General features: G+C 70.5%; 84 protein-coding genes and 5 pseudogenes. 50 read left to right on the top strand and 39 right to left on the bottom strand.

Going from position 1 to position 102,040, the window contains the following annotated elements:
- Positions 1–211: 211 nt before the first annotated feature.
- The 4 genes from ACRX5W_RS28525 to ACRX5W_RS28540 all read left to right on the top strand — a co-directional run bounded on the left by ACRX5W_RS28525 (position 212) and on the right by ACRX5W_RS28540 (position 3,983).
- Positions 212–961, top strand: a complete 750-nt coding sequence (locus tag ACRX5W_RS28525; RefSeq protein ID WP_436791231.1) for an SDR family NAD(P)-dependent oxidoreductase — start codon at positions 212–214, stop codon at positions 959–961.
- The gene (locus tag ACRX5W_RS28530; RefSeq protein WP_436791232.1) at positions 954–1,961 is read left to right on the top strand and encodes a TIGR03621 family F420-dependent LLM class oxidoreductase; all 1,008 of its coding nucleotides are present in this window, start codon (positions 954–956) and stop codon (positions 1,959–1,961) included. The genes ACRX5W_RS28525 and ACRX5W_RS28530 overlap by 8 nt, the downstream gene beginning before the upstream one ends.
- A gap of 238 nt (positions 1,962–2,199) precedes the next feature.
- The gene (locus ACRX5W_RS28535) at positions 2,200–3,114 is read left to right on the top strand and encodes a TIGR03564 family F420-dependent LLM class oxidoreductase (protein WP_436791233.1); all 915 of its coding nucleotides are present in this window, start codon (positions 2,200–2,202) and stop codon (positions 3,112–3,114) included.
- Positions 3,115–3,365: 251 nt separating this feature from the next.
- Positions 3,366–3,983 carry a TetR/AcrR family transcriptional regulator gene (locus tag ACRX5W_RS28540; RefSeq protein WP_436791234.1) on the top strand — a complete coding sequence of 206 codons (618 nt, stop codon included), beginning with the start codon at positions 3,366–3,368 and terminating at the stop codon, positions 3,981–3,983.
- A 239-nt stretch (positions 3,984–4,222) separates the two neighbouring features.
- On the opposite strand, the gene ACRX5W_RS28545 is transcribed toward ACRX5W_RS28540, so the two are convergent.
- The 3 genes from ACRX5W_RS28545 to ACRX5W_RS28555 form a co-directional block, all read right to left on the bottom strand.
- Entirely contained in the window at positions 4,223–5,170 is a 948-nt protein-coding gene (locus tag ACRX5W_RS28545) for an ABC transporter ATP-binding protein (RefSeq protein WP_436791310.1), read from the bottom strand.
- A complete protein-coding gene (locus ACRX5W_RS28550) occupies positions 5,083–5,373 on the bottom strand; it encodes a hypothetical protein (RefSeq protein WP_436791235.1) in 291 nt (96 codons plus the stop codon). The genes ACRX5W_RS28545 and ACRX5W_RS28550 overlap by 88 nt, the downstream gene beginning before the upstream one ends.
- A 118-nt stretch (positions 5,374–5,491) precedes the next feature.
- Positions 5,492–6,730, bottom strand: coding sequence for a phytanoyl-CoA dioxygenase family protein (locus ACRX5W_RS28555; RefSeq protein ID WP_436791236.1), 1,239 nt, complete (start codon positions 6,728–6,730; stop codon positions 5,492–5,494).
- A gap of 208 nt (positions 6,731–6,938) precedes the next feature.
- Between ACRX5W_RS28555 and ACRX5W_RS28560 the strand changes: the two genes are divergently transcribed.
- Positions 6,939–7,589 (top strand): TetR/AcrR family transcriptional regulator, encoded by a 651-nt coding sequence (locus ACRX5W_RS28560; RefSeq protein WP_436791237.1) that lies wholly within the window; start codon positions 6,939–6,941, stop codon positions 7,587–7,589.
- Positions 7,590–7,723: 134 nt separating this feature from the next.
- Here the strand turns inward: ACRX5W_RS28560 and ACRX5W_RS28565 are convergent, their stop codons facing one another.
- Positions 7,724–8,413, bottom strand: coding sequence for a GNAT family N-acetyltransferase (locus tag ACRX5W_RS28565; protein WP_436791238.1), 690 nt, complete (start codon positions 8,411–8,413; stop codon positions 7,724–7,726).
- A gap of 171 nt (positions 8,414–8,584) precedes the next feature.
- Positions 8,585–9,559 (bottom strand): L-threonylcarbamoyladenylate synthase, encoded by a 975-nt coding sequence (locus ACRX5W_RS28570; RefSeq protein ID WP_436791311.1) that lies wholly within the window; start codon positions 9,557–9,559, stop codon positions 8,585–8,587.
- 272 nt (positions 9,560–9,831) lie between these two features.
- Here ACRX5W_RS28570 and ACRX5W_RS28575 point away from each other — a divergent pair, with 272 nt between their 5' ends.
- The 5 genes and pseudogenes from ACRX5W_RS28575 (at position 9,832) to ACRX5W_RS28595 (ending at position 13,882) form a co-directional block, all read left to right on the top strand.
- On the top strand, positions 9,832–10,146 hold the full coding sequence (locus ACRX5W_RS28575; protein WP_436791239.1) for a hypothetical protein: 315 nt from the start codon (positions 9,832–9,834) through the stop codon (positions 10,144–10,146).
- A gap of 244 nt (positions 10,147–10,390) precedes the next feature.
- A pseudogene (locus tag ACRX5W_RS28580) lies at positions 10,391–10,591 on the top strand (hypothetical protein); the annotation flags it as partial.
- Positions 10,592–11,058: 467 nt separating this feature from the next.
- Positions 11,059–11,868, top strand: coding sequence for an alpha/beta fold hydrolase (locus ACRX5W_RS28585; protein WP_436791240.1), 810 nt, complete (start codon positions 11,059–11,061; stop codon positions 11,866–11,868).
- The gene (locus ACRX5W_RS28590) at positions 11,868–13,130 is read left to right on the top strand and encodes a PP2C family protein-serine/threonine phosphatase (RefSeq protein ID WP_436791241.1); all 1,263 of its coding nucleotides are present in this window, start codon (positions 11,868–11,870) and stop codon (positions 13,128–13,130) included. The genes ACRX5W_RS28585 and ACRX5W_RS28590 overlap by 1 nt, the downstream gene beginning before the upstream one ends.
- Before the next feature lie 140 nt (positions 13,131–13,270).
- Complete coding sequence (locus tag ACRX5W_RS28595) at positions 13,271–13,882, top strand: MFS transporter (RefSeq protein ID WP_436791242.1); 612 nt, start codon at positions 13,271–13,273, stop codon at positions 13,880–13,882.
- A gap of 50 nt (positions 13,883–13,932) precedes the next feature.
- On the opposite strand, the gene ACRX5W_RS28600 is transcribed toward ACRX5W_RS28595, so the two are convergent.
- Positions 13,933–14,547, bottom strand: coding sequence for a TetR/AcrR family transcriptional regulator (locus ACRX5W_RS28600; RefSeq protein ID WP_436791243.1), 615 nt, complete (start codon positions 14,545–14,547; stop codon positions 13,933–13,935).
- Between the two features lie 271 nt (positions 14,548–14,818).
- Between ACRX5W_RS28600 and ACRX5W_RS28605 the strand changes: the two genes are divergently transcribed.
- Positions 14,819–16,303, top strand: coding sequence for an MDR family MFS transporter (locus ACRX5W_RS28605; protein ID WP_436791244.1), 1,485 nt, complete (start codon positions 14,819–14,821; stop codon positions 16,301–16,303).
- Positions 16,304–16,513: 210 nt separating this feature from the next.
- On the opposite strand, the gene ACRX5W_RS28610 is transcribed toward ACRX5W_RS28605, so the two are convergent.
- Together ACRX5W_RS28610 and ACRX5W_RS28615 are read right to left on the bottom strand one after the other, a co-directional pair.
- Positions 16,514–17,704 carry an amidohydrolase family protein gene (locus tag ACRX5W_RS28610; protein ID WP_436791245.1) on the bottom strand — a complete coding sequence of 397 codons (1,191 nt, stop codon included), beginning with the start codon at positions 17,702–17,704 and terminating at the stop codon, positions 16,514–16,516.
- A 143-nt stretch (positions 17,705–17,847) separates the two neighbouring features.
- The gene (locus tag ACRX5W_RS28615) at positions 17,848–18,741 is read right to left on the bottom strand and encodes an enoyl-CoA hydratase/isomerase family protein (RefSeq protein ID WP_436791246.1); all 894 of its coding nucleotides are present in this window, start codon (positions 18,739–18,741) and stop codon (positions 17,848–17,850) included.
- A 289-nt stretch (positions 18,742–19,030) separates the two neighbouring features.
- On the opposite strand from ACRX5W_RS28615, the gene ACRX5W_RS28620 reads away from it, so the two are divergent.
- Positions 19,031–19,822 (top strand): enoyl-CoA hydratase, encoded by a 792-nt coding sequence (locus tag ACRX5W_RS28620; RefSeq protein ID WP_436791247.1) that lies wholly within the window; start codon positions 19,031–19,033, stop codon positions 19,820–19,822.
- A 248-nt stretch (positions 19,823–20,070) separates the two neighbouring features.
- On the opposite strand, the gene ACRX5W_RS28625 is transcribed toward ACRX5W_RS28620, so the two are convergent.
- A complete protein-coding gene (locus ACRX5W_RS28625) occupies positions 20,071–20,853 on the bottom strand; it encodes a FadR/GntR family transcriptional regulator (RefSeq protein ID WP_436791248.1) in 783 nt (260 codons plus the stop codon).
- Positions 20,854–21,133: 280 nt separating this feature from the next.
- On the opposite strand from ACRX5W_RS28625, the gene ACRX5W_RS28630 reads away from it, so the two are divergent.
- The 8 genes from ACRX5W_RS28630 (at position 21,134) to ACRX5W_RS28665 (ending at position 30,421) form a co-directional block, all read left to right on the top strand.
- Positions 21,134–21,940, top strand: a complete 807-nt coding sequence (locus ACRX5W_RS28630) for an enoyl-CoA hydratase/isomerase family protein (RefSeq protein WP_436791249.1) — start codon at positions 21,134–21,136, stop codon at positions 21,938–21,940.
- Positions 21,941–21,949: 9 nt separating this feature from the next.
- Entirely contained in the window at positions 21,950–22,753 is an 804-nt protein-coding gene (locus ACRX5W_RS28635; RefSeq protein ID WP_436791250.1) for an enoyl-CoA hydratase/isomerase family protein, read from the top strand.
- On the top strand, positions 22,738–23,526 hold the full coding sequence (locus ACRX5W_RS28640; protein WP_436791251.1) for an enoyl-CoA hydratase/isomerase family protein: 789 nt from the start codon (positions 22,738–22,740) through the stop codon (positions 23,524–23,526). The genes ACRX5W_RS28635 and ACRX5W_RS28640 overlap by 16 nt, the downstream gene beginning before the upstream one ends.
- Positions 23,526–25,028, top strand: coding sequence for a class I adenylate-forming enzyme family protein (locus ACRX5W_RS28645; protein WP_436791252.1), 1,503 nt, complete (start codon positions 23,526–23,528; stop codon positions 25,026–25,028). The genes ACRX5W_RS28640 and ACRX5W_RS28645 overlap by 1 nt, the downstream gene beginning before the upstream one ends.
- A complete protein-coding gene (locus tag ACRX5W_RS28650) occupies positions 25,025–25,690 on the top strand; it encodes a hypothetical protein (RefSeq protein ID WP_436791253.1) in 666 nt (221 codons plus the stop codon). Before ACRX5W_RS28645 ends, ACRX5W_RS28650 begins: the two co-directional genes overlap by 4 nt.
- Positions 25,687–27,321: a class I adenylate-forming enzyme family protein gene (locus ACRX5W_RS28655; protein ID WP_436791254.1), complete on the top strand. Its 1,635-nt coding sequence runs from the start codon at positions 25,687–25,689 to the stop codon at positions 27,319–27,321. The genes ACRX5W_RS28650 and ACRX5W_RS28655 overlap by 4 nt, the downstream gene beginning before the upstream one ends.
- Entirely contained in the window at positions 27,308–28,987 is a 1,680-nt protein-coding gene (locus tag ACRX5W_RS28660) for a class I adenylate-forming enzyme family protein (protein ID WP_436791255.1), read from the top strand. The genes ACRX5W_RS28655 and ACRX5W_RS28660 overlap by 14 nt, the downstream gene beginning before the upstream one ends.
- A gap of 123 nt (positions 28,988–29,110) precedes the next feature.
- Positions 29,111–30,421: an acyl-CoA dehydrogenase family protein gene (locus ACRX5W_RS28665; protein ID WP_436791256.1), complete on the top strand. Its 1,311-nt coding sequence runs from the start codon at positions 29,111–29,113 to the stop codon at positions 30,419–30,421.
- Between the two features lie 287 nt (positions 30,422–30,708).
- Here the strand turns inward: ACRX5W_RS28665 and ACRX5W_RS28670 are convergent, their stop codons facing one another.
- A complete protein-coding gene (locus ACRX5W_RS28670) occupies positions 30,709–31,833 on the bottom strand; it encodes a PASTA domain-containing protein (RefSeq protein ID WP_436791257.1) in 1,125 nt (374 codons plus the stop codon).
- A gap of 328 nt (positions 31,834–32,161) precedes the next feature.
- Between ACRX5W_RS28670 and ACRX5W_RS28675 the strand changes: the two genes are divergently transcribed.
- Entirely contained in the window at positions 32,162–32,989 is an 828-nt protein-coding gene (locus ACRX5W_RS28675; RefSeq protein WP_436791258.1) for an IclR family transcriptional regulator, read from the top strand.
- Between the two features lie 62 nt (positions 32,990–33,051).
- Here ACRX5W_RS28675 and ACRX5W_RS28680 read toward each other — a convergent pair whose 3' ends face one another.
- On the bottom strand, positions 33,052–33,930 hold the full coding sequence (locus ACRX5W_RS28680) for a metallophosphoesterase family protein (RefSeq protein WP_436791259.1): 879 nt from the start codon (positions 33,928–33,930) through the stop codon (positions 33,052–33,054).
- 578 nt (positions 33,931–34,508) lie between these two features.
- Between ACRX5W_RS28680 and ACRX5W_RS28685 the strand changes: the two genes are divergently transcribed.
- Positions 34,509–34,985 (top strand): hypothetical protein, encoded by a 477-nt coding sequence (locus ACRX5W_RS28685; protein ID WP_436791260.1) that lies wholly within the window; start codon positions 34,509–34,511, stop codon positions 34,983–34,985.
- 32 nt (positions 34,986–35,017) lie between these two features.
- Complete coding sequence (locus ACRX5W_RS28690) at positions 35,018–35,692, top strand: hypothetical protein (protein WP_436791261.1); 675 nt, start codon at positions 35,018–35,020, stop codon at positions 35,690–35,692.
- Positions 35,693–35,942: 250 nt separating this feature from the next.
- Here ACRX5W_RS28690 and ACRX5W_RS28695 read toward each other — a convergent pair whose 3' ends face one another.
- Positions 35,943–37,637 carry a SpoIIE family protein phosphatase gene (locus ACRX5W_RS28695; protein ID WP_436791262.1) on the bottom strand — a complete coding sequence of 565 codons (1,695 nt, stop codon included), beginning with the start codon at positions 37,635–37,637 and terminating at the stop codon, positions 35,943–35,945.
- A 289-nt stretch (positions 37,638–37,926) separates the two neighbouring features.
- Between ACRX5W_RS28695 and ACRX5W_RS28700 the strand changes: the two genes are divergently transcribed.
- The gene (locus ACRX5W_RS28700) at positions 37,927–38,595 is read left to right on the top strand and encodes a TetR/AcrR family transcriptional regulator (RefSeq protein ID WP_436791263.1); all 669 of its coding nucleotides are present in this window, start codon (positions 37,927–37,929) and stop codon (positions 38,593–38,595) included.
- A 210-nt stretch (positions 38,596–38,805) separates the two neighbouring features.
- Here ACRX5W_RS28700 and nagA read toward each other — a convergent pair whose 3' ends face one another.
- From nagA to ACRX5W_RS28720, 4 genes and pseudogenes are all read right to left on the bottom strand, one after another.
- Complete coding sequence (nagA, locus tag ACRX5W_RS28705) at positions 38,806–40,029, bottom strand: N-acetylglucosamine-6-phosphate deacetylase (protein WP_436791264.1); 1,224 nt, start codon at positions 40,027–40,029, stop codon at positions 38,806–38,808.
- On the bottom strand, positions 39,996–41,036 hold the full coding sequence (locus ACRX5W_RS28710; protein ID WP_436791265.1) for an ROK family protein: 1,041 nt from the start codon (positions 41,034–41,036) through the stop codon (positions 39,996–39,998). The genes nagA and ACRX5W_RS28710 overlap by 34 nt, the downstream gene beginning before the upstream one ends.
- A gap of 128 nt (positions 41,037–41,164) precedes the next feature.
- Complete coding sequence (locus ACRX5W_RS28715; RefSeq protein WP_436791266.1) at positions 41,165–42,319, bottom strand: family 43 glycosylhydrolase; 1,155 nt, start codon at positions 42,317–42,319, stop codon at positions 41,165–41,167.
- Positions 42,320–42,410: 91 nt separating this feature from the next.
- Positions 42,411–43,970: pseudogene (locus tag ACRX5W_RS28720) on the bottom strand (MFS transporter); the annotation flags it as partial.
- Positions 43,971–44,057: 87 nt separating this feature from the next.
- On the opposite strand from ACRX5W_RS28720, the gene ACRX5W_RS28725 reads away from it, so the two are divergent.
- The 3 genes from ACRX5W_RS28725 to ACRX5W_RS28735 all read left to right on the top strand — a co-directional run bounded on the left by ACRX5W_RS28725 (position 44,058) and on the right by ACRX5W_RS28735 (position 47,518).
- On the top strand, positions 44,058–45,638 hold the full coding sequence (locus tag ACRX5W_RS28725) for a family 20 glycosylhydrolase (RefSeq protein WP_436791267.1): 1,581 nt from the start codon (positions 44,058–44,060) through the stop codon (positions 45,636–45,638).
- Between the two features lie 73 nt (positions 45,639–45,711).
- On the top strand, positions 45,712–46,782 hold the full coding sequence (locus ACRX5W_RS28730) for an SIS domain-containing protein (RefSeq protein WP_436791268.1): 1,071 nt from the start codon (positions 45,712–45,714) through the stop codon (positions 46,780–46,782).
- An 88-nt stretch (positions 46,783–46,870) separates the two neighbouring features.
- Positions 46,871–47,518 carry a TetR/AcrR family transcriptional regulator gene (locus tag ACRX5W_RS28735; RefSeq protein ID WP_436791269.1) on the top strand — a complete coding sequence of 216 codons (648 nt, stop codon included), beginning with the start codon at positions 46,871–46,873 and terminating at the stop codon, positions 47,516–47,518.
- Between the two features lie 177 nt (positions 47,519–47,695).
- Here ACRX5W_RS28735 and ACRX5W_RS28740 read toward each other — a convergent pair whose 3' ends face one another.
- Complete coding sequence (locus ACRX5W_RS28740; RefSeq protein ID WP_436791270.1) at positions 47,696–48,070, bottom strand: hypothetical protein; 375 nt, start codon at positions 48,068–48,070, stop codon at positions 47,696–47,698.
- A 512-nt stretch (positions 48,071–48,582) separates the two neighbouring features.
- Positions 48,583–49,254, bottom strand: coding sequence for a zinc ribbon domain-containing protein (locus ACRX5W_RS28745; protein WP_436791271.1), 672 nt, complete (start codon positions 49,252–49,254; stop codon positions 48,583–48,585).
- Positions 49,255–49,802: 548 nt separating this feature from the next.
- On the opposite strand from ACRX5W_RS28745, the gene ACRX5W_RS28750 reads away from it, so the two are divergent.
- On the top strand, positions 49,803–50,207 hold the full coding sequence (locus ACRX5W_RS28750; protein ID WP_436791312.1) for a DUF5753 domain-containing protein: 405 nt from the start codon (positions 49,803–49,805) through the stop codon (positions 50,205–50,207).
- A gap of 129 nt (positions 50,208–50,336) precedes the next feature.
- Here the strand turns inward: ACRX5W_RS28750 and ACRX5W_RS28755 are convergent, their stop codons facing one another.
- Positions 50,337–50,705 carry a MerR family transcriptional regulator gene (locus ACRX5W_RS28755; RefSeq protein ID WP_436791272.1) on the bottom strand — a complete coding sequence of 123 codons (369 nt, stop codon included), beginning with the start codon at positions 50,703–50,705 and terminating at the stop codon, positions 50,337–50,339.
- A 51-nt stretch (positions 50,706–50,756) separates the two neighbouring features.
- Between ACRX5W_RS28755 and ACRX5W_RS28760 the strand changes: the two genes are divergently transcribed.
- From ACRX5W_RS28760 to ACRX5W_RS28770, 3 genes and pseudogenes are all read left to right on the top strand, one after another.
- A complete protein-coding gene (locus ACRX5W_RS28760) occupies positions 50,757–51,089 on the top strand; it encodes an SDR family oxidoreductase (protein WP_436791273.1) in 333 nt (110 codons plus the stop codon).
- A gap of 50 nt (positions 51,090–51,139) precedes the next feature.
- Complete coding sequence (locus ACRX5W_RS28765) at positions 51,140–51,637, top strand: hypothetical protein (RefSeq protein ID WP_436791274.1); 498 nt, start codon at positions 51,140–51,142, stop codon at positions 51,635–51,637.
- A gap of 102 nt (positions 51,638–51,739) precedes the next feature.
- Positions 51,740–52,388, top strand: a pseudogene (locus tag ACRX5W_RS28770) (helix-turn-helix domain-containing protein); the annotation flags it as partial.
- A gap of 247 nt (positions 52,389–52,635) precedes the next feature.
- Here ACRX5W_RS28770 and ACRX5W_RS28775 read toward each other — a convergent pair.
- Positions 52,636–52,707: pseudogene (locus tag ACRX5W_RS28775) on the bottom strand (Swarming motility protein ybiA); the annotation flags it as partial.
- Between the two features lie 568 nt (positions 52,708–53,275).
- Here ACRX5W_RS28775 and ACRX5W_RS28780 point away from each other — a divergent pair.
- From ACRX5W_RS28780 to ACRX5W_RS28790, 3 genes are all read left to right on the top strand, one after another.
- Entirely contained in the window at positions 53,276–53,596 is a 321-nt protein-coding gene (locus ACRX5W_RS28780; RefSeq protein ID WP_436791275.1) for a carboxymuconolactone decarboxylase family protein, read from the top strand.
- 70 nt (positions 53,597–53,666) lie between these two features.
- Positions 53,667–54,077: a DUF7144 family membrane protein gene (locus ACRX5W_RS28785; protein WP_436791276.1), complete on the top strand. Its 411-nt coding sequence runs from the start codon at positions 53,667–53,669 to the stop codon at positions 54,075–54,077.
- A 90-nt stretch (positions 54,078–54,167) separates the two neighbouring features.
- Positions 54,168–54,566, top strand: coding sequence for a PLDc N-terminal domain-containing protein (locus ACRX5W_RS28790; RefSeq protein ID WP_436791277.1), 399 nt, complete (start codon positions 54,168–54,170; stop codon positions 54,564–54,566).
- Positions 54,567–54,748: 182 nt separating this feature from the next.
- Here the strand turns inward: ACRX5W_RS28790 and ACRX5W_RS28795 are convergent, their stop codons facing one another.
- The gene (locus ACRX5W_RS28795; RefSeq protein ID WP_436791278.1) at positions 54,749–56,383 is read right to left on the bottom strand and encodes an MFS transporter; all 1,635 of its coding nucleotides are present in this window, start codon (positions 56,381–56,383) and stop codon (positions 54,749–54,751) included.
- Between the two features lie 580 nt (positions 56,384–56,963).
- On the opposite strand from ACRX5W_RS28795, the gene ACRX5W_RS28800 reads away from it, so the two are divergent.
- The 3 genes from ACRX5W_RS28800 (at position 56,964) to ACRX5W_RS28810 (ending at position 59,884) form a co-directional block, all read left to right on the top strand.
- Entirely contained in the window at positions 56,964–57,833 is an 870-nt protein-coding gene (locus ACRX5W_RS28800; protein WP_436791279.1) for a universal stress protein, read from the top strand.
- Between the two features lie 115 nt (positions 57,834–57,948).
- Positions 57,949–58,920 carry an Acg family FMN-binding oxidoreductase gene (locus tag ACRX5W_RS28805; protein ID WP_436791280.1) on the top strand — a complete coding sequence of 324 codons (972 nt, stop codon included), beginning with the start codon at positions 57,949–57,951 and terminating at the stop codon, positions 58,918–58,920.
- 85 nt (positions 58,921–59,005) lie between these two features.
- On the top strand, positions 59,006–59,884 hold the full coding sequence (locus tag ACRX5W_RS28810; RefSeq protein ID WP_436791281.1) for a universal stress protein: 879 nt from the start codon (positions 59,006–59,008) through the stop codon (positions 59,882–59,884).
- Between the two features lie 98 nt (positions 59,885–59,982).
- On the opposite strand, the gene ACRX5W_RS28815 is transcribed toward ACRX5W_RS28810, so the two are convergent.
- Positions 59,983–61,497 carry an AAA family ATPase gene (locus ACRX5W_RS28815; RefSeq protein ID WP_436791282.1) on the bottom strand — a complete coding sequence of 505 codons (1,515 nt, stop codon included), beginning with the start codon at positions 61,495–61,497 and terminating at the stop codon, positions 59,983–59,985.
- A gap of 235 nt (positions 61,498–61,732) precedes the next feature.
- On the bottom strand, positions 61,733–62,122 hold the full coding sequence (locus tag ACRX5W_RS28820) for a DUF302 domain-containing protein (RefSeq protein WP_436791283.1): 390 nt from the start codon (positions 62,120–62,122) through the stop codon (positions 61,733–61,735).
- A gap of 132 nt (positions 62,123–62,254) precedes the next feature.
- Here ACRX5W_RS28820 and ACRX5W_RS28825 point away from each other — a divergent pair, with 132 nt between their 5' ends.
- The 4 genes from ACRX5W_RS28825 to ACRX5W_RS28840 all read left to right on the top strand — a co-directional run bounded on the left by ACRX5W_RS28825 (position 62,255) and on the right by ACRX5W_RS28840 (position 68,584).
- Positions 62,255–64,447, top strand: coding sequence for an MMPL family transporter (locus ACRX5W_RS28825; RefSeq protein ID WP_436791284.1), 2,193 nt, complete (start codon positions 62,255–62,257; stop codon positions 64,445–64,447).
- A gap of 83 nt (positions 64,448–64,530) precedes the next feature.
- The gene (locus ACRX5W_RS28830) at positions 64,531–64,806 is read left to right on the top strand and encodes a metal-sensitive transcriptional regulator (RefSeq protein WP_436791285.1); all 276 of its coding nucleotides are present in this window, start codon (positions 64,531–64,533) and stop codon (positions 64,804–64,806) included.
- A gap of 235 nt (positions 64,807–65,041) precedes the next feature.
- The gene (locus ACRX5W_RS28835; protein WP_436791313.1) at positions 65,042–66,085 is read left to right on the top strand and encodes a zinc-dependent alcohol dehydrogenase family protein; all 1,044 of its coding nucleotides are present in this window, start codon (positions 65,042–65,044) and stop codon (positions 66,083–66,085) included.
- Between the two features lie 57 nt (positions 66,086–66,142).
- Positions 66,143–68,584 (top strand): glycoside hydrolase family 65 protein, encoded by a 2,442-nt coding sequence (locus ACRX5W_RS28840; protein WP_436791286.1) that lies wholly within the window; start codon positions 66,143–66,145, stop codon positions 68,582–68,584.
- Positions 68,585–68,781: 197 nt separating this feature from the next.
- On the opposite strand, the gene ACRX5W_RS28845 is transcribed toward ACRX5W_RS28840, so the two are convergent.
- Positions 68,782–69,486 carry a helix-turn-helix domain-containing protein gene (locus ACRX5W_RS28845; RefSeq protein ID WP_436791287.1) on the bottom strand — a complete coding sequence of 235 codons (705 nt, stop codon included), beginning with the start codon at positions 69,484–69,486 and terminating at the stop codon, positions 68,782–68,784.
- Between the two features lie 417 nt (positions 69,487–69,903).
- On the opposite strand from ACRX5W_RS28845, the gene ACRX5W_RS28850 reads away from it, so the two are divergent.
- On the top strand, positions 69,904–70,428 hold the full coding sequence (locus ACRX5W_RS28850; RefSeq protein ID WP_436791288.1) for a CBS domain-containing protein: 525 nt from the start codon (positions 69,904–69,906) through the stop codon (positions 70,426–70,428).
- A gap of 87 nt (positions 70,429–70,515) precedes the next feature.
- Here the strand turns inward: ACRX5W_RS28850 and ACRX5W_RS28855 are convergent, their stop codons facing one another.
- Entirely contained in the window at positions 70,516–71,658 is a 1,143-nt protein-coding gene (locus tag ACRX5W_RS28855; protein ID WP_436791289.1) for a site-2 protease family protein, read from the bottom strand.
- A gap of 247 nt (positions 71,659–71,905) precedes the next feature.
- On the opposite strand from ACRX5W_RS28855, the gene ACRX5W_RS28860 reads away from it, so the two are divergent.
- Positions 71,906–73,603 (top strand): NAD(P)H-dependent oxidoreductase subunit E, encoded by a 1,698-nt coding sequence (locus ACRX5W_RS28860; protein ID WP_436791290.1) that lies wholly within the window; start codon positions 71,906–71,908, stop codon positions 73,601–73,603.
- Entirely contained in the window at positions 73,600–76,284 is a 2,685-nt protein-coding gene (gene fdhF, locus ACRX5W_RS28865) for a formate dehydrogenase subunit alpha (RefSeq protein WP_436791291.1), read from the top strand. Before ACRX5W_RS28860 ends, fdhF begins: the two co-directional genes overlap by 4 nt.
- A 17-nt stretch (positions 76,285–76,301) precedes the next feature.
- Here the strand turns inward: fdhF and ACRX5W_RS28870 are convergent, their stop codons facing one another.
- From ACRX5W_RS28870 to ACRX5W_RS28885, 4 genes are all read right to left on the bottom strand, one after another.
- Positions 76,302–76,736, bottom strand: a complete 435-nt coding sequence (locus ACRX5W_RS28870; protein WP_436791314.1) for a CBS domain-containing protein — start codon at positions 76,734–76,736, stop codon at positions 76,302–76,304.
- 276 nt (positions 76,737–77,012) lie between these two features.
- Positions 77,013–77,222: a DUF1918 domain-containing protein gene (locus ACRX5W_RS28875; RefSeq protein ID WP_436791292.1), complete on the bottom strand. Its 210-nt coding sequence runs from the start codon at positions 77,220–77,222 to the stop codon at positions 77,013–77,015.
- Positions 77,223–77,316: 94 nt separating this feature from the next.
- A complete protein-coding gene (locus tag ACRX5W_RS28880) occupies positions 77,317–77,670 on the bottom strand; it encodes a carboxymuconolactone decarboxylase family protein (RefSeq protein ID WP_436791293.1) in 354 nt (117 codons plus the stop codon).
- A 292-nt stretch (positions 77,671–77,962) separates the two neighbouring features.
- Positions 77,963–78,655, bottom strand: coding sequence for a CBS domain-containing protein (locus ACRX5W_RS28885; protein WP_436791294.1), 693 nt, complete (start codon positions 78,653–78,655; stop codon positions 77,963–77,965).
- A 335-nt stretch (positions 78,656–78,990) separates the two neighbouring features.
- On the opposite strand from ACRX5W_RS28885, the gene ACRX5W_RS28890 reads away from it, so the two are divergent.
- A complete protein-coding gene (locus ACRX5W_RS28890; protein WP_436791295.1) occupies positions 78,991–81,093 on the top strand; it encodes an MMPL family transporter in 2,103 nt (700 codons plus the stop codon).
- Between the two features lie 95 nt (positions 81,094–81,188).
- Here the strand turns inward: ACRX5W_RS28890 and ACRX5W_RS28895 are convergent, their stop codons facing one another.
- Positions 81,189–82,625 (bottom strand): DUF1254 domain-containing protein, encoded by a 1,437-nt coding sequence (locus tag ACRX5W_RS28895; protein ID WP_436791296.1) that lies wholly within the window; start codon positions 82,623–82,625, stop codon positions 81,189–81,191.
- A 448-nt stretch (positions 82,626–83,073) separates the two neighbouring features.
- Here ACRX5W_RS28895 and ACRX5W_RS28900 point away from each other — a divergent pair.
- The 3 genes and pseudogenes from ACRX5W_RS28900 (at position 83,074) to ACRX5W_RS28910 (ending at position 85,445) form a co-directional block, all read left to right on the top strand.
- Positions 83,074–83,977: pseudogene (locus ACRX5W_RS28900) on the top strand (universal stress protein).
- A 10-nt stretch (positions 83,978–83,987) separates the two neighbouring features.
- The gene (locus ACRX5W_RS28905) at positions 83,988–85,013 is read left to right on the top strand and encodes a zinc-dependent alcohol dehydrogenase family protein (RefSeq protein WP_436791297.1); all 1,026 of its coding nucleotides are present in this window, start codon (positions 83,988–83,990) and stop codon (positions 85,011–85,013) included.
- Between the two features lie 102 nt (positions 85,014–85,115).
- Positions 85,116–85,445 carry an SHOCT domain-containing protein gene (locus ACRX5W_RS28910; protein ID WP_436791298.1) on the top strand — a complete coding sequence of 110 codons (330 nt, stop codon included), beginning with the start codon at positions 85,116–85,118 and terminating at the stop codon, positions 85,443–85,445.
- A 368-nt stretch (positions 85,446–85,813) separates the two neighbouring features.
- Here the strand turns inward: ACRX5W_RS28910 and ACRX5W_RS28915 are convergent, their stop codons facing one another.
- From ACRX5W_RS28915 to ACRX5W_RS28945, 7 genes are all read right to left on the bottom strand, one after another.
- Positions 85,814–87,220, bottom strand: a complete 1,407-nt coding sequence (locus ACRX5W_RS28915; RefSeq protein WP_436791299.1) for an MFS transporter — start codon at positions 87,218–87,220, stop codon at positions 85,814–85,816.
- A 108-nt stretch (positions 87,221–87,328) separates the two neighbouring features.
- On the bottom strand, positions 87,329–88,312 hold the full coding sequence (locus ACRX5W_RS28920) for a hypothetical protein (protein WP_436791300.1): 984 nt from the start codon (positions 88,310–88,312) through the stop codon (positions 87,329–87,331).
- Positions 88,309–89,589, bottom strand: coding sequence for a YcaO-like family protein (locus ACRX5W_RS28925; protein WP_436791301.1), 1,281 nt, complete (start codon positions 89,587–89,589; stop codon positions 88,309–88,311). The genes ACRX5W_RS28920 and ACRX5W_RS28925 overlap by 4 nt, the downstream gene beginning before the upstream one ends.
- A 117-nt stretch (positions 89,590–89,706) precedes the next feature.
- A complete protein-coding gene (locus ACRX5W_RS28930; RefSeq protein ID WP_436791302.1) occupies positions 89,707–89,847 on the bottom strand; it encodes a hypothetical protein in 141 nt (46 codons plus the stop codon).
- Between the two features lie 492 nt (positions 89,848–90,339).
- The gene (locus ACRX5W_RS28935; protein WP_436791303.1) at positions 90,340–91,713 is read right to left on the bottom strand and encodes an ABC transporter substrate-binding protein; all 1,374 of its coding nucleotides are present in this window, start codon (positions 91,711–91,713) and stop codon (positions 90,340–90,342) included.
- 138 nt (positions 91,714–91,851) lie between these two features.
- A complete protein-coding gene (locus ACRX5W_RS28940) occupies positions 91,852–92,874 on the bottom strand; it encodes an NAD(P)H-dependent amine dehydrogenase family protein (RefSeq protein ID WP_436791304.1) in 1,023 nt (340 codons plus the stop codon).
- Between the two features lie 1,131 nt (positions 92,875–94,005).
- The gene (locus ACRX5W_RS28945) at positions 94,006–96,717 is read right to left on the bottom strand and encodes a bifunctional acetate--CoA ligase family protein/GNAT family N-acetyltransferase (RefSeq protein ID WP_436791305.1); all 2,712 of its coding nucleotides are present in this window, start codon (positions 96,715–96,717) and stop codon (positions 94,006–94,008) included.
- 521 nt (positions 96,718–97,238) lie between these two features.
- On the opposite strand from ACRX5W_RS28945, the gene ACRX5W_RS28950 reads away from it, so the two are divergent.
- Entirely contained in the window at positions 97,239–97,865 is a 627-nt protein-coding gene (locus ACRX5W_RS28950) for a hypothetical protein (RefSeq protein ID WP_436791306.1), read from the top strand.
- A 783-nt stretch (positions 97,866–98,648) separates the two neighbouring features.
- Here the strand turns inward: ACRX5W_RS28950 and ACRX5W_RS28955 are convergent.
- Positions 98,649–99,509 (bottom strand): universal stress protein, encoded by an 861-nt coding sequence (locus ACRX5W_RS28955; protein WP_436791307.1) that lies wholly within the window; start codon positions 99,507–99,509, stop codon positions 98,649–98,651.
- 139 nt (positions 99,510–99,648) lie between these two features.
- Positions 99,649–100,614: a universal stress protein gene (locus tag ACRX5W_RS28960; RefSeq protein WP_436791308.1), complete on the bottom strand. Its 966-nt coding sequence runs from the start codon at positions 100,612–100,614 to the stop codon at positions 99,649–99,651.
- Positions 100,615–101,236: 622 nt separating this feature from the next.
- Between ACRX5W_RS28960 and ACRX5W_RS28965 the strand changes: the two genes are divergently transcribed.
- The gene (locus tag ACRX5W_RS28965) at positions 101,237–101,719 is read left to right on the top strand and encodes a universal stress protein (RefSeq protein ID WP_436791309.1); all 483 of its coding nucleotides are present in this window, start codon (positions 101,237–101,239) and stop codon (positions 101,717–101,719) included.
- Positions 101,720–102,040: the final 321 nt, after the last annotated feature.

Genomic DNA, 102,040 nt, shown 5'->3' on the forward strand with positions numbered 1-102,040 from the left:
TGATTCCGGTGATCCGGGCGCCGATGTTCGGCGTCACCGCGGTGACCGTGATCGACATGACTTCCTCCCTCTCTCGGAGCCGTGGTCGCCGATGTTATACGGTCGTCAAACGAAAATGTCAGGGGCAGCGCACCCGACGTTCGTCACACGGCCGGAAGCCGTCGGGATCGACGGGCGGACCGGGGGTCGAGCGCGGAGGAAGGAAGACAACATGGCAGGTCGACTCGAAGGCAAGGTCGCGATCGTCACCGGTGCCGGGTCGGGTATAGGCCGCGCAAGCGCTGAGCTCTTCGCGGTGGAGGGGGCGAAGGTCGTCTGTGCCGATGTCAGCGGCGCGGAGAAGGAGACCGCAGCCGCGATCGGCGAGGCCGCAGTCGCGGTCAACGTCAACGTCGCGGTCGCGGCCGACGTCGAGCGGATGGTCTCGGTCGCCGAAGAGCGTTTCGGCCGACTGGACGTCCTGTTCAACAACGCGGGCATCGGTGGTCCGAAGCTGCTGATCACGGAGCAGACCGAGGAGAACTTCGACCTCGTCGTCGGGGTGAACCTGAAGGGCGTGTTCTTCGGGATGAAGTACGGCATTCCCGCGATGCTCCGCAGCGGCGGCGGCTCGGTCATCAGCACCGCGTCGGCGGCCGGCCTGGTCGGGTGGCCCAAGAACTCCGTCTACGGAGCGTCCAAGGGCGGCGTGATCCAGATGACCAAGGCGGTCGCCCTCGACTACGCCACCCAGAACATCCGGGTCAACGCCATCTGCCCGGGCATGGTCTGGACCGGCCTGGTCCCCGGCTCCGAGCAGCACCCCGAACCGCCCGCCGACGCATTCCAGCCCCCGCAGCCGATGAAGCGCTGGGGTCTGTCGCGCGAACTCGCCGCCGCCGCGCTGTTCCTCGCGAGCGACGAGTCGTCGTTCGTCACCGGCGTGGCCCTGCCCGTCGACGGAGGCTACGTCTGTGGCTGAGTCCGTGGCCGAGTCCGCATCGCACGTGCGCCCGTTCCGATTTGCCGTCCAGACGACCACGGCCAAGTCCGCGACCGAGTGGCGTGACCTGGCCCGCCGTGTCGAATCCGCCGGCTACTCCACGCTGTTCCTCGCCGACCACTACATCGGCCCAGGTCCCGTCAGCGCCCGAACGCTCCTGCGCCCGCAGCACCTCGCGCCCATCGCCGCGATGGCCGCCGCAGCCGCCTGGACCACCACACTGCGGGTCGGCTGCCGCGTCTTCTGCATCGACTACCACGTCCCCGCGGCGCTGGCGAAGGAAGCCGCGACGATCGACCTCCTGTCCGACGGGCGCCTGGAGTTCGGCATCGGTGCCGGCACCAACCAGGGCGAGTACGAGGCCATGGGCCTCACCTTCCACGACGCACCCAAGCGGGTGTCGAAACTCGAAGAAGTCGTCGCCCTCGTCAAGGCGCACTGGTCGGGCGAGCCGATCGACGTCCACGGCGAGCACGTGAACGTCAGCGGCTACGCCGGCCTCCCGGTCCCCGCACAGCAGCCCCGCCCCCGCATCCTGATCGGCGGCGCCAAGAAGCGCGTGCTGTCCCTGGCAGCCCGCGAGGCCGACATCGTCAGCATGTCCAACGTCGGCTGGACACCCCGCAACGACGCCGGACTCACTCCCGCAGAAGAGGCCCGGCGACGCTACGCCGTCGTCCGGGAAGCAGCGGGTTCGCGCTTCGACGCACTGGAACTGGAGAGCTCGCCGTACCTCGTCGCCGTCACCGACGACCCGGACGCAACACTCGAACGCTGGTCGGCGAACCTGCGCAAGGCACTCCCCGAGGCGGGCCCCGACCTGCTGAGGCACCACCCCAACGTGCTGGCCGGATCAGCGGAGGAGATCATCGACCGCCTCCAAGAACGCCGCGAGACCACAGGCATGAACTACATCACCATCCCCCGCAAACACATGGAGGAGTTCGCCCCCATCGTTGCGAAACTGACCGGCCGGTAGTCGGGCGGGGAAAGCGGGAGCCGGGCCCATCACCCGACCGACATGGTCGGGTGATGGGCGCGGCGAGCACGTCTCCACCCAACACGCGACCAGCTCGACGCCCAGTCGTACGACCTCTGTGCCTGAGGCCCACCTCTCATGGAGAAGGTGGTGAGGCGACAGGTCGCCGTCGTGGGATCGCGAGCAAGCCTCCCGAGCAAGCCTCCCGAGCAGGCCTTCCGAGAAAGATGAATGCCGAATGCGTATTGGTCTGACAGGCGGCGGATCAACGCCGGACAAACTGGTCGAACAGGCGAAGCGTGCGGAGGCCGAGGGTTTCCACTCTCTCTGGTACGCGAGTCTCGTGCAGGGCGACCCGCTGGTCTCGCTCGCCTTGGCGGGCCGGGAGACGTCGACGATCGAGCTGGGCACCGCGGTGTTGCAGACGTATCCGTGCCACCCGCTGTTGCAGGCGCAGCGGGCGGCGTCGGTTGTGGCGGGCATGGGCCGGGCGGGCTTCACCTTGGGCCTGGGTGCGTCGCACGCGGGGAACATCGCGGGGGTGTACGGGCTTTCGTACGACCGTCCCGGCCGCAACACCGAGGAGTATTTGCGGATCGTCACCGCGCTGCTGCGCGGTGAGGCGGTCGACTTCGACGGCGAGGAGTGGATCACACACGCCAGGGCCGGGGCGGTCACGGCCGTGCACCCGGTGCCGGTGCTGCTGGCCGCGTTGTCGCCGCGCATGCTGCGGGTGGCCGGCACGTACGCGGACGGGGCGGTGCTGTGGATGGCCCCCGCGGCGGCCATCGAACGCCACATCCACCCGCGGCTGTCCGCTGCGGCCCAGGCCGCCGGCAAGCCGGCGCCGCGTATTGTCGCGGGCCTGCCGGTGTGTGTGCACGACGACAAGGCGGAGGCCCGCGCCGCGGTCGCCGCGCAAGCGGTGGTGTACGCGAACTCCCCCGCCTACCAGCGGATCATGGAGATCGGCGGAGCCGAAACCCCCGCAGACGCCGCGATCATCGGCGACGAGAAGGCCGTCGAGGCCCAGTTGCGCGCTCTCGTGGACGCCGGCGCCACCGACGTCCACGCCCACATCGTCCCCGCCGGCGACGACACCCGTGGCTCGCTCAGGCGAACCCGGGACCTGCTCCGGGGACTGGTCTGCTGACCGTCGACGTTGCCACCCCGCCTGCGATCGCCTGCGGGGTGGCGTGGCAGACCCCGGTGCAGGCCTGTGGCCCGATGAGGGCCCGGGCGTCAGGGGGCCGGGCCCTCAGCGAAGCGAGCAGGCAAACAACCGGTAGGAAGGAAGAGCCGCGATGCGGGCCGGCGGGGCCATACCCCGTACGATGTCGCGGCGGTGCGGTCGCCTCGGGTGCAGTATGGCCCCAGCCGTACCCAGGTCGCGAAAGGTATCCGATGGCTGCACGCCGCCGAGTGGGCAGAGAGAGCTCCGAGACCCGCGCACGGATCCTGGAGTGCGCCGAGCAACTGATGCTGGAGGAGGGGTACGCCGCCATCTCCTATCGCACCCTGGGCGCCAAGGCGGGGGTCACGGGTGCCCTGGTCCAGTACTACTTCCCGACGTTCGACGACCTGTTCGCGACCATGGTCCGAGAACGCTCCGAACGCAGTCTCAACGAACTCGTCAAGGGCCTTGCAACCGACCGCCCGCTGCGTGCGTTGTGGAAGTATGCGAACCACAAGGAAGCGACGGCCCTGACCGCGGAGCTCGTGGCCGTCGCCAACCACCGCAAGGCGATCCGCGCCGAGATGGCCCAGGCGGGGGAGAAGGCACGCGCACTCGCTCTGGAAGCCGTTTCCCGCACCCTGAGCGATGACAGGTTCCTCGATGAACCGATCTCACCGGACGTCCTGGTCTTTCTGATCACGAGCACGCCCCGCATGGTCGCCATGGAGCAGTCCACGGGCATGACGACGTCGCATGCCGAAACGATGGCCTACCTTGAGCGCTTCCTCGACCGAGTCGAGCCCCTGGACGACAAGCCGGACGTCGATCCCACGAACGATGGTTGATCGGTGACCACTTGGCACGTCGCCTCGGGGGCGGCACGTCGGTGCGGCGGATCGTGCAGTGCCTGTTCGAGGATCCCGTCGTAGGAGACGATGCCCGCAGCCCGCAGTCCGCGGCCCGGTGACCGGCCGTCGACGTGGTCGGCGTTGTCGACCGCGCCTCGACGGCAGAACGGCACAACCTGCTTGGAGTCGGGGCATGTTGCGGCGCCGGACCGTTGTCTCCCTTGGCACCCGCGCTGTCAGGCGACGGACTGCTCGCGGCAGTAGGAGCGGTAGGTGGCCGAGGATTTCAGGAGCGCCGTGTGTGTGCCCATGTCGGCGATGCGTCCGTGTTCGACGACGGCGATCCGGTCGGCGTTGCGGATCGTGGCGAGGCGGTGGGCGATGACGAGCGACGTCCTGTCGCTGAGGAGCCGGTTGAGGGCGTTTTGGACCGCACGTTCGCTTGTGGCGTCCAGGGCGCTGGTGGCTTCGTCGAGGACGACGATGGCGGGGTCCTTCAGCATGACGCGGGCGATGGCGATGCGTTGGCGCTGTCCGCCGGAGAGGGTGACGCCGCGTTCGCCGAGTTCGGTGTGGATCCCGTGCTCCCAAGTCCGCACGAAATCCCAGGCGTTGGCGGCTTCCAGGGCGTATTCGATTTCCTCGTCGGTCGCGTCCGGTTTGGCCAGGCGCAGATTGCGGGCCAGGGTTCCGCTCATGAGCGGGGAGTCCTGGAAGACGATCCCGACCGCCGCGCGGACCGATGCCTGGGTGATGTCGCGGAGATCCTGGCCGTCGATGGTGACGCGGCCGCTGGTGGGGTCGAAAAATCGCAGCAGGAGTTGGGCGGCGGTGGATTTGCCGGCGCCGGACGGCCCGACGAGTGCGACGGTGTGCCCGGGGCGGATGGTCAGGTTGAAGTCGTCGAGGACGAGGCGGGAGAGACGTCCGGGGTAGGCGAAGGAGACGTTCTCGAAAGCGACGCGGCCGCTGGTGACGGTCAGGCCGGCTGCCTTGGGCCGGTCTTGTACGGAGGGCTGCTCGTCGAGGAGCTCAGCGGCGCGTTCTCCGGCGGTCAGGCCGGCGATGACCTCCGGCAGCGTGGTGATGACCTGGGTCAGGGAGCTTGCCCCGCGCAGCCAAAGTACGCCGCGGTGATGAACGTCGCCGCGGCCGCGAACGCGGCGAGCAGCGGCCCCTGCCAGCCGGAGCGGAGGAACCGGTCGGGGTCCTCGTCGATGCGGTTGAGCACCACTCGGAAGATGGCCGGGGCCAAGATCTGCGAGAGGGCGTCGACGAGGATCAGGACGTACCCGGCGATCAGCATCCGTCGGCCGTCGCCGGCGTGTGCGAACAGGACGCGGAACGCGTGAAGCGTGTTCCTGCCGCGGTTACTTGTCGTCGGCATGCCCGTGCCCTGACAACGAGCGGCAGGATGCACACGAGTGCGTGGCCAAGCCTGTGCCCCCCATCACCTCGGTTCCCTCCTGTTTCGGAACTCGGCGATGCCGCCGGTCTCGTCGTCGTTACGCGGGCTGCGTGTGCGTCGGGTCGGCATCGTCACGCAGGATGTCGGTGACGCGCTCGCGGAGTTCGGTCAGCGCACGGCCGCCTTCGGCGTTGTCCCCGTCGCGCGCCGCGAGGGTGAAGCCGGCGTACATGACGCGTCGCTCTTCGAGGCGCGGCGGGGTCGCCTCGTGGAGGGTGCAGGACAGGTGCACGGTGAGGTCTCCCGGCAGGGTGGGGACCGCGACGACCGGCAGGTATGGTTCGGTCTTCGCGACCTCGACGGGCATCAGGACGCGGTGTGAGCCGGCGATGACCCGCAGTTGGCCGTTCGCCTCGCTGCTGCCCGTGACCGAGATCCCCACGGTCGTGCCGGAGCAGCGGTACGCGTGGCGGCCGAGGTGGCAGTCGCGGTGGAACGACACGTCGGAGGGGCCGACGACGACACCGACCGGTTTGACCAGCGCCTCGACGCAGCGCCCCTCCACCGGGGCCTGTACGAGGTCGTCGCCGTCGGCGATGACGCGGCGCAGTCTGTCCCACCGGTCGCTGCGCAGGATGGCGGCGGTGGTCGGCGAATGCTCGACGAACTCCTGGAGCCGGACGCACCGCCGGGTGCCGTCCGCGAGCGTGGCCCACCACGAACGCCCGTCCCCCTCCTGGCGGTTCGGGAGCACCCGGTCGATGTCGTCGGAGATCCGCCGCATGTCCGCGGGGTCCACCCAGCCGCGCAGGTGCAGGTAGCCGGCCTCGCGCAGGAAGTGCGCGATGTCGGCCGGGTCGTCGTCGGGCGTGAAGATGCGGTCCAGGGCGAGTGGGTCGCCGTGGCGGTCGTGGAACGCGATGGCGTCGTCCACGACGGGCCAGCCCTCCAACAGCGCCAGCCACAGCGAGTCCCACACCGAGATGTCGCGCTCGGTGCCGCCGCGGTAACGCAGGTTCCGAGCGGTGAGCATGCTGTTGAAGGAGCGCTGGTTTTGCACCCAGTCGGAGAATTCCTCCTCGCTGAGGTTCACCACGACCGCGCCGCCCGCGATGCCTGGCACCACGGCCAGTGTGTCGCCGCTTCTCGCGAAGGACCATGCCGTGTCGCCGACTTCGACGGCGAGTGGGGGAGCCTTCAGGGCTTCGATTCCCCGCGCCACGACAGAACCGTTGCGTGCGGCGAGGCCGGGGAAGTCCGATGCGACGAACGCTTCGAGGTCCACATGGCGCAGGTCGGCGTCACGACGCGTACGACGATCCAGGGCAACAGACATGCCGGTTCCTTTCATGCTGTGCGCGGACGCGTCGGGGACCCCACGCATCAATGCGCTGCCCGGACGATCGGGCCGGTCGCGGACGCGCCACCGCATGCGGCTCCCCCTCGGGGAGACGTGGTGGAACATGAACAGTCGTTTACACTGTTTGAAATGTAAACGGACGTTAAGCTGATGTGTCAAGAGCCATCCGACGAAAGGAACTCCCGTGGCCGCAGCCCAGTCCAAGACGACGCAGGGCCGCGGCGTGCCGCGCGGGCCGTACCGCAACGGGAACGAGACCAGGGCCCAGATCGTGCAGGCCGCGGCCAGAGTCTTCGCCGAGCGGGGCTATGCCGGCGGCTCGCTGCGTCAGATCGCCGTGGAGGTGGGTGTCACCGCGGCGAGCCTCGTGCAGCACTTCGGCAGCAAGGAGGGCCTGCTCAACGCCGTCCTGCGGCACTGGGACGCCACAGCCGTGCATGCCTCGCACGCCGACCGTGTCGGCATCGCCTTCTTCGAGGCACTGCCCGACCTGTTGCGCCACCACATGGAGCACCGCGGCCTCATCACGCTGATCCTCACCCTCCGCGCCGAGGCAACCACCGACACTCATCCCGCCCACACCTACGTTCGCGACCGGCAGCGGCAAGCCGTCGACGAATACTCCGCCAAACTTGCCGAAGCCATCGCACGCGGCGACGTCCCGCCCATGACCGACCGCCAGATCAACGTGGAGGTCCGTGCCCTCCTGGCGGCGATGAACGGAATGCAGGCGGACTGGCTCATCGACCCCCGCCTCGACCTCCTCGGCTTGTTCAGCGCCCATCTGGACGTCACCCTCGCGCGATGGCGGGACCGTCGTGTCATGCACGGCTGACGAACGTCGAGGCCGCCGGGCTTGCGATTGCCTGCGTCCACACGCGTGACGACCGGAACTCTCAACACCGCTAGGGGAGTTCACCGCAGCCGGTGTGCGGTCGGCGCAAAACGCCGGGCGTGCATTCCCGGTCGTTACAGCGCATCGAGCGCTTGAGTCGTACGTCCGAGACAGGTCATCGGCCCCGAATCCGGCACGGCAATCTCCTCGAACCCCAGGCGTTCGTAGAAGGCACGGGCCTGGACGTTGGCCGTCGCCATCATCAGATGGACGGCAGGCACCCCGCGATCCTGAAGGGCCTGAAGGAAGGTCCGCATCAGCTCCCGACCATGACCGCGCCCCTGTGTCCCGGGAAGCAGATCGATATGCAAGTGCGCGGGATAATCGGCGAGTTCGGGGACGACCATACGTTCGGGGCTGTGCAGGACCGCCACCATCGCCTCGTCCGCGGTGCCGGGCGGACCGCTGGGCGCGGGGTAGCGGTCGGCGATCAACGGAAGCCACTTGGCGCGGAAGTCCTCGGCGAATCGGGGCGTGTCCGCGGTGCCGAGAATGTAGCCGACAGGCTGTCCTCGGCCGTCGTCCAGCACGAACACGAGGTCCGGCTCCAGTTCGACATAGGGCTGAGTGAAGATCGCCGGAAGGATTCCGGCGTCTCTCCGGCCGGGGATGCCGTCCTCGCCGATGTGCGCGGTGCGGATACAGATTTCGTCGAGGGAGGCTCGGTCGTCGGGCCGGAACGGGCGCACCGCCGGCGAGGTCGCCGCCGTTGACGGATCGCCTCGATCCCCGTTCCCCTGTCGTGCCTCGATGTCAGGTGCCATGTCGGTCACAGCCTTTCGGGCAAGCCGGCGTGCGCGAGTCGGGATGAGGCTAACGTATAAAATTGTTGAAGCATAGATTTTATCGCCCTCGTGAGGCCCGGCGCCGCCTGTGAAGCAGAACCTTTGCAGCGCGCGGCCCGAGCCTCGCCGATGGTGCGGTCGTACCTCGGGTCACGCGGAGGGACGTGGTCCGGCGGCTCGGTGGAGCCGGTTGGCGATCGCGAGGCCCAGTCCCTCCTGCGCCGGCAAAGACGCGACGATGAGGTCGCACCCTTGCCGGTCGAGCTCGCGCAGGAACCCGTAGAGCCCGCGTGCGTATTCGGCCATCGAACCCGGGACCTCCACTGCGGCGTGCGCCTTCACCTCGGCGTCAGCGAACGAGGGAGGCAGGAACACCCCCACCCGGTGCCCCAGTTCCTGGGCGAGCTCCGCCTCGGCGACGACCTTTTCGGGTTCGACGAGGACAACTCGCGCACGCGGCGCATAGTGGGAGGGGTGCTGGCCCGGAACCCGGACGCGGCTCGCCGACGGGACTGCGAGCGGGCGTCCCAGGGCCGCTTCGAGATCTTCGCGAGTCACCCCGCCGGGGCGGAGGATGGTCGGGACGTCCCCCGTGGCGTCGACGATGGTCGACTCGACACCGACGCCGCAAGAGCCGCCGTCCAGCACGAAGTCGACGGCATCACCGAGTTCCGCACGGACGTGGCTCGCGGTGGTGGGGCTGACGGACCCGAAGCGGTTGGCGGAGGGGGCAGCGACACCACCGCCGAAGGCCGCCAAAAGCGCGAGGGCGACGGGGTGGTCGGGCACGCGGACGGCCACCGTCTCCAGGCCGCCGGTCGCTGCGAGGGAAACCCGCCGGCCGCGCCGCAGGACCAGCGTGAGCGGCCCCGGCCAGAAGCGTTCGGCCAACAGACGCGCTGTGGCGGGCACGTCCTCGACCCAGTCGCCGAGGTTCTCCGCGCCACCGATGTGGACGATCAGCGGGTGGGAGGGCGGTCGTCCCTTGGCCCGGAAGATCCGCGCGACGGCGTCGGGGTCCTCGGCGTCGGCGCCCAGGCCGTAGACGGTTTCGGTCGGGAAGGCCACGAGGCGGCCGGCGCGCAGCAGCGTGGCCGCCTTCTCGATGTCGCTAATTCTTGCCATCACCCTCGCAATCTTCTCACTGCCGCGGTTGCCGATTTGCCTCCCGTGGTCCGCCCACGCTCCGTCTGCCTTGCCGGGGATCCGGCGCCGGCTCCATGGCGCCGTGCTCGGCCGGGCCCCGACAAGCCCACGCGGACCATCGCCGGCTCCTGCGGTGAGGGGCAAGACCGTTCCGTTCGAGTGAAAACAACCGAACGGGTTGGATCTGGCGATGCCTGCGCGCTACCTCATGGGACCAAGCCCGCGTTCGATGCGGGATCTTCGTGGTGAGGATGATCGTGCGCGCACAGATGGTTTTGGTGTTCCTGGTCGCGGCGGGTTCCGTCCTGGGGTCGGCAGGGGGCGCGCAGGCCGCCGCAACCGGGCAGGTCGCGGTCTACACCGCCGACGCCGTGCCACTGGAGGTCCACCAGGACCCGTCAGGCTGTCACCAACTGCCCTACTCCGCCCAGGTGCTGTCGAACCTCACGGACAAGCCGGTCAAGGTCTATCAGGACCAGTACTGCGCCGGGGGAGCGGAAGTGGAGGTGCTGCCCGGGTACGGGATGAACGTTCAGGGCGCCGGGTCGTTCTGGGTGATGCCCTGACCTCGCTGATCCCTCTGATCGTGCCGAGCCTGACCAGCGCGGCCGTGCGGACGGGCGCCGTGAGCGCCGGTTCAGCGCCGAACAGGTCGAGCGCGGGCCAAGAGAGTGACAGCCGTCGGCCCGGCCCCGGCCGAGCGGGTCGACGGCTGTCACCGCGGCAGGTGAAGCAGACGAGTACGACGGCACCCGGTGCCCGGGCCGGGCACCATGAGCGCATCCGCGCGAGCATCCAGACGGCGAGTGGCCGCCGGGCACCGTGCTCATCCCCGCGGTGCTCAGCGAGCGCCACGGCGTCTCCCGCACTCCCATCCGCGAGGCACTGATCCGCCTCGAATCTCGCACGTGCACGACGCCGCCACGACGGAGACCGAAGGCCCCCTTGCGGGCGGGCGGCGGCGTTGCTCACGGCTTGGGGGCACTCGGACGCAATCGCTCGGGTCGGTGAAGTGCGCCTCGTGTGCTGCCGCGGCGGGCGGGGACTGCCGCGACCCGCGAGATCCGCGAGCCGCCGCATGCGCAAGGCACCCGCTTCCGGAGATCGCCGAGGTCCGGCCCTTCGGCGGGAACCGGCTTGCTGCGCCGCCGAGTCACGACTTCCGTCGCATGAGGTGGACGTGTTGGGGCACTGCGTACAACAACGCCCTGAACACCTTCAAAAGAGAGGTAAGCGATGTCTCTCCGCTACCGAATCCGCAGTCTTGTGCACGCCGTGGCCCCGCGCCACCGCTCACGCCCGAGCAGGTCGGCCCGCCCGCGCACCGGTCGCCGCACCCGGAGCCACGGCGTTGGGATACGTGCTCGTCTCGGCCGCGTGCGCATCGGCGCCGGAGTCGGCCGGCGCTGAGCCGCACATGCGAGGCGGGACACGGCGCGGAATCGCAGGCTGAAAGAGATCTTGCGACGATGGTCCGCATGGGTGTGCGAACCAGGAACCAGGTGACGGTGCTCGGCCGCACCGGCGGGCCGGTGGTGGTGCTGGCGCACGGGTTCGGGTGCGACCAGAACATGTGGCGTCAGGTCGTGCCGCTGTTGGAAGACGAGTTCACCCTCGTGCTCTTCGACCACGTGGGGGCCGGGCGCTCGGACCTCGCCGCGTGGAGCGAAGAGCGGTACTCGTCGATGGCGGGATACGCCGAGGATGTCCTGGAGATCTGCCACGAGGTCGGCCTGGGGCCCGTGACGTTCGTGGGCCACTCGGTGAGCGCGATGATGGGTGTTCTGGCCGCCGCGCGAGAACCCGAGGCGTTCGCCGGGCTGGTCTTGCTCGTGCCCTCGCCGTCGTTCATCGACGACCCGGCCGCCGGCTATCGGGGCGGGTTCAGCACGGCCGACATCGAGGAGTTGCTGGAGTCGCTGGACGCGAACTACCTGGGGTGGTCGAGCGAGATGGCCCCGGTCATCATGGGCAACCCCGAGCGTCCCGAACTCGCCGAGGAACTGACCGAGAGCTTCTGCCGTACCGACCCCGTCATCGCCCGCCTCTTCGCCCGCGTGACGTTTTTGTCCGACAACCGCAGCGACCTCGCGCGAGTGACCGTGCCGACCCTGGTCGTGCGATGCTCCGACGACGCCATCGCCCCGCCGGAGGTCGGAGCCTACGTGCACGCGCAGATTGCGGGAAGCCGACTGGTGACCTTGAACGCCACCGGCCACTGCCCCCAGCTCGCCGCGCCCGAGGAGACCGCAGCCGCGATCGCCGGCTTCGCCAGAGAAACACGATGATGTGCACAGACGGTCACGACGGCGGAGACGCCGCCCGCGACGACCGGGCGGCGTTCGCGGCATTGCTGGAGGACGACGCCGAGGAGCTGTACGACAACGCACCGTGCGGCTACCTCTCCACCCTCATGGACGGCCGGATCGCCAAGATCAACTCGACTCTGCTCGACTGGCTCGGCTACCGGCGGGACGAGCTGGTGGGCCACAAGAAGTTCTCCGACCTGCTGACGGTCGGCGGCCGGTTGTACCACGAAACCCACTTCGCCCCGTTGCTCCGCATGCAGGGTGAGGTCAACGGCATCGCCCTGGAGCTCCGGACAACGGACGGCAGTCGGCTGCCGGTCCTGGTGACGTCGACCGTGAAGACCAGCGGTGACGGGACGCCGGTGCTGATCCGTACCACCGTGTTCGACGCCCGCGAGCGACGCGCCTACGAAGAGGAACTGCTGCGCGCCCACCGGGAATCGGAGAGCGAGCGGGAACGCCTTCACCGCCTCAACGCGACGCTGCAGAAGACCCTGCTGCCGCCCGCCCTGGCCGATGTGCCCGGCCTCGACATCGCGGCGCACTACCACATCGCCTCCACCGACGAGGTCGGCGGTGACTTCTACGACCTGTTCCCGCTGGGCGCCGGAACCTGGGGTTTCTTCCTGGGCGACGTACGCGGCAAAGGCGCCGACGCCGCAGTCGTGACCTCCCTCATCCGCTATACGCTGCGTGCCGCCGCCGTCTACGACCCCGCGCCCGCCTCGGTGCTGGCGCATCTCAACACCGTCCTGAACCAGGAGGAGAGTGGCGGCGACCCGCGTTTCTGCACCGTCATTTTCGGCACCCTCACCCGCGACGCGGACGGCGCCTTCCATGTCGCCATGGCCGCCGGGGGGCACCCTCCCGCACTCCTGATGCGTGGGGACGGCCACACGGACGTCGTGCCCACCCCCGGAGGGCAGCTCATCGGCGTCCTGCCGGACGTACAGATCGCCACCGTCACGGTTCACCTGGAACCAGGCGACACCCTGCTCCTGTACACCGACGGTCTCACCGAGGCCTACACCGCCGACGGCAGCGGCCGGTACGGGGACGACGCCCTTCTCGCGTTCGCCCGATCGCTGGCCCCGGCCACCGCCTCCCACGCCGTGGCCGCAATCCGCGAACTCCTCGACACCTTCGGCGGCGGCGTGGAGGACGACACCGCCGTACTGGCCGTGACTCCGCAACGGGATGGCGCAGGACCACCGCCTGTCTTGCACGGCACGCCGCGCTGACGGGGCCGCACAGCCGCGGGCTCGGGGATCACCGCGAGGGCCCCGGGGCCGGGCGAGGCTGAGCGTGAACTGCCGTGAGCCGTAGTTGAGTTCGGTGTTGACGCGGCCACGCGGTGTTGCGGCGCCAGGTGTTCGTCCGGTTGCGTCAGGCGGCGCCCCAGGTCGGGTCACGCACCCTCTTTCTGTCCCCGCAACCGTTCCGGCAGGACCGTGCCGGTGGGACGCTGCGTACCGGCGTCGCGTTCGCACCCGGCCCGCTGCTCGTCCCGCCGACTTCGATCCTCGCGGGCAAGTGGGCGGCGCGTACCGGTCCCGCCGTACTCGCCGCCACCGGCGGCGCGGTCTTCGCGGCCGGCACACTGTGGTGGGCCCTCGCACTCGACACGGACGGCTCGTATGCCGCGGGCATGCTCCCCGGCATGCTGCTCACCGGCCTCGGTGTCGGCCTCATGCTGCCCACCCTCGTGGCCGCCGCCACGACCGCCGTGCCGCCCGCGCATGTCGCCACCGGCTCCGGCGTGATCACCATGCTGCGCCAACTCGGCGCCGTGCTGGGGGTGTCCCTGGTCGTGGTCCTGCTCGGCACCTCCGCCGGCCCGGACGCCAGCGAGGCCTTCGACCCCGTCTGGTACCTCCTGACCGTCGCGTCATTCGCCGCTGCGGCCACCTCCCTGTTCCTCACCTCCGGCGCACGAACCCGCAACACGCCAACCGTGTCCGGCGACGCTTCGGACGCCCCCGCCGCTCCTTGACCGGCCGTGGTGCCCGCACCACCGTGCGGGCGCGTCGACGCGGCGACGGCTCAGTGCGCCGCGGTGACCGAACCGAGGGGGCGCAGCGCTTCCATCGTGTGGTCGAGATGGTCCGCGAGGCGCGCGAGGTCGTCGTTGCTGCGCAGGATGTACGTGATCGCCGCCTGGAAACAGGCGAACGCCGCACCCGCGAGCGCGCGCAGGACCAGCCTGTCGGGCAACGCCTCCGGATCGCGGGCGACGACACGGGCGGCCAGGCGGTCCGCAAGCTGCTCCTGGAAGCGGTTCACGCGCTCCAATTGCGCCGCGAGCAGGGCCGGGCAGCTCTCGATGATCTCCTGGATCGCCCGGTCCCGCTGAGCGTCGTCGTTGAGACGGACGACCAGGACGTCGAAACAGGCCCGGAGCGAGTCCCACTCCGGTTCGTCGAGCGGACGCGAGTTCAGGCGGGCGAATAGTTCCTCGCCCTGCCGGTCGAACTTCTCCAGGACGACTTCTTCCTTCGAGGCGAAGTACCGGAAGAAGCTGCGCTGGGACATGCCGACGGCGGCGGCGATCTCGTCGACCGTGGTCTCGTGGAACCCCTGGGCAAGGAACAGAGCCTCCGCGGCCTCCGCGATGCGGGTGCGCACGGCCTGCCGCGACAGCTCGCGCAAACTGCTCATGACGTGAACGTTAGCAGGCGCTGAATTACGGTGCAGACGCTGTCACATTCGAACAATGTCGGACTGCCGGATCCCGCGCAGGATGAGTGCTCCTTCAGGGATGTGACCAACAGAACCGTGCCTCGCTTTGACAGTCACTGACACCAAAGACATAAACTGAAAATCCCGAGGGCGGGTGTCTGTCGTCTGCGCGGTCGCCCGATCGACCTCGGATGCAAGGACTTGATCTCGTACGGAAAGCTCGTACGAAAAAGAAGGGGCAAGCACTGCCGTGGAGCACAGCGCCGGCCTGGCAGAGATGGCCAAGGGGGACGTCGAGACCGACACGGCGATGCCCCGCCACGTGAAGATCGCGATCGGCCTGCCGATCATGGCCGCGTTCGTGATGATCCTCAACGAGACCGTCATGAGCGTCGCCCTGCCTAAGCTCATGAACGAGTTCTCGGTCGGCGCCACGACGGCCCAGTGGCTGACGACCGGCTACCTGCTCACGATGGCCGTGGTCATCCCGACGACCGGCCTCATCCTCCAGCGGTTCACCACGCGGGCCGTCTTCCTCACCGCGACTGCGCTGTTCGCCGCAGGGACGCTTCTCGCCGGCCTCGCGCCCGCGTTCGGGGTGCTGCTCGTCGCCCGCGTCATCCAGGCGTCCGGGACGGCGCTGATGCTGCCGCTGCTGATGACCACGATCATGACGCTCGTGCCGCCCGCCGTGCGCGGCCGGACGATGGGCCTGGTGTCGATCGTGATCGCCGTCGCCCCGGCCGTCGGCCCGACCTTCTCCGGGCTCATCCTTGATTCCCTGAGCTGGCGCTGGCTGTTCCTGAGCGTGCTGCCGATCGCGATCCTGTCGCTCGTCGTGGGCGCGATCATGGTCCGCAACGCCGGCGAGCCGGGCACCGTGCGGTTCGACGTGCTCTCCGTACTCCTGTCCGCCGTCGCGTTCGGCGGCCTGATCTACGGCCTGAGCAGCATCGGCGAATCGGCGAGCGGCCACACACCGGTGCACCCGGCCGTCCCGCTCGTCATCGGCGCGCTCGCGCTCGTGCTTTTCGTCCTGCGGCAGCGCCGCCTGCAACGCGACGAAGCCGCGCTGCTGGATTTGCGCCCGTTCATGAACCGCTCATTCGTCGTCGGCGTCACCTTGCTGTTCGTCACGATGGCAGCGCTGTTCGGGGCGCTCATCCTGCTGCCGCTCTACCTGCAGAACGTGCGCGACCTGAGCACCCTCAAGACCGGCCTGATACTCCTGCCCGGCGGCCTGGCCATGGGTCTGTTCGGACCGGTTGTCGGCCAACTCGCCGACCGCTTCGGCCCGCGGCCCCTCGTCATCCCGGGCACCGTGGTCATGGCCGTCGGCCTCGGCATGATGGGCGCCATCGACTCCGGCACCCACATCGCGTACGTCATCGCCACCCACGTCCTCGCCTGCATCGGCATCGGCTTCGCGATGACCCCGCTCATGACCTCGGCGCTGGGGTCGCTGGACGCGCACCTGTACTCGCACGGCAGCGCGATCCTCAACACTCTCCAGCAGTTCGCCGGAGCAGCCGGCACCGCCTTGTTCATCACGGTCATGACCCGCGGCGCCAACAGCAGCGCCGACTCCGGCTCCACGGCGGTCGAAGCCCAGGCCGCGGGCATCCAGGACGCCTTCCTGTGGGGCGCCGGCCTCGGCGTGCTGGGGATCGCGGTCTCCTTCCTCGTCCGCAACGCCAGACCCCCGGCCGGAGGGGAACCGGTCCCGATCCACTGACCCGGGCGCCGCGGGCGGTGTGCGGTCCCGACAACCCGCCTCGCCGGTGACCGGCGGCCTCGATGACGTCGCCGCTCGGCGCGTGCGGCTCGGAGCCGGGACAGGTCGGGCCGAGGGGAACGCGGGGAGTCGCCGCCGCCCGAGCGCGCGGCTTCCTTGCGCTGGTCCGGGCGTCGGTGAGGTGTTCGTCTTCGTCGCCGGATCCCACGTTCACGCTGCGGCGGACAGGCCCATCAGGTCGAACATGTTGTCCGACATGATCTTTCTCGTCGATGCCTCGGACAGGCCGCCGAGTTCGCCGCGCCACGACAGCGGGTCGGCGAGGCCCTCGGGGTGCGGGTAGTCCGATCCGAAGCACACGCGGTCGACGCCGACGAGGTCGATCAAGCCGAGCGTGGAGTCCTCCCAGAACGGGTTGACCCACACGTTGCGGGTGAAGATGTCGCGGGGGTGCTGGGGGAACTCCTGCGGCATCTTCTTGTACGCACGGTCGAGGTTGCGGAGCAGCGGGCCGACCCAGCTTCCGCCGTTCTCCACGCTGAGGAGCTTGACCCGCGGGAAGCGGGTGAGCATGCCGTGGCAGACGGCGGACGCGAAGGTGTCGTGGATGACGCGTCCTCCGTCGATCACCTCGGGGAAGGTCTTGGGGCGGAAGGCGACGTACTCGGAACCGCCGCTGCCCTCCCAGGTGTTGACGTACTCCTGGAACCCGGAGTCAGAGGCGTGCAGGGCGACGACTATGCCTGATTCCTGGACCCGGGCCCAGAACGGGTCGAAGTCGGGGAGGAACGGCGACCGTGTGCCGCGCAGCCCGCTTATCGGTCCGGGGCGCATGAGCACGGCCTTCGCGCCGCGGTCGACGACCCTGTCGAGTTCGGCGATTCCTTCGTCGAGCACGCACGGGTTGACGATCGGCGTCGCGAAGATGCGGCCGTCGTAGTCGTACTTCCACTCGTCGTACAGCCATTCGTTGAACGCGCGGATCGCCACCTGGATGAGGTACGGGTCGTCGCGGAGGCGCTCCTCGATCAGGCTCGCGAGCGTCGGGAACATCAGGGCCTTGGCGATGCCCTGCTCGTCGAGCAGAGCCATGCGCGGTTCGGGGGCGCGGAAGGCCGGGATGGACCGCATCGGCTCGCCGGTCAGTTCCCGCAGCGTCTTCCCCTCGGGATTGTCGCCGCTGTAGAACGCCATATGGGCGCCGGGGCGGGCCACCACGTCGAAGGTCGGGTTCGGGATGAACTCGGTGATGGTGTTGCGGACGACGAGCTTCTTGCGCCCGTTGACGTCCACGAAGCGGAACAGTTTGCGGTGCCGCTCGGGGAGGTGGCGGGTGAACGCGTCGGCGGTTTCGTAGAGGTGGTTGTCGGCATCGAAAACCGGGAAGTCGAGGCTAAACATATATATCTTTTAGCATCGGCGGCGGTGGTGGACAACAGCGAAGGCCCGCCTGCGCGCCCGGCCCGGTCGCGGGGTGCGGGCGTGGCATTCTCCGGCGACCGGGCTGCCGGCGGCGGCGCCGCAAACGCGGGTGGGTCCGGTCGTCAGTCGGAGCCGTTCGTCGACGTGGAGGGCGACTTCGGGTCCGCCACGTGGAAGTGGGCGTCGCGGAGTTCGAAGGCGCGCTTGGTGCCGTGCTGGGCACGCGTCTTGACGAAGTTGAACTCGTCGTCCTCGAAGCGCAGGTTCGTCCCGAAGGCGTGGAACAGGTAGCTCGCCACCTCCTCGCCCTGGTAGCCCTGGAGTTGTTCGACGAGCCGGAACGCCTCCTTGGCGATGGCGATTCCGTCGGCCGGCATCTTGGCGACCTTGTGCGCCCACCAGTCGGCGCGGGCCGCGACGTCGGCGTCGTCGATCACCTCCGTGAAGACCGCGAGGTGCGCGAGATCCCGGGCCGGCACGATGTCGCCGGTCAGCAGGAGGCGCCGGGCGACGACCGGGCCGAGCCGGTAGAAGAACATGTGGAGCGATCCGAGCGCGGGGCCGAGGAAGCGGGTCGCGGGCATCCCGACGGACGTGTCGCCGGCAACCACGGAGATGTCGGACATCAGGGCGAGTTCGAACCCGCCGCCGAGGGCGTACCCGCGCACTTCGGCGACGGTGGCCTTCGGGTAGCCGAGGAAGTTGTGGTACAGCGTGAAGGTTTTGCGGTCGACCGCGAGACGCCGGCGCTGGCTGGGGCGCCGCCGGTCGGGCTTCGCGCCGGCCCCGTACCAGGAGTACGCGCCGGCCATGTCGGCGCCGGCGCTGAAGACGCCCTCGCTGCCGCGCAGGTGGACCACCTTGATGGCGTCGTCGTCCGCGAGTTCGTCCAGGTGGGCGCCGAGTTGGTTCCGCATCGCCTGGTCGTAGCTGTTGCGGCGCGCGGGGTTGTCGAGCGTGAGACGGGCGATGCCCGTCTCCTCGTCGCGTTCGAGGAGCACACGACCTTCGGCCATGGGTGAACCTCTTCCCGTGTGTGGTCCGTGCACCATTGCGCGGCCCGTCGGCGTGGAGCAGCATATACCTCTATATGTTTGCTGGGGTTGGCGAAGCTGTCCAGCGAACGGCCCTGTCGGGCGTCGTTGAGAAACGCGGGGAGGACGCATGCAGGGGCTCCCTCGGCCATGCGCGGTCGCTCGGCCTCGGGGCGACGGGCCGATCCGCTGCGTGCTTGCGTCGGCCTGGCAAGGCTCGTACTTCACCGGAGCGGACATCCCTCGGACTTGACCAGACGGGAACAGGCCCATGACGAACGTCATTTACGAAGTCGCCGACAGCGTGGCGGTCATGACCCTCAACCGGCCGGAGGCCGCCAACGCGCAGAACCGGGCGCTGCTCGACGAACTCGACGCGGCATGGCGGGAGGCCGAAGCGGACGACCAGGTACGGGTGATCGTGCTGCGCGCCAATGGACGCCACTTCTCCGCCGGCCACGACCTCAAGGACCGGTGGCCGGCCCCGGAGCCGGTCACCCTGGAGTGGATCTACAACGCGGAGGCACAGCGGTTCCTCGGCTACGCGCTGAGGTGGCGCAACATCCCCAAGCCGTCGATCGCGGCGGTGCAGGGCAAGTGCATCGCCGCCGGGCTGATGCTGTGCTGGCCGTGCGACCTGATCGTCGCCGCCGAGAACGCCGAGTTCTCCGACCCGGTCGCGCTCATGGGCATCGGAGGGGTGGAATACCACGGCCACACTTGGGAGTTCGGGGCCCGCAAGGCCAAGGAGATCCTGTTCACCGGCGGTTCGATCACCGCGGAGGAGGCCGCCCGCTGCGGCATGGTCAACCACGTCGTCCCGCTCGACGAACTCGACGACAAGGCTGAGGAGCTTGCCCGCCGGATCGCCCGCATGCCTCCGTTCGCCCTGCGCCAGGTCAAGCGTGCCGTCAACCAGACCCTCGACGTGCAGGGCTTTCACGCCGCGATTCAGTCGGCGTTCGACATCCACCAGACGGGGCACGGCAACGCGCTCAGCGTGAGCGGCAGCGCGATGCTGACGTGGCTGGACGGGATGAAGGACAAGCTCAAGTCGGAGTGAGCGGACCGTTTCCGGCGACGCAAGACGCGGGCACCCGGGGGACGGTGTGTCGCGCCGGCCGGACCACGGCGGCCCGCCGCGTTCGGGATACCGGTCGGCTGCGGCGGTCACGGCGAGCGGCGGCTTGCGACGCCAGGGGGGCCGGGTGGCCGGCGTCGTTCGCAGGGTGGGCGACGGGATGTGTCCGGGACGGCCCCGGCGAACCGGTCGGGCCGGTGGTGTCCGCGACCTTTGGTGAACGCGTCCGATCAGTGGTGCTGCATAAGGTCGATGACCGTCTTCGCGCGCTGCGCGAGCATGACACGACCGACGACGTCCATGTGTTCGGCCCAGTGCTTCTCGGCGGATTCGGCATCGCCGTTCTCGATCAGGGTGGCCAGGCGGGCTTGGGAGCGGAGGCCTCGGGCGCGGGTGGCCGCCGCTGTGGGCTCCTCGCCGACGGAGGTGCCGGTCTGGCTGACGGCGGCGACGGCTCGGGCGACGATCTCGTTGAGCATTTCGGCGACGATGCCGAGGGTCTGGTTGCCGGCGAGTTCGACGAGGCGGGAGTGGAAGCGGGAGTTGGCCCGGCCGAAGGCCTCGGGGTCGTCGATGGTTTCGAGCTGCGCCGTGATGAGGCGGCGCAGCTCGGCCGCTGCCTCCTTGCGGTCGGGCGACGACGCCACCAGCCGGGCGGCCGTGGGCTCGATGACCTTGCGCGCGTCGTAGACGTCCGCGAGGGGCACGTTGCGGGCCTGGAGGACGAGGGCCGCGGTACGGGCGGTCATGCGCTCGTCGGGGCGGTGCGCGATGACGCCGCCGGTGACGCCGCGCTTGACGGAGATCAGACCCTCGGTTTCGAGGATGCGCAAGGCTTCGCGCAGGGAGGGCCGCGAGACGCCGAAACGGTTGATCAGGTCCGGCTCGCGCCCAAGGGATTCTCCTTCGGCGAGATCACCGCGCACAATGAGCCGGCGCAGCTCGTCGGCGACCTGCTGGGGTTTCTCCCGGGGTGCTCCGCGGTGCCGGTTTTCCTTACTGGTGTCGGTCACCTGTCCGGTTCTCCTCCGCTGGCGCCGTAAGGGCGGAAACCTCAACACTTTAACATCAACCGTCACTCGCCGTGAGGACCGGAATCTCGGTGAACTTGCCAGGTCCGAGCCGGGTGAAGCGACTGCGGGGGAGTAGGTTCCGCGGTGACGATACGGCCCGCTCTCCCGTGGGGTGATTGATACCTGTAGACGTTTATCCTCGGGGCAGTATTATGCAAGACGGTCGTGCGCGGGTGGCACGGCCGACCGCAGGAATCACGCCCAGGGCAAAGGTTGGTCCATGAGCGTTGACGCAGAGACAGGCGTGGTTCTCGTTCGGGACAACGGTGTTCTTCACATCGGTCTGAACCGTCCCCACCGCAAGAACGCCCTCGACGCCACCGCGGTCCGCACGATCATCGAGGCCCTGGAAGCTGCTGCCGTCGACGACGAGCTGAGGGTGGTCGTCATCGAGGGCAGCGGCGGCCACTTCTGCTCCGGCGCGGACTGGGTGGCGTCCAACACGGGCGAGCGACGCCGACCGCGCACCGGCAGCGTGCAACGGCGTACGGCACTCCAGGCGCACCGGCTGATCCAACTCGTCACCGAGGTGCAACTCCCTGTTGTGTGCGTCGTGACCGGCTACGCCGCCGGCCTGGGCTGCCAATTGGCGCTCGCCGCCGACTTCACGATCGCCGCGGAGTCCGCGCGCATCTGGGAGCCGTTCCTGGACCGCGGCTTCAGCCCCGACAGCGGCGCCACGTGGCTGCTGCCCCGGCTGGTCGGCATCGCCCGGGCGAAGGAACTGCTCATGCTCGGCCGCGAGTTGTCCGGTACCGAAGCCGAGGCATGGGGACTCATCCACCGGGCGGTGCCCGACGCGCAACTCACGGCGACCGCCGACGAGTTGGTCGCGAAACTCGGCAGCGCGGCCACGGTCGCGATGGGACTGACCAAGCGGGCGGTCAACAGAGGACTGGAGCTGGGTTTGGTGGAAGCGATGGAGCACGAGGCGTACGCGTTCGAACTGTCGTCGCGTACCGCCGACTTCAAGGAAGGGCTCGCCGCGTTCAAGGAGCGCAGGGTCCCCCGATTCGAGGGGCGGTAGACGACGCGCATGCGATTCGAGACGATCCTCTACGACGTGGACGACCGCGTCGCCACCGTCATGTTCAACCGGCCCGACAAGCTCAACGCCGTCAGCCCGCTCATGGCCCGCGAGTTGCGGCAGGCGTACGCCGCCGCCGAGGCCGACGACGACGTGTGGCTCATCCTCGTTACCGGCAAAGGCCGCGCGTTCTGCGCCGGAGCGGACGTCGGGGAGATCCCGGACGACGGGCGCGTGGTCTACGAGGAGCCGTACCTGTCGACGCACGCCCAGTGGGAGGCCCCGCAGGAAGCCACGCCCCCGTTCCGGACCATGACCAAGCCGGTGCTGACCGCCGTCAACGGGCTGTGTGCGGGAGCGGGCCTGGACCTGGTGACGACCGGCGACATCACCGTCGCCTCGGAGCGGGCCGAGTTCTTCGACCCGCACGTGAGCATCGGTCTTGTCTCCGGCCGGGAAGCCGTCCGGCTGGCCCGCGTGCTGCCGCCGAACATCGCGATGCGTGTCGCGCTGACCGGCCGTCACGAGCGTCTGAGCGCGCAACGCGCCTACGACCTGGGCATGATCTCCGAGGTCGTGCCGCACGACGAGCTCATGCCCCGCGCACGCGAACTCGCCGCCCTGATCAACCGCAACGCGCCGCTCGCCGTGCGCGGCACCCGTCTCGCGATCCGCAAGAGCCTGGATCTGCCGCTGCACGACGCCGAGATCCTGGCCGAGGCCTTCCGCGAACGCGTTGTCCGCACCGACGACGCCCGGGAAGGCCCCACGGCGTTCCTGGAGAAGCGCGAGCCGAAATGGCAGTGCCGATGACCGCCGCCTACTCGACGATCAAGTACGAGACGACACCCGACCGCGTCGCCACCATCACCCTTCACCGGCCGGAAGCCCTCAACGCGTTCGACCGGCGGATGTGCGAGGAGATCCGCGACGCGTGGCACCGCGTCAAGGGTGATCCCGACGTCCATGCCGTCGTCCTCCGCGCCTCCGGCGACCGCGCGTTCTGCGCCGGACTCGACGTGAGGAAGCCGTACGGACAGCCCGACGACGTGTGGAACCACGAGGACCCCGGCGAACTGCTCAGCCCCAAATGGCAGAAGTGCTGGAAGCCCGTCGTGTGCGCCGTGCAGGGCATCTGCACCGCCGGGGCGTTCTACTTCGTCAACGAGGCCGACATCGTCATCTGCTCCGACAACGCCACCTTCTTCGACTCGCACGTCACCCACGGCCGGGTCTGCGCGGTCGAGCCCATCGGCCTGATGCGCCGCATCGGACTCGGCGACACTCTCCGTATAGCCCTGATGGGCAACGACGAACGGGTGTCGGCCGAGACGGCGCTGCGGATCGGTCTGGTCACCGAGATCGTCGAACCCGCCCGGCTGTGGGAGCGGGCCCACGAGATCGCCGCGGGCATCGCGAGCAAACCGTCGGCCGCGACCCAGGGCACCGTGCGCGCGATCTGGGAGTCACTCGACCGCCCCTACCGCGCCGCGATGGAGCAGTCGCTCATCTACACCCGGCTGGGCAACCCCATCGGGATGGCCGAAGCCGACACCACCCCGAAACAGCCCTGGAGGCTCCGGTAATGGACGTCCTCACCCACCCGCTGGGCCGGCGCATCGCCGACGTCACCGCGATCGACCCGGCTGCCCCCGCCGTCGAGTATCAGGGCACCTGGCACACCTGGGGCGAGATCGGGGCGGCTGCCGAGGCGATCGCCGACCGGCTCCCCCCGGCCGCGCGGGTCGGCGTGCTGTTGCGCAACCGGCCGCTGTCGGTGGCTCACGTGCTCGGCGTCCTGCGCGCCGGAGCCTGCGTCGTGACCATCAACCCCGGACGCGGCGCCGAACGCGTCCGCGACGACATCGCGTCCCTCAAGCTGCCGTTCGTCGTCGGCGACACCGCCGACCTGGAGACCCTGGTCCCGCCGGGATACCCCGCGACCGTGCTCGGCTCCCGCGACCTCGGCGCACCCGTGGAGGTGACGCCCGGCGACCCCCGGGACGCCGACGCGGCGAGGCCGGACGTCGCCGTGCAGATGCTCACCAGCGGAACCACCGGGCCGCCCAAGCGCATCGACCTCACCTACCCGACCCTGACCAGGGTGCTGGCCGGAGCCAAGCACTACGAGTCCAACCAGGACGCGACCGTGCGGCTGCGCAAGGGCGTCGCGATCGTCAACTCGCCGCTCGTCCACCTCGGCGGGCTGTTCCGCGTCCTGCAATGCGTCAGCGACGGCCGGTCCTTCGCGCTGCTGGAGCGGTTCACCGTCGAGGACTGGGCCGACGCCGTACGACGACACCGACCGGCGACCGTGAGCCTGGTTCCCGCCGCGCTGCGCATGGTGCTGGAGGCCGACCTCGACCCCGCCGACCTGTCGAGCGTGCGGTCCGTCATCTGCGGCACCGCCCCACTGTCGCCCGACGACGCCGACGCGTTCACCGCGAAGTACGGCGTCCGCGTACTGATTTCGTACGCCGCGACCGAGTTCGGCGGCGGTGTCGCCGGATGGAACCTCGCCGACCACCACAAGTACTGGTCGGCCAAACGCGGCAGCGTCGGCCGCGCCCACGCCGGTTGCGAACTGCGCGTCGTCGACCCCGACACCGGAGAACCACGCCCGGCGGACCAGGAAGGCGTGTTGGAGGTCAAGGCGGCCCAACTTGCTACCGCCGACGGGTGGTTGCGTACGACCGACCTCGCGCGCCTCGACGCCGACGGATTCCTGTGGATCCTCGGCCGCGCCGACCAGGCCATCATCCGAGGCGGATTCAAGATCCTGCCGGACGACGTCCGCGCCGCGCTCGAACGCCATCCGGCCGTCCGCGCCGCCGCCGTCATCGGCCGCCCCGATCGGCGGCTCGGCGCCGTACCGGTCGCCGCGGTCGAACTGCGCCCCGCCGACGAGCCGGTGACGCCCGACGACCTGCTCGCGCACGCCACCGAAACCCTCGCGCGCTACGAACTCCCGGTCGAAATCCGCATCGTCGACCGGCTGCCCCGCACCCCGTCGGCCAAGGTCGACGTCGCGGCCGTCAGCGTGCTGTGGGACGAGTTGAACGAACGGGACGGAACGGGGGAGCGGTGACCGCGATTCCGCACACCGACACCGAGCCGTGGGTGTTCGGCGTCGAACCACTGCCGCAGATGGTCCGCGCCGCCGCCCAACTGCGCCGCGTCACCGGCTTGTTGCTGTCACTCGAAGAGCCCGACCCGGATCTCGACGGGCTGCTGGACGCCCTGGCACAGGCGGAACAGATCCTGACCGAGCGCGCTCCGGCACCGGAGTCCCCGCCTCGCGTCGGCACCGCTGCGGATGGTGACGGTCGTCCCTACATCGACCACTCGCGCCACATCGGCGCGTTCAACCCCTGCTTCCCCGAATACCGCATCTGCGTGGACGGCGACGAGGCGTCGGGCACCGTCAATTTCCCCGTCGCGTACGAGGGTCCACCCGGCTGTGTCCACGGCGGATTCCTCGCGGTCTTCTTCGACGCGGTGATCCAGCACCACAACTGCGATTCCGGCGTGGCCGGCAAGACCGTGACACTTGGTCTGCGCTACCGCCACCCGGCCCCGCTCCAGCACGACCTGCACTTCGCCCTCACCCGCTGCGACGCGGGCCGCCGCATCCAGTCGACGGGACAGCTACTGGACGGCGACGAACTGCTGTGCGAGGCAAGCATGGAGGCGGTCAAGGGCGACCGCGCGAAACTCCCGCCCGTCTCCCCCCGGAGGCCGCGCCCATGACCGCCACCCGCATCCACGCCGACGACGCCGTGCCGCTCACCGTCCCCGAAGCGATCCGGCAACAGGCCGCCCGGCACGGCGCCCGTACGCTGCTCACCTGCGACGACGACAACCTCACCTACGAGGAAGCCGACCGGCGCTCACGCGAACTCGCCTGCGGGCTCCTGGCGCTGGGCGCCGGGAAAGGCACCCACGTCGGGCTGCTCTACCCCGACGGCCCCGACTTCGTCGTCGCGGCGCTGGCCGCCGCCCGCATCGGGGCCGTCACCCTCCCGATGAGCACCCTGTCGACGCCTTCGGAACTGGGCACGTTGCTGCGCAACGGGGATGTCGGGATCCTCCTGGCCACCAGCTCCTACCGGTCCCACGACTACGTCGCGGCGCTCGCCGCCGCCGTCCCCGGATTCGACCCCGCTGCGGAAGCACCGCTGTTCACCGCGTCGGCGCCGGTCCTGCGACACGTCTTCTTCGCAGACACCCCCTCCGGCGTCGCGTACTCCCGGACGATCGCCCGCCTCATCGAGCGCGGCACCGAACTCGACGAGGACGTGGCCCAGGCGGCCGAGGACGCCGTCGACCCGAGCGACCGCCTCGTGATCGTGTACACCTCCGGCTCCACCAGCGCACCCAAAGGCGTCGTCCACAACCACGGATCGCTGCTGCGCCACCTCCACAACCTCAACGAGATGCGCCGCTACACCCCCGACGAGGTGCTGTTCTCCAACTCGCCGTACTTCTGGATCGGCGGCTACGCGTACATCATGCTCGGCACACTGCTCGCGGGCGCCCGCATGCTCTGCTCGAACGCCACGCGGCCCGCCGACGTGCTCGACTTCCTCGAACGCGAACGGCCGACCATGGTCAACGGCTACGTCCAGTCGATCGCCCGCCTCGCCGCCGACCCGACGTTCGCCGGACGCGACCTCTCGTCGATCCGGCGCGGCAACCTCTACCCGATCATGCCAACCGACGTCCGCCCCGCCGACCCCGCGCTGCGCCACCAGATGCTCGGCATGACCGAGACAGGCAGCGTCTGCCTGGCGAGCGAGGACGAAGGCGACCAGCCCGAGCACCGGCGCGGCTCCTTCGGACGGCCCGTTCCCGGCTTCGAGGCGCGGATCACGGACTTCGACGGCGGCGCCGACCCGGGCCCGGGGCACCAGGGCGAACTGTGGCTGCGCGGCCCGTTCGTGATGGAGGGCTACCACGGCCGCGAACGCGGTGAGGTGTTCGACGCCGACGGCTGGTATCACTCCGGTGACATCTTCAGCGTCGACGACGAGGGGTTCTTCCACTTCCACGGCCGCCGCGGCGACATGATCAAGACAGCCGGCGCCAACGTCTCGCCAACCGAAGTCGCCGACGCCATCCGCGAGATCAGCGGACTCGACGCACTCGTCGTGGGCCTCCCCGACGCCGAACGCGGCCAGATCGTCGCGGCGGCCGTACGCGTCGTCCGCGACGACCACGCACCCGCCCCCGACGAACTGCGCCGCCGCCTGGCCGAGCACCTGTCGGCGTACAAGATCCCGAGGCGCATCGTGCTGATCGCCGACGACGAGGTGCCGACCAAGCCGAGCGGCAAGATCGACATCCCCGCACTGAAGGAGCTTCTCGGTGCCGACTCGTGAACCGACGCGCGACCATGACGGCGGTACGCGTGCCGGTGCCGCGAACAACGCACCGAGCGACGCGTCGACCAACGCTCGGAACCGCGACCCGGCCCGCGTGCCGATCTCCCAGTGGACGATCCCCGCGCTGCTCGCCACTCGGCGCCGCGAACACCCCCGCGTCCAAGCCCTCGTCAGCGACGACGAATCCGTCACCTACACAGAACTCGACGACGCCGGCCGCGAGTTGGCGGCCCGCCTGGTCGGCGCCGGGGTCAACAAGGGCAGCCGGATCGGGCTGCTGATGCCCAACGGCATCGACTGGGCGGTCACCGCACTGGCCGCGATGCGCGTCGGCGCGGTCCTGGTGCCGCTCAGCACGCTGCTCAAACCGGCCGAGCTGCTGCCCCGGCTCCGCATCGCAGCCGTGTCCCACCTCATCCTGGTCGAGCGGTTCAAAGGCCGCGCCTATCTCGACGAACTCGACTCTGCACAACCGGGGTTGCTCGCAAACACCCGTAGGGGCCGCCGCCACGCGGCCGTGCCGTCGCTCCGGCAGACCTGGACCTTGGACGACCTGCCCGCCAACCCCGCGCCCGCCGAAGTGGTCGACGCCCTGGAATCGGTCGTACGCCCCGCCGACGACATGACGATCCTGTTCACCTCCGGCAGCCGAGGCACCCCCAAAGGCATCATCCACACCCACGGCAACGCACTGCGGGCCACCGCCGCCACCTTGGACGATCGCCGCGTCCGGACCGGCGAACGCCTCTACATCCCCATGCCGTTCTTCTGGACGGGAGGCTTCAGCGGCGGCCTCATCACGGCACTGCTCGCGGGCGCCACACTGCTCACCGAGGCGGAACCCGAACCAGAACGCACCATCCGCTTCCTGGAACGCGAACGGGCCACACTGTTCCGAGGCTGGCCCGACCAGGCCGCCCGACTCGCCGCTCACCCCGCCTTCGGCGACGCCGACCTGTCCGCACTGCGCCCGGCCAGTCTGCCCGCCGTCCTCGACCCCGACCGCCGGCCGCAGCCCGGGGCGCGGCCGAGCCTGTTCGGCATGACCGAGACGTTCGGTCCGTACTGCGGCGCACCGATGGACCGCGACCTGCCGCAGGACAAACACGGCAGCCTCGGCCGGCCCTTCGCCGGGGTCGAAGTACGCGTCACCGACCCCGACACCGGCACCGAGGTCGCGGCCGGCGCCGAAGGCGAGATCCGGTTGCGCGGCTCCAGCTTGATGCGGGGTATTTGCGGTCGGCACCGCAGCGAGGTGTTCACCGCCGACGGCTACTACCGCACCGGTGACCTCGGGGTGCTGGACGCCGACGGATACCTGTGGTTCCGCGGCCGCCTCGACGACATGGTCAAGGTCAAGGGAGCCACGGTGTACCCCCTTGAGGTCGAGGCCGCGCTGCGCGACGTCCCCGGCGTCTTGGAGGCGTACGTCACCGACGTCACCGACCCCACCGACGACGCGGTACGGCACATCGCCGCGCTCGTCGTCGCGCAGCCGGACGTACGGCAACCGGATCTCGTCGAAGGCGCCCGCACCCGCCTGAGCGGCTTCAAGATCCCCACCCGCTGGCTCGTCACCGGCGACCCGGCCGAGGTCCCGAGGTCGGCCGGAGGAAAGGTCGATGTCGCCGCCGTGCGGCGCCTGTTCACGGACCGGAGGTGACCTGGGAAGACGACCTCCACCTGTTCCTGCGGCGGACACACTCAACCAGTCCGTGTGCGGCACCCCCGACGACCACCGTCGGCGACCGGGCCGGCCTCGCCGACCCCCGAAGGGCGGAAACCCATGACCACCATCCGCGCCCAAGTCCCCGAACCCGTCGAGTCGTTCCGCGCCCGCGCCCGCGCGTGGCTCGCGGACGACATGCCCAAGCTCGGCAACGTCAGCCACCTCGCCCGCCACCAAGACGAGGACCGGTCGTGGATCCGCGCCCGGGAACTCCAACAGAAGCTGTACGCGGGCGGGTTCGCCGGGATCTGCTTCCCGAAGGAGTACGGCGGCCTCGGCCTGAGCCAGGACCACCAGCGCGCGTTCAACGAGGAATCCACCGGCTACGAACTGCCCATCCTCCTCAACATCCCTACGTTCAGCGTCTGTTGCGCCACCTTGCTGGAATGGGGCACCGAGGAGCAGAAGCGTACGCACATCGCCGCGGCGATCCGAGGTGAGGAAGTCCTCGCGCAGTTCCTGTCCGAGCCCAGCGGCGGGTCCGACCTCGCCGGACTCACCACCCGCGCCGAACTCCAGGGCGACGAATGGGTGGTCCATGGCGCCAAGACCTGGAGCACGTCGGCGTACGGCGCCGACTACGCGCTCTGCCTCGCCCGTACCGACCCGAACAGGCCCAAGCACGACGGCCTCACGATGTTCCTGATGCCGACGAAGGCGCCGGGGCTGACCATGAACCGCATCCGCATGGTCGACGGCTCCACCGAGTTCTGCGAGGAGTTCTTCGACGACGTCCGGCTCCCCGCCGACGCCGTCGTGGGCGAGGTCAACGGTGGCTGGAAGGTCGCCACGCGCCAACTGCACCACGAACGCACCGCGATGGGCGGCGGATCGCCGTACACCAGCGGTGAGGGCATGCCGCGCAGCAAGTCGGCCATGCAGCCGATCGAGGTCGCCCGGGCGTCCGGCCGCACCGCCGACCCGGAAGTACGCACGATGATCGGCGAGGCGCTGGCGCTCGCCACCGTGCACGAACAACTGGTCGAACGAATCTCCCACGGACTCGCCTCCGGCCACCTGCAAGGCCCCGCCATCACGATGCTGCGCCTCTTCCACGCCGAGACCTCACAGGCCGAGAACGACCTCGGCCTGCGCATCGCCGGCTCGATGGCCGCCGTCGGGTCCGGCCCCGACCCGGACTTCGCCCGGCAGGTGGGCACGTCGTTCCTCAATCGGCAGGTCATCAGCCTCGGCGGCGGCAGCACCGAGATGGCCCGCAACGTCATCAGCGAGCGCCTGCTCGGCATGCCCCGCGAGTACGCCCCCGACCGGGGCGTGCCGTTCAACCGGATCGCCCGGGGCCGACCCTCCCCGGGACCGGCCCCGGCCCGCGCGCCCCATGCATCGCGCCCGCAGGCCGACCGGTGAGAGGAGACGACCGCGCTCGTCGACGATGGTGCTTCGGCCGACCGCAGCAGTCAACGCCCCCGCCGCCACCCAGCGACAACGATTTCGCATCCCCTGTGACTCGCAATCATATGATAATAACGGGCCTTCGCATCCAAGCTGATACCGTCGTGGGTTTGTTGGAGTGCGTCGCCTTGGCGACCGCGAGCAGGGGTGCCGTCAGTCGCCCGAGCGCGGACCTGTGGGCGGACTTGGCACGTGGACAGGTTCGGGTACGCCGGACGTTTCGGTGGAACGGCGCGTGGTTGTCATTTGATCGGGTTGTACTGGTAGGTGAGCGTCACCGAGTCGCCGGCCTGCACCCAACTTTCGGCGCGGGGGGACATCGCGACGACCTGCATGTGCGGCACCTGGAGGTTCTTCTCGGAGGGGACCTTCACCGGATTGAGGCCCAGGTCGCGCAGCGAGGCGGCGGCGGTGTCGACGTTCTGGCCCACGTAGTTCCGCAGTTGGAACTTGCCGTCCGCGACGTGCAGGACGACGGTGCTGCCCACGTCCACGAGGACGCCCTCTTCGGGTTCGGTGCCCCGTACGTTGTTCTTGGGGATGCCGGAGTGCTCGTCGACGACGACCCGCGCTTTGAGACCGTCCTCGGCCAGTTCGCGTTCGGCGGTCTCCAGGGGGAGTCCGTACAGGTCGCGCATCTCAACCTGCTTGGGGGCGGATGGCGGCAGCGTGCTCGGAACCTTGCCGTTGCCGTTTCCGTTTTCGTTGCTGTTCCCGTTGCCGCCGCCGGGTTTGCCGGGGGACGACGGCGGTGGGCTGCCTCCGCCGTCGCGACCGCCGTTACCGTCGGAGCCGCCGATGCCGCCGCCTTCGCCGCCCGCAGCGGCGGCACCCGGCGGCGAGCCCGCGGAGCTGTCGTTGTCACGGCCCCCACCGGCCTGGACGGCGACAACCGCGGCGATCACGATCAGCACCAGCACGAACGCGCCGACCAGCAGCGGAATCCCCCGCCTGGCCGTGCGTGGCACGGGAGTCCCCGGAACGCCGCCGGAGGTGCCGGGGTCCGACCTGTCCACGCGTACCCGGCCCGGCACGTCCACGGCGAACGCCGCGCAGGCCGCCGCCGACGGATCGGCCTGTGAGACAACGCGGAGCGCGATGCCGAACCGTGCGCCGGCCGCGTCGCCGGCCTCCCGCGCGAGGTCCGCGCCCGGGACACCGAACCGCGACGCGACGTCGAGGCCCGCCCCCACCCGGTCGCGCGGCGGCGTGTAGCGGAGTTCGACGGTGCGGACGCCGCCGGGTGCGAGCCGGGCGGTGAGCGCCGCCTCGTCGAACCGGAGTTCCCCGTCGACCTGTTCGACCGGCTCGACACGGTACGAGTCGGCGGTGTCGCCGGCGTTGCGGATCGTCAGGCGTACCGTCACCGGCCGCCCCGGTCGCCCTTGCTGCCGGTCCGGCTCACACCAGGCCTGGATTCCGCCGTGTGTTCCCGCACGCAGATCCGTGCCGCAGCGAGGACCGGGGCAGTACACCCCGAGACGTTCCGCGCCATCGGTACGCACACCGCACAAGCGGCAGTAGAGTGCCACGCTTCGACCCCCGCTTGGCTTTCCGCGGACGACACCGCGGCCGGTCAGTGCCGCAACCAGCCTGCGGCGCAGGCACCTTGGGGTCCACGACACCGTGTCACTCAGTGACCCGCGGCCGCGAAATGCCCGGGCGCGGGGCCGTATGGCGCGGGATAGTGGCGGAATGGACGACCACACGGTCACCGGCAGGGTCGTCGCCGTCCTCGACGTGGTGGCGGCGGGCCGCGGGCCGGTGACACTCGCCGAACTGACCCGGGCCACCGGCATCCCGAAGCCGACCGTCCGGCGCATCGCCGCCGACCTGGTCGCGCGCAACATGCTGCGGCGCGACGAGAACGGCTACCGCCTCGGCGGCCGCATGCTCCAGTACGGCATGCGCGCCTCCGAGCAGCAGGGGCTGTCGGCGCTCTCGACACCGCACGTCCACGACATGTTGGCGCGCACCCGGGAGATCGCCTGGGTCGGGGCGGTCACCGACAGCGGAGTGACGGTCCTGAGCCTCGCGTTCGGCACCAACCGCGCCGAGATCGCGGGCTCGTTCGGCTCTGGCTTCTCGTTCGGCCACCCGGCCTTTCCCGCCACCGCCATGGGCCGTCTCATCCTCGCCGAACACCCCGAGCTGCTGGACCGGTTGCGGCGTCGGCCGCCGGCCCGGCTGACCCGCTACACGACGACCTCGTGGAGGCGGTTCGACACCGTGATCGCTGCCATCCGCGACACCGGCATCGCCACCGAGGTCGAGCAGGGCGCCCTCGGCTACAGTTGCGCCGCCGCTCCACTGCGCGGCCCGGACGGCACTCTCATCGGCATGATCGGCGTCACCGGCCGGACTCCCCGGCTGTCCATAGGCCGACTGACGGGCGTTCTCCGCTCCGTCGCGGAGGACATCACCACGGGCCTGGCCGCGGGGAGCCTCAGCCCCGGCGTTGCCGGGCACGGCGGACCGGCGTCACCGGTGCTTGGCTCTGAGCACGTCATCGTCGGCGACTGACTTCGCCTGGGCGCCTCGTCACCGGCGGGAGAAACCCGGCGGCACGCGAGTCGGCGGCCGGTTCAGGAGGTGGCGGCGATCAGGTCGACGAGGTCCAACGTGTCGCCGCCCACTTCGGTGAGCCAAGGGTCGTCGATGTAGGTGAAGTCGCCGGTCTCGGTGTCGAGGAGGCCGATGCTCCCGGGGGTCAGGTGTTGGCGGGGGTTGACCGGTTCCGGGGCCCATCGGGTGGCCTTGGGTTCCACCAACTGGGCGAGCGCGTACGAGGTCGTGGGGCCGTACCGGCGTGGGCCGTTGGGGTGGTGGTAGTGGCCGCTGACGTGGACGCGCGGTCGCAGGTGTTCGATGAGGCGGGTCAGCTTCGGCGAGCCCTGCGTGTTTCCGCGCCTGTCGAGTGACATCCCGTACGGGCCGTCGTGGGTGACGAGGATGTCGACGCCGCCGGGTTGTGTCGCCATCAGACGTGCGTACGCGGTGCCGTCCAGGTCCATTTTTCCCGGCAGTTCGATCAGTCCGAGGAACGCCACGCGCTGCCCGGCGACTTCGAGCACGGTGCCGCACGCGACATGGCGGTAGGCGCCGAGCGGGTCCACCGGCACGGCCTCGGCGGCGGCCTGGTCGTGGAGCTGTGCGAGCCAGTCGTGGTCCTCGTGGTTGCCGCTGACGAACAGCACAGGAGGGACGTGTTGGAGGGCTGCGCGCACCCCGTCGGCGAACCGCGGCGGCGGGTCCAGCAGACGCAGGAAGTCGCCTTGGGCGGGGTGGTCCCGCGCGAAGCGGCGGGTGGAGTCGTCGAACCGGTCATACGACGGGTAGGCGCCCAGGTCCCCGACCTGGATCACGGCGTCGAGCCGGATCTCCCGACGTGCCTGCATCGTCACCGCCGCACCGAGTGCGTGCAGCACGCATCCGTGGACATCGCCAACAAAAGCGATCCTCATCGCCCATCGACCTTTCTCACGAGCCGTTGTCACGGCACGGCACAGGCCGGGCGGCGCAGCGATGCGGTGTCAACCACCGCCCGGGCGGTGGCTCACATCCCAGCGCTCCGCCATCCGGAGACGGCCGAGCCGTATCGAGCATCGCAGCCGACGCGAGCCCGCGTAAACAGAAATCGAGGGCGCGACGGGGAGTTCGTGCCGTGGCCGGGTCACGGACCTCGTTCCCGCAGGCTCCGAAGGACGTCCTCGGCGTCTTGCGCAGGCGTCGTGTCGACCATGCGGTGCATCGCCGCCTTCACCGGGAGCGGGATCGCCGCGTGCGGCGCGGCCGAGCAGGCTCGCACCAGCCCCGGCGCCGCACGGGACGCGGGGAAACGGCTGCGGACGCGGGTCAAGGCGTCACTGGAACAGGCGTCCGGAAGTTTCCGGTGCGGGTTGGGCCGCAGGCAGGTTCAGCTTGCCCGGTCGCGGGGTGAGTACGGGTACTCATGTCGGCAGGACTGGGTTCCGGCAGGGTTTCGGGCATGGTCGTACACCCGTTTTCCTGCGCCAGGCCGGTCGCCCGGTGGATTCCGGCGTTGGCCGTTGCTGCGTGGTCGGCGCTGCTGTCCGTGGTCACCGCGTGGAAGGTCGGCAGCATGGACGCCGACCCGTCGACGAAGTCGGCTCTGCCGCTGCGCCGCGTCGTCGAGCCGGTGGTGTCCGGAACCGCGGAGCAGGCCGTGTTCGCAGTGGGGGCCGTGGCGTTCGGGGTGGTTTCCGTGGTGATCCTGGTCCTCGCCGTGCGGGGACGGCTGAACTGGCGGTGGTGGACGGTCATGGCCTCGGCGGTGGCGGTCGCGGTGCCGCTGGGATGGGGCTACCGGGTGGCGACGGCCGCACAACCGGGCCCGAACATCGGCGAACCGGTCGTCTTCGTTGTCTGCGTGTGGACGGTTCTCACCGCCCCGTTGGTGATCCGACGTGCCGTCACCGTCCACCGGTGGCCGAGTACCGCCGCTCATGCCCCGGAGGGACCGTGGCCGGGGCCGACGGCCCGGCACTCCGCGCCGTAGGCTACCGCTTTGTTCTTTGAAAGGAACGTTCCGTGACATCCGTGCTCAGCGCCGGAACCACCAGCACCCTCGAAGTGCGCCCGCTGGGTCAGCGGCATCGTGGGATGCCCGCTGCGGCGTGGCCGTACGCACTCCTCCGTGTCTTCGACCGCGGCCGGCCCGAGGCAGGTTTTCGCGAGGCGGCGCACGTCGAGAACGCCGCCGTCGGTGGTGATCCGACCGGTGGCCCACGGGAGTTCCTGCTGTGGACCGACGCCGAGCGCCAGACTCTCCTGGCCCGCGTCACCACCGCTTCCGTCGACGGCCGGCACACCCGCTACCACGTCTGCGACGCCCACGGCGCGGTCTTGGCGACCGTCGACCGCTCCGGCGGTACGGCGATGCCACCGCGCCGAGCCAGGTGGCTTGTCACCCGTGCCGACGGTGCGACCCTCCACGCGGTCAAGGGCACGCGCTTCGGCTGGAGTGTCTGGTGGGCGCTGTCCCCGCTGTGGGTCCTGATGTTCCCCGTGGCCCTGCTGGGTGGTGACATCGTGCGTATGCCCAGGGCAACGACTTGGCGGCACGGCAGAACTCCCGAGCTCGCGCTCAAAACCGCGACGTCGACCCGGCACGACTACACGGTTCACCCCGGGACCACCGACCCGCGCGTCCACCTGGCCCTGGCCACCCTCCACCACTCGTTCCCCGTCTGGCGTGACCGCTGACCCGGAGCGTTGCACGGGGGCTGCGGCGGTCGCCGCGGCGGTGCGGTGCGTCGTGTCGACGTCGGGCGCGCGGACGGCTCCCCGACTGGTCGATCCGTAGCCGACCGTGCCGATCTGCGACGCTTCCGGGACGGGTATGCAACCGGTCGGACGTCGAGCGCCCCGAGGGCCCGTGCTCGATCGACCCGGGCCCGATCGTGCCTGGTCTGCGACACTGCCGGGCCTGGTTCTCGGCCGGGTCAACGCACTGTCACGCCGAGGGGGTTGCCGGTGTCCGCAAAGCGAGTACCGCCACGTCGTCGGTGTTGCCCGGGGGGCGGACGCGGGTGAGGAGGAGGTCGCAGAAGGTGTCGAGTGGGCGTTGGGCGAGGGCCGCCGCGTGGCGGCGCAGTTCGGTCAGGCCGGCGTCGATGGAGCGGCGGGGGGACTCGATCAAGCCGTCGGTGTAGAGCACCAGGGTGGACAGCGGCGGCAGCGGGGCGACCGCGTCGGGACGGCGCAGGTCCATCCCGCTGCCGAGGAGGATGCCGTGCCCGTCTTCGAGGTATCGCGCCTGTCCGTCGCGGGTCACCAGGAGGGGCGGCGGGTGGCCGGCATTGGTCCACCGCAGCTGCCAGGTTCCCTGGGCGACCGGTTCGGCGCGGGCGAAGACCATGGTGGCCATCTCCGCGTCGGTGATGTGCAGGATGGCCCGGTCGAGCCGTTCGACGATCGCGCTGGGGGGCTCCTGGTGGGACCAGGTGTAGGCGCGCAGCATGTTGCGTACCTGGGCCATGCTCGCGGCGGCGTCCAGGTCGTGTCCTGCCACGTCGCCGATGACGAGCGCGGTCGCTCCGTCGGTCAGGACGAAGGCGTCGTACCAGTCGCCTCCCACCTGTGAGGCGTGCGGTGCGGGGACGTAGCGGGCGGTCATCTCCAGGCCCGGCACCCGGGGCAGTTGGGGCAGCAGATGGCGCTGCATGGTCTCGGCGACGCGTTGCTGGCGCTGGTACAGGCGCGCGTTGGACAGGGCGAGGCCCGCCCGCCGGGCGATGTCCTCCAGCAGCGACAGGTCGGCCGGGCCGAATGCCTCAGGCCGGTCGGCGCGGCCGAGGGTCAGGGCTCCGAGCACCTCGCGGAGACCGCGGATCGGTGCGATTGCCGCCGAGTGCATTCCCGTGGCGTCGAAGAGCTCGCGCTGGGTGACCGCGATGCCCGAGTCGGGGGTGCCCCTGTAGTACTCGGGGCCGGCCAGCGAAGCGGCGACGCCGCGCAGCGCCCGTGACAGCGGCATGGGTGATTCCTCGGGGACCGGCGGCATGGGGCCTTCGAGGTCGTCTCGGCGTACGAGCGCGCCGTCCGCGTGGTGCACCACCAAGGTCCGGCGTACGTCGTTCTCCTCGGTGATCAGGTCCACCACCGCCCAGTCCGCGAGGCGGGGTACGAGCAGCCGGATGAGCCGCTGGACCGCCTCCTCGGCGTTCAAAGTGGAGGTCAGCGTCGTGGTGGTCTCGGCCAGCAGCGCCAATCGGTCGAGCTCGGACAGCGCAACCGCGTCGGCCTGCTCCGGCGGGGGCTCGCCGATCGACTCGTGGAAGATCACCAGGGCCCCGCCGATGCCGTCCTCGGTGCGGCAGGGCGCCACCAGCCATGCGAGGCGCAGCAAGGACCCGTCTCCGCGTTTGAACCACGTGTGGTCCCCTTGTGCCGGTCGGCCGCCGAGGAAGGCCTTCATCATCGGGCACCGCGCAGAGGGCAGGCGCTCGCCGCCGGGACCGCGGTGCAGGAAATCGTGGGCGTCCCGGCCGATCAGGTCCGCGGCCGACCATGCGAGCAACTCTTCTGCGCGGGCATTGACCTGGACGATCCGGCCCTGGTCGTCGACGACGTACATTCCGACGTCGACCGCGGGTGGCAGCAGCGCGGCACCGCACGATGCGGGGCCGTCACCGTGGTCGTGATTCATCGGCGTTCTCCCGTGACCTTGTTGCGCGGAATGACCCCCATCCTGCCCACTTCGAAACCAGCATGGGCGGGGCAGGGCCCGCGACGGCGGCTCCGGCCGGTGCCGTGATTCCGTGCCGGCCTGTTGGAAAGCGGCTGTCCAGGCCACCCCGTGGTGGGGCGGCGGGGCCGGCTGCCGGGTTCCCGGGCCCGGATCGGGGCGGTGGGCCCCGTGCCGGCGGGCTAAAATCTTTCGTGCATCAGCCGATTTCGCGTGGGGGCGCGCGGAACGCGCGAACCAGGAGGTCGGTGTGAGTCGGGGACAAAAAACGCCGGAAGAGGCCGCTGTCAAGGGCGTGCGGAAGAAGCGGGGCCCGTACCGCAAGAGCGGGGAACGCCGTCAGAAGATCCTCGAAGCCGCGTACGAGGTCTTCGACGAGCGCGGCGAGAACCTGTCCATGCAGGAGGTCGCCGACCGGGTCGGAGTCACGCAGCCCGCGCTCAACTACTACTTCGGCAATCGCGACGAGTTGCTGCTGGCCGTCCTGGAGCACCGGGAGGCCCTGGCCACGGCGGCGACCGAGGCCGTCGAAAGGAGCCGGCGGATCCAGGAGACCGTTCGCCACACGGTGGAGCATCCCGGGCTGGCGAAGCTCTTTGTGTCGCTTGCGGCCACGTCCGCCGATGCGGAAACTCCCGCGCACGACTATTTCGTGGCGCGGTATCGAAGGCTCACCGCCCAGATCGTCGAGGGGATGGAAGACGGCGGGCAAGACGTCGCCGTCCGGGCCGACGTGCCACGCGAACACCTCGCCCGGATGCTGCTCGCGGTGATCGACGGCCTGCAGATCCAGTGGCTGAGCGACCCGTCGGTCGACATGGCCGGGATCGTCGAGTCGTTCACGCGGCTGTGGGCGGCGTCCGCGGTCGCCGAGGGCGAGGCGCCTGACGTGCCGGAGAGTCCGCAGCCGACCGCGTGAGCCGCGACGCCGCGCCGGTGCCGCGTTGCGGGCGTGCCGCCTTGGCGTCGGCACGTCCCGTTGCTTTCGCGGGCCGGGGCCGCGGTTGCCGGTTCGCTGCCGCGCGGTCTGTCGTCGGAGCGATCCGGCGCCGGTCAGGGGTGCATGACGCGGCCGGCCGATTCGGTCGGTGGCCCCCGCCAGGAGCCGACGTGTGGTGGAGCGCGGTCCTCAAGAGTTGCCGCGGGTGGAGATCCACCGGCCGTGGCGCATGACGGCTGTCACGTGCAGGTCATGGTCGAGGACGACGAGGTCCGCGCGTTTGCCTGTCTCGATGGTGCCGATGGTGTCGGCCAGTCCGAGGGCGGCGGCCGGGGTCGCGGTCAGGGAGCGGACGGCGTCGGTGATGGGCAGGTGGTTGTCGTGGACGGCGGTGCGCAGCGCGCGGTCGAGGGTGAGTGTGCTGCCGGCGATGGTGTCGCTGTCGGCCAGTCGTGCGATGCCGGCTTCGACGCGGGTGGTCACCGGTCCGAGGGCGTAGGTGCCGTCGGGCATTCCGGCGGCGCTCATGGCGTCGGTGATGAGCGCGATGCGTGAGGCACCGGCTGCCTGGTAGGTGAGGCTGACGATGTCGGGGTGCAGGTGGACGCCGTCGTTGATGAGTTCGATCACCGCGTCGCTGTCCTGGAGGAGCGCTGCGACGGGGCCGGGTTCGCGGTGGTGGAGGCCGCGCATCGCGTTGAACAGGTGGGTGGCGACGCTCGCGCCCGCGTCGAGCGCGGCCTGCGTTTCACGGTGGGTGGCGTCGGTGTGGCCGATCGCGGGGACCACCCCGGCATCGGACAGCCTGCGCACGAGGTCGACGGCGCCGGGCAGTTCGGGTGCGAGCGTCACCATGCGGATGGTGCCGCGTGCGGCTTTGACCAGGGCGTCTGTCTCGGCGGCGTCGGGGGCGCGCAGCAGCGCCGGGTCGTGGGCGCCGCACCGCACGCGGCTGAGGTAGGGGCCCTCCAGGTGCAGTCCGGCCAGGATGCCGTCCTCGACGAGGCCGGCCAACGCGGCGACGCTGTCGCGGAGTTGGCCGGGTGCGGCGGTGACGAGCGAGGCGACGGTCGTGGTGGTGCCGTGCTCGCGGTGGAACGCGGCGGCCGCGAGCCCCTGGTCGGGGTCTCCGGCGGTGTACGACGCGCCTCCGCCGCCGTGCACGTGCATATCGACGAAGCCCGGCACGAGCCACCGGCCGCCCAGATCGACGGTTTCCGGGCGGTGTCGCGCGTCCGCTGGGTCGGCGTCCCCCGGTCGGGACGGAGCGCCGGAGCCGGCCGCGACGCCGGTGATCACGCCGTCGGTGACGGTCACGTCGCCGTCTTCGAGCACGGTGTCCGGGAGGACGACCCGTGCCCCGGTGAGCCGGATGCGTGTCACCGGGCCACCGCCGCGTCGACCGCGTCCCATGCGAGCAGAGCCGCGCCGTGGCACCCGGCGTTGTCGCCGAGAGCCGCAGCGGCGACATCCGGCACGACGTGGAAGGTCGCACGTTCCGCGAGCATCGCCCGCAGCGGCGCGAGGAGCGTCTCACCCGCCCGGGACAGCCCGCCGCCGATCACCACCAGGGGCGTGTCGAACAGCGCCTGGGCGGTGAGGACGCCGTCGGCGAGCACGGAGACGGCGTCGTGCCACACGCGCTGCGCCACCGCGTCGCCCGCCTCGGCGCGGGCGGCGACGTCGGCGGCGGTCGCGCGCGCCCCCGGGACGGCTTCGGCGTACCTGTGCGCGACGGCCGGGCCCGACACCTCCGCTTCGAGGCAGCCGCGCGCACCGCATCCGCACCGGGAGCCGCCCGGTCGTACGAGCGTATGGCCGATCTCACCGGCGCGCCCGTGTGACCCGGCGTACGCCCGGCCCCCCGCCACGAAGGCCCCCGAGACGCCGGTGCCCAGGGCCAGGAACACGAACGCGTCCCTGCCCTCGGCCGCGCCGATGCGGCCCTCGGCCAGCGCACCGGCGCGCACGTCGTGGTCCAACACCACGGGCAGACCGAGGCGTTCGCGGACCAGCCGGCGCAGCGGCAGGTCACGCCACCCCAGATTGGCCGACCTTGTCCCCGCAGCGGCGTCGACGATGCCGGGGACGACGACACTGGCCGCCTCGGGTGTCAGCCCCCGGTTTTCGGCGACCCGTCGCAGATCGTCCGCGAACGCGACGACGCCCTCGCTGACGGCTGCCGGTCCCCGGTCGCGCCTTGCCGGTCGGCGGTCGGCGAATACAAACCTGCTGTCGCGCGAGACCAGGCCGCCCTTGATGACCGTGCCCCCGACGTCGAGCGCGATGACACAGGCGCCGCCCCCGCGCGCAGCCGAGGCGGCGCTCTCGTGCGCGGGAGTGCTCCCACCGACCGACGGCAGCGCCCGGGGGGGCGGCGTCTTCGGGGCGCCGAGGGCGGCGGCCTGGTCGTCTCTCATCGCGTTCGCTTCCGGGTCGGGTCGGCCAGGTGTGTCGGGGGCGGTCGTTCGTCGGCGCGGGCGTGGCTGTGCCTGCGCCGATGTGGTCGGTTCGCACTGTAGGGGAACGGGTGGCGTGCAGCCGTGCATCACCGAGCCGGTGTATCAGCCGCTCCCGGTTCAAGTACCGCGTACGTGAACTGTGCGACCAGGGCGTCGCCGCCGAGGGCTTCGACGCCGATGACGCGGCCGGTGAAGCCGCCGGCGACCTCGGTGGACAGGTAGCGGCCGTCGAGGTCGGCGAGTGCGTGGAGCCGCCCGTTGTCGAGGTAGCCGAGTTCGAGGCGGTCGGGGCCGTTGTGGAGGCTGAGGCGGTGGGAGATGTCCACGGCCCGGATCGCGAGCGGGGTGTCCCGGGCCACGCCGGTCACGGAGCCGAGAGCCTGGTCGAAGGGACCGACGACGGCGCGTGCGGTCAGGGTGTCGCCGCATCGCTCGACGGCGGCCCAGTGGGCGTCGTCGATCTGTACGACGAGCGCCACATCGCCCACGGGAGCGGTCACGTCGGCCTGCCACTCGTCGTCGCGCGCGCGGGTCGCGAGCAGGTGCCGGGTCTCGCGGGCCTCGGGTGCGCGGCCTGCGGCGAGGGCGATACCGGTGCGGCCGTCCCCGTTCGCGGACCGGACGAACGTGCCCGGGTCGGTGCCGGGCGACACCCACCGGGGATGCAGGTCCGGTGCGGCGAAGTCGTCGGTGAAGGAGGTCGGTTGCGGCGGTACGTCGTAGGCGTCCTCGACCACGACGGGCCAGTCGTCGGCCCATTCGATGCCGGCGAGGAAGGTTTCGCGGCCGTTGACGTGGAACTTCGGGGTGTTGCCGCGCGGACGCACGCCGAGATAGACCATCGCCCAGCTCCCGTCGGGGAGTTCGAGCAGGTCGGCGTGCCCGGTGTTCTGCACCGGGTGGTCGGTGCTGCGGTGGCTCAGAATCGGGTTCGCCGGGTGGGGCTCGAACGGTCCGCTGACCGACCGGGATCGGGCGACCGACACCGCGTGGCCTCGCTCGGTGCCGCCCTCGGCGATGACGAGATACCACCATCCGTTCCGCGCGTACAAGTGCGGCGCCTCGGGGTGGGCCAAGCCGGTCCCGGCCCACAGCAGGCGCGGCTCGGACAGGAGCCGGCCGGTCACCGGGTCGACGGCTGCCTGTCGGATGCCGTTCGGTGACGACCAGGACAGGTGGCAGACGCCGTCCTCGTCCCACGTCAGGTCGGGGTCGATCCCGATCGCGCCCTCGGCGAACACCGGATCGCTCCACCCCTTCGCGGGGTCGGTCGTACCCGACGAAGGGCAGCGTGGCCAGCACCGCGACGCCGCCGAGCGAGCCCATCAGGCCGCGCTCGAACGTCGACATGCCCAGTTCCTCGTCCGCCCACAGGTTGCCCAGCACACCGGTGCTGAACAGGCTGAACCCCAGCGCTGAGAAGGCCAGGATCGCGGTCTTCATGGTGCGGATGCGCAGCAGCCGCGCGAACGCCGCCTCGATCGAGATCGGCATCGGCTTGTCGTCCTCGACGACTTCGCCGAGCACCGACTTCATCTCGTGTCGGCCGCGCTTGGGCTCCGGCAGCCGGAACGCCCACAACGCGGCCACCAGCGCCGGGATTCCGAGGATCCAGAACGCCCAGCGCCACCCGTCGTCGCCGCCCGCGACGGTCGCGATGCCGGCCACGACGACAGGACTGAGTGCCCCCGCGGCTCGCGAGGCACTGAAGTTGATCGCCGACATCCGCCCGCGTACGCCGATCGGGTACGTGTCGGCCAACAAGGTGCCGTTGACGGAGTTGTTGCTCGACTTGGCGATGCCCACGCCGAAACGGGCCAGGAAGAAGAGGAAGGCGTTGGCCGCCAGGCCGGACGCGACCACCATCGCCGAGAACGCCACCTGCGCCCAGCCGATCACCCGGCTGCGGCGGAACCGGTCGGCGAGATAGCCCATCGGCAGCGCCCCCAACACCAGGAACGCACCCGCCGCGGACGAGATGAACACGATCGCGGCGTCACTGAGACCGAAGCTGTCGCGGATGTCCGGGGCCAGGATGCCCAGCGCCGCCGACTCCAGTTCGTCCATCGTCGCCAGTGTCAGCAGCGTCAGGAAGGTCATCGACCCGCCCGCCGCGAGCCCTTGACGCAGCGTCACATGTTCGCCGCCCACCCCCGGCAGCAACTCGTCCGCGAACAGTACCTCGCGCTGCGCCTCTTCCTGCCGTGCGCGGCGCTCGGCCTCCGCCTCGATCAGTCCGGCGGCCAGTCCTGCGGCCGAGGGGGGAGTGCCTTCAGTGTCGGGCCCGGTCGAGGTGCTCATGGACACCTTCTTCGGTGTGAAGGGCGAACGGGGAGCGTGTGCATGGGTCGTCTCCGACGAAGGGCGGACCGCTGGGTGCGGGCGGATGGGCGGGAGAGGCGCCGAGGGTGCGCACGCACGCGGCGAGCGCTGCCACCGGCAACGGTCCCGCGCACGCCGCGCTCCTGAGCGCGGAGTGCGGCCGGGGCCGCGGGGAGGTCGGACATCATGGGCACCTCGAATCGGAGCGTCGCCGTGGTGAAGGTGAACGTGCGGTGTCCCTGATGAAAATCTATGAGTGAAAATCTTTAACGCCCGTCGGTGCGGCTGTCCAGACCTTCCCGGGGTCGACATTAAAAATTTATGTATGATAGATATCTTGCTGTGGTCAGCAAACGCGACGTCGGCCTGGGCACCGCCGTGCCCTGTTCGACAGCCCGCGCCCTCGGGCCGTCGTCGCCGCCGAGCCCGGCGGATGCGACGCAGCCGCGGTCGGCTCAAGAGAGTCAGGTCGTGCCCGGCGCTCGTCGGAGGAACCGGGCGCGGACCCTCGTCGGCCCGACACCTTTCGTCCCGTCGCCACCAACCCCGGCACGCCGGCACACCTGGCATCCCCTGAACCGAGACGCCGCCGACAGGACAAGACGGCACATCGACTGTCCTGCGGAGCCACCGACTGACCCCTCATGGAGGAGTGACATGGACGCCGTCATCCCCGCACCGGCCAACCGGACACAGGCTGCTGCCGCCCCCTCGGGAGTGCTGTCCACCGACGGGCCGTGGCTCGTGCGGGCCTCGGATCCGGCGTTGGAACCAGTGGCCGCGACCGTGCAGGCGCTCCTGGAACCCCACCTCGCGGACGCCACCGCGGCCGACGGCCCCGGAAACCCGCAGACGATCACGCTGCGGTTCGGCGACACCGTCGAGTTCCCGGAACCCCACGGGATCGCCCTCGGCGGGAACGAGGCCCACCATGTTGTGCTGGACCACGAGGGGATCACCTGCCGTGCGGGAACGGCGGCAGGAGTGTTCCGCGCGGCGGTCACGGCCGTGCAGCTCATCGCGACCGGGGGGAAGCCGCCGTACCAGGAGGTGGCCGACGCGCCGCGCTACGCCTGGCGGGGGCTGGTCCTCGACCCGGCACGCTCGTTCATCCCCGTCGCCGACCTGTGCCGGCTGATCGACCTCGCGGCGCTGTACAAGCTCAACGTGCTGCACCTGCACCTCACCGACAACCAGGGCTGGCGGTTGGAGATCCCCGGCCTACCCGAACTCACCGCCCAGAACGCGCCGTTCTACACCGCCGACGAGTTCCGTGAGATCCAGGAGCACGCCGCCGCGCGGTTCATCACCGTCATCCCCGAGATCGATCTGCCCGGCCACTGCGGCGCGTTGCGCGCGGCCCTACCGCACCTGCCCGCCGCGCCGGTTCCCGACGACGGCGCCGAACTTCTTGAGCACCTGAACCGCGTCATGCCGTTCGCCCCGCCCCTGGACCTCGCGGATGCGGCGACCTCGGACGTGGTCCGCCGCATCCTGGAGCAGGTGTGCGCGATGACAGCCGGGCCCTTCGTGCACATCGGCGCGGACGAGGCGGCCGGGACGACCCACGACAGCTACAACGGAGCCGTCCGCCAACTCCGGGGACTGGTCCGCGAGTTCGGCAAGAAGTCAGTGGCCTGGCAAGAGGCTTCCCGAGCGGGCGGCAGCGCTGACGACGTCACCCAGCACTGGTTCGACTCCTCGGCGATGCAGCGCGGCGCGTCCGCCGGGGACGGCACGGCCACCAGCGGAATCCCGAGCGAGACGGCCGCCGCCTTCCTCGCGATGTTCGCCCCGGCCGCCGACGACCTGGACCGCATTCTCGACGGCGGTGGCCGCGTCGTCCTCTCCAACCAGTCGCACCTGTACCTCGACCGCGGCTACGTCCCCACGACCGCCCCGTCGGCCCAGGCCGACGCCGTCGCACGGCTCGGCCTGCCGTTCTACCCGCCCCGGACACTCGAGGAGTCCGCCTCGTGGGACCCGGCGGACTACGGCGTCCCCGACGACCGCGTCGCCGGCATCGAAGCGGCGCTGTGGGCCGAGACCATCACCGGCACCGACGACCTCACGTTCCTGCTCCTGCCCCGCATCGCCGCCGTCGCCGAAACCGCCTGGACCGGCCGCCCGGCCGACTGGAGTGAATACCGCGAACGGCTTGCCCGGCACGGACGGCTTTGGACCCGGCTGGGTCTGACGTACTTCGCCTCCGCCGAGATCCCCTGGACGCACGAATGAGTTCCGCGCGGCGCGGTCACAGGGTGACCCATACGACCCGTCCCGGACCGACAAACAGCCGAAGGTGCCACCCATGACGTCTGCCGACACCGACACCGACACCGCGACGCCGCCCGGCGCCATCATGTCCGCCGAGATGGCGGAGCAACCGGAAGTCCTGCGCCGGATCCTGGCCGACGGCACGCCGCGCATCCGCGAAGTCGCCGACGCGATCTCCGGGCGCGGCCCGCGCTTCGTCCTGCTGACCGCGCGCGGCACCAGCGACAACGCCGCGCTGTACGCGAAATACCTCGTCGAGGTGCTGCTCGGCAAGCCGGTCGGGCTCACGTCGATGTCGACCACGACCGCGTACCACGCCGAGCCCGACCTGTCGGACTGCCTCGTGATCACGGTCAGCCAGTCCGGTGGATCGCCCGACCTGGTCGCCTCGACCGAGGCGGCCCGCAAGGCCGGCGCCATCACCCTCGCGGTGACCAACAACGCCGACTCACCACTCGCCGCCGTGTCCGCGTTCCACATCGACCTGCTCGCCGGGCCCGAGCGGGCGCTTCCGGCAACCAAGACCTACACCGCGGAACTACTCTCGCTGTTCCTGCTCGTCGAAGCGCTGCGCGGCGGCGACGGATCGGCGGCGGACGGCCTGCCGGACCTCGCGGCGCAGGTCCTGGCCCGGCGGCGGGAGGTCGTCGAACTCGCGCAGCGATACCGGTTCGCGCAGCGCCTCGTCATCACCTCACGCGGCTACGGCTACCCGACCGCGCGCGAGGCCGCGCTGAAGATCATGGAGACCAGCTATATCCCCGCACAACCCTTCTCCGGCGCCGACCTGCTGCACGGCCCGCTCGCGATGGTCGACAACGTCAGCCCCGTCATCGCGATCGTGCCCGACGGCCGCGGCGGCCAGGCCCTTCAACCCGCCCTCGACCAGCTCCGCGCGCGCGGCGCCGACTTGACAGTGGTGGGCCAGGCCCACGAAGTCGCCCGCACCGGCCCGGGGTTCGCCCTCCCGGCGGGCGTGGCCGAGGAGGTCCAGCCGATCCTGGAAATCCTGCCGCTGCAAATGCTGGCGTACGAAATCGCGATCGCACGCGGCCTCGACCCGGACGCCCCGCGCGCACTGGCCAAGGTGACCGAAACGCACTGACCGGGCACCGACGAGGAACCCGTCCGAAGCCGGGCCGCCGACTGCTTCCGCGAGTTCGGCGCGACAGGGGCCACGACAAGGAGATTCCGTGACCCGCGAGCCACCACCGCCGAAGTCGGCTGCCGCCAAAGGCACCGGGAGGAAGCGGGGCCCGTACCGCAAGAGCGGGGAACGCCGACAGCGGATCCTCGAAGCGGCGTACGAGGTGTTCGACGAACGCGGCGACGGCCTGTCGATGCAGGAGGTCGCCGACCGGGTCGGCGTGACACAGCCCGCACTCAACTACTACTTCGGCAGCCGCGAGGAACTGCTGCTGGCGGTCCTGGCCCACCGGGAAGCCCTGGGCATCGCAGCCTCCGAAGCCGCCGACCCGGGCCAACGGCTTCAAGCGGCAGTGCGCCACACGGTGGAACACCCCGGGTTGGCGAAGCTGTTCGTCTCCCTCGCGGCCATGTCCGCCGACCCGGAAAATTCCGCCCACGACTATTTCCTGACGCGGTACCGGAACCTCACCGCCTACACGACCAAGGGAATCGAGCAGGCCCAAAGCGCGGCGACCACCCCAACCGACGAGGACCCCGAACACCTCGCCCGGATGCTGCTCGCCGTGATCGACGGCCTCCAGATCCAGTGGCTGAGCGACCCGTCGGTCGACATTGCCGCGATCCTCCAGGCCTTCGACCAACTGTGCGCCAACCCCGCGAGCACTCGGCCCGACGTGCCTGAGCAGGCGTAGGAGCCGCACAACAGCAACGACGGCATGCACCCGCTTCGGGACACGAGCGAGGCGATGACCACCGTGCCGGGCCACCCGCTGAGTTGCCGACCGAACGCGCGAGTACGGTGGCCGGCCGAGAAACGGCGGTCCGGGAGTCCGGGCCACGCCGCATGCTCGGGTCGTGGCTCTTGCGATTCAGTCCCGCGAACCGGTCGCGTGCGGCGTCGCGCCGCCGAACGGATTGCCGTCCGTGCGCTGGGGAGCGGACGTACCGAACGGGTTCGCTCCCTGGCCGGATGCCGGCGGGGCGAGGGGCGGCGTCGAGCCCGGAACGGGCGGGCCGGAAAAGGGATTCTGCCCGGTCGCGACCCGGCTGTAGTCGTCGGACCGGGCGGCCTGGGCGGTACGCCGACGCTGGACCGCCCCGCGAATTCGCAGCGCCAGCACGCCGATGACGATCGCGACGATGAACACGATCTGGGCCTCGTCGGCGATCGAGTCGGGGAGCAGGAAGAAGAAGACGCTGGCGAGAATGTCGGCGAGGAAGCTCCCCACCCCGGCTTCGGACACCACGGAACCTCTCGGTAAGGCTTATTGACGGACAGTCAGCTGATGCGGCGGCACATCCGGGCCACGCTCCGCACCGGATGCGCAGAGCATGTATACACGGGGAGCGAAACGCTCCATCAACCGGCCGCAGCGCGCAAGTGCCGTACAGCGCGAACCGGTTCGACGAGGCCGCGTGGCATTGGGGCCGTGTACGCCTTTCGTCGAGCGTTTCGACCGGTGAGATGACGTACGCCCCGATATCGCCGGAAGCGCGCGGCGTGGAGACGAACAACTCGCCGACGACCACGAAGGCAGGCCCCTGATCCAGGAGCGCCATGCGCCGATAACGCAGAACCCGTGCGACCACTGTGGACCGGACCACCCGCGCCTACGTGCGTCGCCCCTCCGTCATCGAGCAGGGGGCTACGACCGAGAGCGACACGTGGCGACCGATACCCGTCCGCGTTCATGTCCGACGTGGGGTGGGGTGGGGAGTCGAACTGGCCTGCTTCGATGTGCGCCTGGGCCGGCCCTCACGCCCGCGCGCCGCGCTGCGCGGTGGCGACGACACCGGCGACGTGTGCGGAACTCATCTGGAGCAGTGCGCCGATCCGGTCGAGCAGTGCCCGCTCGGCGGCACTGACCTCGCCGTCCACCGAGGCGATGGCGACGGCCCAGCTCAACAGCCATTCGCGGCCCCCGCCCTGCATGGCGTCGCCGAGCGGCACGAGGGTGCCTTCCAGATCGATGTGCGCGGTGGCCCACTCGGCGTCCAACTCGGCGACCGTGTAGGCCCCCGCGCTGCTGACGACGCTCGAAATCGCCTCGGCGGCCTTCGCCCGGGCGGCCGCCGACGGCGTTCCCGCAGTCCGCAGAATGCTGAACGCGACCGCCCGCATGGCATCGCGCTTGCCGAGCGCCATGGCGGCGTTGGTCTGCCGCTGAAGCGCGGTTTCGGCGAAAGTGCCCTTGCATACCTGGCATTCGACGTGGACGCCGTCCTGCTTGTACGTGAAGACGGGGATGAAGAACAACGTGAACCAGCGCCGTGCCAACTTCAGTTGGTAGGAACGATCGCCACCGCACTGCGGGCAGAAGAAGACGCCTTCCGACAGCGTCTTGAACAGGGTCTTGAAGCCCCAGATGAGCATGGGGGATTCCTCCTCGTTGCTGTGGGCGCACATGCTGCCAGACAGTTGCGGCAAGCCCGCGACCGGACGGATGGCTCAGCGCGAAATGGCTGAAACCGAGCGCATCCGAATCCCCGGGCCCGCGCTCGCCGCCCGGCGCTGCGTCGTTGGGAGAGCCTCCGGACCGCCGCGCCTCCGAGTGCGATGCCGGGCGCGACGGCAAACGGTGAGGACGAGCCTGAGGCGGCGGGTGCGTGAGTGAGGTCGTACGCGTCGCTTTGCTGGGACTCGGCCATATTTCGGAGACGCACCTTCAGGTTCTCGCGGCCGACGAGCGCGTCCGCGCCGTCGATCCAGGTCGTCAACCACCGGTCGGCGAGAAGCGGTCGTTCAGATAGTCGTAGTCGCACAGCGGTGGCGAGCGGTGAGCCGGATGGGGTGGTGCGTGCGCGGGCGGGGAGGACGGCATTGGCGGTGAGTCGCTTGGCCGCGAGTGCGGGCGCTTGCGTGCTGAACTTGGGTTTGGCGAGGGCTTGTTCCGGCGCGGCGGAGGGCCTTGGGCGCGCCTGACCAAGCCGGCCCGGCCCGCTGGTGCCGCCTGGTACGTGCGGCGGCGTCAGCCTGTGTGCAGGCCGGTCAGGAGTTGTTGGAGGAGCCACGGGTCGGTTCGTACCGTAGGCCGCTTCGTGGTCTCTGGCCTTCTCCAAACGCCGGACTACGCCCGCGCCGTGATTCGCGGGTCTACCCTCGAACGCGATGAAGCAGAGATCGAACGACGGACGCACGTACGCATCACTCGACAGGCTCTGCTCACCCGGGCAACAGCCGCGCCGCCTCTGGATGTTGTGCGGAACGAAGCTGTACTTCGTCGGCCTGTCGGCAGTGCGAAGGTCATGGCCGAACAGTTGAACAGGCTGGTTGAGCTGAACGATCTCGACAACGTGAGCATCCGTGTCGTGCCCTCTTCCTCGGGCTTCCACATGGGGGTCATGTCGGGGCCGTTCGTGCTCTGCGTTTCCCGGTCGTGAGCATGGCCGGGAAGCTGAACCGCCCACGGTCCACGTGGACGGGTTCACCGGCGCCTTGTTGTTGCTGGAGGTGACGTCATGACAGTGGCGTGGGCACCGTCGGGGCTGCCAATCCCAGCGGAGTGCGGCTCAGGCTCCGCGGACGAAGGTCGCGCAGTCCGGACAGTCGTCGAGGTATCGGTGCCGGCACTCAACGGTGTGTTGCAGGAAGGTGATTGCCTGCTGTCTAAAGGCGACTTCATTCTGGAGTGCCGCGATCTTCGCCCTCACGACAGCCTGCGCCGCCGACTTCTTCGGCGCCATGGCGGCAGTGGCCTCGGGCAATGAGAGCCCGACGCGTCGCAGTTTCAGCACGGTACGTGCCTGTTCCAGCGCGCCCTCGTCGTAGATGCGGTAGCCGTTGCCATCGCGACGCACGGTGAGGGCACCAACGTCCTCCCAGTGCCGCAGGACGTGAGCCTCAACGCCGAGCTCTGCGGCTGCTTCCCCGATCGTCATCACCACACGCGCCTTGCCTTCATGTCGACCTGAACCCATAGCGTCACGATCATGCCTGATACCACCAACCCCACGAACTTCCCGTACCGTCCATCGACTCTCCTGGTCACCGGCGCTACGGGCAACCTCGGCCGAGAGATTGTTGACCGCCTCCAAGCCCACGGCGCGCGCGTACGGTGCCTTGTGCGCGATCAGGCTCGCCCGCGACCAGGAGTCGAGTGGGTGGTCGGCGACCTCATGGATCCCGGTACCGTGCGCGAGGCGCTCGTGGGCATCGACGCAGTCTTTCTGATCTGGCCACTGCTTCCGCCGCTGCCCACGACCTGGTCGCAGAACTCGCCACGGCGGCGCCGCGTGTCGTCTACCTGTCCTCGACCGCTATAGACGACGAAGCCGCTCGTCAAAGCGATCCCATCGTTCAAGTCCACGCGGATATGGAAGCCCTGCTCCACGATGCCGGCCTGCGACCCGTGGTGCTGCGTAGTGACACGTTGGCCTCCAACGCCCGTGGCTGGGTGCAACAGGTGCGGGTGGGCGATGTCGTCTCGGGTCCAGAGACGGCCCGCACAGCCGTCGTCGACGAGCGCGATGTCGCTGATGCGGCCGTAGCCGTATTGCTCACACATCACGATCAACTGAACCATGGCCCCTGTGTGTTGACCGGTCCCGAGGTGCTCAGCCGCGCCGACCAGGTCGCTCACCTCGGTGCTGCACTCCGGCGCGATCTGCGATTCCAGGCGCTTCCCGCTGATCTCGCGCGATCACGGATGCTTGCCGACGGTCGCCCCGAGCCACTCGTGGAGGCGCTGATCGCCGCCTCGGTGTGGCGACCAGAGTCCCATCGCGTCACCGATCATGTTGAGCGCCTCGCCGGCCACCCGGCCGGCACCTTCGCGAGGTGGGCCATCGACCATGCGGCCGAGTTCAACTGACGAGAACCGCGGAACGCCACCCCGACCACGACGAACGCGCTCGATGACCTGCATGGGGTCTTGGGGCGGCAATCGTCGTTCGTTTCCGGCAGGAAGGCATCCATGGCGCACGCCAGCGCTCCGCTGTCCACCGAAGGGCGCCGACGTCTGATCGAGCGCTGCCAGACTCGGCCGATCGCACACGTCGCCGCCGAAATGGGGATTTCCCGCGCCTGTGCGTCGAAGTGGGTCAACCGCTGGCGGCGTCACGGTGAGGCCGGCCTGCAAGATCGGCCCTCGACCCCGCGTCGGAGTCCGAACGCGTCGCCCGCGTGGGTGATCGACAAGATCGAGATCTGGCGGCGCGAGCACAAGTGGTCCGCACAACGGATCACCCACGAGTCGGCCGACATCGGCCACCCGGCACCTGACCCGACTCGGCCTCGGCAAACGCAGGTTCATCGACTTCGGCTGCGAGAACAACCGTAAGCCGGGGAAGATCACCGCTCGCCGACCGGGCCATATGGTGCACCTGGAGGGGAAGAAGGTCGGTCGGATTCCGAATGGCGGAGGCTGGCGCATCCACGGCCGCGACAGCGACCAGGCGAAGGCCGCAGGCAGGGCGAAGTCGGCAGGCGCAAAGCGTGGCTACGTCTACATGCACTCGGCGATTGACGGCTTCTCTCGACTCGCGTACACAGAGCCTCGTGCCGATGAGAAGGGGGCGACCGCTGCCGCGTTCCTCGCGCGCGCGAAGGTCCACACAGCGGCGCCGCTGGTCTGCCGCCGGCCTCACGCTTTCGGGTAGGTGTCACCGAACCCTGCAGCAGTCCCCAAATTGCAGCCGAGTCCAGCTACTGCTGAAGCGATGACCGCGTGCCGTTCACGTGCGGATGTTGCGCGCTTCGGCAAGTTCGGCGCGGAGTTGGCCGCGAGCGCGCATCAGGATCTTCCCGAGCATGTTTCTTGCCGGTCCTGCTCCTGCCACGACCCCAGTAATGATCGGTCGTGGTGTCCTCGACGATCTCGTCATCACCGGTGGACAGCAGAATCTCATGGATCTCGGCATGTGCACGGAACTTGGTCCCCACGCGCGGTGCATTACGTCGTCCTTCACCCGCTCCCGGTCCCCGCAGGGGCTCGGAGGAATCGCGCCCCCGTTCAGCCCGCCCGCAGCGGCGTGCGAGCCCGCCGGACAAAATCGGTGTGGCGGGTGCCTGCGAACTTCTGCGCCTGGAAGTAGTGCACCGAAGCGGGCCACCACAATCCGGGCTGTGATGCAGGCCCCGTCCAGTTTGCAGGCAGGCAGGTGGTGTGGTCGTTCACGAGTTGTAGTCGGTCGGCTCCGCGCAGGCGCGAGGGACTTCGCGTGGGCGAACAACGAGGAGAGGTCCATGAGTTGCGACTGCCTGAGGGCGTACGCCTTACTCCGTGCCGGCGGTCGGTCGTCCGTCGTGCGGACTCCGATGCGGCCTCGGCCGGCGAGCGCTTTTCGTGAGTTGCGTGGGGGGCGCTCTGTGTTGGGCTGGGGAGATGCGGACCAGTGAGGTGCTTCTTACGGTGGAGGAGAGAGAGCAGCGGGTGGCTTCAGTCGTCCGAGTGTCGATGAAGCCACCGTCCGGGGCACTGCCGTTGGGCATCGACCGAAGGACGACGACCGTGACCATGCAATCTGAGACCCCTGTGCTGGACACGTTGGCCGCGATGACGCGTGATTCGTTGGAGCGGTGCGGCTTCGGGCCGGAGGTTTTCATCCTGACGCGGATGGCTGCGCTGGTGGCCATGGACGCACCTCCCGTGTCGTATCTGGCCCATCTCCGGGCCGGTGAGGAGACGGACCTGACCCCCGAGCAGATCCAGGACGTCCTGGTCGCCATCGCACCGGTGGTGGGGACCGCGCGCGTGATGTCCGCGGCCGGGCACATCGCCGAGGCTCTGGGGATCGAGATCGCCACAGCCGAGCTGGCCGCCGGGGCCTGAGGGCGAATCGCACGAACGGCCATTGAGCGCCGTCCGGCATCCGCCGAACACCTGATCAACGAGGGAACCCATGGCCAGAACTCACACGACGGGCCGGACGAAAGACAGCTCCATGGCCCGGGGACTCACGGGGTTCGCCGCCGTGATGCTGATCATCGCGGGGATCCTCGATCTCCTGCGAGGCATCATGGGCATCGCCGGTGACGATGTCTTCGTCTCCACACCGAACTACGTGTTCAAGCTCGACCTGACGAGCTGGGGCTGGTTGCATCTGCTGCTCGGGTTCATCGCCGTGCTCGTCGGGATCGGGCTGTTGTCCGCTGCGGCTTGGGCGCGGGTGATCGGCGTCCTGATCGCCGGGTTGCTGATCATCGGCAACTTCTTGTCGCTGCCCTATTACCCGGTCTGGTCGATCGTGCTGATCGCCTTGTACGCGTTCGTCATCTGGGCGCTGTGCGTGGTCGGCCGAGACCACGCGTAGCAGCGGACTCGGTCCGAGCCTTGTGAGGTGGTGTCGCTCCGGCTCGGAGCGACACCTGCTCGGGGGAGAACAACTCTTGTGGAGGCAGTGATGGACGACTATCCGCTGCTGGACGTGTTCTTCACCACGATGTGGGTCTTCTTGTGGATCCTGTGGTTCTTCCTGCTGTTCCGCGTGTTGACGGACCTGTTCCGCGACGACGAGGTCAGCGGATGGGGAAAGGCCGGGTGGGCGGTGTTCCTGGTCGTGTTGCCGTTCCTCGGCGTGTTCGTCTACCTCGTCGTGCGCGGTCCCGAAATGGGTATGCGCGAGGCCGCCCATGCAAAGCGCAGCGAGCAGGCGTTCCGGGAGTACGTGCGTGACGCCGCAGCCGAGACGACTTGGGAGGCTGGCCCAACCAGTGAGTTGGAGCGGCTGGCGCGGCTGAGGAGCAACGGCGACATCAGCGAGGCGGAATACGAGCGCCTGAAGGCGAGGGTCATGACCTGACGGCGACGGCCAGGCAGCGTCGACGGCGTCGGCCGCGTGCCGCCAGGAGGCGCACGCTGTCGACGCCGTCGGCTGTGTTGCCGTTGCCCCGTGGTGGCATTTGTTGCCGCTTGAGCGAACAAAGCGGCCGTCAGCAGCCGTCGGCGACAGTGGCGTCCGGTTGCGGAGGAAGCGCCGACCGATTATGGCGGCGTCGTGTGCGGGGTCCATGCTCGCCGCCTCGGTGGTCGCCGGCGGTCGGGTGGGCGCCGGTCGGCGGGCAGGTTGCCGGTGAACAGGAAGCTCACGGCGGTGATGCCGGCGCAGGCGAGCACAGCGGCCTTGAGCCCGCTGATCTGGGCGTCCGCGTAGCTGTCGACGAGGGCGTCGGCTTCGTTCGGCGGGATCGCGGGCTCGGCGCGCAGTGCCTGCTCGACCTGGTCGGCCGGCACGAAGGTGAGGCCCGCCTCGATGCGCGTGCCGGCCTGGTCGCGGACGGCGTCGGACAGGCGGGGATCGTCGGCGATGCGGGACGTGAACGCTGTGGCGAGCGCGCCGATCAGCAGCGCGCCGATCAGCGCGGTGCCGATGGACGACCCGAGGTTCTGTGCGGTGTATTGAAGGCCGCCCGCCTCGCTGCGGTCGGCCTCCCCGACGCTGGACTGCACGATGTTGCCGAGCTGGGAGGCCAGCAGGCCCATGCCCAGGCCCAAAGCGGCCATCGCGCCCGCGAACGCCGCGCCTTCGAGGACGGGGTCCATGACGGCGACCAGCCACACGGTGGCGGCCACGAGCACCACCAGCCCGGCGCGGACGATGCGGCGCGGGGACGCGAAACGCACCAGCGCCGAACCGCTCATCGAGGCGATCAGCATGGTCAGCGACACCGGCAGCAGCTTCAGGCCGGTTTCGAACGCGTCCAGGCCCTGGACGACCTGAAGGTAGAGCGGGATGACGAAGAACAGACCGAGCAGGATCGCGTTCTGGTTGAACAAGGTCACCAGCCCCGAGCGCAGCGGCCGGTTGGCGAACAACGCGAACGACACCAGCGGGTCCTGCCCGCGCGCCTCCCGCCGCAGCTCGTGGGTGCGGAAAAGCCCCAGCAGCAACCCACCCAGCGCGACGACGAAGAAGGTGGGCGCGAAGCCGACGACGGTGAACGGCGGGTCGCGCGGCTCCAGCCACCCCCAGGTGCTGCTTTGCAGCACGGCCAGGACGATCAGCGCAAGGCCTGCCGCGGACAGCACCGCCCCGAGGGCGTCCAGGCTCGGCCGCGAGGCGGGCGGGGCGTCCCCCGGCACCCACCGCAACAGCGCGAGGATCACCAAGACGAGCACCACTTCGCCGACGAACACCAAGCGCCAGGTCAGGTACGTGGTGACCCACCCACCGAGCAACGGACCCACCGCGATGCCGGCCCCCGCCAGGCCGCCCAGGACGCCATAGGCCACCGCGCGGTCGCGGCCGTGGTACGCGCCCGCGGCCAGCGCGGCCAACGCCGGGAGAACAAGCGCCGCACCGAGGCCTTCGATGAGCGACCAGCCCAGGGCGAGCACCCATACCGTGGGAGCGACTGCGGTCAGGGCGGAGCCGACGCCGTACACGCACAATCCGGTGACAAACGTCCGGCGGCGGCCGAACATGTCGCCGAGTTTTCCGCCGGTCAGCATGAACGCCGCCATCACCAAGGTGTACAGCGTGATCACGCCTTGGATCGCGGTGACCTCGGTGTCGAAATCCACGACCAATTGGCTGATCGAGACGTTCATCACCGCCGCGTCGAGCACCATCAGGAACTGGGCCGTTCCCAGCACCATCAGCGCCTTCCACCGCTCCATCGGGCCTCCCACCACTTGGGCCGGCGCAGCGCCCGATCAAGCAGCGAACCGCCGCCTGCGGACGCCGGGCGGGACGGGCGATCCGGTGCCCGCGACGAGCGCCGCGCTAACGCGGGGGCGGACGGAGCGGTGCGTCCTGGGACGATGCGCCGTCGCCATCGCGGCCGTTGCTTCCGAGCTCTGGCCGGGGGCCGGCCCGGGCCGCCCCCCGCTGCGGGTGGTCCGGTTGGGGCAAGGCTTGCGGTCAGTGCAGCGAATGGCGCGGCATCGTCGCCCCCTTCACTATGGAACGAAGGTCGGTTGTCCGTTAAGCGCCCGTGCGTCGGCTCGGACCCCTGCGACCCCTGGCGCCGTCGGCGTCGCGGCGCGTGGCGTGCAACCGTCCGACAGGAGAGGTTTCGACCGCCTTTGCGCCCGGCCGACGCACTGTCGCGGGGTCCGCGCGCGCGGGACCCGACCCGGCCGTCGCCGCGCCGGACGCTGTCCGGTCGGTGCCGCCCGCCTCGGCGTTGCGCCGCGTCACCAGGGCGACCCGTATCCGCCGCCGTGCCCGCTGATCACGGGGCCTTGGGAGGAGACCATGTCCACAAGCGACGCATCGGCCGCTCGGCCGCACGTGACCGCGGCGGTCGACGGTTCCGCGCACGCCGACGAAGCACTGCGCTGGGCCGCCGACGAAGCCGCCAGGCGCGGGCTCGCTCTGCGGATCCTCCACGCGTGGCTGCCGCTTCCCGGGCAGGGCGGACGCGATGCGGGTGAGGCGGAGTGCCGTCGGATCCTGGACGAGGCCGAGGACCGCGCGCGGGCGGTCGCCCCCGGAACGGACATCGTCAAGGTGAGCGCCGTCGACATCGCCGGTGCGGCGTTGGCGGCCGAGAGCGAGCATGCCGCGCTGCTCGTGCTCGGTTCGCGAGGGCGAGGCGGGTTCCGCAGTCTGCTGCTCGGTTCCAGCAGCCTGACCGCCGCGTCCGTGGCGCGATGCCCGGTGGTCGTGGTGCGCGAAAGGCCCGGGGGCGCCCCGTACGGTGTGGCCGACGTCGTCGTGGGTGTCGACGGGCGGGACCCGGCGGACGCCGTCGTGGGGTTCGCGTTCGAGGAGGCGGCCGCACGGCCGGGCGCCCGGCTGCGGATCGTGCACGGGTGGCGGCCGGAGGACTGGACGCTGCCAGGCGGACCGGTTTTCACCCTTTCCGACGTCGCGGCACGCGTCGAACGCGGCATCGCCGAGGCCACCGCCGGCTGGTCGGAGAAGTATCCGCAGGTCGACGTCGTACGCGAGATGGCCCCGGCGACACCCGCGACCGCGCTGGTCCAGGCTTCGGCCGGGGCGGCTTTGACCGTGGTCGGACGACGCATCCCCGCGACATCGCTCGGCCTGCGCCTGGGGCCCGTCGCCCACGCGGTGCTCCTCCACACCCACGGGCCCGTGGCCGTGGTTCCGCAGCGGTAGCCCGCCTTCGGCCCCGCACCGGAAACCCGCTGGATTTCCGCGTCGAAGGCGGCAATCCGAGAAGCTTCCAAGCGTAAGCCGGTATCGGGACCACACCACCGTTCCGGAGGCCATGATGATCAGCGCCCTCCTGACGCCCGCGCAGCGCGAGCGCATTCTTCGGGCAGCCACTTTGGCGCCGTCCAAGCACAACACCCAGCCGTGGTGGTTCCGATGGGACGGCGCCAACCTGGAAGTGCACCTGGACCCCGAGCGCACTCTCCCCGTGGAGGACCCCGACACCCGCGAGGCGCACATCTCCTGCGGTGCCGCCGCGTTCGCCGCCCGGCTGGGCTACGCCTCCCTCGGTTTCGGCACCGCGGCCGACCTGTTGCCGGACGAGAACGCCCCCGGGTTCCTCGCCCGAGTGCGGATCACCGACGCGGCCCCGGATCCGTTGTTCGAGACCCTGTACTGGAGCCTCCCGGACCGGAAGACGCACCGGGCGCCCTTCCTGGAGACGCCCATACCGCCGCTGTTCCTCGAATACATGCGCGACGCCGCGCGCGATGAAGGCACGTGGCTGCGCGTCATCGAGCGCGGACCGGTTTACGAACACCTCCTGGCCGTGGTCCGCGAGGCGACCGAACGCGAGACGGACCAGCGGCGCGAGGAGCGCGCGAAGTGGGTGGACCCGCCGGACGCGGTGCACCGTCGGGACGTTGTCCCTGCCCGCAGCCTCGGGCCGCGTCCGGAGACCCCCACGGGCGCCGTTCGGGACCTCGCGGTCGGTCGCGACGTCTCCGGCCGCGGTACGACCGCGTTCGAGGCCGCTCCGGCCCTCGCGGTGCTCGAAACCCGCGGCGACACCCGCACCGCGTGGTTGACCGCGGGCCAGGCGCTGCTGCGGGTCCTGGTGACCGGCACCCGGTACGGCGTCGCCGCCTCGTTCGCCAACCAGCCGTTGGAGATTCCCGAACTCCGCGAGGAAGTCGCCTCCGACGCCAAGTACTACGGCACCCCCCAGATGGTGATTCGCCTCGGCATGGGCCGGGACGTGCCCCGGACCCCGCGCCGACCGGTCACCGACGTCCTCGGCCCCGAGTGAACCGCCCTGCGGGACACAACCGCCCGCGTCCCGGCGTACCGCGAACCCACACGGGGAAGACTTGGGCGTCGAAAGGGAAGCACGGATGGACCAGCGGATTCCTCATTTGTCCGGCCATGTCGTCGTGGGGGTGGACGGCTCGGCCGGCGACGATCTCGCCGTTCGGCTCGCCGCCGAAGAAGCAGCCCGGCGCAAGGTGCCGCTCCAGGTGCTGCACGCGGCGGACCCGGCGGAGCACGACCTGCTGTCCGTACCGGACGACGACTACGCGGACGCCCACGCAGTGGTCGACCGGGCCGCCGCGTCGGCGCTTGCCGTCGCGCCTTCGCTGGACGTGGAGAAGACGGTGGTGCGCGCGACCCCGGTCGGTGCGCTGCTCGACGTCTCCGCCGACGCCGGGCTCACCGTGGTCGGCAGCCGGGGGCTCGGTCCGGTCAGCGGCTTGCTCGTGGGATCGGTCGGGCTCGCCCTCGCGGCGCGCGGCCGGGGACCGGTGCTGATCGCCCGGGGCGAGCCGGCGCAGGGGCCGGCCCGGCGTCACCCCGTCGTGGTCGGCGTCGCCGGGCCCGAGTGCCGCCCGGCCGTCGAGGAGGCATTGAGGCAGGCCGCGCGGCGTGGCGTCAGTGTGCGCGCGGTGCACGCCTGGTCGCTGCCGCTGGTACCGCGTCCGGGACCGACTTCGGACGCCCGGCGCAGCCCCGTCGCCGCGACCCGCGCGCACGCCCGCGCCCGCCTTGCCCGGGTCCTGGGAGACGTGGGCGACACCGAGCCGGCCGTACGCCTGCACCAGGACGTCGTCCGCGATTCACCGGCGCGGGCGCTGGTCGGTGCGTCCGACCACGCCGAGTTGCTGGTCGTGGCGGCACGACGGCGGCCACCCGGGCCCGGAATGCACCTGGGGCCCGTCACGCACGGCGTCCTGAGCCGCGCCCGCTGCCCGATTCTGGTCGTTCCCGTCGAGTGAGCAGTGGCGCCGGAATGTGGGCCGCGCGGCGGGGGCGTGTCGTCTCGTCCGCCTGAAGCGAAGCCGTGTGCCCGAGTGTGCCCCGCAGTCGTCGCGGGTCAGTCCGGTTCCATGAGCGATCGACGCGCGAACACGCGGGAGGCGGCGGTCGGACGCACGAGGGCGAGTGCCCGTGTCAGGCATTCGTCGGCAGGCGCCTCCGTGTCTAGTACCGCGGCGTCCTGCCACGGGGCGAAGCCGCGGGCCAGCGCCTGCGCGACGGATACGTCCGCGTCCGACCACCCGCCACGGCGCGACGCGAGCCGCCGCGCGGCGACCGTCTCGGGGGCCGTGCACTGGATCTGCGTCAGAGCCGCACCGGTCTCGTGCGCCAGACGTACGGCTTCGGACCGCGCTTCGGCGGCGCCCCAGGTCGCGTCCAGTACGACCGACTCTCCTCGGTCGAGCAACGCGCGGGCACGGGCCAGGAGAGCGTCGTAGTTCGCCGCGACCCGCTCGGGCGCGTACATCGAACTGTCGGCTGTCTCCTCCGGGCCCAGGCCGGCGTTCTCCTTGCGGAGCCGGTCGGTGCTCAGGAGGGTCGTTCCCAGACTGTCGGCGATGCCCCCCGCGACGGTGGTCTTGCCGGTTCCGGGTAGCCCGCCGACCAGGACCAGCCGCACCGCACCGGCACGCAGATGACGCAAGGCCAGGTCACAGTACTCGTGGGCGAGGGGTGCGGACCGGTGGTCGCCTTGCGCGGACCGCATCAGCGCCACCTTGGCTCGCACAAACGCGCGGTACGCGACGTAGTGGTGCCACAACGACGTCGGCGCGGGGTCGCCGGAGAATTCGACGTACCGGCACAGGAACTCCTCGGCCAGAACGGGCGCACCGAGGCGCTCCAGGTCCATGGCGAGGAAGGCGGCGTCGTCGAGGCCGTCGAGTCTGCGCAGCGCGTCGTCGAACTCCAGGCAGTCCAGCACCCGGGGGCCGTCGTCGAGGCAGAAGATGTCGTCGGCGATCAGGTCACCGTGGCCGTCCACGATCCTGCCGTCGCGGATGCGCCCGGCGAACAGCTCCTCGCGTCCGCCGAGGTAGTCCAGGGTGAGGCGCTCGATCTCGTCGACGGCCTCGGAAGCCCGGTCGGTGATCGGGGGAGGCAGCGCCCGGACCTGCGTGATGCTGTCGGTCCAGCGCCCACGCAGGGAATCGCGTGTGCCGTGCCGGTCGATCTGCGGCCCGCGCGGGGCTTTCGCGTGCCAGACCGCCAGCATGCGGGCGACATCGCGCAGCGCGTCCTCGACAGGCTCCCGCGCCCGGACGAGGTCGGAGAGCCGGCGACGTACCGGCATGCGGCGCATGAGCACCAGATGATCCACGACCGCGCCGCTTTCGTCGCGGACATCGCCGACGCCGAGGTAGACGTCGGGTGCGAAACGCCGGTTGAGATCGACCTCGCTCCGGCACGCGTCTCGGCGCGCCTCGCGCGTCGTGAAGTCGAGGAATCCCAGGGCGACCGGTTTCTTCAGCTTCACCGCCCGGTCGCCGGCGAAATACACCACGGCGACGTGGGTCTCACTGCAACCGGCCCACGGTTCGGGGGTTTCCTGCTGGTCGGCGTTGACGTTCATGGCGTATGCCCCTGGCGAGCCCTCGGTGGCGGATCAAGGCGTTGCCGATCGCGCGGCTGCGGCCCGGCCCCGACTCCGGGGCCGTGCTACGTCTTCGTTCGGCACGGACGCGTCGCGCGGCGCCAGGAGCGGAGTACCCGCCCGCTGTCCGTCCGGCACCCGGCGGGCGACCGGATAACGGTGGAGGACCGTCGTGGCCCCGACCTCCGCCGGCTCGCAGGCTCTCCCGGACACGTCACCGCGAGAGCGATGCGAGCGCCGCGTCCAAACGCGCGCCCGCGTCGGCGGCGATGGGCTCCAGGGCCGGCATCCCGGTCAGCGTGACCATCGTCGCCGGGTCCAGTGCCTGGACGACGGTCTGCTCGCCGTCTCGTCGGACGACGACGTTGCACGGCAGCAGCAGTCCGATGGAGCGGTCGACGTCCAGGGCGCGGTGGGCGAGCGGCGGGTTGCAGGCGCCGAGGATCAGATAGTCCTCCATCTCCTCGCCGAGTTTGGCCTTCAGGGTCGCGGTGACGTCGATCTCGGTGAGGACGCCGAAGCCCTGGGCGGCGAGGGCCTCGCGTACGGTGGCGACGGTGGTCGGGAAGTCGGTGTCGACGCGGATGGTGCGGTCGTATCCCATGGCGGCCTCCTCGTGAAGTGACGTATGGCCAGGTGCCCAATATACCCCTACCCGTATTTGTGGATACCAGCCGGGGTATTGCTATCGTGGTGGGCGTCAGTACCCCCCGGGGTATTCACCAGAGGAGGCTTTGTGAGCGCCGACCGCTCCCGACTCAAGTACCCCGTCCCGCCGCGCGGCGACGCCGCGCCCGAGGCGAACGGCGGGCTCGGCCCACTCGGTCGCCTCGGCGTACTCGCCGCGGGCCGGCTGCGCCTGGTCGCCTTCCTGTGGATCGCGATCGTGGCCGGACTCGGGGCGTTCGCCCCGCAGGTGAACTCGGCCCTCGCGGGCGCCGGATGGCAGGCCAACGGGTCCGAATCCGTGCAGGTGCGCGAACTCGCCCAAGACCACTTCGGGGGCAACGCCTCCTCCGCGCTCCAGGTGGTCGTCGCCGCGGACCGACCCGTCGACGACCCGGCCGTCGACGCGGTCGTCGACGAGGCGACGGCCCTGCTGCGCGCCGACTCCCGCATCGCCGAGATCGTCCCGCCCCAGGACGGCGCCACCATCAGCCCCGACCGCCGCACGGCGATCCTGCTCGCCGGGGCCGGGGCCGACACCCACGACATGGTCCGCGCCGCGGACGACCTCAAGGAACCGCTCGCCGCGCTGTCCGGGGACGGCATCGAGGTCTCCGCGACCGGCGCGTCGGTGCTGTGGAGCGACTTCAACAAAGCCAACCACGACGCGATGATCAAGTCCGAGCTGCTGTCGTGGCCCGTCACCCTCGCGATCCTGGTCGTCGCCTTCGGATCGCTCGTCGCCGCCGGACTTCCGCTGCTGCTCACCCTCGCCGGGCTGGGGGCGTCCGCCGGAGCACTGGTCCTGCTCAACCACCTCACGCCCACGTCTATCTGGGCCATGAACTTCGCCATGATGTTCGCCCTCGCGCTCGGCATCGACTACGCGCTCTTCCTCGTCGTCCGCTTCCGCGCCGCACTCGCCCGGCACGGCGACTCCCGCCGCGCCGTCGGCGAGACCATGGACACCGCCGGCAAGGCCGTGCTGCTGTCCGGCGCCACCGTGCTGATCAGCCTGTCCGCCGTCATGCTCGTCCCGGCGACCGCGTTCCGGTCGATGGCCATGGGCATCATGCTCGCCGTGGTCTTCGTGCTGGCCGCGACACTCACGCTGCTGCCTGCGGTACTCGGCCGCCTCGGCCACAAAGTCAACGCGGGACGCCTGCCGTGGCACCGCTCCCGCGCCGAGGAAACCCACGAAGCCGGGCCATCGCGCAAGTTCACGGCGTGGGGAGAACAGCTGTGGCGCCACCCACTGCGCTACGGCATCCCCGCACTGCTGGTCCTGCTCGCCCTCGCCGCCCCCATCGTCGGCCTGCGCACCGCCATGCCGTCGATCACGGTCGTCCCCGAGGACTCGTCCGCCCGCACCGGATACACCGCCGTCCAGCAGGCGTTCGGCCCCGGCGCCCCCGGCATGCTCCAGGTCGTGACGCCGTCGACCGACACCGGCGCCACCGCCGCCGCGCTCGACGCCGACCCGGGCGTCGCCGCGGTCATGCCCGCACAGGCCACCGGCGACGGCTCCGCGCTGACCCTCCTCCAGGCCATGCCCACCGTCGACCCGTCCGACCCCGACCTCGAAACCACCGTCGACCGCCTGCGCGACAACCTGCCCGCCTCCGCCAAAGTCGGCGGCGCAGCCGTGGAGAACCTCGACCTCCAGGCCACCCTCGACGCCAAGACCCCCCTCGTCCTCGGCGTCATCCTCGGACTCGGATTCCTGCTCCTCGTCGTCGCCCTGCAAGCACCGCTGCTCGCCCTGCTCGGCACCGCCACCAGCCTGCTCGCCACCGCAGCCGCATTCGGCACCGCCCGACTCGTCTTCCAGGACGGCCACGGCGCCGACCTCCTCGGCTTCACACCGCAGGGCTTCCTCGACGGCTGGGCACCGGTGTTCTTCTTCGCGATGATCTTCGCCATCGCCATGGACTACACCGTCTTCCTCCTCGCCGCCGCGAAAGAGCACTACGAGAAGACCGGCGACCCGCGCCAAGCCGTCATCGGAGCGCTCGGCCACTCCGGACGCGTCATCTTCGCCGCCGCAGCGGTCATGGTCGCCGTGTTCTTCACCTTCGCGCTGTCCGGGCCCCTGCCGCCCAAGGAGATGGGCATCGTCCTCGGACTGGCCGTGCTCCTCGACGCCGCCCTCGTGCGCCTGATCCTCCTCCCCGTCCTGCTGCGCCTGACCGGCCGCGCCGCGTGGTGGAGCCCGGCGTGGCTGCGGCGGATCCTCCCCGACATCCGGTTCGCCCACGACTGAGCCCGGACGCCAGGTGTACCCCCTGGGGGTCCATACCCCGGGGGGTACAATCGGACCAGTGCATCGCGAGGAAGGTGACATCCATGAACCCCGCTGCCGTCGACGAGGAAGCCACGCGCGTCGTGCTCAACCGGCTCCGCCGCGCACAGGGCCAGCTCAACGCGGTGATAGCCATGATCGAGGCCGGTCGCGACTGCAAGGACGTCGTGACCCAGCTCGCCGCCGTCTCCCGCGCCCTGGACCGCGCCGGATTCAAAATCGTCGCCAGCGGCATGCGCCAGTGCATGGCCACCGCCGACGGCGACACCCCGCCGCTGACCGAGGCCGAACTCGAAAAGCTCTTCCTCTCGCTCGCCTAGGACGGAACCGGACGCCGACGACAGGTCGGCGTTCGGCGGCCATGCGTGCAGCCGAGATCGGCGGAGAGGTGTGGACATCGCGTCGTACGGGGCTGCCTGGTCCTGGTTCGCTCGCGAACACCGGCTCCCGCAGACGCGCCGTGCACATAGGGCCGAACGGCCGATGGGACTTGCTCCGCCGTGCGTGGGACGCTGAAACGAGGATGAACCTTCCGTCATGAACGGAGTGATCCTCATGAAGGCACTCGTCTACCACGGAGTCGGCCGCCGCAGCTGGGAGGACGTTGCCGAACCGGTCGTCGCGGACCCCGATGATGCCGTGGTCCGCGTGGACGCGGTCACCATATGTGGCACCGACCTGCACATCCTGGGGGGCGACGTGCCCGAGGTCGAAGCCGGGCGCGTCCTCGGCCACGAAGCCATCGGCACGGTCGTCGACGTCGGTCCCGGCGTGCGCACCGTGCGTCCCGGCGACCGGGTGCTCGTCTCGTGCATTTCGGCGTGTGGCCGCTGCCGCAACTGCCGGGGCGCCGCGTACGGGCAATGCACCGGCGGAGGCGGCTGGATCCTCGGGCACCTGGTCGACGGCACACAGGCCGAACTGGTCCGCACCCCATTCGCCGACACCTCGCTGTACAAGTTGCCCGAAGGTGTTGACGACGACGTTGCGGTGCTGCTCGCGGACATCCTGCCGACGTCGTACGAAGTCGGCGTCCGCAACGGCCGCGTCGGCCCCGGCGACACCGTCGTCATCGTCGGCGCGGGCCCCATCGGGCTCGCCGCGGTCGTCGCGGCGCGCTTGTACTCACCGGGAACCATCGCGGTGATCGACCCGGACACCGGCCGCCTGGACGCCGCCAAGCGCCTCGGCGCCGACGTCACCCTGACCCCCGACCAGAACCCCGAGGAAGCCGTGCCGGGCCTGACCCGCGACGGCTCCGGCGCCGACACGGTCATCGAAGCGGTCGGCGTCCCCGAGGCGTTCGAGATGTGCACCCGCCTGGTGCGCCCGGGCGGCCACGTCGCCAACGTGGGAGTTCACGGCCGCCCTGCCACGCTCCATCTCGAAGACCTGTGGATCAAGAACGTCACCATCACCACCGGTCTGGTCGACACCAACAGCACGCCGATGCTCCTCGGCATGCTCCAGGCAGGGCGCCTCGACATCGGCGGACTGGTGACCCACCGCTTCGGTCTCGACGAAATGCAGGACGCCTACGACGTCTTCTCGCGCGCCGCCGAAACCGGTGCCCTGAAGGTCGTGCTTTTCCGCCGCTAGGCCCCCGGCCCCGCGCGCAGGCGTCAGCCACCGGACACGCCGACGGGAGACATCGTTGTGGCAGGACAGACGATGGAAGTCTCCGCGAGGGCGCCCAGCGTCGCCGCGGACGGTTGGACGCTGCGCTACGACGACTTCGATCCCGCCCAGGAGGGCTTGCGGGAAGCGCTCTGTGCGCTGGGCAACGGCTACATGGTCACCCGCGCCTCCGCCCCCGAGTCCGTCGCGGACGGCGTGCACTACCCCGGCACATATCTGGCGGGCGTGTACGACAGGGCCGTCTCGCATGTGGCGGGTCACTCGGTCGACAACGAGGACTTGGTCAACGTCACGAACTGGCTCCCCGTGACGTTCCGGGCGGACGACGGGCCGTGGTTCTCCGGGGCCCGGGACGAAGTCCTGGACCACCGGCTCGTCCTGGACCTGCGACACGGCGTGCTGGTGCGCTGGTCGCGTGTCCGCGACGCGGCGGGACGTGTCACGGCGCTGACGCAGCGCCGACTGGTGCACATGGAGCACCCGCATCTCGCTGCTCTGGAGACCACGCTGGTCCCGGAGAACTGGTCGGGCACCTTGACCGTGCGGTCCGCCCTGGACGCAACCGTCCGCAACACCGGTGTGGCGCGCTACCGGGGACTGGCCGACCGGCACCTCGCCACACGCCGGCGGCACGTCGCCCGGGCCGAGACGGTGGTGCTGGAGACCGAGACCCTCGGCTCGCGGCTCCGCATAGCCGTGGCCGCCCGGACGCGGGTCACGAACGGCGGGCCTGAACAGGAACGGCGCGGGTGGACCGAGCGGCAACGCGCGGGACAGGACCTGGCAGTCCACGCCCGCCGCGGACACGAAATCGCCGTCGAGAAGGTCGTGTCCGTCCACACCGGTCGTGACCCCACAATCGGCGACCCCGTCGCCGCGGCGGTCGGCGAAGCGGCGCTCGCCGGGGCCTTCGACGAGTTGCTGACCTCCCACGCCCGGAGATGGGCGGACCTGTGGTCGCAGTGCCACCTCGACCTGGGGCACGACGCGGGCGCCGACCGCAGCGCGCGCCTGTACACGTTCCACATCCTCCAAACCGTCACCTCACATACGGCCGATCTCGACGCGGGCGTCCCGGCTCGGGGCCTGCACGGCGAGGCATATCGGGGCCACGTGTTCTGGGACGAGCTGTTCGTGCTGCCCTATCTCAACCTGCGTCTGCCCGAGGTGAGCCGTGCGCTGATGCGCTACAGATACCGCAGACTGGACGCGGCCCGGCACGCGGCGGGCCACGAGGGCTTCCGCGGGGCGATGTTCCCCTGGCAGAGCGGCAGCGACGGGCGTGAGGAGACGCCGCGGCTGCACCACAATCCGCGCTCGGGCCGCTGGCTGCCCGATCACTCGCACCTTCAGCGCCACGTCGGCGCGGCGGTCGCGTACAACGTGTGGAAGTACTACCAAGCCACCGGCGACACCGCTTACTTGGCGGCGGAAGGGGCGGAACTGCTCGTCGAGATCGCGCGGTTCTGGTCGTCGGCCGCCACGTACGACCCCGCGCTGCGGCGCTACCGCATCCGCGGCGTGATGGGGCCCGACGAGTACCACGACGCCTACCCGTGGTCGGACCGGCCGGGCCTGGACGACAACGCGTACACCAACGTCATGGCCTCGTGGGTCCTGCGCACGGCCGGACGCGCCCTGGACCAGCTGCCGCAGGACAGACGCGAAGAACTCGCCGCGCGGCTGCGGTTGCACGCCGACGAGTCCGCGCGTTGGGACCACGTGTCGCGGAACCTGCGGATCTGCTTCCACGACGGAGTGATCAGCCAGTTCCACCGCTATGAGGAACTGGCGGAACTGGATTGGGACGCCTACCGCCGCCGGTACGGCGAGATCCGGCGCCTCGACAGGATCCTCGAAGCCGAAGGCGACACCCCGAACCGCTACCAGGTGTCCAAGCAGGCCGACGTCCTGATGCTCAACTACCTTTTTCCGCCGAGCGAGCTCACCGAGCTCTTCGCACACCTGGGCTACCGCGTCGACACGGACACCTTCGACCGCACCGCCCGCTACTACATGCGGCGCACCGCCCACGGGTCGACGCTCAGCGCGGTGGTCCACGCCTGGGTTCTCGCCCGGGCCGACCGCGCGGAGTCCGGCGGGTTCCTGCGCGAGGCCCTGGCCGCCGACATCCACGACGTGCAAGGCGGCACCACCGCCGAGGGCATCCACCTGGGAGCGATGGCGAGTTGCCTCGACCTGCTGACACGCGGCTACACCGGGCTCGAAGTCGGCGAGGACGCGCTCGTCCTCGACCCGGCCCTCCCGGACGGTGTCGGCCCCTTGGACTTCCGGCTCCGTTACCGGGACCACTGGGGCATCCACGTCCACATCTCCCACACCACCGCGGCCATCTCGCTCCCCGCCGGGCAGGCCGCCCCGATCCGCGTACGCGTCCGGGACACCGAACAGACCGTCGAGGCGGGCCGGACGATGCGGGTGCGGCTCCCCTCACACTGACCGGGCCGACGGAGCCGAGCCGCCGCCGCGCGATCCTCGGCCGGAGAGGGAGCGCCCGCCGAAACAAGCGCGAGAGCGGCGCTCGGCGGCAGGCCCTCAGGCACTTCGGGGAACCGCCCCGGAGTTGTTGCTCTCGCCGCACGCCGTCGCGTACCACGTGACGGGACGCGCGAACACGTCAGACGGTCGTGCACACGTCAGACGGGGGGCGTGCGCGGCGAGACCCTGCGGCCGGTGACGTGCCCCGGACGGATGCGGATCCATACGGGCCGCTCATCCCCGGCCCAGGGCTCGGGCGCCCGCGTGGCGAGGCGGCGGGTCTCCGTTTCGTTGGTCAGGCGCTCCGCCTCGCCTGTCACCAGCACACTCCAGCCCAGACGGGCGGATTGCAGGAGGTCGTCGACCTCGAACGCCACCGGTCCCTCGACCTCGGCGAGAGACGAGTCGGGCGTGGTGCGGAACACGATGTCCCGCTCGTCCAGCACGTAGTTGACCGGCAGCACGAACGGCCGGTCGCACGAGGCCGGGGATACCCGGCCCACCGAGTGCAGCGCGAGCCTCGCGAAGCACTCGTCCTCGGCCATGTCGGTCATCCCGCGTGCCCGGGTGTCGGCCGGAGCGGCGTCCGCACCCGGTGCGTCCGGGAGCGGCGCGGGAGCGTAGGTGTCGTCCGGGGCGACGAGGCGGCCCACGGTGGTGTGGAGTACCGCGGCCAGTCGTGACAGCGACGTGCGGTCGGCCGAGGCCGCTCCGCGCTCGATCGCGGCGATCCACGCTTCCGACAGCTCCGCGGCCTCGGCCACCTGCGGCACCGACAAACCGCATTCGCGACGGCGTTCTCGGACATGCCGGGCCAACAGATCGGGTTCCGGGCGGCCTGTCCCGGCAGTCTCGTCGTGCATTGCGGGCCTCCCTGCGGAACTGGGTGACGACCCCGGTGAACCGCGGACGCCGCCAAGGGCGAAGTAACCGACGTTCGAGCCGCGCACAGCGATGGCCCTGTAAACGTCCCGCAGCGCGCGGCCCACTGACTCTGTACTCCCCCGTACCCCTGCGTCCACGGGATCACCCCACCGCGCCGCTGCGCCGTCCGGCCCGACCTCCGGGGCACAGTGTGCCCCGCGGCATTCCGGCGGCCCGAGGGTGCGCGTGCGCAGGGTGCGCGACAGGGTGAGCATGGAAGGGACGGGCGATGCGCGGGGCGAGTCTGCTCGGACCGATGCCCGGCCCTCCTTCTTGTGCGCCCTGTGCGAGAAGGCGCGGCCCGCCCGGTGAGGTCTCACCGACCACTCGACGCGCCACACCGACGGAGGCTTCCGGTGCAACAGCGAACCGAAGGGGAGCCGCAGGCGTCTGCGGCACCGCAGGACATCGGCGGCAAGCCGGTCCGCGACGTGATGAGCGTGGCACTGGTGACGCTCGCGGAAGACGAATCGGTGCTCATGGCCTGGGAGATTTTGCAGCGCACCGGCTTCCATCACCTCCCCGTGGTGGACGGGAACGGGCACTGCCTCGGGCTGGTCGAGCGCTCGGACTTGGCGGTCGCGTGCGGGATGCCCGCCGCGGTGCTCAGCGAACGCGATGTCGGAAGCCTGGTGGCGGACCAGGGCCCCGCTCTGGTGCACGGTGACGACCCGGTCTCCCGGGCGGCGGAGGTCATGGCGGACGCCGGTGTCGACGCCGTGGCGGTGCTCGGCCCGTCGGAGGAGTTCATCGGCCTGGTGACCGCGCGGGACCTCGTCACCCTGCTGGCGGGCAGGTCCAAGCGCCGTGTGTCGCCGGCGGGTGCGGGCCCGCTGATGTTCAGCTTGGAACCGGTCCTGCCCTATCCGTTCGACGACTGAGACGGACGTACGGTCACACGTTGCTCGTTGCTCGTTGCTCGTTCCACGTGAGCCGTGCCGGCGCGGAGCCGTGTTCCCAGGCCGGCGTCAAGGACTGCGCCGCTGCGGGTTGTTCACGTTGAGCCATGTCACCATGCCGTTGATGTCCGCCGCCGAGACGATGCCGATGAGTCTGCCGTCGGCGACGACCAGCACGCGGTGCTCGGGGGCGGGGTCGAGGCGGGGGAGCAGGTTCGCCAACGGCTCGTCCGGTCCGACGACGTCGACCTCTGCGAGGGGCAGCATGACGTCTGCCACAAAAACGGTGCCCTGTTCCCTCTCGGATACGTGACGGGCGGCATCCAGCGTCACCAGGCCCACCGGCGCACCGGCCTCGTCGACGACCGGAAACGCCGAATGCCGGTACCGGAACGCCGCGTCGCGCAGGAATTCGGCGACGGTGAGCCGCGTGGGGACTGCGGCCGGTTCGCGCGTCATGGCGTTGCGTACGGGAATCCCCGCGAGCGTCTTCGCGACCTCCGCCTGGCGCCGCTCCAAGGTCGCGGCCGATGTGAGGAACCAGCCGATGAGAGCCGTCCAGACACCGCCGACGGTGTCGCCGCGCACGAACAGGAACAGCCCCAGCAACACAAGGAGCCAACCGAAGCCGCGGCCCGCCGTGCTCGCGCCGACGGTGGCGCGGAATTTGTCTCCGGTTCTCCGCCACAGAAGTGCCCGCAGCAGTCGTCCGCCGTCGAGCGGGGCGGCGGGAACGGCGTTGAAGACCGCCAGCAGGATGTTGATCGCGGCCAGCCAGGCGAGAGCGTCGACTCCGAGTCCCGCGCCGAAGCCTGCGTGCACGAGCCACGCGGACAGACCGAAGACGACGCCGAGAACGAGGCTGACCAAAGGCCCGACGCCTGCGATGCGAAATTCCACTCCGGGGCTCGGCGCTTCCCCACGCAGGCGTGCCACACCTCCCAGGAGCCACAGGACGATGTCGTCCACGCCGACCCCGTTGCGCCTGGCGACCACGGCGTGGGCGAGTTCGTGCGCCAGCAGCGACGCGAGGAACACCACTGCCGTGAGCAGGCCGACCGCCCAATACAGCGCCCACAGGTGCCCTGGGTGCGCGGCAGGCAGGCGGCTTTGCGCCAGCCCGATCGCGATGACCGCGAAAATCACCGCGACGGTCCAGTGGACCCCGACCTTCACCCCGGCGAGCGTCCCCAATCGGAATGTCGCACGCATAGCACTGCCTTCCACGCGGTACGACGCGGAGCGGCGGGGCGAGGGACGAGATTCCATGCACCCGCCCCGCCCTCCACGCTACTGGTCGTGGCGGGTTCCGTGCTTGTCGCGGCGATGCCGGAGCGCCCGGCGCACGCCGGTCGAGCGGGCGGAACATCACATGAAGCGGCCACGCGCGCCCGGACCGGTTCGCTCGTGTGCCTGGCGTCCGAGTGCGGCGAGCGCGGCGTCGACCGAGGATGAACGCATGACATCCACCGACCGGAACGGCCACCGGGCCGACGGCGGCGATGCGATGCGTTCGTTGGCCGAACGACGCGGCAGGGCAGGCGGGCGACTCATCGCGGCCCTCGCGGACGCCAGGCGGCGTACCGCCGAGCCTGTCGGTCGCTGGGCGCCACAGGTCGCCGTCGACCTCGGGCTCCCCGCGTCCGCCGGCCTGGGCCCGGCCTCGCATTACGCGGATCTGGCCGCGCCCACCGGCCGCCGCCACGTTCGCGTGTGCGGTGCGACGGCATGCTTCGCCGCCGATGGGGGCCGGCATCTGGGACAAATGGAGGACGCCTGCGGTGTCGTGTCCGGCACTGTGGCCGACGACGGCTCGGTGTCTCTCCAGACGGTTCGTTGCCTTGGGTACTGCTACGCGGGGCCGGCCGCGCTCGACGGCGACTCGCCGTGCACCGGCCCCACGCTTGCGGCGCAGGTCGCCGGGGCGGTGCCACGGTCGGCTCCCGACATTCCCGCTCGTGACGCGACCGGCGATCCGGTGCTGCTGAGCGGCGTGCTCGCCGGGGAGCCCGCCTGGAGGACGTGGCCGCAGGTGGTGACGGCGGGCACATCCGAACAGGTCATGGCCGAAGTCGCGGAGTCGAGGCTTCGCGGGCGCGGCGGCGCCGGGTTCCCGGTGGCGACGAAATGGGCCGCAGCCCGGCGGAGCCCGCAGACTGTGGTCGTCGCCAACGGCGACGAAGGCGACCCGGGGTCGTTCGCCGACCGCTTGCTGATGGAACGCGATCCGGGGCTGGTGCTGGAGGGTTTGGCGCTGGCCTGCTTCGCGTGCGGCGCGCGAGAGGCCGCGGTGCTCGTGCGCTCGGAGTATCCGCAGGCGCTGGCCCGGATGCGTGATGCCGTCGAACAGGCTTACTCGGACGGGCATTTCGGCTCGTCCGTGCACGGCAGCGGCATCACGGTGAACGTGCGCGTGGTCGAAGGGGCGGGCTCGTACGTCGCGGGTGAGGAGACTGCGCTGATCGCGGGGCTGGAGGGTGACCGGGGGTGTGCTCGGCCGCGCCCGCCGTACCCGACCGAACAGGGGCTGTGGGACGCGCCGACGGTGGTGAACAACGTCGAGACGCTCGCGGCGGTCCCCTGGATCGTCCGGCGCGGCGGAGCGGCGTACGCGCGCCGCGGCACGCCGACCGAGACCGGAACGAAGCTCGTCTGTCTCTCGGAGCGTTTCGCGCGCCCCGGCGCCTATGAGGTCGAGCTCGGTACGCCGGTGGCGGACATCGTCGGTCGGTTGGGCGGAGGCCTGCGCGACGGGGCGGTCCTGGCCGCTCTCCAAGTCGGCGGGCCCCTCGGCGGGTTCTTGCCGCCGGACAGGTTGGACGTGCCGTTGACGGAGGCGGGTCTGGCCGCACAAGGCGCCGCTCTGGGGCACGCGGGCCTGGTGGCGTTCGACGACCGCGTCGAGCCTGTCGACGTGCTCCGGCACGTGTGGGGCTTCGCCGCCGCCGAGAGCTGCGGCGCATGCTCGCCGTGCCGGGTGGGATCCCGGCGCGGTCTGGAGATCGCCGAAGGCGATGCGCTGCCGGGGCCGGAGTACGGCCGACTGCTCGGTGTCCTGGCCCAGGCGAGCCTGTGCGCGTTCGGGCGGCGCATCCCGCCCGCTGTCCGCAGTCTTGTCCGCGCTTACGGCGACCGGTTGGCGGGGTGGGACGCGTGAGTTCCGGCACGGTCGCGGTCACGGTGGACGGGGTCCACGTCCGGGTCCCGGAAGGAGACTCCGTACTGAGCGCGGTGCGGACGGCGGGAGCGGACATTCCCGCGCTGTGCCACGACGACAGACTCAGGCCGGCCGGTTCTTGCCGGACCTGTCTCGTACGAGTCGACGGCAAGATCGTCGCCTCGTGCGTCACACCGGCCACCGCAGGCGCCGTCGTCGAGGTGGACGACGTGCGCGGGCTGCGACGCGACGCGGTCGAGCTGATGGTCTCCGCCCTGCCGCCCCGGGCCCTGGACACGTACGACAGCGAGCTTGCCCGCGCCTGCGCGGCTTCCGGCATCGACGCGACGGCGGCGCGGAGCCCGGGCGGACGCGGTGTCGACACCTCGCACCCGTACGTCCACCTCGACCGCGACCTGTGCATCGCCTGCGGCCGGTGCGTGCGCATGTGTTCGGACCTCCAGGGCACCTTCGCGCTCACGCTCGTCGGCCGGGGGGCCGACACCGTGGTCGCCCCCGGACGCGGCGGAAGCTGGGCCGAATCGGATTGCGTCGCCTGCGGCGGATGCGTCGACACCTGCCCGACCGGGGCGATCACCGAGCCCGGCGCCGCGGCCGGGATCACGTCGGCTGTGGGGCCGACGGGCACGACGCGCACCACGTGCGGGTATTGCGGGGTCGGCTGCGCCTTGGACGTCGTCGCCGAGGACGGCCGGGTCACCGCCGTGCTGCCTGCCCGGGACGGACCGGTCAACCGCGGTCACGCCTGTGTGAAGGGCCGCTTCGCACACGGCTACCTGGAGTCGCGCGACCGCCTCACCCGACCCCTCGTACGCCGCGGCGGCGTCCTGGAACCGGCGGAATGGGACGAGGCACTGGACCGCGTCGCGGCCGGCATGCGGCAGGCGATCGCGGACGGAGGGCCCGATGCGGTCGGGCTGATCTCCTCGGCGCGCGCCACCAACGAGGAGAACTACCTGCTGCAAAAGTTCATGCGCGTGGCGATCGGGACCAACAACATCGACAACTGCTCGCGGCTGTGCCACTCCCCGTCGGCGGCGGGCCTGACCGCGTCCTTCGGACTCGCCGGCGGCACGGACTCCTTCGACGACGTGGAGCGTACGGACTGCCTGCTGGTGGTCGGCGCCAACCCGATCGAGGCCCACCCGGTCGTGGGAGCGCGTCTCCTCCAACGCGTGCTGGCCGGGGCGAAGTTGGTCGTCGCCGATCCGCGTGCGGTGGGGCTCGCCCACCACGCCGACGTCCACGTGCGGCCGCGCCCGGGCACGAACGTCGCGTTGTTCCACGGGATCGCCCATGTCCTCGTGGCCGAGGGGCTCATCGACGAGGCCTTCCTCCGGGAGCGGGCAACCGGCCTCCCCGAACTCACCGCGCTGCTCGCCGACTACCCGCCGGACACAGTCGCCTCCATCACAGGTGTGCCCGCCCAGGACATCGTCGCCGCCGCCCGGCTCTACGGGCGCGCGAAGCGGCCGGCGATCGTCTACGGACTCGGCGTCACCGAGCACCTGCACGGCACGGACGGCGTGCGCACGCTGGCGAACCTCGCCATCCTGCGCGGAGCGGTCGGCACCGGACACGGCGGCTACGGCGTCAACCCGCTGCGCGGACAGAACAACGTCCAAGGCGCCTCCGACATGGGCGCACTGCCCGACCTGTTGCCCGGCTACGCCAGGGTGGACGACGAATCGGCGCGCGCCCGCGTCGAGCGTGTGTGGGGGCTTCCGGTTCCGTCGCATCCGGGCATGCGCATCCCCCAGATGTTCGCCGCCGCACGCGCCGGGCGCCTGCGGGCTCTGTGGATCGTCGGCGAGGACGTCTGCGCCACCGATCCCGACGCCAACCGCGTGGGCGACGCGCTGGACGCCTGCCCCCTGGTGGTCTGCAACGAGCTCTTCCTGTCCGAGACCGCGCGCCGCGCCGACGTCGTGCTGCCGGTCGCGTCGTGGCTGGAGAAGGACGGCACCTTCGTGAACTTCGACCGGCGGTTCCAACGGGTCCGCCGCGCCGTCGGCCCACCCGTAGGCGTGCGCACGGACTTCGCCGTGGTGCATGCGCTCGCCGCCCGCCTCGGCGTCGACCTGGGCTGCCCGACTCCGGCCGCCGCCCTGGACGAAGCAGCCCGCCTCACCCCGCACTTCGCGGGGCTGTCCCACGACCGCCTGGACCGCGAAGGCGCGGTGCCGTGGCCGTGCCCGCACCCGGACCGCCCCGGTGAAGCCACCTTGTACCTCGATCGGTTCGCCACACCGGACGGACGCGCTCACCTCGCCGCGGCCCCATACCTGCCCCCGGGCGAACAGCCCGACGACGACTACCCGTTGATCCTGGTGACCGGTCGCGGCTGGGCCCACTACAACTCGGGAAGCATGACCCGCCGCGGCGCCAACCTCGACCTGGTCGCCCGGGACGTCCTCGACGTCCACCCCGACGACGCCGACCGCTTCGGGCTGCGCGACGGCGAGCCCGTCGTCGTCCGCAGCCGCCACGGGCAGGCGCACCTCGTGGCCCGGGTCGGTGACGCCACCGCTCCGGGGCAGGTCTTCAGCACCTTCCACTTCCCGGCCGGCGGCGTCAACCGCCTTACCTCCGACCATGCGGACACGGTGACTTCGTGTCCCGAGTACAAGGTCACAGCCGTCTGTGTCCACCCGGGCTGAACGTTCCGGCCCCCTGCTCAGTCCGGCACGAGTACCGAACGGCCGGAGCCGTGGTAGCGCGGGGAAGGACCGCCGACCTCCCCTTCGCCGCCCAACATGCCGGCCAGTACGCCGAGAAGATCATGGTCGGTCACCATGCCGATCGGCCGGTCCTGGTCGTCCACGACGACCAGGGCGTCGACACCCTGCGACCGCATACGCACCGCCGCGGTGACCACGTCGACGTCAGGTCCGACGAACGACGGTGCGGCGACGACAACTTCGGAGGCGTGCCGGTGCTTCAGTCCCAGCGGTTCCATCGCCCACACTGCCGCCAGTTCTCTGTCGGCGAGCACCCCCACCGCTGTATCCCCGCGTACCACCGCCAGGTGGCGCAGGCCGCGGCTGAGCATGACATCCATCGCCGACCACAGTGAGTCGTCGGCCTGGACCGACACCACGGGTCCGTGCATCACCGAACCGACCGTGGGGGGAGAGGGTGTTTGCGCGTTCATCGGAAACCTCCGAGGAAACCCCCGCCTTCCGGCCGGGGAGAAAATGGATCGCCTGCGAGCAGGGCGGGCGGGGCAGGGCGGGGGGACGTTTCACCGCCGGCGAAACGCCGTTGAGGGGCCCGGGGCCCAGGGCCGCGCCCGGGACGACAGGCGTTTCGGGCCCTGGGGGGCCGGGGCCGGGACGACAGCCGTTTCGGGCCCGACGACCGGGCGGAACGCCTCGCGGCCCGGACGTCACCGGGACGACCGGTTGAGGGCTTCGAACTTCTCGACGTGTGCTTCCGGGCCCGGGAAGAACAAGGTCTCCCTGTCGTTCTCGGTCCACCGCACACGGTAGGGAGGGGAGCCGTCCTGGTGCTCCACACTGCGGATCTGGCCGATGCGCCTCGGCTCTCCGACGTGCAGGGACTCGACCACCATCCAGTCGCCGACCTGCGCTTTCATGATGAGCTCCTTCTCCGGTACCTGGTGGCCGCCGAGTCGGCCCCGGTCATTCGAGGGCCTGTTCCCCAGCGGAGGAACGGCGTGCGCCGACGTGTCACGGTTGCTGCCGAGCGTCATGGAACTCGCGAAATGCGGCAAAGGCCCGTGGCCCGTAAACGGTCCCCGGGCCACCGTTCATCAAGATGGCCACCCCGATGGCCTCGGCGGCCTGTTCGGGGGTAACGCCTTTCTGGGCGGCTGCGTGGGCGTGGGCGGCGATGCAGCCGTCGCATTCCCTCGTCACCGCGATGGCCAGAGCAATCAGCTCCTTCGTCGCCGCGTCGACCGCGCCTTCGGCCAGTGCGGCATCGTGCAACTGCCTGTATCCCTCGTACACCTGGGGGATCGCATGCCGCAGTTCCCGGCTGGGCAGCCGCAGTTCTTCCCGGACGGTCGAGCCGTAGCCCATAGGGATCACTCCGCTCGATGTGACACACGGGATCGGGCATCACGGTCGGTCAGCGCCGAGCGTCCGGGTGTGCCGCTTTCGCCGTTCGCGACGCACAAGGGACGCTCTCGGGGAGAGCCCCGGCGGATGCCGGTCCGACGCTGACGACACATCGAATACCTCGCACCTGTCTCTCCAGAGTCCGCCTGCCGTCGTCGGCCAGTCAATCGCTGGCCCGTTGCCGCAGGATTGGCTCGCTGCGGTCGGCTTGCCGCGTCTGCGCCGCGGAGGCGCGTTCGCGCCGACGGCCTCGTCACCGAACCGTCCCCGGCCCCAAGGACGTTGCGGACTCGTCGGACTCGTCGGGCGGGCGGGTCAGCCGGGGTTGGACGTCCACGACGCCCTCCACCGCGCGAGCCAGGCGAACGGCGACCGGGATGAGCGAGGAGTCGCCGATGTGCCCACGCAGCGTGACGATACCGTCGCGCACGTTGACGTGGATGGCGTGGCTGAAGGCCGGAAAGAGGTAGGCCACGACGGTGCGGCGGACCTCCTCCTCGATGTCGTCGTCCGGCCGCAGGAAGACCTTCAACAAGTCGGCGCGGCTGACGATGCCTTGGAGCATGTCCGCCTCGTCGACGACGGGCAGGCGCTTGATGCCCCTGACCGCCATGATCCTTGCGGCCTGAGCCAGCGTGGTGTCCGGAAGGACGGTGACGGCAGGCGTGCTCATGAGCTCTTCCGCGGTCACCCCGCCCGCCTTGACAAGATCGGCGATACGTCGGCGCGACTCGAACAGATGCGGTGGACTGTCCCCGAACTCCTCCTTGGGCAGCAGGTCGGCCTCCGAGACGACACCGACGACGCGGCCCTCCTCCAGCACCGGCAGCGCGCTGACCTGCCACCCCTCCATGGCCTGGACGATCTCCTTGAAGGACGCATCGCGTCGCACGGCCACAACCGTCCGGGTCATGACGTCGTTCACAACGTGTGGCGTATCCGGCACCGCACACCTCCTCCTGCCCGGCGTCTTCGACGCCCCGGGCACCGCAGGCCCATGCGCCAACGCCCGGTGTCGTCAACGCGTCGACGTCGGGGCGACCACCGCCGTGGGCTCGGGCACGCCGCAACGGCGCTGTCGCCCCGTACCTCCACCATCACGGCAATCCGGCGTGGCGCAAACCGGATGCCGGGTTGCTGCGCCCGCGCCCGCCGCGCCAACCGACGGAAACGGCCCTGCGCGCGGCCGGAGTCCGCGCTGTCGGTTCGCCGCGGTCGCGGCGCGGTGGTTCGTCTGCCACGGTCAAGTAACCGTGTTCCCCACGTGAATCGGGAGTCGTCTTGGCTCATCTTCCGCCCCCCTCGACCCCCGAGGCACCGCCCGGTCGCGGTGGCGTGTTCGGACGGCGGTGGGCCTGGCTCGTTCTGCTGGTGGTCACCGCCGGGGTGGCCGGGCTGTTCGCGTTCGGGCCGTCCGATGCGACCACAGGCGAGTCGGACCGTTCGAGCGCACCCGCCTCCTCCCAGTCGGCGCGCGTGGCCGCGTTGCAGGCGCAACAGCCCAGTGGCGCTCTGACGCCCGTGATCGCCGTGTACAGCAGAGCCGACGGCACAGAGTTGACCGACCGCGACCGCGCCGCGGTTCTGGCGCGGCGCGACGCGCTGGCGTCCGTGGCCGCCGCGGGAGTCGCCGAGGCCGCCTTCCCCGACCCGCGGGTCGCCACGGTGACGATTCCGGTGCCCGGCGACCTTCCGGACGACGACAGGGACTCACTCGTCGACACGATCCGGGCGACGGCGTCGGACGCGATCGAACCGCCGCTTCGGGCTCAGGTCACCGGCGGCCCGGCGTTCGCCACCGACCTGTCGAACGTCTTCGACGGCGCCGACACCACGTTGCTGCTGACGACCGCCGGAGTCGTGGCCGTTCTGCTGCTCGTCACCTATCGCAGCCCTCTGCTGTGGCTGGTGCCGTTGGCGGTCGTCGGCATCGGCGACCGTTCGGCGACGGTCATCGTGGGTTGGGTCGCTCCGTACGCCGGCGTCGACATCGACGGCTCCGCCGCCGGAATCCTCTCCGTGTTGGTCTTCGGTGCGGGCACCAACTATGCGCTGCTGCTGGTCTCGCGCTACCGCGACGAGCTCCGGCGCAGCCAGGACCGGTACGCGGCGATGGAACGCGCGTGGCGCGGCACAGCCCCGGCTGTGCTGGCCAGCGGTACGACGGTCGCGCTGAGTCTGTTGACGCTGCTGGCCGCGGACCTCACCGTCAACCGCGGGCTGGGTTTCGCGGGCGCCGTCGGCATTGTCGTCGCGATGTTCTTCGGTCTCGTCGTGCTGCCCGCCGCACTGGTGCTCCCCGGCCGCGTACTGTTCTGGCCGTTCGTCCCCCACGTCGGCGACACGGTCACCGCCGAGCGCCGCGGCTTCTGGTATCGCCTCGGCCGCCGCGTCGCCCGCCGGCCTGCCGCGACCGTCCTCGCCTGCCTGGCGGTACTCCTCGCGCTCGCTGCCGGCCTCGGCTCGGTGACCACGGGGCTGCCGCAGAACGACTCCTTCCGCGAGACCCCCGAATCGGTGAGCGGGCAGAAGACGCTCCAGTCGGTGCTTCCGGCCGGGGCCGCGGATCCGCTCACCGTGGTCGCGGCCCCCGACAAAGCCGCCGCCGCGGCCTCGGCGGCCGCGGGAGTATCCGGCGTGGCCTCGGTCGGCGCCCCGATCGCGACCCCCGCCTTCGCCGAGTTCCGCGTGGTCCTGTCCTCGGCGCCGGGCACCGCGGCGTCGGATCGCACGATCGAGTCGCTCCGCGACCGCCTGGCCGCCGTGCCGGACGCGAACGCGCTGGTCGGCGGAACGACGGCAGAGTCCTACGACGTGGCGCGCGCCGTGGACCGCGACACCCGCGTGGTCGTGCCCCTGGTGCTCGTCATCGTGCTCGGCGTCCTCGTCCTGCTGCTGCGTGCCTTGATCGCGCCTGTCCTGCTGATCGCCACGGTCGTCGCGTCGTATTTCGCGGCTCTGGGGGCAGGCTGGATCGTATTTCGCACGGCCTACGACTTCCCCGCCCTCGACACCACCGTGCCGCTGCTGTCGTTCCTGTTCCTCGTCGCGCTCGGTGTCGACTACAACATCTTCCTGATCGCCCGTACCCGAGAGGACACACTTGCCGGCCACGGGACCCGGTCGGCGGTTCTCCGCGCGCTCGCGTCCACGGGCGGTGTCATCACCAGCGCCGGCATCCTCCTCGCCGCGGTCTTCACCGTGCTCGGCGTGCTGCCCCTGATCACCCTCACCCAGATCGGCGTGGTCGTCTGCATCGGCGTTCTGCTGGACACCCTGCTCGTCCGCACAGTGCTGGTCCCGGCTCTGGTCCTTCTCACCGGTGAGGGGTTCTGGTGGCCGGGACACCCGGACCGTTCAGCGGCTCCGGGGCACAGCAAGTGACCGTCGCCGCCGGGCTCCTGCCAGGGCTTCGCGTCACGGGCAGCGTTGCCGCGGCGACTGCGGAAGGGGCGTTCCTGGGCCGGCCGCGCGTGCCGCTAGGCGACTCGGACGATGTCCGGCAGCCGCCACGTCTTCTCGAACCACGGCTCAAGGGGACTGTAGAGGCGGAACATCGCGAACCAGCCCTTGTGGGGCAGAGTCTGGATCCAGTTGTGGCTGTCGGCGTCGGGCGGATCGGGCCCGAAATGGACGTCGACAGAGCCGTCCTGGTTCGTGGCGAGGCCCCGGTCCTGGCTGGTCACCGATGGCCACTCCTGGCTGGTCTGAAGCATGGACCGGGTCTGGGTGTCGTAGACGAGCACGGACCAGAAGTTGTCGACCGGAACGGCCGGCGGGACATGGAGGCGGTAGGCCTGGCCGCCATCGAACGGTGAGCCGTTCTCGTCCACGAAGGCCAGGGCGTACTGTGAACCGGCGCCGACCATCTTCTGGTCCCACGCCGGGCTTATGGCACCGCCCCAGAAATAGAGCTGCGTCGCGGAGTCGAGTACCGCCGCTCCGTCCTCCTCGAACCGGTAGCCGCCAAGGAAGCCCGAGCGCCAGGCACTGCCCGGATAGTAGAAGGCATCGTCTTCGCGGAACCGGTAGCTGAGGGCACGGGCAGTGGCGTCGCCCACGGCTGCGGCCTCGGTCAGGATGGCGTTCATCCGGTCATCCGGATCGAAGGCCCTGCCGTTTCGGATGCCAAGGGAGGCGAACATTCCCAGGGTCAGCGGGTCGGCCGATCCCGGCGGTTCCGACTGCACGACATCGTTGAGCAGATCCCAGAATCGGCGGTCATTCGGTGGGACGGCGACGGCCGGTTCGGCCGAGACGTCGACGAACTGCACCGGCGGTGGTTCGTCGGCCTGCGAGAGCGCATAGACGCGGGTGTTCGCCTTGATCGTCTCGACCGCAGGACGCGGGTCACCGTGTTCGTCGCGGAACCCCCGGTAGCCCAGGAAGTTGCCGTAGGTGCGCGGCCGCACCACAACGTATCCGTCGGGGATGTCGCCGTCATGGTCGGGCGGCAGGAACAGATATCTGCCCCCCTTGCCGCGGTCGGGCCCGGTCAGACCGAGGTCGACGACCCATCGGCACCAGTGGTCGTTGAGCGCGCCGTACACGCCGGGCGGAACTTCGACAACCTGTGGACCGCCGCGCAGGTCGATCCACGAGTAGCAGTAGGAGGTGCTCGTGTTGTACACCAGCCCGATGAAGCGCGGATGTACCAGGTCTTCCCAGACCGCCATCGTGGAGTTCGCCGGTCCCCAACGCAACAGCGCCTGCCGCATCACCGCCATGTCCACCGGGGCCAGCCCCAGCAGGTACGCCTGGACAGCACGTTGGAAGTCGAGGTTGTCGAACAGAGTATGGACCGTGGCATCGTCCGGAAAACCGTCGAAGAACCTCAGCGTCCCGAGTCGGGTGTGTACTTCGTCGGAACAGCCAATGCCCGGTGGTACCGGGGTCTTGGTCGCATGTGTCGTCATTGTGGTTCCTTCGTCGACCATGCCGATGACTTCGAATACACCAGTTTCCTGGAGTCGGCCGTCCCGCGCATGCGCAGGGTCATCGCGTTCTTGATCATTGCGGGTTTGCGGCCCCCGAGGTCGTCCGGCCGTGTTCGGAACGCCGAATTCTCTTTCGCTGTAGCGGAAATCGCCTGGCGAGGGGGTGCGCTTCGCCAGGCGGCAACCGATGGGCGAGAGGGGTTTCCACTGTCGCCGTTCGGGAGCGCGGCTTGGCGGGGCGGGGTATGCCCCGGTCGAGACAAGGCCGTCAGATCGAAATAGCCTGGAAGTGTCCCCGACAGCGCAATGGCGGTGCTTCCCGCGCAGGGCGCGTCGCGAAGACAGCCGCTGGGTGGCACGGTGGCCGTGAAAGGTGCTCGCACCGGTCGCAGGCCCGCACCGGCCGGCTGGAAGGGCGGTACGGACGATGGTACTTCCGCTGGTCGTGGGCGCTGACGGCTCCGACTCCAGCCTGCAGGCGGTGGACTGGGCCGCGGACGAGGCGGCGCGCCACGGACTCCCCTTGCGAGTCGTCTACGCCTCCCTGTGGGAGCGGTACGAGGGACGCCGCCTGTCGATCGACACCGGTCACCCCCCGAAAGACGTCGTGGCCCAGGACATCGCCGCGTCCTGCGCGGAACGCGCGAGGTTGCGGGCACCGACGGTGGAGGTTGCAGGCAAGGTCATGCCGGACGACGCCGAGTACGCCCTGCTGGAGGAGGGACGTACGTCGTTCGCGGTGGTCACGGGCTCCCGTGGGCGGGGCGGGCTGGCAGGGATGTTGCTCGGGTCCGTGAGCCTCGCGGTGGCGGGCCGCGCCGTGTGTCCTGTCGTCGTTGTCCGCGGCGAGGAGCGGAACCGGCAGGGGGCCTTGGGCCGAGTGGTCGTCGGCGTCGGCGGCGTCGCCGAGGGATCGGCCGCCATACGGTTTCGCTTTCCGGGAAGCCCAGGCACGCCACTGCGCCCTTGCCGCCGTGCGGGCCTGGCGCAACCCGGTTCCGGAGTACCAGGGGACGCTGATCTCGGACCATCGCGCCCGGATCCACGAGGAACAGGCGTCGGCCTTTCTCGCCGACGCGCTGCGCGATGCGGTGCGTGATCATCCCGAGGTAGACGTGCACCGCCGCACGGTGGAGGGCCCCGCTCACAGGGTTCTCCTGGAGTCGTCCGCCGAAGCCGACCTGGTGGTCGTCGGTGCTTTGCGGCGGCACGGCCATTTCGGTCTCCAACTCGGCAGGGTCGCCCACGCGCTGCTGCATCACTCCGCGTGCCCGGTCGCGATCGTCCCGCAGCAGGCCGAACCCGTGGTGGGTGCAGTGCGAGGCTCGTGAAGGAGGTCCCGTGGTCGCGAAAGGCGTGGAAGTGGAACTCGCCTGGATCGTGGAGGATCCCGGGCCGATCGAGACGCAGCCTCTGCGGCGGGTGCGACGGGCCGTACCGAGCCCGGGACCCGGCGAGGTGCGGGTTCGGGTCGAGGCGTGCGGCGTTTGCCGGACCGACCTGCATCTCGCCGAAGGCGATCTCGCCCCGCACCGCCCGGGGACCGTGCCGGGCCACGAGGTCGTGGGCAGCGTGGACGCGCTGGGTCCGCAGGCGTCGCGATTCGCGATCGGCTCCCGTGTCGGCATCGCCTGGCTGCGGCACACGTGCGGCGCGTGCCGTTACTGCCGTGCCGGGCGCGAGAATCTGTGCCCGTACTCGGCGTACACCGGCTGGGACGCGGACGGCGGGTTCGCCGAGCACGCCGTGGTGCCGGAGGCCTTCGCGTACGCACTGCCCGCCGCCGCAGCAGCGCAAGAACTCGCGCCTTTGCTGTGCGCCGGCATCATCGGATACCGGGCCCTCAAGCGCAGCGAACTACCCCCCGGGGGACGGCTGGGCATCTACGGCTTCGGCGCCTCGGCCCATCTCGCGGCCCAGGTCGCGCTGGCCCGGGGCGCCACCGTGCACGTGATGACGCGCGCGGCATCCGCGCGGACCCTCGCGCTCGATCTGGGCGCGGCGTCGGCGCAGGACACCTACGACGCCCCGCCCGAACCACTGGACGCGGCCATCGTCTTCGCGCCCGTCGGCGACATCGTCCCCCACGCCCTGGCGGCGCTGGACCGCGCGGGCACCCTCGCGCTGGCCGGCATCCACCTGACCGACATCCCGACTCTCGACTACCAGAAGCACCTGTTCTACGAACGCCAGGTGCGAAGCGTCACCGCGAACACCCGGGACGACGGCGAGGAATTTCTGCGGACGGCCCACGACATCGGCATCAGGCCGACCGTGACGCCTTATCCGTTGGAGCAGGGGGACCGGGCTCTGGCCGATCTGGCTGCGGACCGTGTACGCGGTGCGGCGGTGCTCGTCGCCGGATGACCAGGCGGGCTGCCCGGCAGGACGCCCGATCTCCCCCGGGCGCTTCCGACATACGCCCGCAGGGTCGACTGTGGAATCAGGACGACGTTCGGAGGTACGGCCGTGATCACGTCACTGGCCGCGGCGGGCAGTGCGCTCGCCTACCGCGGTGACCACATGGACGACAACGACTGGATGTGGGTGTTCGGCCCTCTCATGATGGCTGTCTGGCTCGCGCTGCTGGCCGTCCTCGTGTGGTGGCTCGTCACTCTCGCGAACCGGAAGAGCGGTTCCGCCAAGGACACAGCCGATCACACAGCTCACCCCGCGCACACCGCCCCGATGACCCCCGAGGAGGTGCTCGCGATGCGATTCGCACGCGGCGAGATCGGGGCAGCCGAATACCGCGAGGCGCTGGAGCACCTCCGTGCCAGGCACGACAACACGCAGTGAAACCGACGCGCTGTTGGGGTGTGGGGAACCGGAAGGGTGAGCGCGCTGCAACGCCGAACGGTCGGTGTCGGTCGGCGTTGACGGTGTGCACAGCGTCGCGGCGAGATGAGCTTCGAAGCGGCCCACGCCGACGCGTCGGTGCGCCCGAGCCCGGACGAGCCGGCGAACATCCGCGTGATCATGCCCATCTGGCACTCGTCGTTGCGTTTGCCGAGCCGGGGCAGAGCAGAACCGGGCAGGGCCGGGCAGAGTCGGGATAAATTGGGCAGAACCGGGCAAAGTCGGACCGCGTTGGGCAGAGCCGAGCCGGGCCGCGTTGCCGCGTCGGGAGGCGTCGTGTGTGGCGTGTCGAAGTTTGCCGCGCCCGACTACCGCCGGGGGAACGTGCGTCGTGTGCCCTCGCGGTGTCTGCGGCCGACGGCGAAGAGGCGGTGCGTGTGTGCCCGTCGCACCGGCCTCGGGGACGGGATCGTGGAAGCGTCGCGGACGGCGGCGGAGAGGGGACCGGGCCCGCTGTGGGCCGGGTCGGGGAAGCGCAGCACCACCGTCAGGATCACGCCGAGCGAGGCGGTGAAGGCGAACAGGCCCACCAGCGGATGCGTCGCGATCCGCAGCCCGACGCCGGCCCATGAGCCGGCCAAGGCCCCCAGAGACGTCAGCGCGAACGACCAGCTCATGACGGTGACGAAGCTGCTGCCCCGGAATGATTCCTGCCGCAGGGTGGTGACGAGCACGTCGCGCATCCGCGTGAGAGCGCCCGTCAGGGCCACGTACCCGAGGGCGATCGGCCACACGGCGGTGTGTGGCAGCAGGGCCACGCATCCCGCGAAGACCGCGACCACGGCCATGGCGGCGATGGTCGAGACCAGCAGCGACGTCCGTACGCCCATGTGTCGCCGGGCAAGCGGGGCCAGGTGCGGACCCACGGTCGCTCCGATGCCGAAGCAGGCCACGACCAGCCCGAGCGAGGTGGCGTCGGACCAGGGCATCGTGCGGGCGATCCACAGGTACACGAAGATGCCGGCGAGTGTCCGGCCCATCGATCCGACGAATCCCAGAGCGGGAGAGGTCGGACCGGAGCGCACCAGTGCGTGGGCGAAGTCGCGTACGGACATGCGGGCGCCGGTGGCGCGGAAGTCCTCGGTGTTCTGTGCCGTGACGGGCGTGGTGACGACCGTGCGGCGGCCGACCGTACGGAAACACACGCCGAGTGCGGACAGCACCATGTTCACCGCGATCAGGATCGTGAAGGACCGGCCGGAAACGAGACTGCCCAGCGGCATGCCGATGACGAGCCCGATGAAGCCGAGCACGGAGTAGACGGAGGCGTTGAAGGACAGCGCGTGGCCGGGGCCGAGCTGCGCGAGTTGCTGGGCGTAGAACTCCTCCACCACGTCGGCGATCGCGGGGAAGAACGCCGCGAACAGCAGATAGGCGGCCAGGATGGGCACGGCGTGACCGGGGGCCAGGAGGATGGCCGTCAGGGCGAGAAGGGACAGGAGAGCCTCGACGAGGTCGGAGACGACCAGGACCGTGGCCGGGTTGAACCCGGAGAGGAGACGGGCGGTCAGGGGCGCGGCGAAGCCGAGCCCCGCCGACACAGTCGCCGACACGGCGACCCACACCAGGGGAAGAACGCCCTGGGCCACGGTGCCGTCGGAGCCGCCTTCAATGACGCGGGTGCCGACGATCGAGAGGGAGAGGCCGGCCAGCATCCAGCGCCGGGCCCGGAGGATTATCGCGACCGGTGGCGCGGCTTGTCGGTCGAGCAGCATGGAACGTACCTTCGGACGCTGTCGTCGGCGCCGGCCGCCGGGGGCGGGTCGCGCGCCGGTGGTCCGGCACGCGTTCGTTCGTGGCACGCGCCGGAGCGGTGGCTCGGGTCAACTCGCGGGGCACAGCGCCTTCTCGGCCCCGGGAAACGACGTGATCTCGCGGTTCAGCGCCTTCTCGCCCTCGGAATTCAGTCCGGGGGGCGCCGGGATCTGCGGGAGGAGCCAGCGGACGACGTCTCGGCGTCGGTCGTCGAGCCAGTGGTCGTCCAGTTGAAGCAGCAGGTTGCCGAGGTAGCGGGCCCGGAAGGACGTCTGCTGGAGGGAACGGAGCGATCCGTCGTTCTCCGGGGCGGCGGATTTCCGCACGACCTGGTCGTAGTAGTAACCGAGATGCGCGTAGACCGTGTAAGCGGCGAATGCCTTCTCGGTTCCCCAGCACCGACTGGATTCCTCGGTCTGCCACCAGGGAATCTCGATGAAGTCCGGGGTGGATTCGAGAAAAACCCTCGGGAATCCCCGCACGAGGCGGTACGTCTTGGCGTGCACCGCCTCGTGCAACAGCGACTCGGCCGCCGCTTCATCACGGCCGGTCAACTGCGCCCCGATGAGCATGGCGCCGGCGACATGGTCCCAGGACCCGCCCAGGATTTTTCCGCCGTCCGCGAGAAAGACGCGGGACACGAACGGACGGGTCTCTTCCCACAGTTCCGGAACCCTCTCCTGAAGGCGCTCGTCGGCCTTTTCCAGGAGTAGTGCGAGCTCCGACCGGGACACTTCGTCGTCGGGTCGGGTGCTGTACTGCTCCTCGGCGGCCAGCGTGTCGAGGGTCCTTTCGAGAGCCGCGTCGGCGGGGTGATCACGACGCAGCCATGCTGCGACGTCCCCGCTTTCGACAGGCGTCAGATAGGCGGGCGGAAGGGGGCGCATGGAGTCGCCGGACCATCGCTCGCAGAGAATGTGGTCGACCATGGGGTGAATGGCATGGCCGGAGGCCGACTCGGGGGAGAGACCGAATCCGGTGTAGAAGGGGGCGGAATTCCGGGCGACCTGCTCGGCGCTTCCGTACGGCCCGACTGCCAAGGCCGGTTTCATTCGCTGCTCCCTTCCAGCAGTGCGGCACATGTCTCCGGCGAATACAGCCTTCCCACGGGGACGAGCGGGCGGCACAGCATGATTCCGTAGAACTGCTCCAGGCCCGGCGCGATGACCTGGACCACGTGGACGCCCCGGTTGTTCTTCTCCGGACTGCCGACGTATTTCCACAAAGGCCGCCAGAAGACCTCGAAGCCGTTCTTCCGCAGGGATTCCAAAAGGTGGACCGACTCCTTTTTCGGCGGCGCGTCCGTCGGCATGGCCGGTGTTCTCTCCCGCAGGAAGCGGGCGTACGTGCCCTGCGACGCCCACTGCGGGTCCGGCACCTCCGCCGCCCGGCGGAGCTTCGGATAAGGGTCGAGGTTTTCGGGTTCCCGCCCGCCCTCGTCGGCGAAAGTCACCCCTGCGGCAAACGCCTTCCACTCCTGATACAGCTCGGTCACCGCCCGCTCGTAGGCGACGTCGGGGAAGCGCGAACATCCCATTCCGATCAGCGCGGTCGCGCTTCCGGCCGGACGGAGGTGCGCCATGACGACGCATCCGGTGTGGGCGGTCACGTCCACGACGACCGCCTCGCCCGCGAGAGCGGTCTCGATGGTGTCGAGCGCTCGTTTGAGGAGGGGAGGCTCCCCGCCTCGGATGCGATGGACAGGACGCGGCTGCAACACCGAGGAGAGAAGGTGCTGGCTGAGTGCGTCACGCTCGACAAGTTCGTTGACGGCGTGGACGAGGGCGTCGTCCGGGGTTGCGCCTGCCGCATATCCGTTGGTCGTCGAATAGCGTTCGAGGACGACCAGATCAGACTCCGCTTCGTCGCCGTGATACGCGAAGTCGGCGGCTGCCGCCGGATAGACGACTCGTCGTCCCGTCCGGATGGGATGGAGATCGAGAAGCGCGTGGAACGGCACCGTGGCCTGTTCCGTCGCCGGGCGAACGTCATGTGCGTATGTGCAGAGAAAGTCGAACTGCTTGAATTCGGGTGGCGGCAGAACCTCCCACGCGTGTTCATTCGCCTGACCCGGAAGAGCATTCCGCGCGCCCGCGTGCTCGAACGCCTCGAAGAGTGCGCCGGCAAGTGACTGCGTCCCCACGCCTTTTCCGGTCGCCTGCCCGAGCACCTTCCCGGCCGCGTCCGACAGCGTGGCCTGGTACACCGCGACGCCACGGCCGGAGCCGCCCGAGAGCCTCCAGGAAAGGGACAGGCCGTGTGCGCGGGCGGCTTCGCCGGCCAGCCGAAGCGACTCGGCGACAGTGGTGGATCGCTCCCGGTCGCTCACACGATCCAACGTCGGTACCTCCGGCCGTGATGTGTTCGAGTGATGGCGGTCCCGCCGGACTCGGCGGAACGGCCGTCGCACCCGGTGGTGCGGTGCGACGGCCGGGCGTCCGAGCGGCTAGCGCTGCTCGTTGCTCTGCTTCTCCGGGGACTTCCTCGGTGCCTTCGCCCGAGTGAAGAAGGCGTCCTCGAACGTCCGCTTCTCGCCCTTTTGTTCGGCGAAGTTCAGGTCACCGCTCGCCGTCTTTCCGTGTCCCATGTCGAATTCCTCGTTTCCTCGAAGAGCCGTGGTCCTTCGTGGGTGAAGGACCGGGTGCGCCCCGTGCCCCGCACGGCCGATCAGGCCGGGCCCAAGACGTCGGCGACGCCACGGAAGGAGCCTGCCGAGAAGCGCTGTCGTGCCGGTCACATATCGGTCACGCGCCCGTCACGCGTACCGACTCAGTCGGAGGTCCGCGGCACGGCTGACCGGCAAGATCCAATGGGGGCATGCGGGTTCGCCGTGCGGGTCTGATCGCCGCCCGGGGAACGCCTCGGGGTGGCAGGCGTGCGCCCAGGCTTGGCTCGACGGGACGAGGGTGTGCCGCGCCAGGGGGGATCTCGTCCCGGCATGAGGCGGCCCGTCGGCCCGGAGAGGATCCGGGGCGACGGGCCGCCTGTGGGTTCGTCAGTGTTCGTCGGTCTCGCGCCCGTGCTGTGGCAGGTTCGCGCACCGCACTTCCGGTCGGCGCGAAACCCTATGCCGCTGAGCTCAGTTCAGGCGCGGGTCGTCCATGGTCTTGCCGACGTCGGCGAGAGTGGTCGGCCTGCCGTAGTCGCCGCTGAGTTTCGTGGCCGGGGCGTTGCAGCGGTAAGGACCGTTCGTGGGGCCGAAGTCGGCGGGCTTCCAGCCTGCCGACGTGGCCTGCTCGACGTTGAAGCACTTGACGGTGACACCGGTGCGTACGGACAGGTCGATCGGGGCCTGGATGCCGCCGCCCGTCCAATTGGTCTCCTTGGCGGCGGTCTCGTACACGCACTTGCGGGTGAGGCCGTCTCCGCAGGCGACAGCCGACTTGGCGAACAGCAGCCACGCCGAGAAGGCCTTCAGTGCCGGGAACGTGACCTCCGCGCCCGGGGCGTACTTCGCGTACAACTCGGTGATCTGCTTCACCGCGGGGCTGGAGTCGGCCAGTTCCAGCGGGTGGAATCCGCCCAGGTCCGTGACGTTGTTCTGGTAGTCGAGGATTCTCTTGCCGGCGACTTCGAGGAACGCGGGGCTGTAGGCGCTGGAGTTCGCGTCGATCCAGTCGAGCTTGTAGTCCAGGGTCGTCAGGACCTGTTCGAGCTTCGCCAGGCTGTTGTAGTCGCCGTGGAAGATCAGACCCCGGACACCCTTGGTCTTGATCGACTGGGCGTACGGAGTCCAGTCCGCCACACCCGTCGGCGGATACAGCTCCGTGTATGTCGGGTTGGCCCCGACGATCCGCAGCGACTCCTCCGTGCGGCCGATGTGGCTCTTGGAGACGGGTGAGTCACCGCCGATGATGCCGACCGCGCCGGCCGACGCCGGGAACGCCTCCTTCACCAGCCAGGTGTAGAAGCCCTCGTAGGGCCAGTACCCGGCGGTCGCGGCCTGCACGGACACCTGGAGGTCGGAGCCCTGGTTCTCCACCTGGACGGTCTGGCCGGGGAATTCCGGCAGCAGGCACTCCAGGCGGTCCCGGACCGCCATGCCGTCCATCGCCCCGCCCCCGCCGACCAGGGCGAAGTCCTCGCGGCAGGCCTCCGCCATGCGCTGGCGGACCTCAAGCATCCTGGTGTCCCGGGTGACCGCCACGAGCTTGCGGCCGTTGACGCCGCCCGCATCGTTGCACCAGGACGTGAACACCTTTGCGGCATCGATGAATTCGGGGTTCTTCGTGAAGCCCACGTCGGAGACGACCCCGACCTTGATCTCCTTGTCGGTCACGCCCTGCACGGACGGACCGGACGGCGTACCCGGCTTGCAGATCGGACCGAGGTCCCCGAAGGACGCGCTGACGGCGCCGGATTGGTTCGTTGCGGCCTGGTTGTCGTCCTCTTCGGCCGAGTCGCCGCGGCTGCTGCACGCGGTTGCCAGCAGCAGGGCAGCCGTGGCGAACACGGCCAAGGTTCTGCGTGCCCGTGGGGATCTCACTGGTTTTCTCCTCGGTGTGCACTGATCGGTGGCGGTCGTTTTGGCAGGTCTTCGTCCCGCGCCTGGGGCGGCACGGACGCAGTGGGTGCGGGTGCGCTGCCGGGCTCAGGACCCGGTACGGACGGACCCGGCGGTGATCAGGGGGAGTTCGTGCACGCTGACCAGTCCGGGGCGGGCGGAGACCACGGCCGGGATGGCGTTCACGGCCGGGTGCGCCGTGGAGGAAGCGATCTCACCGGAGCTTTCGTGGTCGAGTTCGAAACGCAGACGGGCGTTGGGAACACCGCGGATCTCCATGACGTAGCCCTCGTTGATCGGCCAGTCCGGCTCCATCGCGTTGCCGAGCCGCCAGCGCAGCCCGAGTTCGATGACCGGCTTGCCGCCGACGATTCCCTGCCACACCCCGTCGAGGCCGCACACGGTGCCCTTCGGGATCCGCATGTAGCCGAGGTCCAGGTCCTTGGTGGCCACTCCGTATTGGGGTGTGTAGCGGACCTCGTCGAGCTCGATGCGCAGAGCGTCCGCCATCATCTCGACGGCGTCCAGGAAGACAAGTTGGCGCTCCCGGGCCTTTTCCGCGAGCCCCGGGGTGTCCGGCGGCGACCCGAATCCGAGGTCCGTCCACGTCTCGGCCGACTCGTACCCGGTGCAGTCGGCCGCCTCCCAGATCGAGATGCGTTCGATCTCCCGGCAGGCCGCGGCCGCCGTCAGGCCGACCGCGCTTGCCAAGCCGGGATTGATCCCGGTGCCGTAGAGGGAGACTCCACCGCGCACCGCGGCGTCGTTCAGCCGTTGCATGTCCAGGTCACCATAGGAACGGCCGGTGATGAAGTTGGCGGTGGAGATGACGTTGATGCCCGCCTCCAGCAGACGGACCATGTCATCGACGTTCCAGATCAGCGGCATGTAGAGGACGACGTCGGGCCGAAGCCCCACGATCTCGTCGAAGTCACCGGTCGCCGTGACGCCCAGAGGCGGCAGGCCGCACAGGTCGCCCACGTCCTTTCCCGCCTTTTCGGGGGACCAGACGAAACAGCCCACGAGTTCGAGACCGGGGTGCGCCAGCACAGCACGCACGGCGCTTCCGGCGACCCGGCCCACGGTCCACTGCACAACCCGGATGGTCATGTTCGTTTTTCTCCTTGTGGTTCGGTCGGAAGGGGGGCGGAATGGCAGGTTCCGGTTGTGGCGCGGCCGGACCGCCCCAGAAATCAACGGTGAAAACGCCGGCAGGGCAGCAGGCGCCGGGTTCGTGATCCGGCAGAGGGCTGTCGCCGATGAGTCGTGGCTCGTGCCGGAACGGGACACGCGGAGCGGAAGCAACCGGCCCTGGGAGCCTGCCTGTTGGACACGGGGCCATTGCCGTTGCGCCCGCCGGCCGAGAGCGCGGCCCTGCGGGCGGACGTGCTCGGCCCGGCCGGAGCGTCAGGCCCCGTACGTGCCTGGGTAGCGGTTTTTTGCTTGCGGACAGGGAAGTTCGCGCGGGGAACCTGCTCGCTCCCCGCGAGCCGACGTGTGGCGAGAGCGGGACCTTACGCCGCCGCCAGGTCGGAATTCAGGAACCGGCTTGCGCGAGCCGGTCGTTCGTGCCACAGCCGTCATGCCCCTTGGCGGCGGCCGGGACGGACCGCCATGCACGCTGGACCGATCCGCGTCACCGTTTCGATCCCCGGCCTGCCGGCGGCCCACGGGACGACACGAAGGTTTCCCATGCCCCTGCCCTTCCTCACGGTTGAAGCGCCTTGTCGCCCGAACCGGCGTCGGCCGGGCGGTGGTTCGTCGTTCGTCGTGGTCGTGCGCCCGCCCACCGACGGCTGCACTCGGCAGGCAATGCGGTGGTACGGGCCGGAGTTCAAGGTGGTGGATTCCCGCTCCACACAACGCCGGCCACCGAAAGTGCTTTCGGCTGCCGCCGTGACCCTCCGTGCGCGGATGCTTCTGTGCGCCGGATCTGACAAGCCTGAAGTCGGCGGTACAGTCTGTTTGAACTTGCGTTTAATCGCCCTCATTCTCGGGGCACCCGGCGAACGCGTCAATACGTGAGAGTGGCGTTATCGCCTCGGTTTCCATGCCCCCGAATCACCGCGCCGACGGTCGCGTCGGGTTGCCGGACGGTCGGCCGCGGTAGCCGGGCACGGGCAGGCGGCGGGCTGCCTCCCGGCCCGACTCCGCACGAGGGATGCCGACCGCACGCACCTTTGTGACATCCCGTGCGAGGTGAGGGAGCAAGCCTCACCCCGGAGCCGGAGGCACCTGTGGTCAGCGGACGGCGGGCAGATACGGGTCGGCCGGGTGCCGCGGCGCGACACGGATGCGGGCGTCGACGACCGTGACGCCGTGCGGCGCAGCGACGGCCGGGTTGAGGTCGAGTTCGCAGACCTGCGGCAGATCGTCGGCGAGACGCGAGACACGGTGCAGCAGGTCTTCGACCGCACCGACGTCACACGGCGCCGCGCCGCGGTGGCCGTACAGCAGCTTCGACGCGCGCGATTCGGCGACGAGATCCTTGGCGTCCAGGTCGGTCAGCGGGGACAGCCGTGCGGCCTGGTCGCCGAGGATGTCGACGCGGGTGCCGCCGAGGCCGAACAGCACCAGCGGGCCCATGACTTCGTCCTGGTCGACGCCGACGATCAGTTCGACTCCGGGCGCGACCATGGCCTGGACGACCGCGCCGTGCATGCGGTGGCCCAGACGACGCACGAGATCGGTGTACGCGGCACGCACGTCCTTGTCTTCGGCGAGTCCCAGGTACACCCCGCCGACATCGCTCTTGTGGGCGATCTCGGGCCCGTACACCTTGAGCGCCACGGCCCCGAGCGGGGAGAGCTTCCTGAGGGTGCGGGCGGCGGCGACGGCCTGATCAGCGCTCGTTGCGCGGCGCCACGGCGCGAGGGGCACGCCGAATGCGTCCAGGACGTCGGCGCAGTCATCGGGCGGCAGCCATCCGCCGCCGGGGTGATCGGCCAGGTACGCGTCGATCACGCCACGTGCCCGGCCCGGTTCCGTGGCGGCCAGGTGCGGGACAATCCCGCGCGGGCGAACGAGCCACATCGCGCGGTCGCGGGCGTGGGCGAGAGCGACGGCGGCGGTCCGGGGGTCGGAGAACACGGGGAACGCGCCATGCCAGGCGGGGACGAGCTCGATGGCCTGGGCCCGGTCGGGTGCGACCACGGCGACGGGGATACCGCGTACCGCCGATCCGCGGGTCAGCTCGGCCATCGGGTCGGCCAGCGCGGTCGGCGCCAGAGTCAGCAGCACCGCGCCGACGTGTCCTGTCGACGCGATCAGGTCGATCGCCTGGCGCAGCGACTCGCCCGGGACGGTCGCGGTGGTGTCGACCGGATTGGCGCACGCCGCTCCGCTCGGCAGCAGGTCGCGCAGTTTCCCTTCGAGCTCGGCACCGAGGTAAGGGACGGTCAGTCCCGCGTCGGCGCAGGCGTCGGCCGCCAGGACCCCGAGGCCGCCCGCGTTGCCGATGACGGCCACGGCTCCGCTCTTGGGCAGCGGCTGCGCGTACATCAGCGCGGTGGCGGCGACCAGGTCGCCGAGAGAGTGGGCCGCTGTGACGCCCGCCTGCCGGAAGAGCGCGCCGCGGGCGATGGTCGGTGTGACGGCGGCGGCGGTGTGCGAGGCGGCGGCGCGGCGCCCCGGAGCCGAACGCCCCGCGTCCACGGTCAGCACCGGCATCCGGCGACCGACGCGCCGCGCGATGCGGGAGAACTTGCGGGGGTTGCCGAAGGACTCCAGGTGCAGGACCGCGAGCTCCGTGCGCGGATCGGTCTCGAACCACTGCAACATGTCGTTGCCGCTGATGTCGTATTTGTCGCCGAGTGAGGCGAACGTCGAGACGCCGATGCCGAGCCGGTTCAGTTGCCGCAGCAGTGCGATGCCGACGCCGCCGGACTGCACCGCGACACCGGCCGCGCCGGGGACAGGCTGGACCCCGGTGAAGTCGGCGTGCAGAGGCGTGCGGCCGAAGGTGTCGGCGACACCGACTCCGTTGGGGCCGACCATGCGCATGCCGTGCCTGTGGCAGCTCTCTCGCACGCTGCGGGCCTGGTCGCCGTCGAGCCCGGCGGTGACCACGATGAGCGCCGCGACCCCGGCCCGGCCGCATTCCTCGGCCAGTGCGGGCACGGCCTGTGCGGGGACCGCGACCACGACCGTGTCGGGCAGCCTGGGCAGGTCCGCGACATGCGCGTACGCCTTGATGCCCGCGATCTCGACGGCGCTGGGGTGCAGCACGAACAGGCTGTCGTCCCATCCGGCGGCGGCGAGATTGGCGAGGATGGCCCGCCCGACCGAGTCGGGACGGCGGCCGGCTCCCGCGACGGCGACGGTCGTGGGCCGGAACAGGGGCAGCAGGCTCGCGGTGTCGGCCTGCCGCTCCCGCAGCCCCATTGCCGCGAGGAACTCCTCCCGGCCGGGGTCGTCGACGGCCAGATTGAGGGGGATGACCGCGGTCACGACGCCCGCCTCGACCCTGCGGTGCAGCGGTAGGCCCATGTCCTGGAGGACCCGCAGCATCGGCCGGTTCTCGGAGAGCACGTCGGCTGTCCAGCGGCGCACACCCGCGGAACGGGCGAGTTCCGTCAGGTGCTCGATCAGGACAGTGCCGACGCCGCGATGGTGCCAGTCCTCCGCCACGGTGACCGCGAGCTCCGCCTCACCGGGCTCGGTGGCGTAGAACTCCGCGGCACCGACGACCAGGTCGCCGCGCCAGGCCAGCAGCGCGCCGCCTTCCTGCGCCCGCACGGAGCAGATACGGCGTGCCGCCGCGGCGACCGAGTTGCGGGACGGGCCGAAGAAGCGCAGGTGGAGGCTGTCGGCGGAAAGCCCCTCGAACAACGCGCGGACGGCGGACTCGTCCGCGGGCCGCGCCGGGGCGAGACGCACCATGGTGCCGTCGGCCGCCAGCACGTGCCGCTCTTCGGTCCGCGATTCCGGCGGTGGGGGGTGGACGGCGTTCATGAGTGAAGTCCTTCCGCGAGGCCGGCGGGGGCAGCGGCCGATCCGCCGACGCGTTCTGGGCCTGACTCCACCTTGCGCGGACCGCAGCGGTCTCGCCAGGGCCGAAGGTCCCCGCCGAGACCGCGTGCTCGGATGGCGTGCTGGGGCCGCGCGCTTGGACCGCATGCTCGAACGGCGTGCTTGGGCCGCGTGGTCGGGCCGCATCCTTCGTCGGCTCCTGCGCACGGCCGCACGACTCGGTGCGTTGGGGTGCGGCCCGCGTCTGCCGGCACGCGGAGTACGGCAGCGCGGCAACCCGTGGCCAACCGGCCTTTCTACCCGGCCAAGTCGGGCCGCAGGGCCCTGGGGACGCGCGCCGCCGGCGAGGCAGCCTGTTCACACGGCCGGAAGAGCCCGAAAGCTCCCCGGCCGCCGAGAGAAGCGGGCCGTCGTGTGCGGAGCACTTGGCCGGACCGCCACCCGTTCAGGAATCACGCCGTCGGGCCCCTGCGCCCGCCGGTCCCAAACAAGGGGGATCCACCATGGCCACGCCGCACGCACCGCGCTTCACCGCCCGCTTCCCGCACCGCCGCACGGGCGCGTCGCCGACCGTCACCGCCCCTCGCCCCGAGTCCTCCACGCTGGCCGTGACGTCGGTGCGTGAGGCGTCCGTGGCCGGGCTGCGGATCGTGCTCGGGTTCGTGTTCCTGTGGGCGTTCCTCGACAAGACTTTCGGGCTGGGGTACGCCACGAAGGCCGGGCGCGGGTGGATCGACGGCGGTTCGCCGACCGAGGGGTTCCTGTCCCACGTGAACGTCGGACCGATGGCGTCCACGATGCGCGGCTGGGCCGGGGAGACCTGGGCGGACTGGCTGTTCATGACGGGCCTGCTCGGTGTCGGCGTCGCGGTGGTGCTGGGCATCGGACTGCGCATCGCCGCGGTGTCCGGGACGGTGATGATGGCGCTGATGTGGATCGCCGAGTGGCCGCCGGCCAAGCACCTGGAGACCGGTGCCGCCAGCGGTTCGACGAACCCGTTCGCCGACTACCACGTCATCTACGCCCTGGCGCTGATCGCCCTCGCCGCCGTGGCCACCGGCAGCCGTTACGGCCTGGGCGCACGCTGGGCCGACCTGCCGATCGTCCGGCGCAACCCGTGGCTGCGCTAGGAAACCTGACCGTCGAGAGCCAATAGGGCGGGCCACCAGACACAGTCTGGCGGCCCGCCCTATTGGCGTGCCCACAGATGAATCTGCGTCGCGTACCAACCAAGCACGGTGACGACCGGCCGACCGACCGACCGACCGACGGGCCGGGCCGGCGCTGTGTGCCCGTGCGCGGGACGGACGCAGAGGTTCGTGAGCATCGTGACGAAGTAGCCCATACCGGACGCGCGAAGCAGTTGCGCTTGCAGACCGACTGCGCCGCGTTGCGCTCTGAGGGACGGAGCCACCGGCGGCGGGATGGCCTCGGCGCTGCTTCCTGCCCCGATCTCGCGCTGCCCGGTCGGACGAGTCGCCGTCGGTCCGCCGACCGGTCGATCGAGGATCGCCGAAGGCGAGCGCCTGCGGGCACCAGGGAAACCGCGCCCGCCCGTCGTCGCGAACGGCTCTGGCGGCAGGCCGTCAAGGGGCTCTGCCGCCAGGTCTATTACGCGCCACTGAGCCGGGGTCACCCTGTGCCGTGGGCACAAGGCGTTCCCGGTGCGTCTCCGGAAACCTACGCGTGGGGGGCCGACCGGCCCGGCCACGCCGTTCTTGGCTGCTTCCGCGGCCGCGCCATCAGTGGCACCGACTGCCGCAGCCACCCGCGCGTCTCGGCGAGCCCGGGGCACGGGGGGAGAGCCGACGTGCGCCCTCGGAAAGCCGGGACCTCCCGTCGCCGTAAATGACTCTGGCGGCAGGCCGTCGAGGGCCTGCCGCCAGAGTCATTTACGCGTTACTGAGCCGGTCTCAGTACGGCACGACCGCAACGGGGCTTTCCGCGTGCAGGAGGACGGCATGGGCGACGGACCCGAGCCGCATTCCCGTCGAGGTGCCCGCGATGCGGCGTCCCACGATGGTCAGGGCCGCGTCGGCGGATGCATCGACCAGTGCGGCGGCCGGGGTGGCCCGGACGGTGGTGCGCAGCAGTTCGACCTGCGGGTATTTCTCGCTCCATCCGGCGCAGACTTCGGCGAGTTCTCGGGTGACGGCCTGGTGGACGGCGTCGCTGTCGAAGACCGGGCCGCCGGCGACGGCTGAGGCACCCATGGTCCAGCCGTGTACGATCCGGAGCCGGGCTCCCGGGCGTGCTGCGGTTGTCTCGAAGGCGAACTGCAATACCGCGGCGTCGGCGTCGCGCAGGTCCAGCCCCAGAACCACGTCGCGGGGTGCCGGTTCGTCGTCGGCGGGGCTGTTGCGGACGATGACCGCCGGGCAGCGGGCGAGGGTGGCGGCGGCCAGGCTGGTCGATCCGAGGAGCAGGCTGCGGAAGCCTCCACGGCCCCGCGAACCCAGGACCAGCATCGTGGCGGTTTCGCTCTCCGTGGCGAGTGCCGAGCCGACCAGGTCGGCTACGTCGTAGGTGGTCACCTCGACGCCGGGGGCGGATTCGCGGGCTGCCGAGGCCGCCTTTTCGAGGATGTCGAGGCTTTCCTCGCTGGTGACGGGCCGTCCGCCGGGGAGTGGCAGGGGCAGCCACGCGTTGACGATGCGCAGCGGCAGGTGGCGTGCCGTGGCTTCGCGGGCGGCCCACCGTACGGCGGCCTCGGCGTGGGCGGAGCCGTCGACGGCGACGGTGATGTGCGGCGTCAGGGGCGGTGGCACGGACATGCGGTCCTCCGGTGATCGTGTGGGAGCGGCGCTGGGTGGAGCGAGACGGTGATCCGGCTCGCGTGGGATGCGGGTGGGGTGGGCTAGCGGCTTCGGGCGTGACAACACCCGAACAGGGCCCGGGAGTTGGAACGGCCTGTCAGCTCGTGGTCGGCTCGTCCTCGGGCGCGGGGACGACGATCACCGGGCAGGCGGCGTGGTGCAGGACGCCGTGGCTGACCGAGCCGAGGACCATGCCCGCGAAGCCGCCGAGGCCGCGGGTGCCGACAACGAGCCCCAGGGTGTCGCGGGAGGCTTCGACGAGTGCGCGGACGGCGTGGCCGTGTGCGACCTGGGGGCGGACCACGACGTCGGGATGCTTGTCCTTCCACCCGGCGAGGGACTCCGCGAGCAGTCGGCGCGCGTCCTGGTCGGCCTCGGCGGTGGTGGCGAAGCCGATCGGCCGGGTCACGATCACGGCCTGCAAAATCGCTCCGCGGCGCGCGGCCTCCTCGAAGGCGTAGGCCAGCGCGGGTTCGGAGCGCTCGGAGCCGTCGACGCCGACGACCAGCGCGGGCGTCGCGGCGTCGGCGGGCTCGGCACCTCGCACCACCGCGACGGGGCAGTGCGCATGCGCGGCAACCGGCACCGCGACGCTGCCGGTGGTCAGCAACTCCGCAGCGGAGGACAGGTGACGTGAGCCCAGGACGACCATGGCGGCGTTTTCGGACTCGGCGCGTAGGACGTCCACCGGGGGCCCGTCGATCAGCGCTGCCTCGAGCTTCAGGTCGGGGTGACGTTGCAGCGCGGACTCCGACGCGTCGTCCAGCACGGTGACGGCCGCCTTGTGGAACCGGTCGCCCCAACCGTGCGCCAGTGGCGGGGACAACGTCGCAGGCTTGTCCGGAGCCGACTGTCCCGCGTGTGTGCGCAGGTTCACGCTGTGACGCGGTTCCCCCGCGTGCTGCGGCCGTGGGGCGCCCGCCGGCCACTCCAGCGCGCGGACGAGCCGCAGCGGCACACGTCGGCGGGCGGCCTGCTCGGCGGCCCAGTCCACGGCCAGGCGGCCGGACTCCGTGGCTTCGACTCCGACGACGACGGCTCGGCCTCGGCTGGTCTCGGTCATGGCGACCCCTTTCGCATGTCGATACCGGTCCCGTGCCGGCGCGGCTTGATTCTCCCGCTGCGGTCGTGTCGGCCGTCAGGGCCGTTGGACCTGTCGTCCGGGGGCCGACCGGCAGCCCCCGGAACAGGGAGGACCGGGTGGCAGGGCCATACGGCCCTGCCACGACGTGGTCGGGCCGCGCATGATCACGGCATGCAAGCGAAGTCCACCGATGACATTTCGGTGATGACCGCGGCGACCCGTGCGGAGGCATCGGCGCCGCTGTGCCGGGAGCGTATGGGCCGCATCGCGTTCACTCGCGCTGCGCTGCCCGACGNGGTGATGACCGCGGCGACCCGTGCGGAGGCATCGGCGCCGCTGTGCCGGGAGCGTATGGGCCGCATCGCGTTCACTCGCGCTGCGCTGCCCGACGTCCGGCCGGCCAACTTCGCCATGCCTGGCGACGCTGTGATCTTTTTCCTTCCGTTCCGCCGCGGAGACGCGCTTCGCCTGCTGCGGCGTCCTTGTCGGCAGCGTTGGTTCCGGCCCGCGAGTTCGGTTCTTCGGCGGAGCGGTGAGTTTGCGGACGCCGCTGTCGGCAAGGCACGGGAAGACACGCGCAACATTTGGAAAGGACACGCCGATGGTGCGGGAGCACTCCGAGGGATTGCGGACAACCGAGGTGTCCGCCGACCAGCTGGCCGGGCACCCCGGCCGGATCGTGGTCGGGGTCGACGGGTCGTTCGGTGCCGACAGAGCCCTGGCCTGGGCGGCGGCCGAGGCACGTGAACGCGGCCGGGTGCTCGACATCGTGGCGGTCTGGGAAGACCTGAGCGACGACCGCAGCCCCCGCGACGGTCTGCTTCACATTGCCCGTGCGCGCCTCGAACGGGCCGTGGAGAGCCTGCTGCGCCGACGGCACCTCCCCAAGGAGGTCATCACCGCTCCGCTGCACGGTCCGCCGGGAGAACAACTCGTCGCCAGGGCTGAAGGAGCGGACATGCTGGTGCTGGGGACGACCGGCATCAGTTCACCCGAGATCCCCGGTGGGATCGGCCTGTACTGCCTCTGCCACGCCACTGTGCCCGTCGTTTTCGTGCCCTCCGGCCCCTACGTCGGCCCCTGAGTCCGTCATCGCAACCGCGACCGGGAGGTCGGCCGGGGCTGACGGGCCGACCTCCGTCCGGGGAACCGACTCGGCGGTGCAGTGGTACGTCGGCGAGGTTCCGGCGGGGCCCGGGCGCAGCACCCGGGACGGCCGCGCTCACCGCCGATCAGGGCCGAAAGGCCCTCCCGTCCGCGAACCCGGGTCCACAAGACTCGGGCTGCGGCAGTTGCGCGCCGCTGACTTGCGCCACACTGATCGAACAACTGTCGGAGAGATGAGCCTGCCATGACGCCGATTCGCGTGTTCCTGCTCGACGACCACGAGGTGGTCCGACGCGGC

This window comes from Yinghuangia sp. YIM S10712 (genome assembly GCF_051388935.1).
Classification (GTDB): Bacteria; Actinomycetota; Actinomycetes; order Streptomycetales; family Streptomycetaceae; genus Yinghuangia.

Coding starts and splice junctions, on each gene's coding strand:
- ACRX5W_RS28525 (WP_436791231.1), top strand. CDS start 212: ATGGCAGGTCGACTCGAAGGCAAGGTCGCGATCGTCACCGGTGCCGGG.
- ACRX5W_RS28535 (WP_436791233.1), top strand. CDS start 2,200: ATGCGTATTGGTCTGACAGGCGGCGGATCAACGCCGGACAAACTGGTC.
- ACRX5W_RS28540 (WP_436791234.1), top strand. CDS start 3,366: ATGGCTGCACGCCGCCGAGTGGGCAGAGAGAGCTCCGAGACCCGCGCA.
- ACRX5W_RS28550 (WP_436791235.1), bottom strand. CDS start 5,373: ATGCCGACGACAAGTAACCGCGGCAGGAACACGCTTCACGCGTTCCGC.
- ACRX5W_RS28555 (WP_436791236.1), bottom strand. CDS start 6,730: ATGTCTGTTGCCCTGGATCGTCGTACGCGTCGTGACGCCGACCTGCGC.
- ACRX5W_RS28565 (WP_436791238.1), bottom strand. CDS start 8,413: ATGGCACCTGACATCGAGGCACGACAGGGGAACGGGGATCGAGGCGAT.
- ACRX5W_RS28570 (WP_436791311.1), bottom strand. CDS start 9,559: ATGGCAAGAATTAGCGACATCGAGAAGGCGGCCACGCTGCTGCGCGCC.
- ACRX5W_RS28575 (WP_436791239.1), top strand. CDS start 9,832: ATGATCGTGCGCGCACAGATGGTTTTGGTGTTCCTGGTCGCGGCGGGT.
- ACRX5W_RS28585 (WP_436791240.1), top strand. CDS start 11,059: ATGGGTGTGCGAACCAGGAACCAGGTGACGGTGCTCGGCCGCACCGGC.
- ACRX5W_RS28590 (WP_436791241.1), top strand. CDS start 11,868: ATGTGCACAGACGGTCACGACGGCGGAGACGCCGCCCGCGACGACCGG.
- ACRX5W_RS28600 (WP_436791243.1), bottom strand. CDS start 14,547: ATGAGCAGTTTGCGCGAGCTGTCGCGGCAGGCCGTGCGCACCCGCATC.
- ACRX5W_RS28610 (WP_436791245.1), bottom strand. CDS start 17,704: ATGTTTAGCCTCGACTTCCCGGTTTTCGATGCCGACAACCACCTCTAC.
- ACRX5W_RS28615 (WP_436791246.1), bottom strand. CDS start 18,741: ATGGCCGAAGGTCGTGTGCTCCTCGAACGCGACGAGGAGACGGGCATC.
- ACRX5W_RS28620 (WP_436791247.1), top strand. CDS start 19,031: ATGACGAACGTCATTTACGAAGTCGCCGACAGCGTGGCGGTCATGACC.
- ACRX5W_RS28630 (WP_436791249.1), top strand. CDS start 21,134: ATGAGCGTTGACGCAGAGACAGGCGTGGTTCTCGTTCGGGACAACGGT.
- ACRX5W_RS28635 (WP_436791250.1), top strand. CDS start 21,950: ATGCGATTCGAGACGATCCTCTACGACGTGGACGACCGCGTCGCCACC.
- ACRX5W_RS28640 (WP_436791251.1), top strand. CDS start 22,738: ATGGCAGTGCCGATGACCGCCGCCTACTCGACGATCAAGTACGAGACG.
- ACRX5W_RS28645 (WP_436791252.1), top strand. CDS start 23,526: ATGGACGTCCTCACCCACCCGCTGGGCCGGCGCATCGCCGACGTCACC.
- ACRX5W_RS28655 (WP_436791254.1), top strand. CDS start 25,687: ATGACCGCCACCCGCATCCACGCCGACGACGCCGTGCCGCTCACCGTC.
- ACRX5W_RS28665 (WP_436791256.1), top strand. CDS start 29,111: ATGACCACCATCCGCGCCCAAGTCCCCGAACCCGTCGAGTCGTTCCGC.
- ACRX5W_RS28675 (WP_436791258.1), top strand. CDS start 32,162: ATGGACGACCACACGGTCACCGGCAGGGTCGTCGCCGTCCTCGACGTG.
- ACRX5W_RS28680 (WP_436791259.1), bottom strand. CDS start 33,930: ATGAGGATCGCTTTTGTTGGCGATGTCCACGGATGCGTGCTGCACGCA.
- ACRX5W_RS28695 (WP_436791262.1), bottom strand. CDS start 37,637: ATGAATCACGACCACGGTGACGGCCCCGCATCGTGCGGTGCCGCGCTG.
- nagA (WP_436791264.1), bottom strand. CDS start 40,029: ATGGGACGCGGTCGACGCGGCGGTGGCCCGGTGACACGCATCCGGCTC.
- ACRX5W_RS28710 (WP_436791265.1), bottom strand. CDS start 41,036: ATGAGAGACGACCAGGCCGCCGCCCTCGGCGCCCCGAAGACGCCGCCC.
- ACRX5W_RS28725 (WP_436791267.1), top strand. CDS start 44,058: ATGGACGCCGTCATCCCCGCACCGGCCAACCGGACACAGGCTGCTGCC.
- ACRX5W_RS28730 (WP_436791268.1), top strand. CDS start 45,712: ATGACGTCTGCCGACACCGACACCGACACCGCGACGCCGCCCGGCGCC.
- ACRX5W_RS28755 (WP_436791272.1), bottom strand. CDS start 50,705: ATGACGATCGGGGAAGCAGCCGCAGAGCTCGGCGTTGAGGCTCACGTC.
- ACRX5W_RS28760 (WP_436791273.1), top strand. CDS start 50,757: ATGCCTGATACCACCAACCCCACGAACTTCCCGTACCGTCCATCGACT.
- ACRX5W_RS28765 (WP_436791274.1), top strand. CDS start 51,140: ATGGAAGCCCTGCTCCACGATGCCGGCCTGCGACCCGTGGTGCTGCGT.
- ACRX5W_RS28785 (WP_436791276.1), top strand. CDS start 53,667: ATGGCCAGAACTCACACGACGGGCCGGACGAAAGACAGCTCCATGGCC.
- ACRX5W_RS28790 (WP_436791277.1), top strand. CDS start 54,168: ATGGACGACTATCCGCTGCTGGACGTGTTCTTCACCACGATGTGGGTC.
- ACRX5W_RS28795 (WP_436791278.1), bottom strand. CDS start 56,383: ATGGAGCGGTGGAAGGCGCTGATGGTGCTGGGAACGGCCCAGTTCCTG.
- ACRX5W_RS28800 (WP_436791279.1), top strand. CDS start 56,964: ATGTCCACAAGCGACGCATCGGCCGCTCGGCCGCACGTGACCGCGGCG.
- ACRX5W_RS28805 (WP_436791280.1), top strand. CDS start 57,949: ATGATCAGCGCCCTCCTGACGCCCGCGCAGCGCGAGCGCATTCTTCGG.
- ACRX5W_RS28810 (WP_436791281.1), top strand. CDS start 59,006: ATGGACCAGCGGATTCCTCATTTGTCCGGCCATGTCGTCGTGGGGGTG.
- ACRX5W_RS28815 (WP_436791282.1), bottom strand. CDS start 61,497: ATGAACGTCAACGCCGACCAGCAGGAAACCCCCGAACCGTGGGCCGGT.
- ACRX5W_RS28820 (WP_436791283.1), bottom strand. CDS start 62,122: ATGGGATACGACCGCACCATCCGCGTCGACACCGACTTCCCGACCACC.
- ACRX5W_RS28830 (WP_436791285.1), top strand. CDS start 64,531: ATGAACCCCGCTGCCGTCGACGAGGAAGCCACGCGCGTCGTGCTCAAC.
- ACRX5W_RS28835 (WP_436791313.1), top strand. CDS start 65,042: ATGAAGGCACTCGTCTACCACGGAGTCGGCCGCCGCAGCTGGGAGGAC.
- ACRX5W_RS28845 (WP_436791287.1), bottom strand. CDS start 69,486: ATGCACGACGAGACTGCCGGGACAGGCCGCCCGGAACCCGATCTGTTG.
- ACRX5W_RS28855 (WP_436791289.1), bottom strand. CDS start 71,658: ATGCGTGCGACATTCCGATTGGGGACGCTCGCCGGGGTGAAGGTCGGG.
- ACRX5W_RS28860 (WP_436791290.1), top strand. CDS start 71,906: ATGACATCCACCGACCGGAACGGCCACCGGGCCGACGGCGGCGATGCG.
- ACRX5W_RS28870 (WP_436791314.1), bottom strand. CDS start 76,736: ATGCACGGACCCGTGGTGTCGGTCCAGGCCGACGACTCACTGTGGTCG.
- ACRX5W_RS28875 (WP_436791292.1), bottom strand. CDS start 77,222: ATGAAAGCGCAGGTCGGCGACTGGATGGTGGTCGAGTCCCTGCACGTC.
- ACRX5W_RS28880 (WP_436791293.1), bottom strand. CDS start 77,670: ATGGGCTACGGCTCGACCGTCCGGGAAGAACTGCGGCTGCCCAGCCGG.
- ACRX5W_RS28895 (WP_436791296.1), bottom strand. CDS start 82,625: ATGACGACACATGCGACCAAGACCCCGGTACCACCGGGCATTGGCTGT.
- ACRX5W_RS28915 (WP_436791299.1), bottom strand. CDS start 87,220: ATGCTGCTCGACCGACAAGCCGCGCCACCGGTCGCGATAATCCTCCGG.
- ACRX5W_RS28920 (WP_436791300.1), bottom strand. CDS start 88,312: ATGAAACCGGCCTTGGCAGTCGGGCCGTACGGAAGCGCCGAGCAGGTC.
- ACRX5W_RS28930 (WP_436791302.1), bottom strand. CDS start 89,847: ATGGGACACGGAAAGACGGCGAGCGGTGACCTGAACTTCGCCGAACAA.
- ACRX5W_RS28940 (WP_436791304.1), bottom strand. CDS start 92,874: ATGACCATCCGGGTTGTGCAGTGGACCGTGGGCCGGGTCGCCGGAAGC.
- ACRX5W_RS28945 (WP_436791305.1), bottom strand. CDS start 96,717: ATGAACGCCGTCCACCCCCCACCGCCGGAATCGCGGACCGAAGAGCGG.
- ACRX5W_RS28950 (WP_436791306.1), top strand. CDS start 97,239: ATGGCCACGCCGCACGCACCGCGCTTCACCGCCCGCTTCCCGCACCGC.
- ACRX5W_RS28955 (WP_436791307.1), bottom strand. CDS start 99,509: ATGTCCGTGCCACCGCCCCTGACGCCGCACATCACCGTCGCCGTCGAC.
- ACRX5W_RS28960 (WP_436791308.1), bottom strand. CDS start 100,614: ATGACCGAGACCAGCCGAGGCCGAGCCGTCGTCGTCGGAGTCGAAGCC.
- ACRX5W_RS28965 (WP_436791309.1), top strand. CDS start 101,237: ATGGTGCGGGAGCACTCCGAGGGATTGCGGACAACCGAGGTGTCCGCC.